At 69.0% G+C, this 113,924-nt stretch carries 104 protein-coding genes and 1 pseudogene (1 of these 105 running past the window's edge); 39 read left to right on the top strand and 66 right to left on the bottom strand.

The annotated features are described in order from the left end of the window. From ACWEKS_RS19140 to ACWEKS_RS19110, 7 genes are all read right to left on the bottom strand, one after another. Positions 1–1,274, bottom strand: the 5' portion of a protein-coding gene (locus ACWEKS_RS19140; RefSeq protein WP_452341328.1) for an Hsp70 family protein. Its footprint begins 898 nt before the window's first position; the window shows 1,274 of its 2,172 coding nt (coding positions 1–1,274); the start codon lies at positions 1,272–1,274; its stop codon lies beyond the left edge, outside the window. A gap of 690 nt (positions 1,275–1,964) precedes the next feature. Next, positions 1,965–3,548: an FAD-dependent oxidoreductase gene (locus tag ACWEKS_RS19135; RefSeq protein ID WP_452341327.1), complete on the bottom strand. Its 1,584-nt coding sequence runs from the start codon at positions 3,546–3,548 to the stop codon at positions 1,965–1,967. 16 nt (positions 3,549–3,564) lie between these two features. Then, positions 3,565–4,569 (bottom strand): AurF N-oxygenase family protein, encoded by a 1,005-nt coding sequence (locus tag ACWEKS_RS19130; RefSeq protein ID WP_452341326.1) that lies wholly within the window; start codon positions 4,567–4,569, stop codon positions 3,565–3,567. Positions 4,570–4,726: 157 nt separating this feature from the next. Continuing rightward, positions 4,727–5,749 carry an Hsp70 family protein gene (locus ACWEKS_RS19125; RefSeq protein ID WP_452341325.1) on the bottom strand — a complete coding sequence of 341 codons (1,023 nt, stop codon included), beginning with the start codon at positions 5,747–5,749 and terminating at the stop codon, positions 4,727–4,729. A 322-nt stretch (positions 5,750–6,071) separates the two neighbouring features. Then, the gene (locus ACWEKS_RS19120; protein ID WP_452341324.1) at positions 6,072–7,844 is read right to left on the bottom strand and encodes an N-acetylmuramoyl-L-alanine amidase; all 1,773 of its coding nucleotides are present in this window, start codon (positions 7,842–7,844) and stop codon (positions 6,072–6,074) included. A 365-nt stretch (positions 7,845–8,209) separates the two neighbouring features. Beyond that, entirely contained in the window at positions 8,210–8,671 is a 462-nt protein-coding gene (locus tag ACWEKS_RS19115) for a QcrA and Rieske domain-containing protein (protein ID WP_452341323.1), read from the bottom strand. A gap of 132 nt (positions 8,672–8,803) precedes the next feature. Next, positions 8,804–9,361, bottom strand: a complete 558-nt coding sequence (locus ACWEKS_RS19110; RefSeq protein WP_452341322.1) for a sigma-70 family RNA polymerase sigma factor — start codon at positions 9,359–9,361, stop codon at positions 8,804–8,806. Positions 9,362–9,545: 184 nt separating this feature from the next. Here ACWEKS_RS19110 and ACWEKS_RS19105 point away from each other — a divergent pair, with 184 nt between their 5' ends. Continuing rightward, entirely contained in the window at positions 9,546–9,926 is a 381-nt protein-coding gene (locus ACWEKS_RS19105; RefSeq protein ID WP_452341321.1) for a hypothetical protein, read from the top strand. Between the two features lie 136 nt (positions 9,927–10,062). Next, on the top strand, positions 10,063–10,815 hold the full coding sequence (locus tag ACWEKS_RS19100) for an alpha/beta fold hydrolase (protein WP_452341320.1): 753 nt from the start codon (positions 10,063–10,065) through the stop codon (positions 10,813–10,815). Positions 10,816–10,908: 93 nt separating this feature from the next. Here ACWEKS_RS19100 and ACWEKS_RS19095 read toward each other — a convergent pair whose 3' ends face one another. The 4 genes from ACWEKS_RS19095 to ACWEKS_RS19080 form a co-directional block, all read right to left on the bottom strand. Continuing rightward, positions 10,909–12,282 (bottom strand): bifunctional lysylphosphatidylglycerol flippase/synthetase MprF, encoded by a 1,374-nt coding sequence (locus ACWEKS_RS19095; RefSeq protein ID WP_452341319.1) that lies wholly within the window; start codon positions 12,280–12,282, stop codon positions 10,909–10,911. A gap of 112 nt (positions 12,283–12,394) precedes the next feature. Further along, complete coding sequence (locus ACWEKS_RS19090; RefSeq protein WP_452341318.1) at positions 12,395–13,357, bottom strand: DUF5996 family protein; 963 nt, start codon at positions 13,355–13,357, stop codon at positions 12,395–12,397. Between the two features lie 52 nt (positions 13,358–13,409). Then, positions 13,410–14,066, bottom strand: coding sequence for an FMN reductase (locus ACWEKS_RS19085; protein WP_452341317.1), 657 nt, complete (start codon positions 14,064–14,066; stop codon positions 13,410–13,412). Positions 14,067–14,074: 8 nt separating this feature from the next. Next, entirely contained in the window at positions 14,075–15,208 is a 1,134-nt protein-coding gene (locus ACWEKS_RS19080) for an LLM class flavin-dependent oxidoreductase (protein WP_452341316.1), read from the bottom strand. Positions 15,209–15,514: 306 nt separating this feature from the next. On the opposite strand from ACWEKS_RS19080, the gene ACWEKS_RS19075 reads away from it, so the two are divergent. Together ACWEKS_RS19075 and ACWEKS_RS19070 are read left to right on the top strand one after the other, a co-directional pair. Beyond that, positions 15,515–15,877 carry a hypothetical protein gene (locus tag ACWEKS_RS19075; RefSeq protein WP_452341315.1) on the top strand — a complete coding sequence of 121 codons (363 nt, stop codon included), beginning with the start codon at positions 15,515–15,517 and terminating at the stop codon, positions 15,875–15,877. Positions 15,878–16,057: 180 nt separating this feature from the next. Next, positions 16,058–17,122, top strand: a complete 1,065-nt coding sequence (locus ACWEKS_RS19070) for an AraC family transcriptional regulator ligand-binding domain-containing protein (RefSeq protein ID WP_452341314.1) — start codon at positions 16,058–16,060, stop codon at positions 17,120–17,122. Here the strand turns inward: ACWEKS_RS19070 and ACWEKS_RS19065 are convergent. Next, complete coding sequence (locus ACWEKS_RS19065; RefSeq protein WP_452341313.1) at positions 17,049–17,780, bottom strand: DUF998 domain-containing protein; 732 nt, start codon at positions 17,778–17,780, stop codon at positions 17,049–17,051. The two genes, ACWEKS_RS19070 and ACWEKS_RS19065, sit on opposite strands and share 74 nt — an antisense overlap. 2 nt (positions 17,781–17,782) lie before the next feature. Continuing rightward, positions 17,783–18,535, bottom strand: a complete 753-nt coding sequence (locus ACWEKS_RS19060) for an SDR family oxidoreductase (RefSeq protein WP_452341312.1) — start codon at positions 18,533–18,535, stop codon at positions 17,783–17,785. A 331-nt stretch (positions 18,536–18,866) separates the two neighbouring features. Here ACWEKS_RS19060 and ACWEKS_RS19055 point away from each other — a divergent pair, with 331 nt between their 5' ends. Beyond that, a complete protein-coding gene (locus tag ACWEKS_RS19055; RefSeq protein ID WP_452341311.1) occupies positions 18,867–20,318 on the top strand; it encodes a DUF1254 domain-containing protein in 1,452 nt (483 codons plus the stop codon). Between the two features lie 89 nt (positions 20,319–20,407). Here ACWEKS_RS19055 and ACWEKS_RS19050 read toward each other — a convergent pair whose 3' ends face one another. From ACWEKS_RS19050 to ACWEKS_RS19040, 3 genes are read right to left on the bottom strand one after another with little or no spacing between them, the layout of a single operon-like run. Further along, a complete protein-coding gene (locus tag ACWEKS_RS19050; protein WP_452341310.1) occupies positions 20,408–21,520 on the bottom strand; it encodes a zinc-binding dehydrogenase in 1,113 nt (370 codons plus the stop codon). Continuing rightward, the gene (locus ACWEKS_RS19045) at positions 21,520–22,644 is read right to left on the bottom strand and encodes an acyl-CoA dehydrogenase family protein (protein ID WP_452341309.1); all 1,125 of its coding nucleotides are present in this window, start codon (positions 22,642–22,644) and stop codon (positions 21,520–21,522) included. The genes ACWEKS_RS19050 and ACWEKS_RS19045 overlap by 1 nt, the downstream gene beginning before the upstream one ends. Before the next feature lie 9 nt (positions 22,645–22,653). Beyond that, complete coding sequence (locus tag ACWEKS_RS19040; RefSeq protein ID WP_452341308.1) at positions 22,654–23,820, bottom strand: acyl-CoA dehydrogenase family protein; 1,167 nt, start codon at positions 23,818–23,820, stop codon at positions 22,654–22,656. Positions 23,821–23,947: 127 nt separating this feature from the next. Between ACWEKS_RS19040 and ACWEKS_RS19035 the strand changes: the two genes are divergently transcribed. Together ACWEKS_RS19035 and ACWEKS_RS19030 are read left to right on the top strand one after the other, a co-directional pair. Further along, positions 23,948–24,901, top strand: a complete 954-nt coding sequence (locus ACWEKS_RS19035) for a patatin-like phospholipase family protein (protein ID WP_452341307.1) — start codon at positions 23,948–23,950, stop codon at positions 24,899–24,901. Beyond that, entirely contained in the window at positions 24,898–25,482 is a 585-nt protein-coding gene (locus ACWEKS_RS19030; protein WP_452341306.1) for a QsdR family transcriptional regulator, read from the top strand. Before ACWEKS_RS19035 ends, ACWEKS_RS19030 begins: the two co-directional genes overlap by 4 nt. A gap of 31 nt (positions 25,483–25,513) precedes the next feature. Here ACWEKS_RS19030 and ACWEKS_RS19025 read toward each other — a convergent pair whose 3' ends face one another. Next, the gene (locus ACWEKS_RS19025) at positions 25,514–26,668 is read right to left on the bottom strand and encodes an alkaline phosphatase family protein (RefSeq protein ID WP_452341305.1); all 1,155 of its coding nucleotides are present in this window, start codon (positions 26,666–26,668) and stop codon (positions 25,514–25,516) included. 37 nt (positions 26,669–26,705) lie between these two features. On the opposite strand from ACWEKS_RS19025, the gene ACWEKS_RS19020 reads away from it, so the two are divergent. Further along, entirely contained in the window at positions 26,706–27,308 is a 603-nt protein-coding gene (locus tag ACWEKS_RS19020; protein ID WP_452341304.1) for a GNAT family N-acetyltransferase, read from the top strand. A gap of 293 nt (positions 27,309–27,601) precedes the next feature. Here ACWEKS_RS19020 and ACWEKS_RS19015 read toward each other — a convergent pair whose 3' ends face one another. Further along, on the bottom strand, positions 27,602–29,941 hold the full coding sequence (locus ACWEKS_RS19015) for a heavy metal translocating P-type ATPase (RefSeq protein WP_452341303.1): 2,340 nt from the start codon (positions 29,939–29,941) through the stop codon (positions 27,602–27,604). 136 nt (positions 29,942–30,077) lie between these two features. Next, positions 30,078–30,371, bottom strand: coding sequence for a hypothetical protein (locus tag ACWEKS_RS19010; protein WP_452341302.1), 294 nt, complete (start codon positions 30,369–30,371; stop codon positions 30,078–30,080). A gap of 209 nt (positions 30,372–30,580) precedes the next feature. Between ACWEKS_RS19010 and ACWEKS_RS19005 the strand changes: the two genes are divergently transcribed. From ACWEKS_RS19005 to ACWEKS_RS18995, 3 genes are read left to right on the top strand one after another with little or no spacing between them, the layout of a single operon-like run. Further along, entirely contained in the window at positions 30,581–30,934 is a 354-nt protein-coding gene (locus tag ACWEKS_RS19005) for a YciI family protein (RefSeq protein WP_452341301.1), read from the top strand. Then, positions 30,931–32,163 carry an RNA polymerase sigma factor gene (locus tag ACWEKS_RS19000; RefSeq protein ID WP_452341300.1) on the top strand — a complete coding sequence of 411 codons (1,233 nt, stop codon included), beginning with the start codon at positions 30,931–30,933 and terminating at the stop codon, positions 32,161–32,163. Before ACWEKS_RS19005 ends, ACWEKS_RS19000 begins: the two co-directional genes overlap by 4 nt. A gap of 42 nt (positions 32,164–32,205) precedes the next feature. Next, positions 32,206–33,321: an alpha/beta hydrolase family protein gene (locus ACWEKS_RS18995; protein ID WP_452341299.1), complete on the top strand. Its 1,116-nt coding sequence runs from the start codon at positions 32,206–32,208 to the stop codon at positions 33,319–33,321. 111 nt (positions 33,322–33,432) lie between these two features. Here ACWEKS_RS18995 and ACWEKS_RS18990 read toward each other — a convergent pair whose 3' ends face one another. Then, positions 33,433–34,881, bottom strand: coding sequence for a DHA2 family efflux MFS transporter permease subunit (locus tag ACWEKS_RS18990; RefSeq protein ID WP_452341298.1), 1,449 nt, complete (start codon positions 34,879–34,881; stop codon positions 33,433–33,435). A 114-nt stretch (positions 34,882–34,995) separates the two neighbouring features. Here ACWEKS_RS18990 and ACWEKS_RS18985 point away from each other — a divergent pair, with 114 nt between their 5' ends. Then, positions 34,996–35,655 carry a TetR/AcrR family transcriptional regulator gene (locus ACWEKS_RS18985; protein ID WP_452341297.1) on the top strand — a complete coding sequence of 220 codons (660 nt, stop codon included), beginning with the start codon at positions 34,996–34,998 and terminating at the stop codon, positions 35,653–35,655. 79 nt (positions 35,656–35,734) lie between these two features. Here the strand turns inward: ACWEKS_RS18985 and ACWEKS_RS18980 are convergent, their stop codons facing one another. From ACWEKS_RS18980 to ACWEKS_RS18965, 4 genes are all read right to left on the bottom strand, one after another. Then, positions 35,735–36,106, bottom strand: coding sequence for a hypothetical protein (locus ACWEKS_RS18980; protein ID WP_452341296.1), 372 nt, complete (start codon positions 36,104–36,106; stop codon positions 35,735–35,737). A 95-nt stretch (positions 36,107–36,201) separates the two neighbouring features. After that, positions 36,202–36,669 (bottom strand): hypothetical protein, encoded by a 468-nt coding sequence (locus ACWEKS_RS18975; RefSeq protein ID WP_452341295.1) that lies wholly within the window; start codon positions 36,667–36,669, stop codon positions 36,202–36,204. An 82-nt stretch (positions 36,670–36,751) separates the two neighbouring features. Beyond that, positions 36,752–37,063 carry a hypothetical protein gene (locus ACWEKS_RS18970; protein ID WP_354835563.1) on the bottom strand — a complete coding sequence of 104 codons (312 nt, stop codon included), beginning with the start codon at positions 37,061–37,063 and terminating at the stop codon, positions 36,752–36,754. Between the two features lie 91 nt (positions 37,064–37,154). Next, positions 37,155–37,796, bottom strand: coding sequence for a TetR/AcrR family transcriptional regulator (locus tag ACWEKS_RS18965; protein WP_452341294.1), 642 nt, complete (start codon positions 37,794–37,796; stop codon positions 37,155–37,157). A 109-nt stretch (positions 37,797–37,905) separates the two neighbouring features. Between ACWEKS_RS18965 and ACWEKS_RS18960 the strand changes: the two genes are divergently transcribed. Further along, on the top strand, positions 37,906–38,628 hold the full coding sequence (locus ACWEKS_RS18960; RefSeq protein ID WP_452341293.1) for an SDR family NAD(P)-dependent oxidoreductase: 723 nt from the start codon (positions 37,906–37,908) through the stop codon (positions 38,626–38,628). Positions 38,629–38,773: 145 nt separating this feature from the next. Beyond that, positions 38,774–39,424, top strand: coding sequence for a double zinc ribbon domain-containing protein (locus tag ACWEKS_RS18955; RefSeq protein WP_452341292.1), 651 nt, complete (start codon positions 38,774–38,776; stop codon positions 39,422–39,424). A 7-nt stretch (positions 39,425–39,431) separates the two neighbouring features. Here the strand turns inward: ACWEKS_RS18955 and ACWEKS_RS18950 are convergent, their stop codons facing one another. The 5 genes from ACWEKS_RS18950 to ACWEKS_RS18930 form a co-directional block, all read right to left on the bottom strand. Then, positions 39,432–40,754 (bottom strand): serine hydrolase domain-containing protein, encoded by a 1,323-nt coding sequence (locus tag ACWEKS_RS18950; RefSeq protein WP_452341291.1) that lies wholly within the window; start codon positions 40,752–40,754, stop codon positions 39,432–39,434. Positions 40,755–40,874: 120 nt separating this feature from the next. Next, on the bottom strand, positions 40,875–42,176 hold the full coding sequence (locus ACWEKS_RS18945; protein WP_452341290.1) for a CHAT domain-containing protein: 1,302 nt from the start codon (positions 42,174–42,176) through the stop codon (positions 40,875–40,877). Beyond that, positions 42,173–43,687, bottom strand: a complete 1,515-nt coding sequence (locus ACWEKS_RS18940) for a tetratricopeptide repeat protein (RefSeq protein ID WP_452341289.1) — start codon at positions 43,685–43,687, stop codon at positions 42,173–42,175. The genes ACWEKS_RS18945 and ACWEKS_RS18940 overlap by 4 nt, the downstream gene beginning before the upstream one ends. Before the next feature lies 1 nt (position 43,688). Further along, positions 43,689–44,807 (bottom strand): hypothetical protein, encoded by a 1,119-nt coding sequence (locus tag ACWEKS_RS18935; protein ID WP_452341288.1) that lies wholly within the window; start codon positions 44,805–44,807, stop codon positions 43,689–43,691. Beyond that, positions 44,804–46,324, bottom strand: a complete 1,521-nt coding sequence (locus tag ACWEKS_RS18930) for a hypothetical protein (protein ID WP_452341383.1) — start codon at positions 46,322–46,324, stop codon at positions 44,804–44,806. Before ACWEKS_RS18930 ends, ACWEKS_RS18935 begins: the two co-directional genes overlap by 4 nt. Positions 46,325–46,472: 148 nt before the next feature. On the opposite strand from ACWEKS_RS18930, the gene ACWEKS_RS18925 reads away from it, so the two are divergent. Together ACWEKS_RS18925 and ACWEKS_RS18920 are read left to right on the top strand one after the other, a co-directional pair. After that, the gene (locus tag ACWEKS_RS18925) at positions 46,473–47,039 is read left to right on the top strand and encodes a lipoprotein LpqH (RefSeq protein WP_452341287.1); all 567 of its coding nucleotides are present in this window, start codon (positions 46,473–46,475) and stop codon (positions 47,037–47,039) included. A 105-nt stretch (positions 47,040–47,144) separates the two neighbouring features. Further along, a complete protein-coding gene (locus ACWEKS_RS18920; protein ID WP_452341286.1) occupies positions 47,145–47,933 on the top strand; it encodes a hypothetical protein in 789 nt (262 codons plus the stop codon). Between the two features lie 83 nt (positions 47,934–48,016). Here ACWEKS_RS18920 and ACWEKS_RS18915 read toward each other — a convergent pair whose 3' ends face one another. Both ACWEKS_RS18915 and ACWEKS_RS18910 read right to left on the bottom strand, forming a co-directional pair. Beyond that, the gene (locus ACWEKS_RS18915) at positions 48,017–48,583 is read right to left on the bottom strand and encodes a YbhB/YbcL family Raf kinase inhibitor-like protein (protein ID WP_452341285.1); all 567 of its coding nucleotides are present in this window, start codon (positions 48,581–48,583) and stop codon (positions 48,017–48,019) included. Between the two features lie 28 nt (positions 48,584–48,611). Further along, complete coding sequence (locus tag ACWEKS_RS18910) at positions 48,612–49,481, bottom strand: alpha/beta hydrolase family esterase (RefSeq protein ID WP_452341284.1); 870 nt, start codon at positions 49,479–49,481, stop codon at positions 48,612–48,614. Between the two features lie 278 nt (positions 49,482–49,759). Between ACWEKS_RS18910 and ACWEKS_RS18905 the strand changes: the two genes are divergently transcribed. Then, complete coding sequence (locus ACWEKS_RS18905; RefSeq protein ID WP_452341283.1) at positions 49,760–50,584, top strand: SAM-dependent methyltransferase; 825 nt, start codon at positions 49,760–49,762, stop codon at positions 50,582–50,584. Between the two features lie 115 nt (positions 50,585–50,699). On the opposite strand, the gene ACWEKS_RS18900 is transcribed toward ACWEKS_RS18905, so the two are convergent. Continuing rightward, on the bottom strand, positions 50,700–51,518 hold the full coding sequence (locus ACWEKS_RS18900) for a GNAT family N-acetyltransferase (protein ID WP_452341282.1): 819 nt from the start codon (positions 51,516–51,518) through the stop codon (positions 50,700–50,702). Positions 51,519–51,692: 174 nt separating this feature from the next. Then, positions 51,693–52,520, bottom strand: coding sequence for a helix-turn-helix domain-containing protein (locus ACWEKS_RS18895; RefSeq protein ID WP_452341281.1), 828 nt, complete (start codon positions 52,518–52,520; stop codon positions 51,693–51,695). A 162-nt stretch (positions 52,521–52,682) separates the two neighbouring features. On the opposite strand from ACWEKS_RS18895, the gene ACWEKS_RS18890 reads away from it, so the two are divergent. Beyond that, positions 52,683–53,117, top strand: coding sequence for a DoxX family protein (locus ACWEKS_RS18890; RefSeq protein WP_452341280.1), 435 nt, complete (start codon positions 52,683–52,685; stop codon positions 53,115–53,117). Positions 53,118–53,135: 18 nt separating this feature from the next. Here ACWEKS_RS18890 and ACWEKS_RS18885 read toward each other — a convergent pair whose 3' ends face one another. Next, positions 53,136–54,125, bottom strand: a complete 990-nt coding sequence (locus tag ACWEKS_RS18885; protein WP_452341279.1) for a cyclase family protein — start codon at positions 54,123–54,125, stop codon at positions 53,136–53,138. A gap of 90 nt (positions 54,126–54,215) precedes the next feature. Between ACWEKS_RS18885 and ACWEKS_RS18880 the strand changes: the two genes are divergently transcribed. The 4 genes from ACWEKS_RS18880 (at position 54,216) to ACWEKS_RS18865 (ending at position 56,707) form a co-directional block, all read left to right on the top strand. Continuing rightward, positions 54,216–54,650, top strand: a complete 435-nt coding sequence (locus ACWEKS_RS18880; protein ID WP_354835595.1) for a T6SS immunity protein Tdi1 domain-containing protein — start codon at positions 54,216–54,218, stop codon at positions 54,648–54,650. 45 nt (positions 54,651–54,695) lie between these two features. After that, positions 54,696–55,865 carry an alpha/beta hydrolase family protein gene (locus tag ACWEKS_RS18875; protein WP_452341278.1) on the top strand — a complete coding sequence of 390 codons (1,170 nt, stop codon included), beginning with the start codon at positions 54,696–54,698 and terminating at the stop codon, positions 55,863–55,865. 75 nt (positions 55,866–55,940) lie between these two features. Beyond that, positions 55,941–56,288, top strand: coding sequence for a DoxX family protein (locus tag ACWEKS_RS18870; protein ID WP_452341277.1), 348 nt, complete (start codon positions 55,941–55,943; stop codon positions 56,286–56,288). A gap of 26 nt (positions 56,289–56,314) precedes the next feature. Next, positions 56,315–56,707 (top strand): nitroreductase/quinone reductase family protein, encoded by a 393-nt coding sequence (locus ACWEKS_RS18865; protein WP_452341276.1) that lies wholly within the window; start codon positions 56,315–56,317, stop codon positions 56,705–56,707. A 9-nt stretch (positions 56,708–56,716) separates the two neighbouring features. Here the strand turns inward: ACWEKS_RS18865 and hutU are convergent, their stop codons facing one another. Together hutU and hutH are read right to left on the bottom strand one after the other, a co-directional pair. After that, positions 56,717–58,366: a urocanate hydratase gene (gene hutU, locus ACWEKS_RS18860; RefSeq protein ID WP_452341275.1), complete on the bottom strand. Its 1,650-nt coding sequence runs from the start codon at positions 58,364–58,366 to the stop codon at positions 56,717–56,719. Then, positions 58,363–59,907, bottom strand: a complete 1,545-nt coding sequence (gene hutH / locus ACWEKS_RS18855) for a histidine ammonia-lyase (RefSeq protein ID WP_452341274.1) — start codon at positions 59,905–59,907, stop codon at positions 58,363–58,365. Before hutH ends, hutU begins: the two co-directional genes overlap by 4 nt. 158 nt (positions 59,908–60,065) lie before the next feature. Here hutH and ACWEKS_RS18850 point away from each other — a divergent pair, with 158 nt between their 5' ends. Further along, positions 60,066–60,857 carry an SAM-dependent methyltransferase gene (locus ACWEKS_RS18850; RefSeq protein ID WP_452341273.1) on the top strand — a complete coding sequence of 264 codons (792 nt, stop codon included), beginning with the start codon at positions 60,066–60,068 and terminating at the stop codon, positions 60,855–60,857. Positions 60,858–60,907: 50 nt separating this feature from the next. On the opposite strand, the gene ACWEKS_RS18845 is transcribed toward ACWEKS_RS18850, so the two are convergent. Then, a complete protein-coding gene (locus tag ACWEKS_RS18845; protein WP_452341272.1) occupies positions 60,908–61,948 on the bottom strand; it encodes a hypothetical protein in 1,041 nt (346 codons plus the stop codon). Between the two features lie 122 nt (positions 61,949–62,070). Between ACWEKS_RS18845 and ACWEKS_RS18840 the strand changes: the two genes are divergently transcribed. Beyond that, complete coding sequence (locus ACWEKS_RS18840) at positions 62,071–62,424, top strand: hypothetical protein (protein WP_452341271.1); 354 nt, start codon at positions 62,071–62,073, stop codon at positions 62,422–62,424. Position 62,425: 1 nt separating this feature from the next. Further along, the gene (locus ACWEKS_RS18835) at positions 62,426–63,442 is read left to right on the top strand and encodes an alpha/beta hydrolase (RefSeq protein ID WP_452341270.1); all 1,017 of its coding nucleotides are present in this window, start codon (positions 62,426–62,428) and stop codon (positions 63,440–63,442) included. A 23-nt stretch (positions 63,443–63,465) separates the two neighbouring features. On the opposite strand, the gene ACWEKS_RS18830 is transcribed toward ACWEKS_RS18835, so the two are convergent. Then, complete coding sequence (locus ACWEKS_RS18830) at positions 63,466–64,974, bottom strand: MFS transporter (protein WP_452341269.1); 1,509 nt, start codon at positions 64,972–64,974, stop codon at positions 63,466–63,468. A gap of 182 nt (positions 64,975–65,156) precedes the next feature. Here ACWEKS_RS18830 and ACWEKS_RS18825 point away from each other — a divergent pair, with 182 nt between their 5' ends. Continuing rightward, positions 65,157–69,035 carry an arabinosyltransferase domain-containing protein gene (locus ACWEKS_RS18825; RefSeq protein ID WP_452341268.1) on the top strand — a complete coding sequence of 1,293 codons (3,879 nt, stop codon included), beginning with the start codon at positions 65,157–65,159 and terminating at the stop codon, positions 69,033–69,035. 197 nt (positions 69,036–69,232) lie between these two features. Here ACWEKS_RS18825 and ACWEKS_RS18820 read toward each other — a convergent pair whose 3' ends face one another. The 7 genes from ACWEKS_RS18820 to ACWEKS_RS18790 all read right to left on the bottom strand — a co-directional run bounded on the left by ACWEKS_RS18820 (position 69,233) and on the right by ACWEKS_RS18790 (position 74,807). Then, positions 69,233–70,363 (bottom strand): alpha/beta hydrolase, encoded by a 1,131-nt coding sequence (locus ACWEKS_RS18820; RefSeq protein WP_379399372.1) that lies wholly within the window; start codon positions 70,361–70,363, stop codon positions 69,233–69,235. 163 nt (positions 70,364–70,526) lie between these two features. After that, positions 70,527–70,907 (bottom strand): cyclophilin-like fold protein, encoded by a 381-nt coding sequence (locus tag ACWEKS_RS18815; protein ID WP_452341267.1) that lies wholly within the window; start codon positions 70,905–70,907, stop codon positions 70,527–70,529. 84 nt (positions 70,908–70,991) lie between these two features. Next, positions 70,992–71,357 carry a hypothetical protein gene (locus ACWEKS_RS18810; RefSeq protein WP_452341266.1) on the bottom strand — a complete coding sequence of 122 codons (366 nt, stop codon included), beginning with the start codon at positions 71,355–71,357 and terminating at the stop codon, positions 70,992–70,994. Between the two features lie 118 nt (positions 71,358–71,475). Further along, a complete protein-coding gene (locus ACWEKS_RS18805; RefSeq protein ID WP_452341265.1) occupies positions 71,476–72,015 on the bottom strand; it encodes an LOG family protein in 540 nt (179 codons plus the stop codon). A 48-nt stretch (positions 72,016–72,063) separates the two neighbouring features. Further along, positions 72,064–72,414 (bottom strand): nitroreductase/quinone reductase family protein, encoded by a 351-nt coding sequence (locus tag ACWEKS_RS18800; protein ID WP_452341264.1) that lies wholly within the window; start codon positions 72,412–72,414, stop codon positions 72,064–72,066. 477 nt (positions 72,415–72,891) lie between these two features. Further along, the gene (locus ACWEKS_RS18795) at positions 72,892–74,088 is read right to left on the bottom strand and encodes a glycosyltransferase 87 family protein (RefSeq protein ID WP_452341263.1); all 1,197 of its coding nucleotides are present in this window, start codon (positions 74,086–74,088) and stop codon (positions 72,892–72,894) included. 83 nt (positions 74,089–74,171) lie between these two features. Then, positions 74,172–74,807, bottom strand: coding sequence for a TetR/AcrR family transcriptional regulator (locus ACWEKS_RS18790; protein WP_452341262.1), 636 nt, complete (start codon positions 74,805–74,807; stop codon positions 74,172–74,174). 174 nt (positions 74,808–74,981) lie between these two features. On the opposite strand from ACWEKS_RS18790, the gene ACWEKS_RS18785 reads away from it, so the two are divergent. Both ACWEKS_RS18785 and ACWEKS_RS18780 read left to right on the top strand, forming a co-directional pair. Then, positions 74,982–75,917, top strand: coding sequence for a metal-dependent hydrolase (locus ACWEKS_RS18785; RefSeq protein ID WP_452341261.1), 936 nt, complete (start codon positions 74,982–74,984; stop codon positions 75,915–75,917). Then, positions 75,917–77,056: a hypothetical protein gene (locus tag ACWEKS_RS18780; RefSeq protein WP_452341260.1), complete on the top strand. Its 1,140-nt coding sequence runs from the start codon at positions 75,917–75,919 to the stop codon at positions 77,054–77,056. The genes ACWEKS_RS18785 and ACWEKS_RS18780 overlap by 1 nt, the downstream gene beginning before the upstream one ends. Before the next feature lie 34 nt (positions 77,057–77,090). Here ACWEKS_RS18780 and ACWEKS_RS18775 read toward each other — a convergent pair whose 3' ends face one another. The 3 genes from ACWEKS_RS18775 to ACWEKS_RS18765 all read right to left on the bottom strand — a co-directional run bounded on the left by ACWEKS_RS18775 (position 77,091) and on the right by ACWEKS_RS18765 (position 80,516). Continuing rightward, entirely contained in the window at positions 77,091–78,806 is a 1,716-nt protein-coding gene (locus tag ACWEKS_RS18775; RefSeq protein ID WP_452341259.1) for a BTAD domain-containing putative transcriptional regulator, read from the bottom strand. 160 nt (positions 78,807–78,966) lie between these two features. Then, a complete protein-coding gene (locus ACWEKS_RS18770) occupies positions 78,967–79,992 on the bottom strand; it encodes an AraC family transcriptional regulator ligand-binding domain-containing protein (RefSeq protein WP_452341258.1) in 1,026 nt (341 codons plus the stop codon). A 122-nt stretch (positions 79,993–80,114) separates the two neighbouring features. After that, complete coding sequence (locus tag ACWEKS_RS18765; protein ID WP_452341257.1) at positions 80,115–80,516, bottom strand: hypothetical protein; 402 nt, start codon at positions 80,514–80,516, stop codon at positions 80,115–80,117. A gap of 345 nt (positions 80,517–80,861) precedes the next feature. On the opposite strand from ACWEKS_RS18765, the gene ACWEKS_RS18760 reads away from it, so the two are divergent. The 3 genes from ACWEKS_RS18760 (at position 80,862) to ACWEKS_RS18750 (ending at position 84,742) form a co-directional block, all read left to right on the top strand. Continuing rightward, on the top strand, positions 80,862–81,713 hold the full coding sequence (locus ACWEKS_RS18760; protein WP_452341256.1) for an SDR family oxidoreductase: 852 nt from the start codon (positions 80,862–80,864) through the stop codon (positions 81,711–81,713). A gap of 12 nt (positions 81,714–81,725) precedes the next feature. After that, positions 81,726–82,991, top strand: a complete 1,266-nt coding sequence (locus ACWEKS_RS18755) for an MFS transporter (protein ID WP_452341255.1) — start codon at positions 81,726–81,728, stop codon at positions 82,989–82,991. Between the two features lie 92 nt (positions 82,992–83,083). Further along, positions 83,084–84,742: an MFS transporter gene (locus ACWEKS_RS18750; RefSeq protein WP_452341254.1), complete on the top strand. Its 1,659-nt coding sequence runs from the start codon at positions 83,084–83,086 to the stop codon at positions 84,740–84,742. A gap of 65 nt (positions 84,743–84,807) precedes the next feature. Here ACWEKS_RS18750 and ACWEKS_RS18745 read toward each other — a convergent pair whose 3' ends face one another. Further along, a complete protein-coding gene (locus ACWEKS_RS18745; RefSeq protein WP_452341253.1) occupies positions 84,808–85,416 on the bottom strand; it encodes a GDSL-type esterase/lipase family protein in 609 nt (202 codons plus the stop codon). Further along, positions 85,410–86,627, bottom strand: a complete 1,218-nt coding sequence (locus ACWEKS_RS18740; protein WP_452341252.1) for a glycoside hydrolase family 1 protein — start codon at positions 86,625–86,627, stop codon at positions 85,410–85,412. Before ACWEKS_RS18740 ends, ACWEKS_RS18745 begins: the two co-directional genes overlap by 7 nt. A gap of 149 nt (positions 86,628–86,776) precedes the next feature. Here ACWEKS_RS18740 and ACWEKS_RS18735 point away from each other — a divergent pair, with 149 nt between their 5' ends. The 3 genes from ACWEKS_RS18735 (at position 86,777) to ACWEKS_RS18725 (ending at position 89,598) form a co-directional block, all read left to right on the top strand. After that, the gene (locus tag ACWEKS_RS18735) at positions 86,777–87,514 is read left to right on the top strand and encodes a hypothetical protein (protein WP_452341251.1); all 738 of its coding nucleotides are present in this window, start codon (positions 86,777–86,779) and stop codon (positions 87,512–87,514) included. A 26-nt stretch (positions 87,515–87,540) separates the two neighbouring features. After that, the gene (locus ACWEKS_RS18730; RefSeq protein WP_452341250.1) at positions 87,541–88,302 is read left to right on the top strand and encodes a hypothetical protein; all 762 of its coding nucleotides are present in this window, start codon (positions 87,541–87,543) and stop codon (positions 88,300–88,302) included. Between the two features lie 66 nt (positions 88,303–88,368). Continuing rightward, positions 88,369–89,598 carry a lipase family protein gene (locus ACWEKS_RS18725; protein ID WP_452341249.1) on the top strand — a complete coding sequence of 410 codons (1,230 nt, stop codon included), beginning with the start codon at positions 88,369–88,371 and terminating at the stop codon, positions 89,596–89,598. A 5-nt stretch (positions 89,599–89,603) separates the two neighbouring features. Here the strand turns inward: ACWEKS_RS18725 and ACWEKS_RS18720 are convergent, their stop codons facing one another. After that, positions 89,604–90,221 carry a TetR family transcriptional regulator gene (locus tag ACWEKS_RS18720; RefSeq protein ID WP_452341248.1) on the bottom strand — a complete coding sequence of 206 codons (618 nt, stop codon included), beginning with the start codon at positions 90,219–90,221 and terminating at the stop codon, positions 89,604–89,606. A gap of 128 nt (positions 90,222–90,349) precedes the next feature. Here ACWEKS_RS18720 and ACWEKS_RS18715 point away from each other — a divergent pair, with 128 nt between their 5' ends. Next, the gene (locus tag ACWEKS_RS18715; protein ID WP_452341247.1) at positions 90,350–91,681 is read left to right on the top strand and encodes a family 1 glycosylhydrolase; all 1,332 of its coding nucleotides are present in this window, start codon (positions 90,350–90,352) and stop codon (positions 91,679–91,681) included. Positions 91,682–91,711: 30 nt separating this feature from the next. Here the strand turns inward: ACWEKS_RS18715 and ACWEKS_RS18710 are convergent, their stop codons facing one another. Further along, positions 91,712–92,521, bottom strand: coding sequence for an SAM-dependent methyltransferase (locus ACWEKS_RS18710; RefSeq protein ID WP_452341246.1), 810 nt, complete (start codon positions 92,519–92,521; stop codon positions 91,712–91,714). A 172-nt stretch (positions 92,522–92,693) separates the two neighbouring features. Between ACWEKS_RS18710 and ACWEKS_RS18705 the strand changes: the two genes are divergently transcribed. Further along, positions 92,694–93,260, top strand: coding sequence for a hypothetical protein (locus tag ACWEKS_RS18705; protein ID WP_452341245.1), 567 nt, complete (start codon positions 92,694–92,696; stop codon positions 93,258–93,260). Between the two features lie 321 nt (positions 93,261–93,581). Here ACWEKS_RS18705 and ACWEKS_RS18700 read toward each other — a convergent pair whose 3' ends face one another. After that, positions 93,582–94,337 (bottom strand): Mut7-C RNAse domain-containing protein, encoded by a 756-nt coding sequence (locus ACWEKS_RS18700; RefSeq protein ID WP_452341244.1) that lies wholly within the window; start codon positions 94,335–94,337, stop codon positions 93,582–93,584. Between the two features lie 161 nt (positions 94,338–94,498). On the opposite strand from ACWEKS_RS18700, the gene ACWEKS_RS18695 reads away from it, so the two are divergent. Together ACWEKS_RS18695 and bfr are read left to right on the top strand one after the other, a co-directional pair. Then, entirely contained in the window at positions 94,499–94,690 is a 192-nt protein-coding gene (locus ACWEKS_RS18695; RefSeq protein ID WP_452341243.1) for a (2Fe-2S)-binding protein, read from the top strand. A gap of 57 nt (positions 94,691–94,747) precedes the next feature. Beyond that, complete coding sequence (gene bfr / locus ACWEKS_RS18690) at positions 94,748–95,227, top strand: bacterioferritin (RefSeq protein ID WP_379399429.1); 480 nt, start codon at positions 94,748–94,750, stop codon at positions 95,225–95,227. A gap of 29 nt (positions 95,228–95,256) precedes the next feature. Here the strand turns inward: bfr and ACWEKS_RS18685 are convergent. Continuing rightward, positions 95,257–97,998 (bottom strand): annotated as a pseudogene (locus ACWEKS_RS18685) (aminotransferase class I/II-fold pyridoxal phosphate-dependent enzyme); the annotation flags it as partial. Between the two features lie 290 nt (positions 97,999–98,288). Between ACWEKS_RS18685 and ACWEKS_RS18680 the strand changes: the two are divergent. Further along, positions 98,289–98,771 (top strand): hypothetical protein, encoded by a 483-nt coding sequence (locus ACWEKS_RS18680; RefSeq protein WP_452341242.1) that lies wholly within the window; start codon positions 98,289–98,291, stop codon positions 98,769–98,771. Positions 98,772–98,805: 34 nt separating this feature from the next. Here ACWEKS_RS18680 and ACWEKS_RS18675 read toward each other — a convergent pair whose 3' ends face one another. Genes ACWEKS_RS18675 through ACWEKS_RS18620 form a run of 12 tightly spaced genes read right to left on the bottom strand, consistent with a single transcriptional unit; the run spans position 98,806 to position 113,762 of the window. Further along, positions 98,806–99,267 (bottom strand): anthrone oxygenase family protein, encoded by a 462-nt coding sequence (locus tag ACWEKS_RS18675; RefSeq protein ID WP_452341241.1) that lies wholly within the window; start codon positions 99,265–99,267, stop codon positions 98,806–98,808. 24 nt (positions 99,268–99,291) lie between these two features. Further along, positions 99,292–104,778, bottom strand: a complete 5,487-nt coding sequence (locus tag ACWEKS_RS18670; RefSeq protein ID WP_452341240.1) for an ATP-binding protein — start codon at positions 104,776–104,778, stop codon at positions 99,292–99,294. A gap of 47 nt (positions 104,779–104,825) precedes the next feature. After that, positions 104,826–105,275, bottom strand: coding sequence for a hypothetical protein (locus tag ACWEKS_RS18665; RefSeq protein WP_452341239.1), 450 nt, complete (start codon positions 105,273–105,275; stop codon positions 104,826–104,828). A 14-nt stretch (positions 105,276–105,289) separates the two neighbouring features. Beyond that, on the bottom strand, positions 105,290–106,450 hold the full coding sequence (locus tag ACWEKS_RS18660) for an FAD-dependent monooxygenase (RefSeq protein WP_452341238.1): 1,161 nt from the start codon (positions 106,448–106,450) through the stop codon (positions 105,290–105,292). Next, positions 106,447–106,893, bottom strand: a complete 447-nt coding sequence (locus tag ACWEKS_RS18655) for a nitroreductase/quinone reductase family protein (RefSeq protein ID WP_452341237.1) — start codon at positions 106,891–106,893, stop codon at positions 106,447–106,449. Before ACWEKS_RS18655 ends, ACWEKS_RS18660 begins: the two co-directional genes overlap by 4 nt. Positions 106,894–106,895: 2 nt before the next feature. Next, positions 106,896–107,657 (bottom strand): alpha/beta fold hydrolase, encoded by a 762-nt coding sequence (locus ACWEKS_RS18650; RefSeq protein WP_452341236.1) that lies wholly within the window; start codon positions 107,655–107,657, stop codon positions 106,896–106,898. Beyond that, positions 107,654–109,978 carry a beta-ketoacyl synthase N-terminal-like domain-containing protein gene (locus tag ACWEKS_RS18645; protein ID WP_452341235.1) on the bottom strand — a complete coding sequence of 775 codons (2,325 nt, stop codon included), beginning with the start codon at positions 109,976–109,978 and terminating at the stop codon, positions 107,654–107,656. Before ACWEKS_RS18645 ends, ACWEKS_RS18650 begins: the two co-directional genes overlap by 4 nt. After that, entirely contained in the window at positions 109,975–111,267 is a 1,293-nt protein-coding gene (locus ACWEKS_RS18640; protein WP_452341234.1) for a beta-ketoacyl-[acyl-carrier-protein] synthase family protein, read from the bottom strand. The genes ACWEKS_RS18645 and ACWEKS_RS18640 overlap by 4 nt, the downstream gene beginning before the upstream one ends. Continuing rightward, complete coding sequence (locus tag ACWEKS_RS18635; protein WP_452341233.1) at positions 111,264–111,668, bottom strand: 3-hydroxyacyl-ACP dehydratase FabZ family protein; 405 nt, start codon at positions 111,666–111,668, stop codon at positions 111,264–111,266. The genes ACWEKS_RS18640 and ACWEKS_RS18635 overlap by 4 nt, the downstream gene beginning before the upstream one ends. After that, entirely contained in the window at positions 111,665–112,921 is a 1,257-nt protein-coding gene (locus ACWEKS_RS18630) for a beta-ketoacyl-[acyl-carrier-protein] synthase family protein (protein WP_452341232.1), read from the bottom strand. Before ACWEKS_RS18630 ends, ACWEKS_RS18635 begins: the two co-directional genes overlap by 4 nt. Continuing rightward, the gene (locus ACWEKS_RS18625) at positions 112,918–113,358 is read right to left on the bottom strand and encodes a hypothetical protein (RefSeq protein WP_452341231.1); all 441 of its coding nucleotides are present in this window, start codon (positions 113,356–113,358) and stop codon (positions 112,918–112,920) included. The genes ACWEKS_RS18630 and ACWEKS_RS18625 overlap by 4 nt, the downstream gene beginning before the upstream one ends. 5 nt (positions 113,359–113,363) lie before the next feature. Beyond that, entirely contained in the window at positions 113,364–113,762 is a 399-nt protein-coding gene (locus ACWEKS_RS18620; protein WP_452341230.1) for an acyl carrier protein, read from the bottom strand. Positions 113,763–113,924: the final 162 nt, after the last annotated feature.

The following is a 113,924-nucleotide window of genomic DNA, read 5'->3' as shown; positions in this document are numbered from 1 at the left end:
AACTGCGCCGGGTTGCCGTAGGTGCTGACCGTGCCTGTGACAGTGCGGGTTTCGCAGTGGGTGCCGCCGCCGGTGGAGTCGACGGGTTGGCCGGCGACCCAGGTGGGGGTGACGGTCGGGGCCAGCGGGGAGTGGGCACGGACGGCTGCCACGGTGGCGATGGCGTGGGTACCGGCGCCGGGGGGCGCGCCGGCATCGTCGAGGACGATGACATCGTGGGTGCCGAGGGGCGCGGTCCCGCCGGACGGCTCGGCGGGTTCGGGGGCGGCCTGGAGTCCGGGCGGTCCGGCGACGGGCCCGCCGAGCACGGTGGCGGCGGACATGGCGAGCGCGGAAGCCACTGCGGCGCCGGAGATCACGGCGGCGCGGGGGGCGTATCGGGCGATGGCCGAGCCGGTATCCGCGCTGTGAAAGGCCGCGATGGACGCACCCACCGCCACGGTATTGGCCGGATCGGGCGACATGACGACCGGGCGACCCAGGTCCGACAGCACGCGGGCCACCTCGGCGGGGCGGGCCGCGCCGCCGATCAGCAGGACCCGGTCGATCTCCTCCATGTGCAGCCCGGCCCGGTGCACGACCGAACGCACCAACCGTAGCGAATTGCGAATGTGCCAGCTGCGCAGGCGATTCGTGTCGGAGGCGGGTACCACGGCCGAGACCGGCTGCGTCGAGCCGGGCGCGATGCTGCGCGCGTAGCGGGCCAGCAGGGCGCCCAGCGGCCGTCCGCCGTAGTCATACGAGCGTTCGGCCCGCCCGAGGATGCCGCGTTCGTCGCGATCGGACTCGGTGCGCACGACAGCGACGTCCAGGGCGTTCCCGCCGAGGTCGTAGACCAGGGTGAGCCCGGATTCGGAGAGGCCGTATTCCTCGTCGAGCCATTCGACCGCCGCCACCGGCTCGGGCATCAGCATGACGTCGGCGGCGCCGGACCAGTCCAGTGCCCGCCGCAATCGCGTGACGTGTTTGTCCGAATAGCAAGCGGGATAGGTGGTTACGGCGGGGGCCTCGGGGGCGTTGGTCTCGATGAGCCCGTTCACCACGGCCGCCACCAGGTCCGCCGGGGACCAGATGCGACCGCCGATGACCACCGGGTCCGGCTCGCTGGTGAGATCGGCGAAGTCGGTGACCACCGGGACGAAGTGGGGAATGCCCCCGATCTGCGGGCCGCCGGCGCTGTCGAAGGTGACTGCGGTCCGGCGAACACGCACCGCGGGCCGGTTCCGATCACCGGCCGTGGTCGCCCAGACGGAGTTCACTGTGCCGATGCTCATGCCAAAGCCAACTGTCATTGCCATCCCGTCAACGCACCGAGACCACGGCCCACGGGCGTACCAACCATGTGGTCGCGGTCGTTTTCCAAACAGCGCGTTCAGGTTAGCTGTCGTTTGCGGTACTCGAATATCGGATTGGGAGAAAAGATTTCGCGTCCAGTAGCGAAGATAGCGAATCTACTGGTCATGCAACCGTCCGAACAAGATCGAATCCAACTGCGCAATAAAAGCAACCGAACAGTCTTCCTCAACAGCTACAACTCAGCGAACAAATAATTCATACCGACCGGTAGGCGAAGAGTGTCCGAAAAATCAGACCGCAGTCTCAGTAGGGGCGTGTGGACTACCGATCACTGGTCGGTAGCTGCCTCGGATTACCCCACGCGAGCCGCTTCACCGTCCGTGATTCGCACTGAAATCTTCTCTACTACCGCAGACGTCGCAGCGAGCAAACACAGCATTACAACTCGCACAACAACATCGGTACAGTGTCTCCGCACCGCCCCCGAAAATTCGCAGCCGAAGCGCGACCGAATACGGTGCCCAGCACAAAAAGTCATCAACCGTAATACGAGAAGCCCGCCAAGGCAGGGAAAGACCGGCCACAAAAGGGACGAAACGGCGAAAGCCGCCGCACGCGCAGGGGGTTGGCGTGCGACGGCCTTCATGGGCGGCGCCGACAGAGGTGGGTCAGCGGCGCACCATCAGGGAAAGTCTGCGACGGGGGCGGTTGACCGCGCCGCCACGGATGGCGTGCGGTTGACGATCACCGACCAATCGGTCGAAATCGCCTGCGCTGTACGCCGGTTGCGCCAGGCGGCCGGCATTGAAGTCGTCCACCAGCTGACGCACGGTCTGCTGCGCGCAGGACTTGTTGGTGCCGATGAACCCGGTCGGACCACGCTTGATCCAGCCGGTGACATAAGCACCCGGCACCACCGAGCCGCCGGACTCCTCGAGCACCCGGCCGTCCAGATTCGGGATGACCCCGGCCCGCTCGTCGAACGGCACGCCCGGCAGAGCCACACCCCGGTAGCCCACCGAGGTCAGCACCAATCCGGCGTCGAGGGTCTCGATCTCCCCGGTCGGGACCGCGTGCACCGCACCGTCATCGCCGGTGACGAGCTCGTTGCGCACCACCTCGACCCCGGTCACGCGGTCCACGCCCGCGATCGCGACCGGCGCCGACAGGTACCGGAAGACGATACGCTTGCGACCGCCCACGGGCCGATCGGCCAAGCCGCGCAACAGCTTCAGCTTGTGCTCGACCTTCTGCGGCATGCCCTCGACGATCTCGGGAATCTCACCCTCGACCGCGATGTCGACGTCCGCGCCCAGCAGGCCCACGAATTCCGGTACGGTGAAGGCGGATTCGGCCGGACCGCGTCGCCCGAGGATCACCACCTCCTCGATAGTGCTGCGCCGCAGGGCATTCAGCGCCCGCTGCGAGACATCGGTGCCGACCAGCAGCTCCGGATCGGCGGTGAGAATCCGCGCAACGTCCAGCGCCACATTGCCGTTGCCCACGATCACCGCGCGCCGGTGCGACAGGTCGAAGAACCGGCCCGCCTGATCCGGGTGCCCGTTGTACCAGGCCACGAAGTCCGTGGCGGAGGTAGTGCCCGGCAGCCCCTCCCCCGGAATCCCGAGCTTGCGGTCCGAGGACGCACCGACCGCGTAGATCACCGCGTGGTGGTGCGCCAGCAGCTCCTCGTGCGAGACATGTTGTCCCACATTCACATTCAGGTAGGACCCGAAGCCCGGCTGCGCCGAGATCACGTCGAAGAGGTCACCGACCCTGCGAGTCTTGGTGTGATCGGGCGCGACACCGAAGCGGGCCAGGCCGTAGGGCGTGGTCACCTTGTCGAACACGGTCACGGAAACACCTGGCTGCGTGAGCAGTTCGTCGGCCGCGTACATGGCCGAGGGCCCGGAGCCGATGACCGCCACCCGCAGCGGCTCCCGCCCGGGCTTGACCTCCGCGGCCGGAATCGGCTGCGCCAGCAGCGGCCGCGGCCGCTCCTGCCGGTAGAAGTCGGCATTGATCTCGATGAACGGCAGCTGCTCGGAAGTCAGCTTCTTCGACGACGTGATGGCGTCCACCGGGCACGCGGTGGCGCACGCCCCGCAGTCCACGCAGGCCTGCGGGTCGACGTAGAGCATTTCCGCGGTCAGGAAGTCCGGCTCGTCCGGGGTCGGATGGATGCAGTTGACCGGGCAGGCGTAGACGCAGGACGCGTCGCTGCAACAGGATTGGGTGACAACGTACGGCACTGTACGTCCCCCTCCCCTACGCGGCCTTGCCGGAGCGGATCGGCTCCGAGCGGTAGCGCGAGGCCGCGCCGTCGATGCCGAGCAGCTTCCAGACCCGCTTGGAGATCGGGTTCATCAGGCCGATCTCGTGGGCCAGCGCTCGCACGTCGATGAAGTAGTCGCTGAAGACCTGCTTGGCCTCCTTGGAGCCGTAGAACAGCTCCTTGCGCACCTGCTCCGGAATGTCGAACTCCTGGAAGAACTTCTTCGGCGGGGTCGCGATGGAGCGGCCCAGGATGAACATGACGATCGGCATGGCGATCGAGAGGATGAAGCGGTTGGCCGCGTTCTGCTCCGGCACGTGGTGCTTGAGGAACTCGTGCGCGAAGGAGATGTGGCGCGCCTCCTCGGCGACGTGAATGCTCATGACGCCGCGCATGATCGGGTGCACCTCCTCACCCGAGCGCAGGATCTGCTTCTGGATGTGGTCGATCGGCTCCTCGCCGGCGAGCACGGCCATGAAGAACAGGTTGGGGAACGCGATGGCGACCGGCACGCCGAACAGGCGCAGCTGCCGGACGAGCGGGCCCATGCCCGGGACGTCCACGCCGATGCGGTTCACCATCTCCTGGAACATCAGGGTGTGGTTGAGTTCCTCGGCCATCTCGTGGGTGCAGTAGCGGAACTCCGCGTCACCGTTGGGCAGCGAGAAGGTGTGGTTCACCATGCCGCTGATCAGGATGGACTCGAACTGCAGGCCGACCTTGGCGATATTGGCCTGCCGGTACTTGCCGACCTCGATCTGCTGCTCCACCGGGAGCGACTGGTACCAGTCGTGGCGGCCGAGGGGGTCCGCGGACTCCGGCAGGATCCAGCGCTCGGGGCGGGCGTTGGCGTCGAAGTCGGGGTTGTCCCAGTCGATGTCCTCGTAGGGGTCGAAGTTCTTGTTCACCGACCCTTCCGAGAGCAGCAGCAGCTTGTTGGCATACTCCTGAGCTTCGGCAACCACGGGGTCGTCAAGGGGGGTCGTGGTCGGAGACATCGTCGTCACCTCTCCAGTCAGTGGCGTTATGTGTACCCCATAGTTACACCAAACAGGAGAGGCGTCAACAGCCCGTTCGCACGATGCTTGCACGAGTTAGCGCCGATCAGCAGGCGAGGCCGCGGCGAACCGGCGAGTAGCAGGACAAATGATCACTTCAGAGCGCTGCCACCCTGGTGACGCGCCGGAACAGACCCAGCAGCGAACGAGGCCGATGGCTCCGCGAATCCTGGGCGATCAGCGCCTGCCGGGCCGCGATGGCAGCGCCATCGGCGATCGTGCGCTCCGGATCGGAGGCCACCGTCACCGGACGCGCCAGCTCCTCGGCGAGCACCTGCGCCACCTCCGGCGGGCGCGCCGCGCCGCCGACCACCAGGATCCGATCCACATCGGCCATGGTGACGTCCGCGATGCGCAGGCAGCGGTAGACCAGCGCCAGCGAACGGCGAATGTGCTCACTGCGCAACTCGCCCGAATCGGCGTCCGAGAGCCCGCGCGGCACCACCTGCGATCCGGCCGTGCGCCGCAGCGTGCACGCCACCAGGTCCCCGAAGGCCCGGCCCCCGTAGTCGACCGAGTGCAGCGACGATCCGACGATGGGATTGCTCGGCGCGCCGATGCCCACCCGCAGCAGCGTGACATCCAGCCCGGACCCGCCGAGGTCGTAGACCAGCGCCAAACCCGGTGTGAGCGGCCCCCGTTCGGCAGCCAGCCAGGACGCGGCGGCGATCGGCTCGGCCAGCAGGGTGGCCCGGGTGAGGCCGACGCCGTCGAGAGCGGTGCGCAGCTCGGCCACCAAGGCGGCGGGGTATCCGGCCGGATGGGTCACCGCGATTCCCGTGTCACCGGCGCCCAGCGGTCCCGCCGGCGCCTGCCCCAGCACCTCGGCCACCACGCTGTAGGCCACCGTCGCCACCAGATCCGCGGCCGACAGCGCCCGATGCCCGACCCGCGCGACCGGAGCCTCCCGCTGGGTGAGGTCCGCGAATTCGGTGATGACCCGCCCGTGCCGGGGAATGCGGCCGACCCGGGCGCTGCCCGAACTGTCGAAGGTGAGGGTGGTGCGCCAGGTGGCCGGAGGCGCACCCCGACGGCCGTGCGGAAGCTTTCCGGATCGATCCGCCGCCGTGGAGCAGACCGTATTCACCGTGCCGATACTCAAACCCACACCGAGCGCCATGATCCACCTCGATCGATGAGTCGACTACGCCGGCCGTCCGACCCGACCCGAATTCATGCAACTCCTGCGCCGGATGCTTGCCAACCACCGGACACGAGGTTGTCCGCTCGTGCGCCGGTGAGCTGCCACGACCATGCTGTCCAGGCAGTCGATGGCGAGGCACCCCACGCGCGTTCGGATCGCGGAATGTTTGCCCGATGTCGGCTGTTCGCCCGATACGGGAAACCGGATGCCGAGCGGTTCGAATGGGGCCGATGTGGACGAAATCGCCCCCGCTCCGGAGGATTCGGAGCGGGGGCGATTCGTACCGCACTGATGCGGACTACTTGGTGGCCGTGCTCAGCAACGTGCTGCTCAGCACCGAGACCAGGCTGTAGGCCAGGTTGACCGCGTCGGAAGCGAGACCGGAATCGCCCGTGAGCATCTTGGCGAGCGGGCCCAGGAACTTGACGGCCAGCTGCAGCAGCGAATTCACGGAAATCCCGTTCAGCCGAGTGGTTTTGGAATTCTTGTCGGTCGCCGGGGCCGGTGCGCCCGGAACCTGCGCACCCGGGGCCTGCACGCCCGGGGTCGACTGCGTACCCGGGACGGCCGGCGTGGCCGGAGTCCCCTGACCGCCCGTAGTGCCCGGCGATTGCCGTTGCGGCGCACGCTGATCCGCGATCGGCCGCGCGACGGGCTTGGTCTGCGCCGGCGGTGCGGGCTGCGCCGCCGGCGGCTGGGCGCCGGTCTGCGGCGGCGTGCCCGGCTGCGGCGCGGTCTGCGGCTGGGTACCCGGCGTCTGCGACTGCAGCCAGGTCTTCAGGAACTGATCGGCGAGCTGCTGGGCGACCTGCAGACTCCCCTCGAGCGCCGCTTCACCCGGCTGCTGCGCCGGAGCCGAATTCTGTGGCGCCGGAGCCGGATTCAGTTGCAACGGTGCGGGAGCCGCCGTATACCCGGGAAGCTGCGCCGGGAACGTCGATGTCTGCCCCTGCTGAGCAGGCGTCGCCTCCGGTTGCGCCGGGGCCGGTCCCACCTGAGCCGGAGTCTGCCCGGGCTGGGCCGGCGTCGCCGGAACGGCGGCCTGGGGCGCCTGCGCCGGCACCACGGCCGGCTGCGCCTGCGGCACCGCCGCCTGCGGTGTCTGCGCCGCAGCAGGATTCTGGTGTGCCGCAGCCGGATTCGGATCGACAGGAGCGCCGGCCTGCGGCGCCGGGACGGGGGCCTGCGCGGGCTGCGGCTGCGGCTCGGCGGGCTGCGCCGGAACCTGTTGTCCCGGTTGTGTTCCCGGCTCGGACGCCGGCCCGGCGTCGGCAGGCACCGGCACGCCGAGCAGGTAGGACGCGATCCCGGTGGTGATGGTGACAGCGTGCTTGAGCTGCCCCTCGGGGGATTCCAGCTGCTGCGCGTCCTCGGCATTGGCGCCGTTGCCCATTTCGAGGAATACGTCCGGCACGGCGGTCAGCGCGGGCCCGGCAATGTCGGAGCGGGTCTGGAGTCCGTCGACCGCCCCGTTGTAGGTGGCGACCTGATACCCGCTCTGCACGTAGGCATCTCGCATGGCCTTGCTGGCGGTCAGCCCGGCGCCGCCCTGCACCTCGCTGACCTTGGCGTCGGCGACGGGCAGCGCCGGCACGATGAGGTGGAAGCCGTGCCCGTCGGCGGGACCGCTGTCGGCGTGGATGCTGAGGGCGATATCGGCGCCGGAGGCATTGGCGGCCTTGGCCCGATCGTCGATGCAGCCGCCCCAGCCGGTGTCGTCGGGGCGACTCATCACGACGTGCGCGCCCAGGCCCTCGAGCGAGGTGCGCACCAGCTGCGCGACATTCCAGTTGATGGTGTGCTCGGCAATGCCGTGCAGGCTGGTCATGCCGGTGGTCTGGCACGCCTTGGTGCCACCGCGACCATCGCTGACCTGCTTGTTCTCATCCTGAGTGTGATTGTCGCCCTGATGGCCCGGGTCCAGGAAGATGGTCTTCCCGGCGAGCTTCTGGGGCAGCTCCGGCAGCGCGGGCGCGGCCAGGGCGGCGACCGGGACGATCCCGGCCACGGTGGTGATCGCCGCGGCGGTGACGGCGGTGCAGATTCCGGCCTTAGTGATGCTTGGCTTCATAAGCGGACGGCGCTCGGGGCGGAGCGCCCCTCCCTTCCCACTAGTAACACCAGACCCAGCTGTTCACTCTGGCAACACCAGTTACTTTCTGGCAAGCTTCGTGATGGAACCGTTACCAGTGGTCAGGCGTCCGAAATCGCCGTCCTGGGCGCAACCGGCCGCAATGGGCAAAAGACCACTGCGCTCACTATCCCGCACTTCGCAGCCCCCACCCGGGCGACGCGCCCGGACGGAATCCGCCCCCGCAGCGCGAGGCGTGCGGGGGCGGTCAGGTCGGCACTGAGAGCAGGTGGCCTCGACACGCCCGAGCCGAGCTCGGGGCGGCTCGACACCCTCCCCGGGGTCCAGCTCGGTGACGGGTGGTATCAGGCCGAGACGATCTGATCCCCGTCGACGCGGATGGCCCTCGTGTCCAGCGCGCGCGGCGCGGGACCACCGGCGACCGTGCCGTCCAGGTTGAATGTGCTGCCGTGGCACGGGCACTTGATCAGGCCGCCCTCGACGGCATTCACCTTGCAGCCCAGGTGGGTACAGGTGGACGAGAACCCGTCGAAGGTGCCGGCGACGGGCTGGGTGATCACGGTGTCACCGCTGATGATGCCGCCGCCGACCGGAACGTCGCTGGTACTGGCCAGGACATTGCCCTGTTTCTCGGCGGCGGCCGGATCGTTCTTGGCCGGGGCCGGATTGGGTGCCGCCGAGGCCGATTTGTCGGAGGTGCTGCTGCAACCGGCCACGGTGAGCGCGGTCGCGGCGACCGCGGTGGTGGCCAGTGCGGTCCGGCGGTCCATGCGGAACCCGCCGGGGGCCGGGGTGGTGTCGGTCATCGGTAACTCCTCGCTCGGGGCCGAGCCGATGTGGATCGGCCGCTGCTTGTTCGACGTGCGGAGGGGGTCTGCAGGTTCACCTATCCGCGACATGCCTGCGGCCCCCGGGAAACTACATCCTCCGGCGTCGGGTCACGCGCTGATCGGCAATCGGCGCAGCGAGCGCAGGGCGTAGTGCACCCGGGTCTTGACGGTGCCGACCGGTATGCCCAGGTCGGCGGCCACATCCTGGTAGGCACGATCACGCAGGATCACCTGCACAATGGCGTCGCGCTGCGGCGGCGGCAGCTGGTCCAGCAGGTCGGCGACCAGCAGCCCGTCGGCCAGCGCCTCGGTGAAGTCGGGGCGGGCGCAGCGGCTCTCCGCCTGCTCCCCGATCTGGTCCCAGCTGCTGTCACCGGGACGGGCAGCCCGGAAGCGGGCGGTATCGGTGAGCACATTGCGTTCGATGGTGAGCAGCCAGGTGCGCACGCTGCCCCGATCCGGGTCGTAGCTGGCGCAGGCGCGCCACGCCCGCAGCAGGGTCTCCTGCACGGCGTGTTCGGCGAGGCCCGGGTCGCCGAGACGGCTCATGGCCCGCCAGTGCAGCAGGCCGCGGTCGGTGGCCAGGACGGCCGCCAGACCTGCGTCGGTGCACAGCCGGGCGCAGTGGTCGGCGCAGCCGGTACTGACCGGGCGAAGACTTCCCATGTTTGAATATCGTCGCGGGAGCCGAAAGAGCATCGCTCGAGTTTGTGAATTCCCCGAAACCAACCTATTTCCCGAAAACAGACCGGAATTTCTGATAGACCCTCCCCCGGGAGATGCGGGGATCTCTCCCGACACCGCACGCCGGGAACCGTGCGGTGCAGTGAGCTGCTCAGGGAGGAACACCGTGCGTGCAGGCGCGCTCATGGTCGCGGGAGCATTCGCTTCCGCGCTGACAATGGCCGCAACCGGAATTGCGGCGGCCGAACCGGCCACCGATATCACGGTGGACGGGACGTATCTGGTCAATGTGGATATCGAGCCGGGCACGTATATCGGCGACGGGACGCCGGATCCGGGCGCCGGCGCGTGCTTCTGGCGGCGGCTGTGGAAGGTCCAGCAGCCGGGCGACTACCCGGACCCGAACTACTACATCATCGCCAGCGACTTCACCCGGACGAGGCCGATCACAGTGGAGATCAAGGCGACCGATGTGGGGTTCTCGACCGAGAACTGCGGGGCCTGGCATCTGCAGCCCGCGCGGCCCAGTACCGGCTCGTTCGGATGACCGAATGGCCCTGGCGGGTACTGGGATTGGTGATGCCGCTGCTGCCGCGCGCGATCATGGCGCGGATTGGCCAGGACCGCGGGCAATCGGCCCGAAGACTGTCGCATGATCGAATCGCACCGATAGCATCGCGGCCATGGCGAAATTCACCACCTGGGACGGCTTGGAGCTCAACTACCGCGTGTGGGAGGGCGAGGGCGTTCCGGTGGTGCTGCAGCACGGAATCGTGGCCGACACCAATGCCAATTGGATGAGCGTGGGTGTGGTCTCGGCGCTGCAGCGGGCGGGCCGTCACGTCATCTCGCTGGACGCGCGCGGCCACGGCCGCTCCGAGAAGCCGCACGACCCGGCCCGCTACTCGTGGCAGGCCATGGCCGACGACCTGCGCGCACTGTTCGACGAGCTCGGGCTGGATCGCGTCGCGCTGGCCGGCTATTCGATGGGCGCGATCATCTCGCTGCTGGTCGCGGGCGCCGACAAGCGGGTGGAGCGGCTGGCCATCGGCGGCGTCGGCAGCGGCGTGGTGGACTGCGGCGGAATCGATTGGCGCGTCATCGATGCCGTGGACCTCACGACCGCCATGTCCGGCGACGGCTCCGGTGCGGTCCCCCAGGCTCGCATGTTCCGCATCCTGGCCGACGCCCTGGGCGCGGACCGCGAGGCCATCGCGATGCTCGCCGCCGGATTGCGTGAAGCCCCGATCGAATCCCTGTCCGGCATCACCATTCCCACCTTGGTGCTGGCGGGCGACAACGATCCGTTCGCGGCCGAACCGGAACGCCTCGCCGCCGCCCTGCCCGATGCCACCTGTGTGGTGGTCCCCGGCGATCACCTCGCCGCCGTCGCCAACCCGGCCTTCTCCGCCACCCTGGTCGACTTCCTGCGGTGAGAATTACGCTGGCGACGCCGCCCCGACTTCCTGGGGTTTCAGGGGCTTGCCCCGCCGCGGGGAGGCGGAGGCGCGAGTTACGAGAGTTGACGGCTAGTACTGCTTGCGGTGGGGGACGAACTCCAGGGTGAGCAGTGCCAGCGCGGCGATCAGGACCTCGCGCCAGCGGATCAGAACGTAGCGCTGATCGCCGAAGGCGTTGAACTTGCGCAGGAATCGGTACAGCGATTCCAGCCGGATGAGCGGATCGCCCAGCCGCACCGCGAGATACACCGTCTGCATGGTCCGCGACCGGTGCTTGTCGGCGAAGATCTCCGGAAACGCCGCGAAGGCCAGCGAGATTCGCTTGATCCCGTGTTCGCGCGCGTACTCCACCAGGTCCACGATCATGCGCTCGTCGAGCCCGTTGGGTGCGTCGTGCCGCCGCCACGGCACGTCCAGGCTGAGGTCCTGGCCGTTGCCGGAGGCGCCATAGCGCTGGAATCCCATCACCTGGCCGTCGGCGTCGCGGGCGATCACCACCAGCATGCCGGGGTGCCGGCCGTCGAGCAGGTGGTCGAGGATCATGGAGAAGCCGCGGGTCTGCCGCCCGCTCCCCCACTCGTCGACGATGGCCAGCAGCGTCTCGCGCTGGGGTTCGGTGAGTGCGACCTCGGGGAGGATCTCGGTGGTGACACCGAAGTTCTTGGTGCGGCTCACCGCCTGCCGCAGATTGCGGTACTTGCGGCCGACCATGTCGAAGCGGTCGACGTCGACGATCACGTCCCGGCCGACGGCGATGGCGCGCAGCCCGCGGTGATCCACCGCCCGCCGCTGCCAGATCTCGGTGACCTCCGGGCTGGCGCCCAGGACCGCGATGCGCCAGCCGTGGCTGCCCGCGAAGAGCGAGAATTCGGTGAGCAATTCGGGGAACCGGCCAGGGTCGCCGATCGGATCGCCGGAGACGACCGCGATTCCGAGCCGGGCCCGGTAGGCGATGGCGGCGGAGCCGTTCTCGTTGAAGAAGTAGGTCTTGGACGAGTGCAGCGCGAAGGGGGCCAGCGGATCCCCCTGGCTGCGCCGGACCAGTTCGGCCACCCGGGGCAGCTGCTCGGGCTGCGGTTTGCTGCCCTGCGGCAGCACCAGGATGGCGCCGCTGGCGGCGAGGAAGACGAAGCCGACCACCGGGTGGTCGGTCCGGTAGCTGAAGTTCGAGACCACCAGGGTCAATGCCGCGTAGGTGAGGTGCGGCAGGGTGATGGGCCGGCGCAGGTACAGCCCGCGGGCCACGAACAGCCCGGCGAAGGACACCGCCACGAACCAGCCGTGGTCATTGCCCTCGCGGGAGGCCCGCTCGGCTGCCCAGACCAGGATCACGCTGCCCAGGACCAGCGCGCCCATCAGGCCGACGCGAGTACTGGGCCCGGCGGTGAAGGTGGTTTCCCGATACGCGGTCAACGTCGGATTCGGTATGCGTTGCTCACGCATCTGGACCCCTTTTCTCCACATGCGAAGGTCTCACGGGCCCTCTCCCCATGGTGAGTCCTCCGCATCTCCCTCTTCAACACACTATGTCGGAGAGACGATTCGAGGCACCGAGTTATTCCGGCCAACCCAGCCGGGGCGAGGTGAGCACGGGGTCGGTGATGCCATTGTTGCAGGCCAGACCGACCGCGTCCCAGCCCGCGAGACTCGATCCGGCCGCGTATTGGGATTGGAAGAAGTCCAGGGCGGTGCCGACGGGGTCGGCGCTGGTACGGACGTCGTCGTAGGGCAGGTAGGCGTTGTGGCCGGACCCGGAGACCACCCAGTGGGCCTCGGCCGGTCGGAGCGGCCGATCGCTGAGTCCGGCGGGCTCGGGCGCGGTGTAGGAGTAGAAGGTCGGGGCGGGGGTCTTGTCGTCGCCGAACCAGAATCCAGCGCTGATCACCTCCCGGGAATACGCCTCGCGGGTGACCGGATCGACACTGTCGGGCATCGGGATCTTGCGGTCGGAGAAGCGCTGCACGGACAGGTCGAAGGTGTGCCAGAACAGCTGGACCGGGCTGATCTTGCCGGAGTAGGTGGCGCTGAATTCTTCCAGGATGCGCCCGACCTGACTGTGTACGTGGAACGCGTGCCGGGCGGCGGCCGGGTCGTAGGTGCGGTGTTCTTCGTCCTCGTCGAAGGGCCGGCCGTGGTCGGGCAGGTCGAAGGGGGTGGGGTGGGCCAGGACCACCTCGACGCCGAGGTTGCGCAGCGCGTTCATGGCCTCGACATAGAAGCTCGCGACCGACTGGCCCGCGAGCGGGACTTCCTCCTCCGTGCCGCGGTCGTTGCAGATCCGCAGCACGTGGTCGAAGAAGTCGAAGGAGCAGGTGAAGACCGGGCCCTCGGTGGCGGTGCCGAGCGGGACGGTGGTCCAGCCGCGGGCGGTCAGCCGGTAGGTCAGGTGCCACCAGTGGTTGCGTCTGATGCCCTTGGCCAGCGCCACCTTTCCGATGATCTGGGCGTAGCGGTGCAGGAGTTCCTTGGTGGGCCGCCACGAGTCGAGCGGGATGGCGGGCAGTATTTCCTCGGCCATTCGCTCATGCTACCCAGCGACCGATCGACTACCGCCCGTCTCGGGCGTGCGACTACCGCCCGTCTCCGGCGTGCCCGGCCAGCAGCTCGCTGAACGGGCGCACCGCGCCGACGCCATTGCCGGAGCTGCGTCGATGGACCGGCGCGTCCTGCAGAAATCCCTGGACGCCTGTGGGTTCGGCGACCACGAGCTGGGCCAGTTCGGCGGCCGCGCGCTGGATGCGCTCGGCCAGGCCGGTGGAGCCGAAGTCCTCGGTCGCGGCGAAGACGCCGGTCGGCACCACCACGGACCGCAGGTAGGTGAACAGCGGACGTATGGCGTGATCGAGCACCAGCGAATGCCGGGCGGTGCCCGCGGTGGCGGCGATCAGGACCGGCATGCCATTGAGCGCATCGGTGTCGAGGACGTCGATGAACATCTTGAACAGGCCGCTGTAGCTCGCCGTGAACACCGGTGTCACCGCGATGATGCCGTCGGCGTCGGAGACCTGCTGCCGGGCCGCGGCCACCGCGGGCGTGGGCAGCCCGCCGGTGGTCATGGTGGTGGCGAGATCGCTTGCCAGTTCCCGCAGTTCGATGACCTCCACCTCGAGGCTCTCCCCGCGCCCGCCCACCGCCGCGGTGACCGCGGCGGCGAGCTGGTCGGCGAGCAGCCGGGTGGAGGAGGGCTGTGAGAGCCCGGCGGTCAGCACTACGAGTTTGCGACTCATGCTCGTCCTCAGTTCTTTTCGGCGAGCACGCGCTCGCGGGCGGGCTCGACCAGGTGGTGCGGGGCGTCCGGTCCGGCGGCGACCAGCGACGCGTGGGTGGGCGGATCGCTGGGCACTCCGGCGGGGCGGCGCGCCTCGAATTCCTTGCGCAGCACCGGGACGACCTCCTTGCCGAGGATCTCGAGCTGGTCGAGGACCATGTCCAGCGGGAGGCCGGCGTGGTCCATGAGGAACAGCTGCCGCTGGTAGTCGCCGACATTGTCGGCGAAGCCCAGGGTGCGCTCGATGACCTGTTCGGGCGTGCCGACGGTGAGCGGGGTCAGTTCGGTGAAGTCCTCCATCGACGGGCCGTGCCCGTACACGGGCGCATTGTCGAAGTAGGGGCGGAAGATCCGCTTGGCCTCGGTCTCGGTCTCGGCCATAAAGACCTGGCCGCCGAGTCCGACGATGGCCTGTTCGGCGGCGCCGTGCCCGTAGTGCTCGAAGCGGCGGCGGTACAGGTTCACCATCTGCCGGGTGTGCTGCTGGTCCCAGAAGATGTTGTTGTGGAAGAAGCCGTCACCGTAATAGGCGGCCTGCTCGGCGATTTCGGGCGAGCGGATGGAGCCGTGCCACACGAACGGCGGGGTGCCGTCGAGCGGGGCGGGGGTGGCGGTGAAGCCCTGCAGCGGGGTGCGGAACTTGCCTTCCCAGTCCACCCGCTGTTCGCGCCACAGCCGGCGCAGCAGGTGGTAGTTCTCCACCGCGAGCGGGACGCCGTCGCGAATGTCCTTGCCGAACCACGGGTAGACGGGTCCGGTGTTGCCGCGGCCCATCATGAGGTCCACCCGGCCGCCGGCCAGGTGCTGCAGCATGGCGAAGTCCTCGGCGATCTTCACCGGATCGTTGGTGGTGATGAGGGTGGTGGAGGTGGACAGCACGAGCTTCTCGGTCTGTGCCGCGATGTAGCCGAGCATGGTGGTCGGCGAGGACGGCACGAACGGCGGGTTGTGGTGCTCGCCGGTGGCGAAGACGTCGAGGCCGACCTCTTCCGCCTTGAGGGCGATGCGGACCATGGCCTGGATGCGCTCGGCCTCGGTCGGGGTACGGCCGGTGGTGGGGTCCATCGTCACGTCACCGACGCTGAAAATTCCGAACTGCACGGGTCCTCCTCGGGTCGCTGCCATTTTTGGTGGATATGGCAACCACTTGAACATAGGGGGTGGCGGGCGTATTCCGGGGCGTGAGCGCGGGGTGATTCGCGCCACTACCGCACCCGCGGAGCAACCGGAGCCACAACGCCGGAATTCCGCCGACACCTGGCCGATTCGGCCTATCGGAGACTGTGGAGTACCCGCAAACAACCTGTGGGTACAGCGAAAGACTCAGTAGTGCAAGATCTTTCGACGTATCCTGAACATTCCCCGCGCAACGCCGGAGATCTCGAGCATGGACAGGGGGTAGATCCAATGGCGGACAACACCGTCGGTACGGCATACGCCGTTGTCGTCACCGCGGTCGCCGATCCGATGCAGGTGGAGGGCCTGGAATGGGATCGTGCGGTGGAATACCTGCCCAGTATCGATTCCCGCACCATGCAGAAGTGGGTGCGCTCCCAGGAGGACGGCCCCGATCCCCGTCGCGGCGTGGTTATTCCGGGCCCGCAGCGCCGGGCCGGGCACCGACATCCCTATCGCGAGGTCTGCGTCCCCTCGGCCGAATACCAGCTCTTCAGCGCGGCGGTCCGCACCAACCGCCACCGCGCCCTCGCCACCACCTGCGCCGAGGACGAGGCTCGCCAGCGAGCCCGCCTACTGTCCACGGCACACTGACCGCCCTCTACATCCAGTGACCGTCTATATCCAATGACCGTCGCGCGGGCCGCTCGGGGGGTCGAGCGGAACTCGGAGACGGGGTTCGGCGGCGCGTCGGACTCGCCCTACAAGCGCGAATTCTCTCTCTGCGAACACTGATTCGACCGAACCGCACCATGGCGCAGAATCGAGATGGTGATGGATATCGCGAATCCCGCGCTCGAGCGGACCGTCTCGGGGCATGTGGTGCGCATTGTGCTGGACACAGCGGTCAGGTCCGGTATCGACGAGGTGGAGGCCACGCGAATCGGAAGCTTCGATCGGAAGTTGCTGGCCGATGACCAGATTCGCATTCCCTCGGAGAGCCAGTATCGACTGTGGGCGCTGATGGAGCACGTCGTCGGCAACGAGGCGGGCGTGCGGGCCGCGGATATGGCCGACCGCGGGCGGTTGCATATCTGGGACTATCTGTTCAGCAGTGCTCCGACACTGGCCGAAGGATTTCACGACGCATCGCGGTTCAGCGTCGTGATCTGCGATCCGGCGGCGCAGTTGGAGGTCACCGACAACGGGTCCGCGCTCACGGTCGGGTACCGCGGCACCACCTATGGCGAGACCCGCGGCATCATCAACGAGTTCGCGGTGACCGTGGCCGTCCGGCGCGCCCGCGATGCCTTCGGCGACGCAGCGGTGCCCGTGCGAGTCGACTTCGCGCACCCTGCGCCCCGGCATCATCGATATCTCGAAGATGCCCTGGGCACCACGGTGATCCATTTCGGCCAACCGGCAGACCTGATCCACTATCGGATCACTGGAATTCGGACCGAGGCGCGGCCCTATGATTCCGAACTGCGCCGGATCCTGCACACCGCCGCCCAGCATGCCATCGGCGCGGCGCGTCCGATTCCCGGATGGATCGAATCTTTCCGCGCGGCACTGTATTCGGAGATAGCGCAGAGCACCGGGCCGACGGACAGCTCGCCGAAACGGGGCCCGCGGGTCGCCGCCGTGGCCGCGCGGCTGTGGATCAGTGACCGCACCTTGCAGCGGCGGTTGTCCGAGGCGGGCACCTCCTGGAGCGAGGAGCTGGCCGCGGTGCGCTGTGAGCAGGCCACCCGACTGCTGCGTCACACCTCGCTCACCGTGCAGGCCATCGCGCTGCGTGTCGGCTACAGCGATGCTCGCGCGCTCAGCCGTGCCTTCGACGGTTGGACCGGTCTGTCTCCGGATGCCTACCGCCGCGCCGACCGCCTTCGGGGGTGAGCAACAGAACGCATCCGACCTGCCCGCCCCACACGGTGAGCGTGTCGAACGCGATGCGTTCCGACACGCCCGCACCGAGACCGAAATGGTTTCTCGTGAACAGGAACACACCGCCGATCACCGAGATCGCCACGGCCAGTGCGGTGCCGACGGCCAGGCCGCGCCGCCTGCGCGCCACCTCCGGCGTGATCAGGACCATGCCCGCCAACTGCGCGAACCACTGTGCCAATGCGATCGTGTCGTGCGCCTGTGGCCGAATATCCCAGGGCGCCAGCCCGATTCCCGTGATGCCGAGACCGGCGACAGCCACCAGCGCACACCCGGCCCGGAATCGACGACCGCTCCATATCCGCGCCCAGCTCAGTGCCCCGGCGAAGGTCAGCAGGCCGGTCGACACGAACATCACGTTCTGCACCGCGTGATCGGGCGAGCACACCCATCGCGGGGCCCCATCGCGATCGACGTAGTCGCCACACCGCGTGATGCCCAGGTCGCTGATGTAGTTGCCCGACATGCTGTATCCCGTCGGCCACGCGTGGGCCACCACCAGCGAGACGGGAAAGTACGACAGCGTGAGCAGCCAGCAGGCGGCGGTGGCCCATGGCAGCCAGGTGCGATTCGACCGCACCCGGCCGGTGTCCACGATTGAGGTGGGCACGCTCAGAACATCGCGCCGTTGGCCCGGATCGTCTGTCCCGAGACCCAACCTGCCTCGGCACTGACCAGCCACCCGACCAGCGGTGCGGTGTCGGTGGGGAGACCGAGACGCCCGTGCGGATTGTGCAGTGCCGCGGCCGCAATGGATTCGGGCGTCTCCGCACCGCGGAAGAAGTCGTCGTCGACCGGACCGGGCGCGACGGCATTGACCGTGATACCGCGCTCACCCAGCTCCTTGGCCGCGGCGACCACCATCCGCTCGACGGCCGCCTTCGATCCCGAATACAGCCCGTAGGTGCCGGTCATGATCGAGGTGAGGGTGGTGGACAACACGACATAGCGACCATTGTCGGCAATGTGCCGGGCCGTGGCGCGCAGCGTATTGAACGCGGTCCGGGTATTGCGCACGATCAGCTGATCGAAGTCGTCGTCGGTGGTATCCGCGATCGGCTTCTTGATGACCCGCCCCGGCACGTGCACGACGATATCCAGCTTGCCATGGCGCGCAACGATATCCGCGAACAGTGCGTCGACCTCCACGGCCGAGGTGGCGTCGGAGCGGACCGCTTCCACTGTCACGCCGAACGTCTCGAGCGTCGCGAGCGTTGCCTTGGCGGCCTGCTCGTCCCCCTGATAGGTGACAATCGTGGTGGCACCGCGCCCAGCGATGTTCTTGGCGAATTCCGCACCCTGATTCCGAGTGCCGCCGATGATCAGAGCGACCTTGCCCTCGAGGTCCCGGATGACTTGCGACATCAGTCGAATCCCTTTTCTCTCTTCGGTTTCGAACCTCTCCCATTTTGTCGAGAACCCCACGCGGAGCCCAGGACCGATCGCGTCACCCAGGTAACCGACTACGCCAAGCGGACCGCGGTCGGCTCATCCCCGCAACGGATGATCGCTATCTGATTGCTGACCGCTGTTTAGGTCCAGCTAGAGAATGCCGGCTGGCAGGACAAAGACTTGAAATGAGGTTTCGTCCACTAAATTACGCACTTCTACCCCACCGCTCGATACTCTCGCTGAGAGTTTGCTGTCAATCAGTCGACTCGAGCTGCGTTCGAAAATTCCCAACCAGGAGGATGCGGTGATCAGAAGTTCGAAATCCCGGTGGGCCTGGGCGGCCATGGCGACGGGCCTCGTGGCCGCGGTCGCGGTGGCGTCCGCCGCCTGCTCGAAGAATTCGTCGGAGTCGTCATCGACGACGTCGCCCTCGTCCGCGCCGAGCGCCGATGATCTGGCGGTGCAGGCATATGCCTACACCTATCCGCTGGTGTCGGTCGAGGTGACACGGAGGCAGTCGACGAACGTTCCCGCGGCGGATCCGTCGACAGGCACGGCGCCGATGAATCAGCTGGCGCCCCTGCACTTCCTGCCCGATGCGAAGTTCACCAGCGTGGTGCGCCCCAATGTCGACACCCTCTACACCTCGATGTTCTTCGACGTATCCCAGGAACCGCTCGTGGTGAGCGTGCCCGATATGGGCGGGCGGTATCACTTGTTCCCGATCCTGGACATGTGGAGCAATGTCGATGCTGCCCCGGGCCCCCGCACGCTGGGGGATGTGCACGGTTACCAGTTCGCGATCGTCGGCCCGAACTTCCATGGCAGCCTGCCCGAGGGCGTACACGAATACCGTCTCCCCACCGATTCCGGCTGGATGATCGGCCGCATCGAAGTCGACGGCCCCGAGGACGTTCCCAATGTGATCGCCATCCAGAATCAGATGACGGCGGCTCCGCTCAGTGCCAACGGCGCCGCGTACACGCCGCCGCAGAACATCGATCCGCACCCGGACTGGCCCAAGGATCAGGAGGTCGTCCAATACATTCACGATCTGACCCCGCAGCAGTACTGGGACCTGTACTACTCGGCCTTGTCGCACAACGAGACTCGCACCGATGACAAGGCCCTGCTCGACAAGCTGGCCGCGATCGGCTGGACGCCGGACAAGAAGCTCGACCTGTCCACACTGTCCGAGACCGAGCGCGCCCGCTGGGAGCAGGCCTGGCCCAGGGCGCTTTCACAGATCGAAACCATTCCGGACAAGAACGAGGTCAACGGCTGGAAGATCACGCGCAGCGAGATCGGTGACTACGGCACCGATTACGCCACCCGCGCCATGATCGCCTACGCAGGTCTGGGCGCCAATCTGCCCCAGGACGCGATCTACCCGTCCAGTAGCGTCGACGACAGGAAGACCCAGTTGAATGCGGACAACACCTATGTTCTGCACTTCGCCGCCGACCAGATCCCACCGGTCAGGGGCTTCTGGTCGCTGACCATGTACGACCAGCGTGGCTTCTTCGTCGACAACCCGTTGAACCGCTACGCGGTGCGCGGCGAACGCCTGACCAAGAGCTCGGATGGGTCGGTCGACATCTATGTTCAGCGCGAGAACCCGGGCCCGGAAAAGGAGCCCAACTGGCTTCCGGCCCCCGCGTCGGGTGATTTCAACCTGGTGCTGCGCACCTATTGGCCCGACCAGAAGATCGTCGACGGCGGCTGGAATCCGCCGGCGGTAACTCGGACCAACTGACGTTCGACGTCGGAAGCGAGCGAAGACCCGGCGAGAGGTTGGCTCGCCGGGTCTTCGCTGTCTTTCACTGCGGTGCAACCACTCTCGATTCAGGAATGGTCGAACACGATGATCTGGCGGACCGCTGCTCCATCGGCCAGGAGATCCAACGCTTCATTGATCTCCTCCAGCCCGATTCGAGAGGTGATCAATTTCTCGACCGGCAGCCGCCCTTCCCGCCACATCTGTTCGTAGCGCGGAATATCCCGGGCCGGCACCGCGGAACCCAGGTAGCTGCCGACGATGGTGCGGGCCTCGGCGGTGATGCTCAGCGGCGGCAGGGTCACCGTCGAATTGGGCCCGGGCAGTCCGACGGTGATGGTCATGCCGCCGGGTTCGGTTGCCGTATAGGCGGTTTCGAATGCGGCCGGATGCCCGGCGCACTCCACCACGTACCGCGCCCGGATCCCCTGGCCGGCGATCTGCTCCGGCGTGTACGTCTCGGTGGCCCCGAGCTCCTTCGCCAGGGCGAGTTTGTCCGCCAGCCGATCCACCGCGATGAGCCGTTGCACGCCAATGGCTTTCGCGGTCAGCAGGGCGGCCATCCCGACGCCGCCGAGCCCGACCACCATGAGGCTGTCCTGGGGACGCGGATCGGCCACGTTCAGTACCGCCCCGCCGCCGGTCAGCACCGCGCACCCGAACAGTGCCGCGATCTCCGGCGGCACCGAGTTGCCGACCGGCACCAGGGAGGCCCGGTCCACCACGGCGTGTGTGGCGAAGCCGGAGACGCCCAGGTGGTGCCGTACCCGGTCGCCGCCGCGCGACAGGTGCCCGGCATGGTGCAGCAGTTCACCGGCGGTATTGGCGCGGGTGCCCGCGGTGCAGGGCAGCTGCCCGTCCCGCGCGCACGCGTCGCACTCTTCGCAGCGCGGCAGGAAGGACATGACCACTCGCTGTCCGATGAGCAGATCGGCGACCCGCTCGCCGACCGCCAGCACGGTGCCCGCGGCCTCGTGGCCGAGCAGCATGGGCAGCGGGCGGGGCCGATTGCCGTCCACCACACTCAGATCCGAGTGGCACAGCCCGGCCGCCTCGATGGCGACCAGCACCTCGGTGGGCCCGGGATCGCCGAGTTCGAGCCGGCACACGGTGATCGGCCGCGACTGCGCGTAGGGCCGCGCCCGTCCGATCTCCTCCAGGACCGCGCCGCGAATGTGCATCAGATTTCGACCATCTGGTAATCGGCCACGTACCCGCCGAGGTAGCGCAGGTGGTCGGCGGAGTCACCGAGGGTGTGCTCGATGGCGGTGAGCCGCGCGGTGTAGTGGCCGACGGGGTATTCGTCGGTCATGCCGATGCCGCCGTGCATCTGGATGGCCTCCTGCCCGATGTGCCGGGCGGAGCGTCCGATCCGCAGTTTGGCGCGGGAGGCGACGACCGGATCGACGATACCGTCGGCCAGCGACATGGACGCGTACATGCTCATGCCGCGGGCCAGTTCCAGCGACACGTACATATCGGCGGCGCGCTGGGTCAGGGTCTGGAAGGTGCGCAGCGGCACCCCGAACTGCTTGCGCGTCTTCAGGTATTCCGCGGTGAGCCGCAGGGACTCCTCCATCGCGCCGATGGCTTCGGCGCACAGCGCGGCCTGCGCCCCGGCCAGGGCGGCCTGGATGGCGGCGGCGGCATCGACCGGCTCGCCGAGCGGTTCGGCCACCGCGCCGTCGAATGCGATGTCCGCGCCGCGCAGCCCGTCGTGGGTGGCGTAGCGGGTGCGCCGCACGCCCGGGTCGGCGGGGTCGACGAGGAACAGCCCGATACCGTCGTCGAGCGCCGCGCTCACGATGAGCAGATCGGCGCAATCGCCGTGGGAGACCGGGTGTTTGCGGCCGGTGATGCGCCAGCCGTCCGGCTGCCGCACCGCCTGGGTGGCGGTGTCGGTGGCGGGCCAGCGCAGCCCCGGCTCGCCGTGTGCGAAGGCGAGCTTGAGCTCCCCTTCGGCGACGCGCGGCAACAGGTCCTTACGTTGTGCGTCGGCGCCGACGGCGGAGATGAGCCCGCCCGGCAGCAGTGCGCAGTCCAGCACGGGTTCGGGGGCCAGGGCGCGGCCGATCTCGGTCATGACCAGCATGGCCTCGATGGGCCCGGCGCCCATGCCGCCGTCCTCCTCGGCGAAAGTCAGCCCGAGCAGGCCGATTTCGGCGAAAGTGGCCCAGATCTCGGCATCCCAGCCGAGTTCGGTGCCGACGATGTCGTTGCGGCGCTCGGGGGTGTAGCCGCGGGACAGCACGTCACGCACGGTGTCGCGCAGCATGTCCTGTTCGGGGGTGAGATCGAAATCCATGGTGCTGCCTCACAGTCCGAGGATCGTCGAGGCGATGATGCCGCGCTGCACCTCGTTGGATCCTCCGTAGATCGATGTCTTGCGGTAGTTCAGGTAGGTGGCGGTGCTGCGGCGGGCCCAGTCCGGATCCGACTCCTCCTCGCGCGCAACGGAATCCGGTCCGGCGATGTCGACCAGCAGCTCGGTGACGGCCTGCTGGAGTTCGGTGCCGCGCAGCTTGAGAATCGAGGAGACCGGGTTGGGCTTGCCGTCGGCCGAGCCCGCGGCCACCCGCAGCTGCACCAGTTCCAGTGCCAGCAGCTCGTTTTCGAGCTCGGCGAGGCGGGTCGCGAAGAGCTGATCCTCGAGCAGGGTCTTCTCCCCCAGGCGGGTCTGCTTGGCGTGCTCCTTGGCCAGCCACAGTTTCACCTTGGTCTGGCCGACCGCGGCGATGCCGGTGCGCTCGTTGCCGAGCAGGAACTTGGCGTAGGTCCAGCCCTGATTCTCCTCGCCGACAAGCTGATTCGCGGGCACCCTGACGTTCTCCAGGAACACCTCGTTGACCTCGTGGCCGCCGTCGATGAGCTTGATCGGCCGCACGGTCACCCCGGGGGTGTCGAGCGGGAACAGCAGCATGGAGATGCCGGCCTGCTTCTTGGGCGCGTCCGGGTTGGTGCGCGCCAGGCAGAACATCCAGTCGGCGGACTGGGCGGCGGTGGTCCAGGTCTTCTGGCCGTTGATCACGTAGCTGTCGCCGTCGCGGACCGCGACCGTGCGCAGCCCGGCCAGGTCGGAGCCCGCCTCGGGCTCGGAAAAGCCCTGGCACCACCAGATGTCGAGATTGGCGGTGGCCGGCAGGAAGCGTTCCTTGAGCTCCTGGGCACCGAAGTGCGCAATGACCGGGCCGATCATATTGGTGTTGAAGGTCAGCGGTTCGGGCACCGAGGCCAGCTGCATCTCGTCGTGCCAGAGGTGGCGCTGGATGGGGGTCCAGTCCTTGCCGCCCCATTCCACCGGCCAGTTCGGGGTGGCCAGCCCGTGCGCGTTGAGGATGCGCTGGGTGGTGACGATGTCGTCCTTGCTCAGTTCCTGCCCGTGCCGCTGCCGGTTGCGGATGTCGGCCGGGATCTCGCTCCGATAGAACGCGCGCAGCTCGTCGCGGAAGGCGAGCTCGTCGTCGGTGAGCGCTAGTTGCATGCGTTGACCTCCAGGTTCATGGCTACCCACGCCATCGCCGGATATGATACACAGAGACACGAGTGTCTCAAATAGGGTCGTATACTCGAACGGCCGCGCGCACCACCGAGATCCAAGGGAGCCATCCGTGCCCGACCACGACCGCACACTCGGCGTCGGCGAGCTCATCGCCCACCGGCATCGCGAGGGCAGCGCGCCCGGGCAGCGCACGGACTCGCATCGGCTGGCCCTCGTCATCGAGGGCGGCTCCTCGCGCGGCGCGTACTCGCACGGCATGGCCATGGCCATCGAGGAATTGGGCATCCTGCCCTGCTTCGACGCGGTGTACGGGGCGTCGGCGGGCGCGTTGAACGCCGCCTGGCTGCTCTGCGGGCGCGCGGTGGATTCTCGGCGGGCCTGGAATCCCGAGGTGATCAACCGCGTGATCAATCCGGCCCGGGCCCTGCGCGGCGGTCGCGTGGTCGATACCGACTACCTGGTGCACACCGTGTACGAGCGCATCGTGCCCATGGATTTCCCTGCGATCCTGGCCAATTCGATCACCTTCCACCCCATCGCCACCGACGCCGACACCGGCGCGGCCGTCGATCTGCATCCGGAGCTCAGCGATGTGCGCTCGGTCCAGACGGCGCTGCGGGCCTCGACCTGTCTGCCGATCCTGGCCGGGCGGCCGGTGCGGATCGGCGCGCGCCGGTACGTCGATGCCGGGCTCTCCGAATCCGTCCCGGTGCGAACGGCATTGACGCAGGGCGCGACCCGCGTCCTGGTGCTGCGCACCCGCCGCGCCGGCGAAACCATGCGTCCTCCTTCGGGTCTGGAATCCCGGGTGGTGGCCCGCTTCCTGTCCCGGCACGCGCCCGGAACGGTCGGACCGTGGCTCGATCGGGTCCAGCGACACCACAGCGACGAGGGGGACTTCGACTCCGATCCGGCCGTGCTGCAGATCCGCCCGCCGCACAGCGCACCCGATATCGGGCGCATCGACCGCGATCCCGGGGTGCTCCAGCAGGCCCTCACCCTGGGGCGGGTGGCCACCGCCCGCACACTGTCGGCATACCTGGCCCCTAAGCTGTCCGCGTGACGCGCGCGGAGGGAACCAGAGCACCGGGCCGGCCCGCCTCGGCCAGCCGGGACGATGTGCTCGAAGCCGCCATCGCCGTGTTCCTGAGCGGAAAACGGGTGGACGTCAATGCCATTGCCGCCCAGCTGGGGGTGGGCCGCGCGAGCATCTACCGCTGGTTCGGATCCCGGGACGGCCTGCTGGGCGCGGCCGTGGCGCGGCAGCTGGAGCGAGTGGTGGCCCATGCCGATCGGCGCTCCCGCGGGGCGGGCGGTGAGCGGCTCGTCGCGGCACTCAACCGGACCATCGATCTGCTGGTCGAGAACGACGCGCTGCGTTCGTATTTCGACAATGAATCGACCGCGGCCCTGCGCCTGATCACCCGCGGTGACGGAATCGTGCACCAGACCGCGGTGGCCCTGGTGGAGCGGTTCATCGCGCGCGCCGAATCCGAGGGCTACCAGCCTCCCATCGAGCGCGACACCCTGGCCTACGCCCTGGTCCGGCTGTGGGAGGCGTTCCTCTACAACGACGCCGTGGCCGGCTTCCGCGGCGATGTGGACCGCCTGCGCAAGGTCCAGACCGCGCTACTGCGCACCTGAGTGCTGCAGCGAGCGCCGCACCCACTTGCGATCAGGGTGTGACGATGAGGGGGACGAGTTGCTCGGCCGAGGTGCGGGCGCCGTGGTGGCCCACGAGGGCGGACTCCAAGGGCTCGAGGGCCGGGCGGACCAGGACCGCGGCGCCCTCGGCGACGGCGACGAGATCGCCGATGCGGGAGGCGATCACCGGTATGGGCGGGGTCGGGCCGAACCAGTGCTCGTCGAGCGCCTGCTCGCGGGTCACGACCGTGGCGTGCGTGGACAGTTCGGCGGTCCACGCGGAGTGGGCGTCGGCCAGGGCTTCGGGGCGGTCGAGGTAGATGTGGCGGACCCGCGCCTCGCCGCCGATCAGCCGGACGTCGCGATGCAGCGCGGGCCGCGCGTCCAGATCGATGACGGTGTCCACGTGGATCATTCCGTGATCGCCGGTGATCAGCACCGTGCAGGTGGACGGGAGCTCGGCGAACAGGCCGGCGAGGCAGGCATCGATATCGCGGAGCACGGCCAGCCACTGCGGCGATTCGGGTCCGTACAGGTGACCGTTGGCATCGAGATCGGGGAAATAGGCGTAGGCGAAGCGGGAGTTCATGCCGGAATGCCTTGCGACAGCGAGGATTCCGGCGCGCAGCTCGTCGAGGGTGGCGGCCGGGTGCAGGGTGCCCGGCGCGCGGAAGGCGGCCCGGGTCAGACCGGAGGTGCGCTGGTAGGCGGGGATCACGTAGTGCAACTCGACGCCGTGGGCGCCGAGGTCCTCCAGGCGGCTGGTATGCGGCTGTACCGACTCCGGCGGGTACGCGTCGCGGGCGTCCTCGCCGGTCGCGCTGTCGAAACTCCAGCGCAGCGCATTCAGCAGGCGGAGACGGTCGCGGTCGGGCACGGCGAAGCTGTAGCCGATGATGCCGTGTGTCGCGCAGGGCGCGCCGAGGGCGAGACTGGCGAGACTGGTCGCGGTGGTGGCGGGGAAGCCCGCGGTGAGGGTGGTGCGTACGTGCGCGGCCAGGGTGGGCGCGCTGTCGGCGTGGCGGGCGAGGAGTTCCGCGCCGAGGCCGTCGATCAGCAGCACCACCACATCCCGGTTGGGCGCGAGGGCCAGCGGATTGCGCTGGTCGAGCCCGAAGGACGCGGCGACGGACGGCAGGACGTCGGCGAGCGTGGCCGGCGACGTCCCCGAGGGTGAACTGGCCATTCGCCGACTCTATTGATCTCGGCGCGATAATTCACCGGTGTTCGAATCCGCCGACTTCTCGATCAAGCCCACCCTGACCGGCACGAAAGTTCTCCTGCGGCCGTTCATTCCCGAAGACCTCGACGCCATCCGCGCGGCCCTGCGCGATCCCGATGTCCGGCGGCTGACCGGCAGCGTCCACCAGGAGACCACCGAGCCCGCGCCGGAGGATCCGGCCGAGCACGAGCGCTTGCGCGACTGGTACGCCACGCGCGAAACCCAGCCGGACCGCCTCGATTTGGCCATTGCCGACATCGCGACCGGCCGCTGCGTCGGGGAGGCCGTCCTCAATCGGCGGGATCCCGGCAATGGCAGCTGCAACTTCCGCATCCTCATCGGCCCCGATGGCCAGGGCCGCGGGCTGGGCACCGAGGCGACGCGGCTGATCGTCGGCTACGGGTTCGAGAAGCTCGGCCTGCACCGAATCTCCCTGGAGGTCTATGCCTTCAACCCGCGCGCCCGCCGCGCCTACGAGAAGGCCGGCTTCCGTCCCGAGGGCGTCCTGCGTGAATCTCTGCGCTACGGCGACGAGTGGATCGACGCGACCGTCATGTCCATCCTGGCCCGCGAATGGAACGAGCACCGCGGCCGTCCCGCGTAACCCTGCCCGCATACGCGAAAACCGCCTCCGAGGAGGCGGTTTCGCGCGTTGTGGGGCGAATCAGGCCAGGCCCCACGCCTTCAGGATGTAGGTGATGTTGGCGGCGATACCGGTGACGGTGTTGGCCAGGTTGATGGCGGCGGAACCGAGGTCGATGACGGGCATTTTTCAAGTCTTTCGGGCCGGGAACATGATGCAGTCCCACTGTATTAGCACCAGCTAACTCTCAGCATCATGAATCGACTCACCCCTCGGCCGAGGTGTAACCCAGCGCACAGCGGTACCGGTGCGGCTCAGTCCCGTTCGGGCAGGCGCAAACGCTTCAGGGACAGGGCGTTCAGGGCCACGATGATGCTGGACCCCGACATGGACATGGCGGCGATCTCCGGTCGCAGCGTGAAACCGAAGGCAGGCTCGAAGACCCCGGCCGCGATGGGCAGGGCCAGGCTGTTGTAGCCGACCGCCCAGGCCAGGTTCTGGTGCATCTTGCGCAACGTGCCGCGGCCGATCCGCAGCGCGGTGGGGACGTCCAGCGGATCGGAGCGCATGAGCACCACGTCGGCGGTCTCGATGGCGACGTCGGTGCCCGCACCGATGGCAATGCCGAGATCGGCCTGGGCCAGGGCGGGGGCGTCGTTGACGCCGTCGCCGACCATGGCGATCTTCCGTCCGGCGGACTGCAATTCGATGATCTTGGCGGCCTTGTCACCGGGCAGCACCTCGGCGATGACGGTGTCGATGCCGAGTTCGGCGGCGATGCGCTCGGCGGTCGCCCGATTGTCGCCGGTCAGCATCACCACTTCGACGCCCATATCGTGCAGGTCCGCGACGGCCGCGGCGGAGCTCTCGCGGGGCGCGTCGGCAATGCCGATGACCGCGGCGGGCTCGCCGTCGACGGCGGCCAGCACCGCGGTCCGGCCCGCGCCCGCCACCCGGTCGCGGGCCGCGGCCAGCTCGCCCAGGTCGACGCCCTCACGGTCGAGCAGGCGGCGATTGCCGATGACCACGCGGCGGCCGTCCACGGTGGCGATCGCGCCGTGACCGGGGATGTTCTCGAAGTCCACCGCGCGGGCGTCGGTGGGGCCGTGCTCCTTGGCGTAGCGCACCACGGCGTCGGCCAGCGGGTGCTCGGACTCGCGTTCGACGGCGGCCAGCAGGGGTAGCAGGTCGGCCTCGGAAAGCCCGGGGCCGGTGACGATTTCGGTGACCTCCGGCTCGCCCTTGGTGAGGGTGCCGGTCTTGTCCATCACCACCGTCCGGATGCGGGCCGAACTCTCCAGTGCCATCGCGTTCTTGAACAGCACGCCGCGTTTCGCGCCCAGGCCGGTGCCGACCATGATGGCGGTCGGGGTGGCCAGGCCGAGAGCGTCGGGGCAGGTGATGACCACGACCGTGATGGCGAACAGCATGGCCTTGGCGACGGTGGCCCCCGCCAGCAGCCACACCGCCAGGGTCAGCGCACCGCCGATCAAGGCGACCAGCACCAGCCAGAAGGCGGCCCGGTCGGCCAGTCTCTGGCCCGGGGCCTTCGAATTCTGGGCCTGCTGCACCAGATTCACGATCTGAGCCAGCGCGGTGTCCGCGCCCACCTTGGTGGCGCGCACCCGCAGCGTGCCGTTCTCGTTGAGGGTCGCGCCGATGACCGCCGAGCCCGGCTCCTTGTGCACCGGCAGACTCTCGCCGGTCACCATGGACTCGTCGACCTCGCTGGTCCCGTCCTCCACGAGGCCGTCCACCGCGATCTTCGAGCCCGGGCGCACCAGCAGCAGATCGCCGACTTTCACCTCGGCCGTGGGGATTTCGACTTCGTGCCCGTCCCGGATCACCACCGCCTGCGGCGGCGCCAGATCCAGCAGCGTGCGAATCGCGTCATTGGCGCCGCCCCGCGCCCGCATCTCGAACCAGTGGCCGAGCAACACGAAGGTGGCCAGCATGGTAGAGGCCTCGTAGAAGACCTCGCCGCCGCCGGTCAGCGTAATGCCGAGGGAGTACAGCCATCCCGCCCCGATGCCGACCGCGACCAGCACCATCATGTCCAGCGTCCGCGCCTTCAGCGCCGCCCACGCCCCGGTGCAGAAGATGGTCGAGGAGTAGAAGATCACCGGCAGGCTGAGGATCAATTCCCAGATGTCCGAACGCATTCCGAACGGCACCGGCAGATGCCACCCGAACATGTCGGTGGCCATCGGCGACCACAGCATCACCAGCACCGAGAACACGGCGGCCACCACGAACCGGTTCCGCATGTCAGCGGCCATGTCCTCCATGGACATCCCCGCATGCCCGGCATGTGCACCGTGCCCCATCGCCGCATGATCCATTCCCGCATGCGCTGCATGATCCATAGCGGCGGGTGCCGGGGCGGCGGGTTCGGCCATGGGGTCGCAGACATGGTTGGGAACCGATTGACCGGCGCAGTGCAGGCCGCATTCCTGGATCCAGGTGCGGAGGTCGGCGACGGAGGTGTGGGCGGGGTCGAAGGTGACGGTGGCGGTTTGGGAGACGGGGTTGGGGTCGACGGCGAGGACGCCCGGCCGACGGCCGAGGACCGACTTCACCACATTCTGCTGGCTGGCCCAGTGCAGGCCCCGGATGTCCAGGACCGTGGTCCGCTGGGCGCTCTGCCGATCCATCTCGCACTCCTCCGCCGACTCGCTCTCACCGCCCTCGACCATATACCCCATAGGGGTAATTGGCAGGGATCCGGCCGGAACGAGCCGTCAGGGCGGGCACCGGGCCCGGTGGGGTGCGGGCCCGGACGCTCGGGCGTCAGGACATGGGGACGGGTTCGCCGACCTCCACGCGGCCGCCGTAGGTCAGGCCCGGGCAGCCGGAAGCGAGTTTCACCGCCGAGTCCAGGTCGTCGGCCTCGACGGCGACATAGCCGGAGAGCCGGTCCGGCGCGGCGGGGTTGTCGCCCAGCATGACGGTCTGGCCGACGCGATTACCGAAATCGGTGACGCGCTCGCCGATCTCGGCGAACCAGTCGGCCCACAGTTGCTCCTGCTCGGGCGTGGCTGCGCGGTCGGGGTCGTTGCGGAAGGCGAGGATGTAGGTGGACATTGTCGTTTCTCCTATCGGGTGGACGGCCCGGTCGGCCGACTCGTGAATCCGTCGCGCGGCTCCGGCCGGGAATCGACAATCTGATCGAGAATTTTTTCGCGACCGTGTCGATTTCGCCGCCATCCCGAACGACGGGTTGAGCGACAACGACGTCAGCAGTGACACGGCAACGGAGCCGTGCGATCCACCCCAGCGAAGGGAGCAGTGCCATGCCCGAGTACCTGCTGCTGATCCACCAGGACGAACGAACCTGGCTGGCCACGGATCAGGCCGTTCGCCAGCGCACCCTGAACGAGCATCTCGAGTTCATGGCCGCGCACGCCGACCGGCTGCGCGGCGGTAACCGCCTGCGCCCCACCTCGACCGCGACCACGGTCCGGCACGACGAGCACGGCCGCACGGTCATCACCGACGGCGTGTTCGCCGAGACCAAAGAGGTTCTGGGCGGCTACTACCTGGTCGAGGCGGCCGATCTGGACGAGGCCATCCGGATCGCCGTGGACGTGCCGTCACCGTTCGGTTGTGTCGAGGTCCGGCCGATCCACCCGCACGACGAGCCGTGACCACGCCGGAGGTGGCCGCCGCGGTCGCCGACGCGCACCGGCGCGAGTGGGGCTTCGTGCTGGCGGCGACCGTGCGGGTGACCCGCGATATCGATCTCGCAGAAGAGGCCGTACAGGAGGCGTTCACACAGGCTCTGCAGGCCTGGCCGGAGTCGGGGATCCCGGATCGCCCCGGCGCCTGGCTGACCACGGTGGCCAGGCGGCGCGCCCTGGACGCCCTGCGCCGCGACATCGCGTTCGAGCGCTCGATTCCGCTGCTGGTGGAGGATCCGGCACCCGACCCGGCCGCCCCGGACTCGGTGGCCGACGATCGGCTGCGGCTCATCTTCATCTGCTGCCACCCGGCCCTGTCGATGGAGGCGCGGGTGGCGCTGACCCTGCGCCTGCTGTGTGGTCTGTCCACGCCGGAGATCGCGCGCGCCTTCCTGGTCGCGGAACCGACCATGGCGGCGCGGATCACGAGGGCCAAGAAGAAGATCGCCGAGGCGCACATCCCCTACCGCCTCCCGTCCGACGAGGAACTGCCCGACCGCGTCGACGCGGTGCTGACCGTGCTGCACCTGCTGTTCACCACCGGCCACACCGCCCCGGCCGGCGCCGAACTGGTCCGTCCCGAGCTGGTGGAACGCGCCCTCGACCTGGCCCGCATGCTGCGCCTGCTGCTGCCCAACGACCCGGATGTGGCGGGCCTGTACGCGCTGCTGCTGCTCACCGACGCCCGCCGCGGCACCCGCACCGACGAGACCGGACGCTTCCTGCCGCTGGCCGAGCAGGACCGCGCGCACTGGGATCGCCGGGCCATCTCCGAGGGAATAGCCTTGGTACGCAGATCATTACGCGGCCGCGCGCCGGGCCGCTTCCCGCTCATGGCGGCCATTGCCGCCGTCCACGCCGAGGCCCCCGCCTTCGACGCCACCGACTGGCACGAGATCGCCGGTCTCTACGACCATCTCATCGCCGTCTGGCCCTCCCCCGTCGTCGCCCTCAATCGCGCCGTCGCCCTCGGCCACGCCCACGGCCCGCAGCGCGGCCTGGACGAACTCGACCGCCTGGCCACCGAACCCCAGCTCACCGCCTACCACTACCTCCCCGCCGCCCGCGCCGAATTCCTCACCCGCCTGGGCAGATTCGACGAGGCCCGCCTCGCCTACCAGGAAGCCCTGCTCCTCGCCGAGAACAAGATCGAAGCAGACTTCCTCACCTCCCGCCTGCACGACCTCGACCGGTGAATGGGATTGCCGCATCGCGCACCGGCGGTTAGATTGCCGCTCATGGGGATCCGCGGGGCAGTGGCACTGGGGGCGATGGCGCTGGTACTGGGGACCGGCGGCATGGCCGCGGCGGAGCCCACGGTCGAACGCGAGTCCTTCGCCTTCCAGTTCGGAGATTTCACCGGCTCGGGTGAGCTCGACTTTCCTGCGGGGGCGCACAATGCGCCTGTGGTGGTGCTGATTCCGGGGTCGGGCCCCGAGGATCTCAACGCCGACCAACCGTCCGGCTCCCATATCTTTCTCGATATCGCGGACGACCTGACCAGCCGCGGCTACGCCGTCATGCGGTACAACAAGCGCTATGTGCGCGGCCCCGGCGATGTCGACAATGCCGACTACTGGACCAAACTCGACCTGAACGACATGCGGGACGACGCCGATCAGGTCCTGCGCGCCGCCGAGCAGGATTCACATGTCGACCCGCACCGTGTCTTCGTCTACGGCTGGAGCGAGGGCAGCACCGTCGCGGCCGCCCTGGCGACGACCCATCCGGAATTGGCCGGAACCATCTTCCAGGGCCCGGTGGCACTGCCCTGGCGCGTGACCTTCGGTTATCAGGGCGAGCAGGTCTACGCGCCCTACCTCTCGCGGTTCGCGTCGAACGGCCTGCTCGGACCGGACGAGCTCGACCGCGCCTTCCACGGCGACGGCGGCCTCATGGCCAAGCTCGCGCTCCGCTTCGCCTGCGTGAACGCCGATGCCGGAGACTTCACCGTCCGCCCGACCTGGGATCTCAACCGAGACGGCAAGCTCGACGTTGACCTCGAGTTTCGCCCCGTCTACCAGTTCTATCTGGAGTCCGCGATGCGCCCCGGCGGCATCTACGACATCTACGACCCGGCCCGCGCCCTCCCCAGCCTCATCGAACAGGCCCCGAAACTGACTGCGCCCGTGCTCATCCTGCAGGGTGTGGACGACGCCAACGTCCCTCCCGCGGGTTCGTCCAGCCTCGACGCCGCCCTGGCCGCCGCCGGCAACCGCGACCACACCCTCCATCTCTTCCCCGGCCTCGGCCACTCCCTCGGCCCCACCACCGACGTCCTGCACGACAACTTCCAGCCCATCGACCAGTCGGCCCTGGACACCTTGGCGCACTGGCTGGACAACCACCGGTGACCATCCCGCACGTCTACCGAACCAGCTGTGCCGAAACGGTTTTCCCGCCATACTCTCCGCCCCACCGGATTTCGCCGACCGCCACCGCCACGGCCGGGACCGCATCGCCGATCAACTCGCCACGGCGCTGACCGCCGGGCGCTTACGCGATCGACGCTCCAGCACCGCCAACAGCCCGGTCGGCAGGAGGGCGAGGGCGGAGCCCGCGAAAACCCAGGCGAAGGTCATCGCGAAGGCGTCCCCTCGGCCTGGCCGGCCGATCCCGCCAGGCAGGTGCCGTTGCAGGATCACTACGAAGGCGGCGGTGCCGATCGAGCCGCCGATACGCTGCATGACGGTGAGTTGTGGTGTGGCGTCGATGATCTGGGACGGAGTGAGCTCCCGCATGGCCGCCGTCATGGCGGGCATGGCGGCCAGTCCGATACCCAGGCCGCGCACGATCATGGCGAGGCAGAGCAGCCAGTAGGGGGTGTCGTCGGCGAGCAGCATGAACGGAACGGTGGCGACGCAGCAGACGAGGGCACCCAGCAGGCAGGTGAGGGCGCCGATGCGCTCATAGAGGCGCGCGGACAGGCCCATGGCAATGGCCGCGCCGACACCCTGCGGTGCCATCAGCAGGCCGGTATGCGCGGCGTCCTGATGGCGTATCAGCTGAAAGTACAAGGGCAGCAGCACCATTGCCCCGAACGTCACCGCGCCGATCACGAGGGTCGAGGCCGTCCCAGCGGCGAAGTAGCGGTCCCGCCACAGGCGCAGGTCCAGGATCGGATTCCGGACCCGCAGCGAATGCGCGACGAATACCGCGACCAGAATCACACCGCCGCACAGTGTTACGAGCATCTTCGGGTCGGTCAATCCACGTGACGCCGCCGCAGACAGTCCGTAGGTGATTCCGACCATGCCCGCCGAGACCAGGATCAGACCGAGCGCATCAAGCGCCTCGGCGGATTCGGCGCGCTCATCCCGCGGCAGCAGCCGCGCGGCCAGCACCAGCCCGATCGCGCCGACCGGCGCGTTGATCAGGAAAATCCATTGCCAGCCCGCGTATTCCAGCAGCAGCCCGCCGATCGTCGGTCCGATCACCGGGGTCAGCACCATCGGAATGCCCGCCGCCGCCATGGCTTTCGCCATCCCGTCCCGCCCTGCCGCGGTGACCAGGATCATCTGCCCGACCGGGATCATGATCCCGGCCCCCAGCCCCTGGGCCACCCGGGCCGCGATCAGCGTGCCGACGCTCCCCGCGGCGGCACAGGCCACCGAGGCGAGCGTGAACAGCAGCAACGCACCGAGATAGAGCCGTTTACGTCCGACGCGCCGTGCGGCCCAGCCGGTCACGGGTAGCACGGCCGCCTGCACCAGCAGGTAGACGGTGACGACCCACTGAATCGCGTCGAGCGTGCCGCCCAGATCGGCGGCCAGCGATTTCAGGGACACATTGACGACGGTCGCGTCGAGGAAGGCGAGTATCGCGCCGACCAGCACGACCGCGATGGCCCGGCGCGCCTGCGGAGTGAGCGCGGCCCGATCCTCGGCCGCGCCCGGCATGTTCGAGATAGTCACACGTCGAAGTGTCATCCGTTCGGATAAAAGTGTCAACCAAATGGATGACATATGGAGGTATGACACAGTCGGCTCGGTGGATGACACAGTCATCCGCCGCATTACGATGGTCGGATGGCAACCGCGCCCGACCCCGACACGGACCCCGGCCCGCCTGCCGCGGGCCGCCGGCCCCGGCGCGCGCCCAGCGCCGCCGATCGCCGGCGCGACGCCGAGCGCTCTCGCCAGGCCCTGCTGGACGCGGCCCTGGACGAGTTCGCCGCCAAGGGTTTCGACGGTGCCAGGGTGCAAGAGATCGCCGATCGTGCCGGGGTCAACAAGCAGCTGATCGCCTACTACTTCGGCGGCAAAGAGGGCCTGTACCAAGAGATTCAGCGTGGCTGGCCCGCGGCGGAAGCCGAGCGTGCGGATCCGGAACTGCCGCTCGACGAGGTCGCAGCCCGGTATCTGTCCGCGGTGCTCGCCGATCCACGCCCGGCCCGCCTGCTGGTGTGGCGGGGACTCACCGGAAGTGGTTCTGCCACCGACTATTTGGACGGGTCGGCCACTGTCGACGCCGATCTGGAGAACCTGACCCGAGCCCAGGAACGCGGGGAGATCTCCCCCGGGATCGACCCCGCCTTCATCAGAATGGCCATGATGGGCATCATCCTGGCACCCGTCATGCTTCCCGAGACTGCCCTGCAGGCGACTGGAAAGCAGCCCGGCTCACCGGAATTCGAAGAGTATTACAGCGCGCAGCTGCGCAGATTGATCCAGCTACTCGGCCGGTGAGATTTCGGAATTCACTGCGAGAGCGGCGGTTCGGAGCGATCCCGCCCAGGGCGAGTCAGGATTTTCGACTGCGGGGGGATTATCTGCAGACGGTGGAATAGGGGGTGCACACCGTCCAGCCGGTGCCATCGGGGCGGGGGACGGGCATCCAGGTGTGGTCCGAACCGCCGGTGCTGAGCCGGTTGGTGGTAGCCGGGTCGGGGGCGACGGGTTGTGGGGCGGGGTCGACGTATTCGTACTGGTAGGAGTAGCCGTAGGGGTCGGTCGAGTAGGTGATGACGGTGTGGTGGGATGTGCCGGGGGCGGTGGATCCGGCCCCGGAGCCGCCCGAGATCGTCGAGCCCGGCGGTTCGGCCGCGGCGATGCCGGCGGCGGTGGCGAACAGGGCTCCGGCCGCGACCAGGCAGGTCAGCGGTTTCCGGACGGCGATCAGGGCGTTGCTGGTGTGCATTGAATGAACCTCCTCGTTCGCCCTAGATACGACGCCGGGTTACGTGGTGGTTCGGCAGTTGATCGAACAGTGAAGGCCGACAGTGGATTACGAGATCAGAAGCCGGGTCCGGGCGGCGGCGCCAAGCGGCGCTCGCGGGGGATCAGCAGGAGCAGTAGCGACAGCACCAGCCCGCCGCCGACCAGGTACAACCCCCAGGTCCCGCTGAGCAGATGCCGATAGTCGGTGCGCAACTCGTGATCGAAGCGCTGGTCGAGCCGCCAGGTCAGCACGCCGAGCCCGGCCAGGCCGACGAGGACGCCGATCCAGCCCAGGATCCGCGATCCGACCAGCGCGGCCACCAGCACCACGGCCGCCACCCCCAGCAGCCCGATGGCCAGGGAGGTCGTGAAGGACCCTGAATGCCCGCCGATCTGGTCCAGTGATCGGCCCGAGGCGAATCCGCTCCGCAGGTCGGAGAACTGGACATTCCGCGCGTCGACCGTGCCGACCAGCGGACCGAAAACCCCGACCGCCACCGCGATGGCGGCGGCGAACAGCAGCAGATGAACGAAAGTGCGCATACTCCACGGTATTGCGCTTCCGGTCCCCCGGCACGTACTCGAACCTTACGGTCCGAAACACGCCGGAGGACCGGCGGATGAATCAGGCGCGACGGTCCACCGCGGCCCACGCGGCCACCGCGACCACACCGGACACCACCGCGACCGACGGCCAGGCGCCGATCTTCTTGGCGAGCGGGTGCGAGGCGCCCATCGCGCCGACGGCGAGCCCGGTCAACGCGGCCGCACCACCGGTGCCGACCGTCTTGCGCCAGCGCGGGAAGGCGGCCGCCGTGCCCGCCGCGAACACCGCGCCACCGAGCTGACGCTTCTTGGTGGCCTGAGCGAGGGCGAAGCCACCGGTGAGCCCTCCGGCCACCAGCAGCGAGGTCGGTACCGCGGGAATCCCTGCCATTGTCACTACCTCCAACACACAAGCGAACGAATTATCCCCTCGACGGTAACCGGAGCCGATTCCGCCGTTTCCCGGGGCGGCGAACCGCCGATCAGTCGCGGTCCGGATCGGCCAGCAGCGAGCGGTTCAGCTGCTGCTCGCTGATCGGCGGAACCGGCAGCGGGTGAGCGGCTTCCGCGCGCAGCCCATCGAGCATGAGCGCCAGATTGCGCCGCCAGGCCTCGGGTGCGATGCCCGCGGTCTGCTCCACCACCCGGGTGTGCGACCAGGTGATGAACGCGATGTCCTCGAGCGCCCAGTCCGCCCGCAGCACCCCGGCATCCTGTGCGCGCGTGATGATTTCGCGCATGATCGCATGCCCGCGATCGCGTTGCGCGGCGATCTCCGGGCTGGGCGCGGCCCGCAGCGCCAGCTCGTTGAGCAGCCGGTCGTAAGCCTGTAGCTCACAGATCTTTTCGACGAGATAGACGAACGACCCCCACGGATCATCAAGTGCCAGCGCCTCTTCCGCAATGCGACCGCCCGCCTCGATGCGATCCTCCACGGCCGCCGCGATCAGATCGTCCCGGGTCGGGAAGCGGTTGTACAGCGTGCCGATGGCCACGCCCGCGCGGGCGGCGATCTCCTTGAGCGGCGCGTCGAGCCCGCGTTCGGCGAAGACCTCGCGCGCCGCGGTCACCAGCGCGTCGCGATTGCGGCGGGCGTCGAGGCGGAGGGGTTTCTGCGCGGGCATTCGCCGATCCTACAAATCGGGCCGCGGATTTAAGTTGAGCATAGGTTCAAGTTCATGCTAGCGTCGGTCACATAACTTGAACCATGGCTCAACTTAGTGAGGAACGAGCATGAGCAAGACCATCGCGATCTTCGGATTCGGCCCGGGCCTGGGCATGGGCGTCGCCCGGCGCTTCGGCCGGGAGGGCTTCCGGGTGGCCGTCATCGGCCGCAAACCCGGCAAGGCCGAGCAGCACGTCGTCGATCTGAAGGCCGAAGGCATCGAGGCCGCCGCCTTCCCGGCCGATGTGACGGACGCGGCGCAGCTCACCGATACCGTCGCGACCATCCGAAAGACCTTCGGCGACATCGATGTCGCCCTGCACGGCGCGGCCGGCGAGATGACCGATCGCATTTCCGCCACACTCGCCCTGGACCTTCCGGACCTGCGCGTCCCGATGGCGCTGAAACTCCACTCCCCCGTGCTCATGACCCGGGCCCTGGCGCCCGCCATGATCGAGCGCGGAGAGGGGGCACTGCTGTACTCCTCCGGGTCGTCCGCCCACACAGTGCTGCCGTACCTGGCCAATATCGGTGTCGCCCTGGCCGCCCAGCGCGGCTACCTGCTGCAGCTCGCCGAGGAGTTGCGCGGTACCGGCGTGTACGTCGGCCTGCTGAATATCGGCGTACTGATCGGCGACAGCCGGGCCGAGCAGATGGTCGACGAGCATCCCGAGCTGGTTCCGCCGGGCGTGAGCATCCCGCGCATGACCAATAACGAACTGGGTGATCGGTACTGGGACATGTACACCCGGCGCGACCGCACCGAGGTGGAGGTCGGCTTCACCGACTGACCCGCATCCCCGGCCGCGGGGGATTCGTGGGATGTGTTGCGGGCGAAGCGAGTCATACGATAAGAACCTGACGAAACACGGTCCGGGGGGCTCCGGGCGCGTCCGTTCACAGAGTTCCGCTCAGCCGCAAAGGAATAACTCGACCATGACCGGTCCGGTCGTCTTCACCAGCTACTACCACGACGAATCCAATGACGACGGATTCCAGTGGGAGTTCCGCTGTGATCGCTGCAGCACCGCCTACAAGTCGCCGTTCGAACAGAACTACTTCTCCCGCGGCCGGGGTGCGCTGCGTGTGCTGCGCGACCTCTTCGGCGATCAGGTGCGTGCCATCGACAAGATCTCCAATGCCGCGGAGAGCTACTCGAACCACTGGGGCGGCTCCTCCTCCAGCACCAAGGACAAGGCGTTCGCGCGCGCGGTCGAGCAGGTGCGCAACGACTTCCGGCTGTGCGGCGGCTGCGGCCGCTGGGTCTGCCACCGGGTGTGCTGGAACGAGCAGGTCGGTCAGTGCACCAACTGCTCGCCGCAGGTGGCGCACCAGATCGCCCAGGCACAGGCCGAGGCCCGCGGCTCGCAGATCCGCGAAGCCGCCTATCAGCAGGACTGGGTGTCCCAGCACGATGTGGCCACCCCGGCCCGGGTGTCCTGCCCGACCTGCGGCGCGCACACCACCGGCGGCAAGTTCTGCTCCACCTGCGGCACCGCCCTGTCCCTGCAATCGAATTGCCGCGGTTGCGGCCATCAGGTGCAGGTCGGGGCGGCCTTCTGCGCCAACTGCGGTCAGCCGCAGTAGCGTCCGGTCAGCGGATGCCGGGGGTCGCCGGGTCGGTCCCCACACAGCCGAGGATGAAGCAGCCCGGCGGCCAGTCGCCGAACGGCGGATACAGCGGCTTCCCGAGGCATTCCAGAATGCCGCAGCCCGGGTAGGCCATCGGGCCCAGGCCCAGAGCGGACAGCGTGGCGTCCGGGTTCATGAACATCGGGTCGGTGAGGCTGGTGTCCGGCCGTGGTACGTACGGACCCGGGTCGGGCAGGCTCGGGGTCCGGAACGCGGTGGTGAGCCCACGCAGCACGTCGTGCGGAAAGCTCACCGCGCCACCGGGAACCGTGACACCGGTCCAGCTGACCAGCAGGCCCAGGCTGGGGACGATGAAGTTGTCCTGGCGCATCATCCCGGCCATCTGGATGGCGTCCTTGGGCAGTCCCGGGAACAGGTCCTCGCAATCCGGTCCGTTGACGGTGATCAGGAAGCCGTAGCAGGGATTGACATCGTTCGGCGTCGTGGCCTCGGCCAGGTAGCCGGTGGAGATCAGCTGCCGGCCGTGCCAATTGCCGCGATTCACCAGTAGCAGGCCGAGTTTGGCGTAGTCGTCGGGCGGCAGCACCAGGTGGGCGTGCCCGTAGGTGTTGCCGCTGCGGTCCCGCGCCCAGAGATAGTCGGACTTCTCGATGCCCAAGGGGTCGAACAGGTTCCGCTGCGCGTACGTCTGGAAGTCCTCGCCGACGGCCTGCTGGATGACGTAGACCAGCAGGTCCACGGCCCGCTGACTGTACTGCCAGGTCTCGCCCTGCGGATGCTCGATGGGCATGGCCAGCGCCTGCGCCACCACGTTCGGGTCGAGCCGGGCCAGCCCGGTGACGCCCTCGGAGGCGATGGCGACCTCCATGCCGGAGGTCTCGGTCAGCAGGCTGCGCACGGTGATCGCGCGATGTTCGGCGTCGCCGAGCCCGGCGGGCAGGTAGACGTCGATCGGATCGTCCACGCGCAGTTCGTGTGCGTCCACGGCGATCCCGGCGACCATGGACACCACGCTCTTGGTGCCGCTCCACAGATTCCAGGCGACGCCGCCCGCGCGTTGATTGGTGGGCCCACCGCCGATCAGGCAGTTGTTGCGGAACACCTGGACGGTGAATCGGGTCGGGTCGGAGGCCAAGTCCACCGCCTGCCGCAGCGCGGCCGAATCCAGTCCCACCTCTTCGGGTTTCGCGGTCTCGGGCTGCCGGCCCGCGCTGACCTCGCAGTGGCGCAGGCCATCCGGCTCGGCGCGGCCGATCGGCCCCGCGATCAATGCCAGGGCGGCCGCCAGCGCCGCCACCACGATGCCTGTCACGATTCGCGCCATTCGCGCCCTCCGCTCCCGATCTTTCGTGAGGCTTCATCGGAAAGCTGGTGGGGCCGTTATCCTTCCGTGACCCGTGACTTCCTGGGGCGATAGTTCTGGGGGCTCAGCCGTTCCGGCGACTCAGCGGCGGGCGTCGACCGTGGCGAAGGCGGCCCAGATCAGCGGGGAGTGCTGAATCTCGCCGGTGCTGCGCCAGGCGGCCAGATGCGCGCGCTGCCACGCGTTGAGAGCGGCGACCGGATCGGGCGATTCGTGGGCGGCGTCGATGGCGCACACCGCTTCCTGGAAGGGGTGCGTGGTGGTGGGCGTGCCCGCGAAGCGATGGAAGGCCAGATCGGTGGGCAGTGGCCAGCGTCCGGCCGTCACCACTTCCGCGCCTCCGGTGAGCATGGCCGCGACCAGGCCGAGGGGCTCGGCGAAACGGAGGTCGCCGCCGCTCTCACAGGCGATCAGGGCGACCCGGCTCGGGATCGGCCAGATTTCGGGCCCGGTGCGCGGAACCGCCTCTCCGTGCCCGTTGCCCGAATAGTCATGGCCCGCACCGTCCGTGAGCGCGTGTGTGCCGAGCAACAGGTCGCGGGCCGAGAGCGGGCGATGGTCACGGTAGGCCGGTGCGCAGCCCGGACTGGCGGCGGTGCAGGACAGGTGCAGGGTGGCCGATTCGCTGCGGCCGGATTCGGGGGCCGCGGCGGTGACGTGACCGACGTACAGCAGGCGGGCCGCGCCCGCGTGCAGGGTGCGGCTCAGCCAGGCCCGGTCCAGATCGGTCCGGCGGAACGCCGCGAGGGGATCGCCGACGGCCGGGCTCAGCCGATCGGCCGCGGCGTGCGTGGCGACCAGGGCGGCGAGTGGCGCGTCCGCAGCCATCCGGCCGAGTACCGATCCCAGTGCGGAGTCGGCGCGGAAGCCGGGCACCCGCGGATCCAGGATGGCGACCACCGGCAGCGTCCGGGTGTCCGCCCACGACCGTGTCGCCCGGGCGGGCGCGTGCACGATGCCGGTGGGCGCGAGCACGCTCACGTCGGCGATCTCCACCAGCCGCACCTCCGGATCGGGGGCGATGAGCTCCCACGGCACCTGCGCGGTGCGCGGCGACGGCTGGATGCGGATGCGCGGCCGGATGCCCTGCGAATAGAGCTCGTGCAGCCGCACCGCCAGGTTGTAGGGCAGGAAGGTCGACGAGAGGTATTGGGCCAGCGTGTTTTCCGCCGGATAGGAGGCCAGTTCACCGGTGGTGAGCGCGGATTCGAGACCACCGGCCACGCCGGGCGCGGGCAGGGCCGCCGCGAACCGGGCCACGGCTCCCGCGACCTGGTCCTCCGGCACCACGCCGACGCCGCCGGGCGCGCTCTCGTCGGTCCAGCGCCAGGTCAGGTAGAGGTCGCCCGCATCGGCCATGCGGACGCAGACGGTCGGTGTCATACGGGTATCACCCGTTCGGCGCGGACGCGACGGCCGTAGCGTTGCTCGGCGGCATCCAGCCAGGCGGACAGGGCGATATGGCCGTCCGGCGGCACGGAGACCCGTGGCGGCGGGCTGACGGGCAGGCCCGCGCCGGCCGCCACCACCGCGAGCGCGGTGCCGAGTTGCAGCGCGTCCTGAACGGCGGCCGACTCGGACGGCGGTTCGAACGGCTGGAACAGATCGAGCGGCGCGGGTGGTTCCGCTGACAGCCTGTCGATATCCACAATTGTTCCCGCACATTGATTTTCGATGAGATCGGCGACCAGCCGGGCATCACCGGCCAGATACGAGTACCGGAAGGCCAGGCGCAACGCGGGATTCACGATGCGACGGTTCCAGGTGTCGCGCTGGGCGCCGTCGGGTAGCTCGTAGCGGACGGCATCCAGGGCCAGCGCCGCCGGCACCGCGAGATCCACTGCCCGCGCGAGCAATCCGGGCACCCGGGCGACGAGCGGCTCCAGCAGCCCCGCGTGCCAGTAGTCGAGCTGCGCGCAGTGCAGGCCCAGGCCGCGCACCGCGTAGATGGCGCGGGCGGCGGCCAGTTCGGATTCGCCCTCCTCGAACCGCCCGGCCGCGAATGCGGTGGTGGCCGAGCGGAGCCGCACATCCGCGGTGTCGATGACCGCCCCGGATTCCTCGAATCGGCGCAGAGCCTCGCGATACCGGGCTTGCGCCACCTCCGGCCGACCCCGGTGCTCGGCGATGAATCCCATGACCTTCAGCCCGATTCCGGCGCGATGCGCCGCGCCGGCCGCCTCGAAGTGCTCCTGGGCGGCGGCGAGCAGCGGTTCGGCCTCATCGAAAGATCCGGTACGCGTGTACATCAGCGCCAGGTTCTGCCGGGTCTCGGCCACCCCCGCGCTGTCGTTCACCGCCTCGAAGGCCGCCAGGGCCTGACCGGCGAAATCCTGTGCCAGCTCCCAGCGCCCGGTCTCGAAGTGGGCGGCGGCCAGATTCATGAGCGGGTGCCCGACCCGCTCGGGATCGAAACGCCGTGCCGCGTCCAGGGATTCGACCGCCAGATCGAGGGCCCGCCACCAGTGCTGCCGATGCAACGCCACCGCCGTGGACGACACCAGGCACGCCAGGCGCAGGTCCCCCGGCGCATCCGCGCGATCCAGGGCCGACCGAGCCCGCTCGAGCGCCTCCTGCGCCCCATCCAGATCCCCGAGGTTCTGCATGGCCTGCGACAACCCGATCAGCGCACCCGGATACATCCGCCGCGCGTCCGAAGACATCTCCCCCAACGCTTCCCGAAACCGCTCCACCGCCGCCGCGTGCTCCCCCAGCTGATCGGTCACCACCGCCACGTCCACCAGCGCGCACAGCCGCAGATCCCCGGTTTCGGTCTCCGCGGCCTGCTCGAAAACCCGCAGCGCCTCCCACAACTCGCCCCGCGCGACCGCCTCCGCCCCGGCCCGCAGCAATGGACTCTCCGCGGTGTCGCCCACCGACTCCACATGCGACATGTCAGTAGTCCGAATCCGCCTCTGCGGCCGCGATTTCGGCGAGCAACGGGGCGAGCGGGCCGGAGTCGTCGACGGCCGGGCCGGCCGCTGTGCGGAGCCGGGCGGTCGCGAAGTCGCGGATCTGCCGGCGCAGGGCGGCCGCGGTGTCGGTGGCCGGGCCATCGGCCGAGGCCGGGCCGGCCTCCGGATCCGGCCCGAAACCGGGGACGTGGATGGCGACCCGGACGGCGGAAGCCGGTGCGGTCAGCACGGATTCGCCGATCCAGGTGTCGTCGGCGGCCCGCAGCTCGGTGTCGAGCTCGCCGCGGCCGGTATCGATGCGGGCCCAGGGCCGCAGGTGGGCCGGAACCGCATCGGGCAGGCCCGGATGCGCCGCCACCGCGATGGCCACGCTGGTCGCTCCGGCGTCGCGGACGAGTTCCCAGGACACCGCGGATTCGGAGGCGTCGACCAGCCCGGGCGGGCAGCGACGCCAGTCCCACCCGCCGCTACCGCGGGCCAGCACCAGGGGGCCGCCGGGCCTGGCCTCGTCACCGGCGGCAAGGGCGTAATCCGAAGCGCGCAAGGATGTTTCGAGATAGGCGGGAGCGGGCGGGGCGAGCGCGTCCACGCCGTCCACCAGGAGTTCGCACTCCTCGGTCAGCAGGGCGATATCGCGGTCCAGCAGTGCCGGGTCGAGGTCGGCGATGCCGTCCAGGGTGGACGCCGGCCACCACCGGGATGCCCAGTGCGCGTATGCGAGTCGGCGGGCGCTGACGGCCTGGGACCGGAGCGCGGGAGCGGCGGGCACCTCGACCGGGCGCGCGTCCGTGGCGACCGCCGGTACCGGCTGCTCGTCCGCTATCGCTACCGGCCCGCCCGGCCGGACGGAGTCGAGGGCCAGGGCGGCGGATTCGCCGTAGAGCGCCCACACCCATTCCTGCGCGGCATCCACATCGTCGATCAGCGCCGCCGGAAGTTCTTGTCCGGCAAGCACACTCCAGATGAGGTGGCCGCCGACGACCTCGAGCACCATGGAGTCGGGCCCCGGGGCGGCGTGCAGGGCGGCCGGGTCGCCGACCGGGACTATGCCGCGCAACCCGTCGGGGTAGCGGTGGATCGTGACCGCCGAGTTCGTCATCCCACCCTCGATTCCCGATCGCCGGGCTCGGCCGCCGCGCCGGCGGCCAGGGCCCGTTTCACCCGCATCCGGTGGTCCAGGATCACCGACCGGGCTACGCCGTCCAGTAGATCCCAGAGCTCGTCCACGGCGTACACGGGGAACTCACGGACGTCCCGCCCGTGCAGTCGCGCCCATAGTCTGCGCAGGTAGGGGCGCCACGGCACGCGCAGATCCGCCGCTATCGCCCCCAGTGGACCGTCGACCGCGTCCACCCGCACCGCCATGCGCCGGGCCTGCAGCACATAGGCCTCGCGCTGCCATCGCCCATTGATCAACCGCGCCGCCGCACCACCGCTCGCCGGCGCGCCCGGCCGGGTCGGACCGGCTGCGGCACTGGTCAATCCGGCGACGGCGCCCGTCACCCCGGCCGCGGTACCCGCCAGCCCGGTCGAGCCGGCGAGCAGCCCGGCGGCCGTGCCGGTCAGGCCGACGGCCGCGCCCAGCAGACCGGTGGCCGCGCCGGCCAGGGTGACAGTGGATCTGGGAGCGGGGGCGGCGTCGCCGTCCGGGGCGTAGCCGATGGGAAGCGGTGCGCCGAGGGGGCGGAGGTCGACCGCCAGGGTGGCGCCGGCGGCAGCGGCCACCCGGAGGGATTCGTCCAGCAGGGCCCAGGGGGCACAGGCGCGGGCGATCTCGGCGGCGACCAGTTCGGGGATCGCAGGCAGGTCGGACCGTTCGCTGGAGGCTTGCAGAACGGTGAAGACGCGCTCGTGGATGGTGCGGTCCAGGGGCAGGCCGAGGGTGGCGGTGGAGGCCGAGAAACCGACCTGGGGCGGGAGCGGAAGGGGGTACAGCGTGAGTCCGAATTCCTGTGCGGTGCATCCTATTTCATTGAGCCACAGCCGGATTCCGGTGTGGGTGCCGACGTAGGCGTCGATGGCGGCGTCGAGATCGGCGGGGTCACCGGCGCTGTCGAATCTGGTTGCGGCGCAGTCCTCCAGGAGTCCGGCCAGCAGCTCGGAGTGGTCGGGCACCTCGGTCAGCGGGCGCCGCCGCCAGGCGGTCTGGATCAGTTCGGTCAGCTCGCCGACCCGGGCCGGTTCGGACAGGTATTCCTTGAGCGCCTGGGTGGTGCGGCCGGCGGCGAGCCCGTGGATCTCGCGCAGCGCGGCTTCCGCCGCGGGGCGGTCGCCGACCGGGTCCGGCGGGCCTGAGACGGTGGCGAGTTCGAAGCAGCGCTGGAAGTACAGGTCCTGGGCATTGCCCTCGGTGATCCGCAGCGCCCGGCGCGTCTGCTTGAGCAGGGTGAACCAGGCCGCGGTGGCGCGCAGGACATCGGCGGCGGCGTGAATCCGGGTGGCCAGCAACACCGCTCCGTCGGCGGAGAGCATCGAGCCCGCGCACTGCGGGTGCTGAACCGGGCGGATGACCAGCGGATCCAGGATCAGCTTGACGGTCCGCCGCAGGGGTCCGCCGTGCGGCCCGCTCAAGGGTTCGACCCCGTCGAGGCGGCGCCACACCTCATCCAGCACCATGGCCCGCGGTCGTCGCATTCGCCCAGGTTAGCCCAGTTCCACCGCCTTTCGCGTGCCGGAAGTTGGGATCGGTAGGCCGGGTGCCGATTTCTACGGTTCTGGCATCGGTTCCACCACGGAGCCAACATCACGAGAACGAGGAATGACCATGAACTCCAAGCCCGTCCGCCTGACCACCGCCGTCCTCGCCGCCACCGCCGCGGCGGCCCTGCTGGTCACCGGTTGCTCCAGCAACTCGAGCAGCTCCAAGTCCACCCCGACCACCGCCCCCGCGGCCACCTCCGCCGCGGCCACCTCGGCCCCGGGCTCCGCGGCCCCCGCCGGGGGCGCGTCCTCGGCCTCGGTCGACGGCAAGGCGATCACCGCCAAGTTCGAGACCACCTGCGCCAAGCAGGGCGGCAATCTGGCGCTGGCACTGACCGACAGCGGCAACTCCACCTACGGCACGCTCGGCGCGAGCGCCACCATCACCGGCGACACCACCGTGCAGGCGGTCGGCATCACCGGAACCAAGGGCGGCGACAACGGCCAGCCCTACGCGCTCGGCTTCGGCAACGGCATGCCGGGCGGCAACGCCAAGGTGACCAAGAGCGGCAACACCTACACCGTCACCGGCGAGGGCGTCGGCACCCCCGATCTGTCCAACCCGATGGCCGGCCCGAAGACCGAGAAGTTCGAGATCGTCTTCGCCTGCAGCACCATCGTCGGCGGCTGAGCCGGTCCGTCCACCGGCCCCCGACGCGGGGGCCCTGTTCTCCCCGCTCGTGCCACCGGGCATGAGCGGGCTCTTCCTCCCCCACGTCTCCGATCCGGAAAGCTCATGAAGAACCAAATCCGCTACGCAGCACTCGCTCTCGGCGTCCTGGCCATCGGCTACTACCTGTGGCACGGCCTCACCTCCGACAGCGTCTTCGGCTGGGTCGGCCCGCAGATGGCCCTGCCGATCATCGCCCTGACCATCGTCCCCATCGCCTTCGCCTTCACCGGCGACGGCATCATGTCGGCCTTCACCGGCAACAACAGCTCCCAGTTCCGCAATGGCCTGGTGGGTCTGGGCACCGTCGAGGGTGTCCGCCAGACCGGCGTCTACCTCAACGAGCAGCCGCAGGTGCGCATCGACTTCCGGGTCGAGGGCGCCGACGGCAAGGTCTTCGCCTCGCACGCCAAGATGATCGTGCCGCTGACCCAGCTGGCGCTGTTGCGGCCCGGCGTGGTGCTGCCAGTCCGCTACCTGCCCGACCGGCTCGAGAAGGTCGAGGTGGACATGTCCGGAGATACCTCCGCGGCGCAGGAGGCCATGAACGCGGCCAACATCCGCAAGGGCTTCACCACCCCCGCCAAGCTCGATATCGCCCGGCGCGGGATCGCGGCCCAGGCCGTGGTGCGGTCGCTGTCGGTGCCCGGGGAGATCCGCGACGGCCACTCGCGACTGGATCTGGTGCTGGTGGTCACCCGCCCGGACGGCAGCGCCTTCGAGACACGTACCGAGAAGTTCCTGCCCCCGGCGGCGGTCTCGATGGTCCAGGTCGGCCGCGTGGTGAACGTCCACTACCTGCCCGAGAACGAGCAGGAGGTGGTGCTGTCGCTACCGGTCAACACCGCCAACTGACAGTGGTATCGGAAAAGAACAGAGCCGCAGGCCTATCGGGCCGCGGCTCTTCGTCATTCCCAGGGGGTCTTTGCCGTATCCCGTCAGGGACGTTCGTAGAAGCCGTCGATACGGCCCCGGGCGTGCGCCCTGGCAGCGGCGAGTACCGCTCGCGCCTTGGCCGATTCAGGAGCGCCGCCGCCGGGGATGGCGACCGGCTCCGTCAGCGCGAAGACCTGGAAGACGTACCGGTGCGGCCCGTGCCCCGGGACCGGACCCGGACCCACGTATCCGCGCCCCCAGCTCGAGCGCAGCACCTCGACACCGTCGACGGTGCTGTCGGAAGCCAGTGCGCCACTGGGCAGTTCGCCGACCTTCGGATCGAGCAGTGCGAGCGCGTGCACGAACGGACCGCCGAACGGCGCGTCCTGATCCTCCACCACCAGCAGCAGCTGCGCGGTGCCCGCGGGGACTCCCGACCAGGCCAGTGCGGGCGACAGGTCCTGTCCCCCGACCCGTTTCATGGCGTGCCGGATATCGAGCGCCGCCTCGTGCTCGAAATCCGTGCTGGTCACCTCGAAGACGTCGCCCACTGCCAGATTCGGCCGGCACCAGGCCAGGTCCTCGGGCGCGGCGCGCCGGTTACGCAGCAGCCTGCCGATGATCGCCATTCCGTTCTCCTTTGGCGGATAGAGCTTTTCAGAGCTTGCGGGCGTCCGCTGACAACAACAGCGGCTCGGCGAAGCGCCAGATCTGCTCGGCGGCATCGAATTCCAGCGACACGGCCGAGCCCGGGCTGCCGGCCCAGGGCTCCGGCACCGGTGTGCCTGGCCAGGTGTGGCCACCGCCGAAGACCGTCCACTCCGATACCACGGTGCCGCCCACGCCCTGGCTCACCGTGGTGCGGGTCGACTGGTCGGTGGTGACGATCTCACCGGGCCCGGCACAACCGTCGAGCTCGCGCCAGTATCGCGCGGATTCCGCCAATCCCTTGGTGCCGCCCCGCGATTCGCCGTTCGGACCGAGATGCCGCGAGTAGCCGCCGGTGATCGGCACCACCGGATCGGCGTCGCCGTTGATGAGCATGGCCGACACCGCGTGCCCGGGCCGGATCCCGGTCAGCGCCTCCGGCAGCCCGCCCGCGACGGCGGCGAAGACCGCCACCCGATCGCCGGCCTCGAGGGCCATCCGATGCGACATGAACGCACCGTTGGAGATGCCGGTGACGACCGCGCGATCGTCCTGGGTGTCGAATTGCGCAGCGCACCAGTCGATCACGGCCCGCAGGAAGGCGACATCGTCCACGCCCGCCTCGTCCGCCGTGGTGACCCCGCGACCGTCGGCCCAACAGCCTTCCCACCCGTCCGGGTAGACGACCCCGATCCCCCACTCGTCGGCGTGCCGGGCGAAGCTGGTCCAGTCGTACATCAGCCGCTCGGTCGCCGCCGGCCCCTGGTTTCCGTGCAGCACCAGCACCAGTGGCGCGTGCTGCCGCCGCGGTGGACGCACCCCGAAGGTCCGGCGCAATCCATCGATACTCAGTTCGCCTTCGACCAGGTCAGCAGCCACGGTCGTCCTTCCTGCCAGGACGGCGCGGCCTGATGTTCCGCGAACCCGAACCCATGGTCACTATGTGCGCCTGTCATGGTAGTTCAAGTCGAATGTCCGGCTGGACGGGATATTCCGGGCTGCGCGGTGGGACCGAATATGCAGATTCGGCTGATTATGGAAGTTGCTTTGGGGCAACATGTTCGGACTACTATACGGGCTGGGTTGCGCTTTGTAGCGTTGGAGGACGCCGGAGGTGCACGACCGGGTCGGGGCGGGCAGCATGGCTGGTGTGGGGCGTGTACATCGACGAAGGAATGGAATTCGACGTGAACGAGACCGGACCGGTGATCCGTACCGATATCCCGCATTCGGCGCGGATCTGGAATTTCTGGATGGGCGGCAAGGACAACTACGAGATCGACCGGGAGGTCGGTGAGCAGAGCCTGAAGATCGATCCCGACATCGCGACCATGGCGGTGCAATCGCGCGAGTTCCTCATCCGCGCGGTCAGCCACCTCGCCCGCGAAGCCGGGATTCGTCAGTTCCTCGATATCGGCACCGGCCTGCCCACGATGCAGAACACCCATGAGGTCGCCCAATCCGTGGCGCCGGCAGCCAAGATCGTCTACGTCGACAACGACCCCCTGGTACTCGCCCACGCGCGCGCGTTGCTGACCGACACCACCGCCGAGGGTGTCACCACCTATATCGAGCGCGACTTCCACGATCCCGAGCAGATCATCGCCGAGGCCCGCACCGTGCTGAACTTCGAGCAGCCCATCGCGGTGATGTTCATGGGGGTGCTCGGGCACGCCCGCACCTACGACGACATGCTGCGGATCGTGCGCACGGTCATGCAGGCAGTACCGTCGGGCAGCTATCTGGTGCTGTGGGACGGCACCACCGACAGTCGGCCGTACGTGGAGTTGTGCGAGGAATACGCCAAATCCGGTGGCGTCCCGTACTACCCACGTACCCAGGAGCAGATCCGGGCAGCCTTCGACGGCCTGTCCTTCGACGAGCCGGGGTTCGTGCGCATCACCGAATGGCGCATCAACCCCGCGCGGATCGGCGAACCCGCCCCGATCGCCGCCTACGGCGGCCTCGCGCACAAGGCGTGACCGTCCTTCGCTCGGAGCCGGAAAGGCAGTCGCAGCCAGCACGATGCGACACATCCGCGACCGGATCGCGGACGTGGCCAGCGTGGTGATCCGATAGAAGAAGGTGACACGACGCTCACTCGAAGGTGTAGTGCGCTTCGTCCGTGACCGCCTCGAATCCGATGGCGCGGTAGATCTTGTTCGAGGTCGGATTGTCGATGTCGGCGTACAGGCAGACCTCGGCCCCGGTCTCGCGCAGCCGCCGGGAAACCTCCGCGACCAGTGCCGAGGCGTAGCCGTGGCCGCGTGCGGCCCGGGGCGTGAAGACCGGCCCGATCCGGACCCAGCCGTTGACCGGGACCTGGTGCGCCGTCAGGGACACCGGTTGTCCGTCGTCCTCCCACAGCCACCAGCGTCCGGCCTCGATGCGGGCGCGGATTCCTTTGTCGTTCATGGCCAGGTGCTTGTCGCCCAGTTCGCGGGCCATCTCGGCGAGCCAGCGCCCGCTGACATCGATATCCGCCGCGGTGGCGGGGCGAGCCCTGCCCGGGGGCACGAGCGGCGGGCGCAGCGGCCCGAGCCGGTACAGCCGCGCACCATGGTCCGCGTGATACGCCCTGCCGCGCAGCGCACTCCACGCCGCCGCGAACGGCCCGGCCAGTGGTTCGGTGCCGTGCACGTCGTCGATCTGCGGCAGGAACTCGGCGAATCGGGTCACCAGGAGCCGCACCGCGTCGATCGGCAACTGCCCCAGCCACACTCCGCGCCCGGCGCTCCGCATGGCAACGCCCACAACGTCATCCGCGTGCACGGACGCGAAATAGGACGGCTCACGGGCGATGGTGAGACCGGCGATCTCATTGGCGAGGACCGTCGACATCACCGTGTGCCGCAAGGGATCACGCCCGAGAAACCCAGCCACCCGCCGCTGGAATTCCACCGGATCGCTCGTCATCTCCACCCGCACCGGCCCAACTTAACGCGACGATCCGAGAGGTCACAGCCGAATCGCCCGGCAATCACAAATTTCCCCGAAACGATCTGTCGTCGTGGCGGCGCCGATGCCCGCACCGTCGGATTCGAACAGCGTGCCGCCGGGGTCGCGGTGATGCTTCGCCTCGGGCCGGATCTATTGCCCGGTGAGATCCAGGCGGAACTGGGTCGGGGTGGTGGCGGTGTTCGCGCGGAAGAACTTGGTGAAGTTGGCGGGGTCGTCGAAGCCGAGGCGGCGGGCGCATTCGGCGGTGGTGACCGGCTCGTGGGCGAGCAGGCGTTTGGCTTCGAGGGTGACGCGGGCGTTCAGGTACTGCTTGGCGGTGGCGCCGATGGCCGATTGCACGGCGCGCGAGAGGGTGCGGGGCGAGTAGCCGAGTTGGGCCGCGTACCAGGCGACTTCGCGGGTTTCGGCGTGGTACCGCTCGGCCAGGCGGGCGAAACGGTCGAAGAGGTCGGTGGGGTCGGGCAGGGCGGGCAGACCCGCGGCCAGCCGGAGCGTCACCGCGCTGAGCAGGTGGTGCAGGATGGCCGCGTTCGGCGGATCGACGGCGTATTCACTGATCAGATGTTCGAAGGCGGAGTCGGTCAGGGGATTCGCGGTCACCACCGGGGGTGTGGCCGGGGACGGCAGATGTCCGAGGGCCGCGGCGGGCACCAGTTCCGAGCGACACAGGATGAGATCGCCCTTCGGCTCGGCGATATCGTCCCAGCGGTGGGTCCAGCCGGGCCGGATCCAGGCGACCGTGTCGGCGGCCAGGTCGTGCGCGACGAAGTCGATGGTCATGCGCCCGCTTCCGGCGGTGCAGCGGGCCAGGACGTGGAAGTCGCCGCGGATCACCTCGTGGCCGGCGGCCACCGGCATCCGGCGCAGCTGGTCGAAGGTCAGCAGTTCGAGACCGGTGGGGGAACCGGCCGTCGGCGCATACTGCAGTGTCCGGATGGGCTGTCCAATTTTGACCATGAGCGGTGCCGAATCTACCGGGCCGGCCCGGGTTTCGGGCCCATACCGCCGAGCCTCGTCCCGACGTCCGGGGTGGTCTGCCATCGTGGATATCCGGAATAAATGGTCGCCGATGATCATTCATGTCCCCGTCAAGATTGATCTCCCCCAGAGGAGTCCGCGATGGCACCGCTCATCGTTCTCGTCGTCGTCTCCGGTCTGGCCCGCCTGGCCGGGTGGCTCGATCTCGCCGATTGGCTGAACTCCTGGCCGCACGCCGCCCGGATCGGCCTGGCCGCCATGTTCGCGCTGACCGCGTCGGCGCACTTCCTCCAGCCCCGCCGTGAGGGCCTGATCGCCATGGTTCCGCCGCGCCTGCCCAATCCGGCGGGCCTGGTGACCCTGACCGGTGTCCTCGAATTGACCGGAGCCATCGGCCTGCTCATCCCGTGGGCGGCGCCCCTGGCAGCCGTCTGCCTGGCCGTCATGCTGGTCTTCCTGTTCCCGGCCAACGTCCGGGCGGCCCGCGCCGACCTCGGCATCAAGTCGATGCCGCTGCCGCTGCGGGGCCTGGTGCAGGTGGTCTTCATCGCCGCCCTGGTGCTGGCGGCGTTCTGAAAGGTGTTCCCGGCCGGTCTATTTGATGGCGATGGGGCTGATCGGGCTCCCCACCGCACCCGGGATCCGCAGGGCGGGCGCGCACAGCAGGAAGTCGTGGACGCCGTCCTCGGCGCAGTCGCGGGCCAGGGCTTCGAGGTCCCAGATCTCGCCGAGCGGCAGCCCCATGTCGCGCAGCGCGAGCATGTGCAGCGGCATCATGACGCCGTCCTCGGGGCGCATGACCTCGACGGCCGGATTGTCCACCGCGACCGCGGCGATATCGTGCTCGTGCAGCCATTCCGCGCAGCGCCAGCTCAGGCCGGGGCTGCCGCCGAACCATTCTGCGGCCCTTCTGGTTTCGAGGAATCGGGTCCACCAGCCGGTGCGCACCAGCAGGATGTCGCCGGGGCGCAGCTCGACGTCCTGCGCGTCCGCCGTCGCCTGCAGGTCCTGCGGCGTGACGACGGTCCCGGCCTCGAGCCGATCCAGGTTGTGGTGCCGGGCCACGTCCAGCAGCACGCCGCGGCCCACCACGCCGCCGCGCTCGGCGACGTGTTCGATGCCGAGCTTGGCGGCGCCGAAGCTGGTGACGGCCGCGGCCGGATAGCCGTTGTAGAGCAGGCCGTCGTAGTACACGTGGGACAGCGCGTCCCACTGCGTGGCCGTCTGCAGCGGCATCATGATGTAGTCGTCGTTGTAGCGCATCGGGCCGGCGGCGTACATGCCCGCCACCTGTGCCTCGTTCCGGCCACCCCAGCCGTCCAGGGCGGTCGCGAGGTCGGCGTCGCCGCCGTCCACGGCCATCAGGTGGATGGGGTTTCGCCGGAAGCCGCTCGAGCCCTGCGGTCCGTACGCGTCGAACGGGATGCCCAGCTGGATGGTGCGGCCCGCGCGCGCCCGGGTGGCGGCAAAGGCGATGCGGTCCGGGGTCAGCAGGTTCAGGGTGCCGAGCTGGTCGTCCTCGCCCCAGCGGCCCCAGTTGCGGACGCGCTCAGCGACTTTGCGCCATTCTTCGGTCACGGGCACCTCCACTACGACGGGTGATTCGATCTTCGTGCGGTACGGCCGGACCTGTCGAGGATCGGTCCCGGTCGCCGGTCTGGTTGGATGGGCGCAGTGACCAGCGTTCCCTTCCGCCTGATCGGCGACCAGCGTATGGACCGGGTGATGCCGGCCTGGGCCGAACACTATCCGCAGTTCGACACGGTGGTCGGTTACTCGGATCTGGGGTGCGCGTTCCTGATGAGCAGCCGGACCGGCGAGTACGGGATCCTCGATCCATACAGCCCCGGCGTGAAGCCGTACGGCGTCTTCACCGAGATCACCGAGTTCGTCAGCCGGGTCCTGTTCGACCCGAACGTCATCACCTATGTCCTCCAGCCGGGGCACGTCGCCGAGATCCGCCGGCGCCTGGGCCCGCTCGCCGACGACGAGGTGTACATCGCCACCCCGTACCCGTTCCTGGGCGGATCGGAGACACCGGACGCGTATCAGAAGGGCGGCGTCTGGGTGTTCTTCGATCTGGTGGCGCAGGCGCACGGGATGGAATGACGGCGGTATGGTCGGGGGGTTGCCCGCCGAAAGGGAGTGATGGCCATGCCGATTCGTCGCAGGTTCGCAGCCGCTGTCCGGCAGGCCGCACTGGCCGCGGGCACGATGAGCGCCTGCGCCGCGCTGACCGCCACCCTGGCCGTGACGGCGGCGCCGGCCACGGCCGACAGCAATGATCTCGGGCGGCTGAGCGGTATCGAATTGCTCAATGGCGCATGGTCTTTCGACAGATCCGCGGAGTCGCTCGGCTTCACCTACACCACCGTCGATCAGCGGGAGAATCCGGCCCGGGCCGGCGCGGCGCTGTATCTGCCGTCCGGGCTGCCGCCGCAGGGTGGCTGGCCGCTGGTGGTGTGGGCGCACGGCACGACCGGGATCGGCAATGACTGCGCGCCCTCGCATCGGCCGCAGTCGGATCGAAATCGCAGCTATTTCAACCAGATTCTGGACCGGGGCTACGCCGTGCTGGCGCCCGACTATCAAGGTCTGGGCACCGGCGGCAATTTCAGCTACTACAGCACCGCGGTCGAGGGCCGCTCCATTCTCGACTCGATCACGGCGGTCCGCGGTCTGCCCGTCCCGCTGTCGGCGCATTGGGCGCTCATCGGCCAGTCCGAGGGCGCGCACGCCGTCATGAGCGCGGCCGCCCTCTATGCCCGGAACCCGGCCGCCGTCAGGGGACTCACCGGCGTGATCGCCACCGGCCTGCGCACGAATCCGGCCAAGAGCCTGCGTGAGATGTTCCGCCGCGGCTCGACCGGCTCCGAGAACCAGGTCGGCTACGCGGGCTACTATCTCGCCGCGCTGGAGGAGCTCGCGCCCGGCACCGTGACCCCGTACCTGTCCGACTTCGGCAGGCAGTACGTGGAAAAGGCCGCCACCGCATGCCTTTCGGATCTGGTGGCCGCCGCCGGGGGCCGCCGCCCCGAGGCGCTCGTCGCCGATCCGGACAACCCCACCCCGACCTTCGAGGCCGACATCAGATCGCTGGTCTCCTATCAGGAGGACCTGGTCCCCGCCGACCTCATGATCGGCTACGGCACCGCCGATATCGACGTCCCCCCGGCCGACACCCCCGCCTACGGTGCCGCCCTCCAGGACCACAACCCCTGGGTGCACGTCACCGTCACGGCCTACCCCGGCAAGGACCACAGCGGCGCGTTCCTCGCCTCCCTGCCCGACGCGCTCTCCTTCCTGCAATCCCACCTCCCCTGACCCCGATGTCACTCCTCGGGCTCCTGCTTCGTCATTCAGGTAAGAGCACAGCAAACCTGAAAGGACGTGGCTCCCATGAACCTCGCCTACCACATCGTCGGTGTCGTCTCGGCCCTCTGGATCGGCTTCTCCGGCTACTCCCTGTTCACCGGGCAGCAGTTCGTCGTGGACCCGCTGATCGACTACGGCGTCCCGCGCACCTGGTGGAACTGGCTGGCCCTGGCCAAATCGGCCGGCGCGCTGGGCCTGGTGGCCGGTTTCTTCCTCCCGCCCCTCGGCATCGCGGCCGCCATCGGCCTGATCCTCTACTTCACCGGGGCCGCGGCCACCACTATCCGCGCCCACTCCTACAAGACCACCCCCTTCCCCCTGCTCTACCTGGCCCCGGCCGCCGCCACGCTGGCCCTGCAACTGGCCCGGTGAGCCGCGGCCGGTGCTAGCGTCGGTCCATGCCGAGCCGACGCGATCTGCAACACGCCATGGTCACGACATTTCAGCGGAGGGTGGGCAACCCGATCCTGGGCCGCCTACCCATCCAAACCCTGCTGGAGACCACCGGCCGGGTCAGCGGCCGCCCCCGCACAACCCCCATCGGCGGCCGCCGCTCCGGCGCGTCCTTCTGGCTGGTCTCCGAATTCGGCACCCGCTCGCAGTACATCCGCAATATCGAAGCCGACCCCCGCGTCCGCCTCCGCCTCCACGGCCGCTGGTACACCGGCACCGCCCACCTCCTGCCCGACGACGACCCCATCGCCCGTCTGCGCACCCTCCCGAAGGCCAACAGCGCAGCCGTCCGAGTGATGGGCACCGACCTCCTGAGTGTCCGCATCGACCTGGATTGAGGCGCCGGATCAGCTCTCCCACAATGGAATTCGAATGTTCTTCGCGCGGGCGACCGATTCCGCCTCCGGGTATCCGGCGTCCACGTGGCGCAGCACGCCCGTGGCCGGGTCGTTGGTGAGGACCCGGTCGATCTTCTGGGCGGCCAGCGGGGTGCCGTCGGCGACCGTGACCTGACCGGCGTGGATGGAGCGGCCGATACCCACGCCGCCGCCGTGGTGGATGGAGACCCAGCTCGCGCCGGACGCGGTATTGACGAGGGCATTGAGCAGCGGCCAGTCCGCGATGGCGTCGGAGCCGTCGGCCATGGCTTCGGTTTCGCGGTACGGCGAGGCGACCGAGCCGCAGTCGAGGTGATCGCGGCCGATCACGATGGGGGCCGCGACCTGACCGCCGGCGACCAGCTCATTGAATCGGAGTCCGGCGGACCGGCGTTCACCGTGGCCGAGCCAGCAGATGCGGGCGGGCAGGCCCTGGAACGCGACCCGGTCCCGCGCCAGGCGGATCCAGCGGGCGAGGGACTCGTTCTCGGGGAAGAGCTCGAGAATGGCGCGGTCGGTGGTGGCGATATCGGCCGGGTCTCCGGACAGGGCGACCCAGCGGAACGGCCCCTTGCCCGCGCAGAACAGGGGCCGGATATAGGCGGGCACGAAGCCCGGGAAGTCGAAGGCGCGCTCGTATCCGGCCAGCTTCGCCTCGCCGCGAATGGAATTGCCGTAGTCGAAGACCTCCGCGCCGCGGTCCAGGAAGCCGACCATGGCGCCGACGTGGATGGCCATGGAATCCCGTGCGCGCCGGGTGAATTCGTCGGGCTTGCGGCCCGCGTAGTCGTCCCAGTCCTCCAGTGCGACACCGATCGGCAGGTAGGTCAGCGGGTCGTGGGCCGAGGTCTGATCGGTGACGATGTCCACCTCGACCTCGCGGCGCAGCAGTTCCGGCAGCACCTCGGCGGCATTGCCGATGAGCCCCACCGACAGTGGCCGCCGTGCGGCCTTGGCGGCGAGCACCCGGGCCAGGGCGTCGCCGATGTCGTCCGCGATCTCGTCCAGGTACCGGGTCTCGACCCGGCGGCGGGCATGCCGCGGATTGCATTCGACGCACAGCGCCACGCCGCCGTTCATGGTGACGGCCAGCGGTTGCGCCCCGCCCATGCCGCCCAGACCCGCGGTGAGCGTGAGGGTTCCGGCCAGGGTGCCGCCGAATCGCTTGGCGGCCACGGCCGCGAAGGTCTCATAGGTGCCCTGCAGGATTCCCTGGGTGCCGATATAGATCCACGACCCGGCGGTCATCTGCCCGTACATGGTCAGCCCGGCCGCCTCCAGGCGGCGGAACTCCGGCCAGTTCGCCCAGTCCGGAACAAGATTCGAGTTGGCGATGAGCACCCGAGGCGCCCACTCGTGGGTGCGCAGCACGCCGACCGGCCTACCGGACTGGACCAGCAGGGTCTCGTCCTCGCGCAGGTCGAGCAGGGTCCGCGCGATGGCGTCGAAGCTGGGCCAGTCCCGGGCCGCCCGGCCGGTCCCGCCGTAGACGACGAGATCCTGTGGCCGCTCGGCCACCTCGGGATCCAGATTGTTGTGCAGCATGCGCCAGGCCGCTTCGGTCGGCCAGGTGCGGGCGGTGAGCGTGGCGCCGCGGGCGGCCCGGACGATTCGCGTCATGACGAAACCCCGCGGTCGAGAAGGTGATCCGCCGCACCCGACCGCACCAGTGCGGCCACGGTGGCGATATCCGGTGCGAGGTGGCGGTCGGGCCCCGGTCCCGGCACCCGTGCTCGCACCAGATCCCGCAGCGCCCCGGTCACCGGAGCGGGCCGCAGAGGTGCGCGGAGGTCCAATGCGCGTGCGGCGGTGAGCAATTCGATGGTGAGCACGGTGGTCAGCCCGTCCACCGCGCGCCGCAGCTTGCGGGCCGCGGTCCAGCCCATGGACGCGTGGTCCTCCTGCATGGCACTGGACGGGATGGAATCCACCGACGCCGGCACCGCAAACCGCTTCAGCTCGGTCACCACCCCGGCCTGGGTGTACTGGGCGATCATGTAGCCGGAGTCCACGCCCGGATCGGCGGCCAGGAATGCGGGCAGCCCGTGTGATCGGTGCACGTCCAGCATGCGGTCGGTGCGGCGTTCGGCCATGCCGGCCACGTCGGCGACCGCGATGGCCAGGAAATCCAGTACGTAGCCGACGGGAGCGCCGTGGAAGTTCCCGTTGGACTCCACCCGGCCGTCGGCGAGCACCACGGGATTGTCGATGGCGGACCGCAATTCGCGTGCGGCGACGGTCTCGGCGTGGTCCAGGGTGTCCCGCGCCGCGCCGTGCACCTGTGGCGCGCACCGCAGCGAATACGCGTCCTGTACCCGCGGGCAGTCCTCGCCCCGGTGACTGGCCACGATCTCGGACCCGGCCAGCGCCGCCAGCATGCGCGCCGCCGACACCGCCTGTCCGGGATGCGGGCGCAGCTCCTGCAGATCCGCCGCGAACACCCGATCGGTGCCCAGCTGCGCCTCCACGCTCATGGCCGCCGTCAGATCGGCCAGGTCGAACAGCCGCCGCAGGTCCTCGATGGCCAGCACCAGCATGCCCAGCATGCCGTCGGTGCCGTTGGTGAGAGCCAGGCCCTCTTTCTCCGCCAAGGTGATCGGCGTCAGTCCGTGCTCGGCCAGCGCGGGCCCGATCGGGCGCGGACCGCCGGGTCCGAGCACCGACCCCTCCCCCATGAGTGCCAGCGCCACCGCCGCCAGCGGTGCCAGGTCACCCGAGCAGCCCAGCGAACCGTATTCCGGCACAACCGGAATCAGCCCGCTGTCCAGCAGTCCGGCCAGCGCCCGCGCGGTCCCGGGCCGCACCCCGGTGTGCCCGGACAGCAGGGTGCGCAAGCGCAGCAGCATCATGGCCCGCACCACCTCCGCCTCCACCGGTGCACCGGCCCCGGCGGCGTGCGAACGAATCAGCGAGCGCTGCAGGTCGGTTCGCCGGGCCGCCGGTATGTGCCGCAGCGCCAGCGCCCCGAACCCGGTGGACACCCCGTAGACCGGCCGGTCGCTGTGTGCCAGCGCGTCGATGTGCTGCCGCACCCGCGCCAGCTCCGCCAGCGCATCCGCGTCCAATTCCACTCGCGCGCCGCGCCGGGCCACCGCCACCACGGCCGCCCGTGTCAGGGGTCCAGCTCCCACCGGCACCCGTTCGGCTCCGATTCGAGTCATGGGCACCATTCCAGCGCTTCCGGCCGCGCAGATCGAGCACCCTCGGCCCGGTTTCGCGAGCTTTTTCCGACGCCTGGCAGGTTGCCGACAAGCTCCGCGTTTCTCTCTGGCGTGCGCCGCGAATTGTTACGATCGGCGGGGATGTCGAGGGAGGTGCGGTGTCTGAGTTCAATCGAGCACCGGTGGGCGTGGATCCATTCCGGCCCAACGCTGCTCGCGTGTACAACTACATGCTCGGTGGCAAGGACAATTACGACGCCGACCGCGCACTCGGCGACAAGATGCTGCAGGTCGCCCCGGACACCCGGGAGACCGCCTGGCACAGCAGGCAATTCCTGCTGCGGGCGGTGCGACGCGCGGCAGAGGAAGGCATCCGTCAGTTCGTGGACATCGGCGCGGGCATTCCGATCAGCCCGAATGTGCACGAGGTGGCACAGCAGGTCGACCCGTCCGCCATCGTCGCCTCCATCGATTACGACCCCGTGGTGTACGCCCACAGCAATGCGCTGCTCACCAGCGCACCGGGCGTCACGCCCATCCTCGCGGACGTTCGCGAACCGGACAAAATTCTCGAATTAGCGCGCACCGAGGGCGGAATCGACTTCTCCCTGCCGGTTGCCGTCGTGATCGTCGGCGTCCTGCACTTCGTCATGGACGACGAGAAGCCCCACGAGGCCGTGGCACGCCTGCGCGACGCCATGGCGCCGGGCAGCCTGCTGGTCATCCAGCACGCCTCCACCAATACCCACCCGTTCTTCCAGAACGCCTCCACCAGTGACACCGTCGGCAGCCCCTCCCAGGTCGACTTCCGGCCGCCGGAGCAGGTCGAGCGCTTCTTCGAGGGCTTGGAGATGCTGCCGCCCGGCCTCGCGCCCGCCAATGAATGGCTCGAAGGCGACCTCCAGCCCACCCGCCTGGTGATCCTGTGCGGCATCGGCCGCAAGAACTGACCGCCGAGACGAAAACTGCTGCGGCGCAGGCCAACCCACTGCAGCACCGCTCAATCCACCGCTGCCAGCGTATCCGCCCGCGTGACCAGCGCATCGGCGATCGGGCGGGGACGCCGGCCCAGGCCGCAGGCGCCGGCGACGCCGTCGACCGGGCGGCCCAGCGCCGATTCGATGGTGCGCAGCGTCTGGATCTGCTGGGCCTCGGTCGGCGTCTCGTGCACGAAACCCGCATAGAAGCGGGTTGTCGGCGGTAGGTCCAGGCCCGCGAGCGGGGCATAGAACTCCGGGCGGGCGGAGGGCGGAATCTCACCGGCGGCGAGCGGGCCGTGGATGAACTCCAGGGACCGGCCCGAGGGCCAGTGCCGGGCAATGGAATTGGCCAGTTCGACCAGCGGGCGGGTATCACGCAATGTGGTCCGGGCCTTGTTGCGCATGCTCCCGAGACACAGGTGCACGCCGATGCGGGTGCCCTCCGGGGTGGCCGCCGCGAGCTCGGCGATGCCGCGGCCCAGGCCCAGCGCCGCATCGATACGCCGGTGCAGCGGCTGGGTTTTGGCCATCAACACCATTTCGGCGGTGGCCTCGAACTGCAGTACCACCTGGTCGCCGGCCCGTGCGCGAATGGCCTCGATATCGCGAATCATGGCGTCGCGGAAGGCTTTCCGATACCGTCGCACCCCGCCCGCCCCCATCGCGATGAAGGCCATCGTGAAATCGGTCGGCATGCCGATCTGGAGTGACAGCTCGGGTAGATCCCGTTCGGCGCGTATGGTTTCGAAGGTCGGCAGCGCTTCTTCGGCCTCGCCGCGGTAGCCGAGCTCCATCATGTCTCCGGTCAGCCCGGCGTCCCGGGCAGCGCGGTGGATGGTCCGCTCCCGGCTCGACGACCATGAACCGCTGCGTTTCACTTCCAGCGCACCCTGAGTAACCAGATCGTGGATGATCGGCTGGATGTACCACTCGTAGCGCCTGGTCTCCCCGGTCGGCAGCGTCCGCAATCGGGTGCCCGCACCGTCGAGCATCGCCCGCATCGCATCGCCGGTGCTCTCGGCCGGAAAGCTCCCGACGAAGTGCACATTTCGCGCGCCCATACCGTGCATAGTAGATCTCCGATCACGTTCCCGAATGCACCGTTCACGGATCATTGTGTGGAGTATCGTCATTCGCCAGAGAATGGCCGGACTCGGAACCGCTCCTGGGAAGAATTTCGGTGATGAAGAAGCTCTATGCCCGTTTGATGAAGGCCTCATGCCCCGTCGATCAGGAGTCGATGGCGGTCAATCTTCCCATCATCCAGGGCGAGGTCGTCCCGTACGCCATGTCGGATCCGGGTGCTCGCCAGATCTTCTTCTTCCTGGACGAGCAGGACGGGACCATGTTCTCGATCACGCTGTACGACACCGAAAAAGACCTCGAACACGCCATGCGAGACGCCGACAGCGAGCACCGCCACACGACGCTGGCGCGGCTGGGCTGCACGCCCATCGACGCGCGCACGCTCGAGGTGGTGGCGGGCGCGGTCGCCGACGACGCCGCGAAAGTCGACTTCAGCCAAGGGATTTCCTGACGTGCGCACCTCGTTGCGGGCGCTGGCCGTCTGCGCGGCCACGACCCTGCTCTCCCTCACTCCGGCACTGGCGCAGGCCGATCCCGCGGCCCCTGCCGATCACTGCCAGGACGTGACGTTCCCGGTTCCGCAGGGCACCATCGCGGGCACCCTGTGCCTGCCGGAGGGGCCCACTGACACGGTGATGATCCTCATGTCGGGATCCAACTACAACCACCTGTACTGGGATTTCCCGTACCAGCCCGACACCTACAACTTCCGGCGCGCCATGAACGCGGCCGGTTACGCGACACTGGTGGCGGACCGGCTCGGCAATGGCGCGAGCAGCCGGCCGCCGAGTCTCAGCCTGACAGCCTCCGAGACCGCGGAGGCCCTGCACACCATGGTGCAGGCGCTGCGCGGCGGCTTCGCGGGCAATGCCCCCTTCACCAAGGTGGTCACCGCCGGTCACTCGCTGACCTCCGGCACCTCGGTCATCGAGGCCACCAGTTACCACGATGTCGACGGCGTCCTGCTGACCGGATATTCGCACGCGCTCAGCGTGCCGGACGTGCTCGGCGTGATCAGCACCTATTATCAGGCGGTCAATGATCCCGAATTCGCCGGGCGCGGTTACGATCCCGGCTATCTGGTCACCCGCCCGGGCACCCGCGCCGCCGATTTCTATGGCATAAACCCCGACCCCCGGGTTGTCGCGCTCGACGAGGCCAACAAGGAGACATTCTCCCTGACCGAGTACCCCGACGGCCTGCTCTCCACCCTGCCCGGCATGTCCAGCTTCATCACGGCGCCGGTGCTCATCGTCAACGGGAGCCGGGATCGCATGACCTGCGGCCCGGGTTTCGGCACCTGCACCGACACGGCCACCCTGGATGCGGCCGAGCGCCCGTACTTCTCCCCCGCGGCGAAGCTGCGCACCTTCGTGCTCCCGGACAGCGGCCATGCCATCAATCTCGCGCCGAATGCGGGTGACTATCGCGCGGTGGTCCTCGACTGGATGAAGTCGCTCGCCAACTGAGATCCGGTGCGGGCCTGCCGAACTCAGGTCGAGAAGGGCGAGCCCGCGCCCTCGGCCCGGGCCGTGCCCTCGCGCCGGGTGGCCGCCAGTGGCAGGGCGATGTCCTCGAGCGACCGGCCCTCGGCATCCACCGCGAGGAGCTGGGCGACCACACCGCCCGCGATCATGACCGCCGCGCCCAGCAGATAGCCGAGGAACAGCCGGACCGGATGTGAACCGTCGCCGATCAGCGCACCGTAGATGACGGGCCCGAGCGCGCCGAAACACTGTGCGATGGCGAAGAATACGGCGATCGCCTTGGCCCGGACCTCGAGCGGGAAGATCTCGCTCACGGTGAGATAGGCCGAACTCGCGCCCGCCGAGGCGAAGAAGAAGAAGATGACGCACCAGCACGCCGTCTGGGTGATCGCATTCAGGACCCCGGCGTAGAACAGCACCGCCGAGATCGCCAGCAGCACACCGGAGAGGATGTAGGTGCCCGCGATCATGCGACGGCGGCCGATGGTGTCGAAGAAGTGCCCGATCGTGAGCGGCCCGGCCAGGTTTCCGACCGCGAAGGCGATCAGATAGATGGGCGTGGAACCGGAGGGCACCCCGTAGAACTTGCCGAGCACCAGCGTGTAGGTGAAGAAGATCGCGTTGTACAGAAACGATTGGCTGATCATGAGACTCGCGCCCAGGATCGCGCGCTGCGGATACTCGCGGAACAGCACCCTGGTCAGTGCCAGGTAGCCGATGCGATCGGCGGGTTTCACCGCCATGGCCCGGGATTCGTCGACCGGCGGCAGCGACACCCCCGTCGCCTCCACCTCGCGCTCGATCTCCGCGATCGACTCCTCCGCGTCGCGGGCGTGGCCGTGCATGATCTGCCAGCGCGGGCTCTCCGGCAGGTGGCGGCGCACGAACAGGATCACCAGGCCCAGCACCGGGCCGATGAGGAAGCCCAGCCGCCAGCCCAGCGACAGGCTCAGGTGATTGAGCAGAATGTAGGTGCCGAGGGTGCCGATAATCGCTCCGGCCCAATAGGTTCCGTTCACGGCGATGTCGACACGGCCGCGGTAGCGGGCCGGAATCAGCTCGTCGATGGCGGAATTGATGGCCGCGTACTCGCCGCCGATGCCGGTGCCCGCGATGAAACGAGTGACGTACAGGAAGGCCACCCAGCCCGCGCCATTGCCGAGAGTCGCTGCGGTGAGCCCGCTTCCGAGCAGATAGATGCCCAGGGTGATCAGGAACAGCTTGCGCCGGCCCAGACGATCGGAGAGGTTGCCGAACACCAGCGCGCCGACCACCTCACCCGCCAGGTACACCGTCGCGATCAGGCCGACCGCGGTCGAGGACAGGTGCAGGGTCTCGGGTTCGGTGAGGGTGTCGGCGACCGCGCTGGCCACCGTGATCTCGAGGCCGTCGAGAATCCACGCCACTCCCAGCGCGACCACCAGCCGGGTGTGGAATCTCGACCACGGCAATCGATCGATGCGGGCGGGCACCAGGGTCCGCACCACGCCGCCGCCGTCGAGCGCCTCCGCCATCACGACTCCTGAGTCCGGTTACCGCGTCCTCTGTCCACCATCGAATGCCCCGACAAACGATAGGCCAATCCTCGAAGATCACCGCTCGAACTGCGAAGATGCGGGTCGATCGGAGCCGGAAACGTGCCGGTCCGAATATTCCGCGATGAGTTTCGCGGAGGCTATGGCTAGCATCGGCGTTCGTGCGTTCAGTTTCCGGGGGAGTTTTTCCAATTCGACTGATCGCCCTCGTGGCGGGGGTGCTCGGTGTTCTGCTGGCGGTGCTCACACCGCTGCTGCCGGTCCGGCAGGATCGGGCCGGCCTCGATTGGCCACAGGCACAAGCGGTTCAGATGACCGCGCCGCTGGTGGATTACGTGCCGCTGTCGGTGGATATGAGCGTGCCGTGCGCGGTGCTGCGTGACATGCCCAGCGGGACAGTGTTGTCCACGGTGCCCACGCAGGCCCCCGGCGCCGCCGCCACAGGTCTGATGGCTCGGGTCGAGGACCGGCCGGGCACCGGCCGCACCCTGTCGGTGACGCTGCGCAACGTCCCGCTGCTCACCGCCTCGATCTTCGAAATGACCGGCGTCGGAACAGCTTCCGACCCGGCCATCACCTCTCCGTCCAGCGTCACCCCGCAATCCGGCACCACACCGACCCCGACACCCGGAGCCACGCCGCCTGCGAACGCGAACCACACGCCCGGAGCCACGCCGCTGCCGAGCGCGAATCCCGCACCCGGAGCGGCACAACCGTCCGACGCGAACCCTGCACCTGGAGCGGCACAACCCTCGGGCGTGAACCCTGCACCCGGCGCTGCACAACCCTCGGGCGCGAATCCGGCCGCGGGAGCGACACCGCCCCCAGGCGCGAATCCGCCTGCCGGAGCGACACCACCGCCAGGGGCCACGCCGCCAGCGGGAGCCGCGCCGGTAGCGGGCTCGAATCCGGCGCGAGGAGCAACCCCGCCGGCCGGTGCCACACCGCCGCCGGGAGCGACTCCGCCTGCCGGAGCGACTCCGCCGCCGGGTTCGACTCCGCCACCGGGTTCGGCACCGCCGCCGGGAGCCACGCTGCCGGCGGATGCGCCGCTGCCGCCGACCGGTAGCACCGATCCCGGTGCGGCTGCCGGGCCCGGGGCCGGGAGCGGGGCGAATCCGAATCTGGTGCCGCACGCCGGTTGCGGTGCGCTGGTTGTGCATTCGAGTGCGGAGGTCACCACCGCAGAGTTGACCGGGTTGACCAAGTCGGACGGTTCGCCGTTCCGGACCACGATCACGCGGGATGTGCGGCCCCAGATCGTCGGGGTGTACACCGATCTGGATCGGACCCGGCTGAGTGATGCCAAGTTGCACGCCGAGGTGGATTCGCGGTTCTCGTCGAGCCCGAGCGTGCTGAAGCTGGCGGCGATGGCGGGCGCGGTGCTGTGTACCCTCGTCGCGCTGGTCTGCCTGTATTTCATGGACGCGGCGGACGGCAGGCGCAGGCGGCGGTTCCTGCCGGCGCGCTGGTGGCGGTTCACGCTCACCGATGCGGTCGTGCTTGCGACGCTGGGTGTCTGGCATGTGATCGGGGCCAATACCTCCGACGACGGTTACATCCTCACCATGGCGCGGGTATCCGAGTACGCGGGATACACCGCCAACTACTACCGGTGGTACGGGGTGGCGGAAGCGCCCTTCGGATGGCCGTACGAACTGCTGGCGCAGATGACCCGGGTGACCGATGCCGGTGTCTGGATGCGGTTGCCGGCGCTGCTGGCCGCAGTGCTGTGCTGGTGGGTGATCAGCCGGGAGGTATTGCCGCGCCTGGGTTCCCGGGTGCGCGCCGCATCGGGTCCGCGCTGGGCGGCCGCGCTGGTGTTCCTGGCGCTGTGGCTGCCGTTCGACAACGGCCTGCGGCCGGAGCCGCTGATCGCACTGGGCGCGTTGCTCACCTGGTGCTCCATCGAACGTGCGATCGCCACCGGGCGCTTGCTGCCCGCTGCGATCGCGGCGCTGATCGCCGCGTTCTCGCTGGCGGCGGGACCGTCCGGATTGATCTGCCTGGCAGCGCTTTTCGCCGGTTCACGACGGGTGCTGCGGATTCTCCTCATTCAGGTGCGCGCGGAAGCCGGCAGGCTCCCGAGCCTGCTCGCGCGCATCGCTCCGGTGCTGACGGCGGGCACCCTGGTCCTGACGGTGGTCTTCGCGGATCAGACCCTGGCGTCGGTCGCCGAGGCCACCCGGGTGCGAAAGCTGGTGGGCCCCAACCTGTCCTGGCCGGACGAACCCACCCGCTGGATCTCGCTGCTCTCCCTGACCCCGGACGGCTCCCTGTCGCGGCGCTTCGGCGTACTCGCCATGCTGCTGTGCCTGGCCGTGTGCGTCGCGGTGGCGCTGCGCAAGGGCGGCCGGATTCCGGAGACCGCCCGCGGGCCGGTGGCGCGGGTGCTCGGCATCGCCGTCATGTCGCCGCTGCTCATGGCCTTCACGCCGACCAAGTGGACCCATCACTTCGGCGTCTATGCCGGGCTGGCGGGTGCACTGGCCGCGGTGACCGCGGTCGCGGTGGGCGGCAAGGGAATCCGGCTGCCGTACCTGCGTTCGCTGTTCGCGGCGGCGGTGCTGATCCTGGTGGCGTTCTGCTTCACCGGTTCCAACGGCTGGTGGTACGTCTCCGGCTACGGCGTGCGCTGGCCGGATCGCGCACCCGTGGTGGGCGGTACCAGCGTCGCCTCGCTGATCCTCGGGCTGGGCGCGCTGTGCCTGCTGGTGGCGGCCTGGCAGTACTTCCGCGAGCCCTATCGACCGGCAGGAACCGGTGCGGCAACACGGGTTTTCGATCGGATCGCGATTCGGCCGCTCACGGTCGCCGCCGCTCTGGTGGTGCTGTTCGAGGTGGCGACCATGGCCTCGGCGGCGTGGACGCAGTACCCCGCGTACTCGGTCGCGCTGTCGAATCTGCGGGCCCTGCAAGGAAAACCGTGCTCCATGGCCGATGACGTGCTCGTGGAGACCAAGCCCGAGGAATCCCTGCTCACACCCTACACCGGCACCGCAGCCGACGGACTCGCCGCGGACAACAGCGGATTCACCGCCAATGGCGTCGGAGACCTCGCGCCCGAGGGCGGTGGCCCCGGTGGCGGCAGCGGCCCCGGTGGCGGGAGCGGCGGCGGGAGCGGCGGTGGCGGTCAGCAACAGGGCGCTCCCCCGCCCGGCGGCGGCCCCGCGGACAAGCCCAAGGCCGACCCCGGCATCAACGGCAGTACCATCGCCCTGCCCTACGGCCTCGACCCGAAGCTCACGCCCGTCCTGGGCAGCTACACCACGGGCCAACCGCAGCCCGCGCATCTCACCACCCAGTGGTACCGCATGGATCTCGCTGCGGCACAGCAGGACTCCAGCTACCACATTCTGGTGCTGACCGTGGCCGGCCGCATCGCCGGTGAGGAGCAGGGCCACCGGATCGACGGCGCTCAACTGCACCTCGAGTTCGCCCACCGAGCCGACGACGGCACCATCGAACCCCTCGGCACCCTGACGCCCCCGACGGTCGGCGGCGCCCCCGGCTGGCGCAACCTGCCCATCCCCCTGGACCGAATCCCCGCCCACACCACCGCGATTCGCCTGGTGGCCACCACTGACGACCCGACCGGCAAGCAATGGCTCGCCCTCACCCCACCCCGCCTGCCCCACCTGGCCACCCTCGACACCGTCGTCGGCCACGAGACCCCGGTCCTGACCGATTTCCATGTCGGCCTGGCCTTCCCGTGCCAGCACCCCTTCGACCACCGTGACGGCGTCGCCCAGCTCCCGTCCTGGCGCATCCTCCCCGACAAGCTGAACGCCCAGGTCTCCGAGACCTGGCAGGGCGACACCGGCGGCGGCCCCCTCGGCTGGTCCAGCCTCCTGCTCCGCTCCCAGCCCGTCCCCGCCTACCTCGACCACGACTGGACCCGAGACTGGGGCGAACTCCAGAAACTCACCCCCTACATCGACGCACCCCCCGCCACCGCCACCGTCCACCTCGAAACCCGCTGGGGCTGGACCGACGACACCCCCATCAAGGCCGCCCCCGACCCCACCCAAACCCACTAGAACTCGACCGAGCCGGGCCTTCGGGCCCGGACTCGGCCGTGTATCAACGGAATTCGTGAACGACTTCGATCGGGCCCACTATCGCCACACAATTCGCGCGCGCGGGGCCGAGCTGACGAGAAGAGACCCGCCGCCGTCCGAATGCTCGGACGGCGGCGGGTCTTTCGGTGCGGCCTTGTCGATTCGGTTGGGCCCGGTCAGTTTTGCGGGGCCGGGGCTCCGGCGGGCGGGGCGCCGTTCGGGGGCTGGCCGCCGCCCGGGGCGTCGGCCGGGGGTTGGGCGGGCTGAGCGCCCGGGGGGAGGGGCTTGCCGATGTGCTGGGCGATGTCGGGGAGCATGCGGTTGGCGACCTGCTCCCAGTTGCCCCAGTTGTGGACGCCGATGCTCGGGAAGTCGTAGCTGACGTTGTCATAGCCGAGGGACTGCAGGCGGGACTGGAAAGCCTTGGTGTTGGCCAGGGCGATGCCTTCCAGGGGCATGCCCTGGATGACCGCGTCCGCGGAGGACAGGTCCTGCTGGGCGGGGACGGCGCTGCCCGCGGCGATATAGAGGCGGGTGTTGTTGTCGATCAACTGCTGAACGAAGCCGTACGGGTCCATCCGCTGCCACTTGGCGCTGCCCGCGGCGGCCATGGAGTCGATGTTGTAGCCGCCGGCCGCGAGCAGGGCCAGGCGCAGGGCGTCACGCATGCCGGGCGCCGACATGTACAGGTAGCCCGACAGCGAACCGGCGTAGTTGAACTGGCCGGGGTGGTAGGCCGCCATCAGCAGGGCCGCGCTGCCGCCACTGGACAGTCCGAAGATGCCGTTGCGAGAGTCGCTGAACCCCAGTCGATCTCGCAGCGCATTACGCAGGTTCTGGGAGAGGAAGGTCTCCCACTGGTAGGTGTAGGACTTGCCGGAGGTCTCGTCCCAGCCCGCGACCGCCGAACCGGAATCCCGGCTCGGGAACAGCGACGCATCGGGATTGGCGCCGCCGAAGCTGCTCGGGGCATCCCAGTCCTGATAGAAGCTGGATTCGCCGCCGACCGGCATCACCACATTGATATTGAACTTGGCCAGCGCGGCCGGGATGCTGGTGTGAATCTCCCAGCCGTTGTAGTCGTTCTGCGCGCGCTCGCCATCGAGCAGGTACACCACCCGGTCGGTATTTCCGTCGGCCGCGCGCACGATCCGGGACTTGATCGAACCCATGCTGGAGTCGACATAGAAGTCGAACGCATCCGGATTCGTATCCGCCGCAGCCGGTCCGGCCGTCAACGCCCCGAACGGCAGCAATACGGCCACCGCGGCTCCCGCCAGGCCCCGCTTGGCCCATCCACCCCGCATATCCTGTTGTGCCTTTCACTCCACGGCCGAACCCGGCCGCTCCCCTCGATCCTCCCCCGCTCCTCTGTTCCCGGCGCGGTGGTTCGCCGAGCAGCATAGCCGCTGCCGATGGATCGGGTCCCCCCGAATCAGATTGCGGCACTGGGCCGGATCGGAATGCGCGCTAGGCCAGTTCGACGCGGATGGGGTCGCCGCCGCGGACCGTGGCGAGTAGACGCAGGTCGCCGTCGATGCGGCCGAGGATATTGCACGGGCTGGCCAGACGGCATTCGCCGGCGCGGGACACCGGGGTGGGACCGAACGGGAGGGCCAGGGCATCGCCATCGGTCCAGAAGGCGACGGTCCCCGGGTCGACCACCTGTTGGGCGTCGGGTTCACGCGGGACGCTCACGTCGGTCTCGAAGTAGACCTCGTCACCCCAGGTGCTGGCGACAGCGGTGATCGGGAGAGCATCGAGCAGCGCCCGCACCGTCGGGGTGTCGTCGAGGGTGGCGGTCAGGCGGTTGCCGGGCCAGCTGATGCGGATGCGGGTCGAGTGCGTCACAAGTCACATTCAACAAGATGTTGAAGAGTTCTTCAACAAGATGTTGATACCCGTGCGGCGCACTGATCTACCCGACGCAACGCGCTAATCGGCACCGGCGGATTCGGCGGCCTCGGGATCGACGGTGAAGACCGGGCTGCGGCCGCGGGCGTCCAGCCGGCCGTCGCCCCAGCTGGCACTGCCGTAGGCGTCGATATCGATGGCGTATGCGCCGGCGGGGAGCGCCTCGGGCAGCCGGATCGAGGTTCGATCCTGCCCGTCGACCAGCCCCAGATAGGTCCGGCAGGGCCGGGAACCGAGCGCCACCAGGAAGATTCGCGCTGATTCGAACCGCCGGTCGGCCGCCGCGTCCACCGACCAGCCCACCCCCAGCGACCGATGGGCCGCGTCGGCGAAATCGACGGTGACGCGCAGCGCCGAGTGCTCCCCGAATCCTGCCCGGTCCTTCACGGCTGCCTCCTCGAGCACCCGGCCGGACGCACATCGACATGCCCGGGCAGATGTCCCACTGCAACCAGGCTGGCACGGACCCCGCGGCGCGGCAACGCGAATCCGCCCGGGGAGACGCTCAGCCGCGTCGTACCGCGTTCTCGAGATAGGCCATGGCGTGCGCACCGTCGGCGGCGAAGTACACGAGGTCGGCCAGCGGCACCGGCAGGAAGCCCTCCGCCTCCATGCGCTCGAACTGCTGCATCAGCCCGTCGTAGAACCCGGCGGTGTTCAGCAGGACCACCGGCTTCCGGTGCATCCTATGCTTTTTCATCTCGAGGATCTCGGTGGCCTCGTCGAGGGTCCCGGTGCCGCCGACCATGATGACCACACAGTCGGCGAGCTCGAGCAGCTTCGCCTTCCGCGCGGCCAGATCGGGGGCGATGATCATCTCGTCGGCGTTGGCGCGTGCCTTGCCGCGCAGGAACTGCGCCGACACCCCGACCAGCCTGCCGCCGCTGTCCTGGACCCCGTCGGCAACGACCTTCATCAACCCGGCTTCGGACCCGCCCCACACCAGCGTGTGCCCGCCCTTCCCGATCAGCTCCGCGAACTCGCGGGCGGGCCCGGTGTAGCGCTCGTCGAGGTCGGCGGCCGACAGAAACACGCAGATGTTCATGCAGCCACTGTATTGCCGAAATGGGCCGCGCCCCGGCCGCGGTGGCGCTCAGGCCTTGTCGTCGAGGGTGACCCGAACCGAGACGCTGCCGTTGTCGCGCTGGGTCACCGCGTGGCCCGTACGGTCGACGCCGTTCAGGTGCAACGAAATCGGCCCGCCCTCGCCCTGGAAGTTGCGCCACCAGCTCTTCTTGTCCGGCATGCCGACGCCGATGACGAGTTCGTCGCCCGAACGCCGGTAGTTGACCGGCGTGGAGAAAGTCTTGCCCGAGCGGCGGCCGGTGTAGGTGATGACGACGAATCCGCGGCCCATGACCGGGCCGATCACCGGGAGCTTGGTCAGCGCCACGATACCGGCATTGACCCCGCCCACCACCTGTGCCACAACATTTTTCACCATGTGCACCCTCCTGTTCCGGGGGGCACGGTAGCACGGGCGAGATCGGGGGCCCGGGGCGGCGGACCGCCCCGGGTCGGCGGCTCTACGGGAGGAACCACTTCGCGATGAGGGTGTTCACAGCGTCGATGAAGTCGCCGATGAAGTGCGGAATCATGGGCCTTTCCTCCTTTGTGGAAAATGCTGAACAAATAACCGTTACCAGTCGGTTCGTAGCTGAACCGACAACGGTGCTGGTCACCTATTCGTTGCCGGAGACTGGACGGATGGCAATCAAGTCCATTCCTGCCGGAATAGTCCGGGAAATGCCTTGGAAAGGAACAAAATTCGCTGCCCGACCGCACCTTTCACCCCGGCAGCGTGTTTGCTACGAATTTCCCAGACTATCTCGTCCCCGGTGCCGCATCGTCACGGCAAATCACGATGAATAATTCGGAGTATTCGATCATCGACCATGGCCCGCCGCGAATCTCGTGAATGTCAGCCGACGCGGATCGGATCCGCGACCGCTGCCCGGGGCCGCTCGACCTCGGCGCGGCGCGCCACCGACAGGCCGTATAGCAGAGCGAACACGTACACGATCACGTGGGCGTTCTCCAGAATCGGTTCGGTGTGCCAGGGTTTGGGCAGGACGAAGACGCCGACCGAGGCGAAATCCGGAGTCCATCGGTACGTCCATGCCCCGGTGGCCACGAACAGCAGCGCCGCCGCGAGCCACCACGGCGGCCGGGTCTGCGCCCGGTGCACGAGATGGACCAGCAGCGGGACGAACCACACCCAGTGGTGTCCCCACGAGAACGGCGACACCGCACAGGCCGTCATCCCACCCAGCGTGACCGCGAGCAACCGCTCGCCGCAGCGGTCCAGCACGGCGACGAGCGTCAGGCCCACACCCGCCACCACGCCCGCGAGGATCAGCCACGACCAGACGGGCGCGCCACCCCCGGTCAGGTGCGCGAGCACGCCGCGGACCGACTGGTTGGCCGGCTCGGTGTCGGGCGCGATGCGCTCGGAGTGGAAGAAGGTCGAGAACCAGTACTCGCGGGAATCACCGGGCGAGACGAGCCAGGCCAGGGCGACCGTCGCCGCCAGCGTCACCGACGCCGTCGCGGCCGAACGCCATTGGCGCAGCACCAGATACTGCACGATGAAGAAGGCCGGCACCAGCTTGATCCCGGCGGCCACCCCGACGCCGAGGCCCCGCAGCCGCCCGCCCTCGGGCCGTGCGAAGTCCCACAGCACCAGCAGCATGAGCACCAGGTTGATCTGCCCGTAGAACAGCGTGGTGCGCACCGGTTCGAGGAAGACGCACGTAATCGCCAGCAGCGCACCGATACTCGCTACGCGTGCGTTGATCCGGTAGCCGAGCATCCGCTGGCACAGTAGGACACAGGTATACAGCACAACGAGATTCACCAGCAGAAACGCATCGGTGATCCAGGCCGCGGGCACGGCGAGCCCCGGGATGAAGACCATGGCCGAGAACGGCGTGTAGGTGTAGAGCAGCCCGCCGACGGTCTCGTCCCGATACAGCGAATGCCCGTGCAGCAAACGCCAGGCGCCCTCGCGGTAGATGTGCACATCGAGCCCGCCCGCGAGAATTCCCGCCTTCTCCAGCCAGGGATCGACCGTCGTGAACACCAGCGCCAACGCCAGCAACGCACTCAGTGCGAGCACGAAAAGCGTTGTACCGGAGCGGGAAACCTCCATCGAGCGTGAATCCGACACAACCGATCAGCCTAGTGAGTGACCTGGCGCGATCACGACCGCCCGTTCGGCGCACCCGGCACCGTGCTCGCCTGGGCGATGATCGCCGACCCCATCCAGCGGCGCAGGTATCGCCGCAACTCCGCGTCTCCGCGCGGCGGATTGCCCGGCGAGATGAAGAACGACTGCATGGTGCGCAGCAGGAATTCCACCAGCTCGCGCAGGGATTCGTCGTCGTAGCCGTAGTGCCGCCAGTCCACGTCGAAGCGTTTGATCATGGTGATGCCGAAGGCCTGCGCCTCCGCGGAAGTGATGCCGGCGGGGTCGGCATTGGAGTAGGTGGCGGCCAGCAGGATGCCCAGGTGCGGCGTCCGGCGCACCTCGGCGAGGGTGTAGACGACGCCCTCGGTCATGGCCTCGACCGGATCGGTCATGCCGCTGACCTGTGCGGCCAGCCGGTCCAGGAAGTCGTCCACCGAGGCGATGGCCGAGGCCCGCATGAGCGCGTCCGCACTGGGGAAGTACCGGTACACGGTCTGGCGGATCACCCCGAGCGATTCCGCGACGTCCGCGATGCTGATCTCCGCGCCGGTGCGCGCGATCAATTCGACTGCGGCGGCGACGATTCGACGGGATGCCTCCTCGTCGTTCTCCGGCGGACTCCCGCCCCACCCGCGCCTTCGTGCCACGGCCCGACCGTAACACGCGGGATCGTCCCGTCCAGGACGGCATACGGTCTGAGCTGGGTTTTCCAATCATACACTTGTACGCGCCTGTGTATGTTTGTATGTTCACAGCGGCATCGGAGCGCGCGACCGGGCCACCGGACCCATCCACCTCCGGAAGACGAGGTATCGCCCGACATGACGGATTTGATTGTGCGGAAGCTGACTTTCGCGTTCGAGGAACACGAGGTGCCGTTCCTCTGGAATCCCGACAACCCGGCCTTCTCCAGCATGGCCAACGCGGTGTCGTTCCTGGCCATCGGTTTCGAGAAGATGATCGTGCAGATGATCACGCAGGCCAAGCCGCAATTCACCGACCCCGCCGTCGCCGAGGAGGCCGACGCCTTCATGCGGCAGGAGGGCCAGCATTCGACCGCGCACCGCCAGCACGTGCGCGGATTGATCCGCGCCTATCCGGGATTGCAGGAGACCCTCGACGAGGTGGTCGCCGAATTCGACCGGCTCACCGCCGAGACACCGCTCCGGTATCGGCTGGCCTACACCGCCGATCTGGAAGCCACCTTCACCTCGGTCTTCAAGCTCATGCTGGACAACGAGGCGTCGCTGTTCCGGCCCGGGGACGACCGGGTCGCGTCGCTGTTCATCTGGCATTTCGTCGAGGAGGTCGAGCACCGCAGTTCCGCGCTCATCATCTTCGATGCGCTGGTGGGCAGCGATTTCTATCGCATGCGGGTGGCGCCGTCCATCTTCCGGCATGTGCTGCGGGTCGTGCGCATCGCCTGTGCGGGGTTCAACAAGCATGTGCCACTGGAGGATCGGAAGATCGACGCCATGTCGATGTTCGCGACCTACCGCTACCAGCAGTTGCTGGGCAAGCTGCTGCCGCGCTTCGCGCTGCCCTACGCGGGCCCGGGGCCGCGGGCCTTCGACAGCCTGCCGCTGGGCGAGCAGCTCACCGCGCTGCGCGGCATCATCCGCAGCCAGCTGCCCAACCATGATCCGGCACACGAGAACACGCCGGCACTGGCCGATGTGTGGTTCGAGCGCTACCGCGACGGGTACGACGTCACGCGCTGGTACACCGCGGCCGCGACCGGGGCGGAGGCGAACTGATGGCCGGTCACTGCGCACCCACCTTCGACCAGCTCGCCCGATCGCTCGGCTTCTCCTGCGATTCGGCGGGCGGGCTGGTCGAGGTGAGAAGCCCACTGGCACTGGAGAACTGGACGCTGCCCGTCCTCGAGCTGACCGTGATCCTCGGCTCGGTGCTCGCGCTGGTGTGGGCCATCGCGCGGCTGCGCCGCCACGGCGATCCCACCAACCTGGTGCTGTGGTTCGGCGCCACCGCGTACCTGTTCATCATCGAGCCACCGCTGTATTTCCCCGCGGCGTTCGGTATTTCGGGGCAGGTGGACACGATGTTCGCGCACAACGTCTTCACGGTGGATTTCCTGTGGGGGCGGTTGCCGCTCTACATCGTGGCGATCTATCCGTTCATGGCGACGCTCGCGTACGAGATCGTGCGCATGCTGGGGGTCTTCCGGACCTACGGCGCGATCGCCGGGGCGGCCTGCGTCGGATTCGTGCACCACGCGTTCTACGAGATCTTCGATCAGATCGGGCCGCAGCTGCGCTGGTGGGAGTGGTCGACCTCGAACCCGCTCAACCAGCCCATGTTCGATTCGGTACCGCTGCCGAGCGTCGTGGTCTTCGCCGCGCTCTGGCCGATGTCCCTGGCGTTCTGCGTGTACTGGTTCGTCGGGCGCCGCGTCGACGGCGGCGAGCGCTTCACCGGCCTGCAACTGGTGTGGCGCACCATCGTGATCGGCCTGCTGGCCTCACTCGGGACCTTCATCCTCCCGCTGCCCGCCACCGTGCTCGGAGCCGGCAGCACGACCGTCCGCGGCATCATCTACGCGCTCGAACTGATAGTCCTCACCCTGGCGGCGATCGTGCTGATGTATCGCCAATGGACACAACGACGACAGCCCGGATCGACCGATCCCGGCTACGACAACCGGTTCGTCCGCGCCTACAGCATGGTCTACCTGCTCGTCATGGCCGTCCTGTGGGCCACCGCCCTCCCCGACTTCCTGGACGCCACCGGCGGAGTCACCCGCAACGGCGACCCCATCGGTAACCTCTGGTACGCCCTCGCCTGCTTCGCCATCGGCATCCTCTGTGTCGCAGCCGTTTTCACCCTGCCCACCACCGCCGCCTCGGAGCCGGAGGATTCACCCGCGACCGCTTGATCGAATGCGGTACCGGCGCACCCGATCCCGATGACTAGGCGACGCTCTGCTCGGAGCAGAGCGTGGAACCGACGAAAGCCCGGATGGTTTCCAGCATCCGGTAGCGGCGGCCGTCGAACTCGACCAGGGACTTGTTCACCAGGCGGCTCAGCGGGGCCAGGATGTCGCCGGGGCCGACCTCCTGGAGGGTGTCGAGGGTCGCGCCGTCCGGGAACAGCCAGAGGCGTTGGGCCAGGCGACGTTCCGGTGCGGCGAGGGTGTCCCAGCTCCATTCGATGGCGGTGTAGAGGGAGCGGTGCCGTTCCACGGCGGAGCGGGTGCCGGCCAGTAGGCGGAAACGGTCGTCGAGGCGGCGCAGGATCTGGGCGGGGGTCATGGTGTGGACGCGGGCGGCGGCCAGTTCCAGGGCCAGCGGGATGCCGTCCAGGCGGCGGCAGATGGCGGCGATCGTCTCGTAGTTCTCGTCGGTCAGCGTGAAGCCGGATCGGACGGCGCGGGCCCGGTCGAGGAACAGGTGTACCGCGGCGGAGCCGAGAGCCTCGGCGGGGGCCGATCCGGCTGGCGGCGACGCCAAAGGCCGCACCGGGAACAGGGTTTCGCCATTGATGCCGAGGGGCTCGCGGCTGGTGGCCAGCACCGTCAGGCCGGGGCAGCGGCTGAGCACGTCCGCGACCAGCTCGGCGATATCGAGCACGTGCTCGCAGTTGTCGAGGACGAGCAGCAGCTGCGCGCCGACGGCCGGGCGGTGCATCGGGCAGGCATGCACCGAATTCGGCTCGGCGCGCAGCCCGAGCCCGGCCAGCAGGTGCTCGCCCGCGGTGGCGGCGTCGCCGATCGCGGCCAGCTCGACCAGGCGGCAGCCGTCCGGCCAGCGGGGGGCCAGGCGGGTGGCGGCCTCCAGGGCGAGGCTGGTCTTGCCGATCCCGCCGGGGCCGGTCAGGGTCAGCAGCCGGGTCGAGGGCAGCAGGGCCGCGAGTCGGTTCAGGTCGGGTTCGCGGCCGATCAGGCTGGTCAGGCGGACCGGCAGGGCGGGCGTGGGAGCGGCTGCGGGGCTCTGGCCGCGGTCGAGGGCGAGGACCAGCTCGCGGGACGGCGGCACGCCGAGCTCGCGGCGCAGCTGCGTACGGGTGGCATCGAAGACCTCCCGGGCCCGGCCGGACCGGCCGGCGGCGGTCAGCGCGTGAATCACCCGCACCGCCAAGGACTCTCGCAACGGCTCGTCGCGCAGTTCCGCCTCGAGGGAGGCGACCAGCTCCCGTGCCCGTCCCAATGCGAGGTAGGCGTCGGCGCGGGCCTCGACCGCGTGCAGGCGCAGCTGGTTCAGCCGGTCCGCGTGCCAGTACAGGTCCGGATGGTCGGCCAGCTCCGCGAAGGCCGCCCCGCGCCACAGGCCGAACGCGACATCGAGGGTCCGGGCGGCGGCGGCGACCTCGCCGGCCGCCGACCGGCCGATGCCCTCCTCGGCCAGGCGCGTGAAGCGGTGCATGTCGATGTCGTCGGCCGCGATACACAGCCGATACCCGCCGCCGTCCGATTCCACCGCCGTGTGCTCCGGCAGCACCGCGCGCAGCCGTTTCACCAGTGTCTGCAGGGCATTCGCCGGATCGGCCGGCCGGGTGTCACCCCAGATGGCGCCGATCAGCGCGTCACAGGCCGTCGCCCGGCCGGGCTGCAGGGCGAGCAGTGCCAGCAGTGTGCGCACCCGCGGGCCACCGACCCGCGTCACCTGCCCATCGGTCGAAATGCCCACTCCACCAAGGAGCGTTATCTGTCCCACACTTCCCTCGCTCGACATCAACCCACTCGATTCGGCCCCCCGCATCGTCAGTTTCATGGGACGACCGGTCGGTCGACCAGGGTTGATTGCGCCAATTACAAGGCAAAAACGTGCCAATCCGGACGAGAATGCGTCAGTCCTGCCACCGTTCCACCGCGCGGCGGGCCGACCGAAGATCCTTGTAACCGAGTAATTCCGCCTGTTCCGACCGGGTGAGCGGGCCGTCCATCGCGGCCCGCTCGTACCGCCGGCGCCGGGCGCGCTCGAGCTCGGTGCGCCAGGTCGTGCCGTGCTCGGCCAGCCGTCGCTGCAGCGAGCGGCGGCTCAGGAACAGGCGGGCGGCGACCTGGTCGATGGTGACCGAATCCTGCTCCAGGGCAGCCGAAATGACCAGGCCCAGATGGTCGGTCCAGGTGGTGGCGCGCGGCGGCACCACGGGCTGGGTGGTGGCCGCGTATCGCTGCAGGATCTCGGCCAGCCGCGGGTCCGCGGTGCGCAGCGGGCGGGCCAGATCCGCGGTGCTGACCGTGATGCTGTCCGCGGGTGCGCCGAAATCGATGGCGTCGGTGCCGAACAACTCGACCAGCCGGTCGTGGTTTCGCGGTGCCGACTGGTGGAACGCGATACGGACCGGGCTCACCGGCCCGTCCATGACCAGCCTGCTGCGCGTGAAAATCGCGGCCAGGCCCCACTGCGCCGCCAGTTCCCGGCCCCGGCCCTCACCATTGATCATGCCGATCTCGAAGGTGACCTCCTCCTCGGTCTCGAGGCCCGGATCCATGCGGAAGTTCGTGGTGATGGCCCCCAGGTACGTTCCGCACAGTTCCAGCCCGGTCCCCAGCGTCGGCGCGGTGCTGAAAAGGTAGTCGTACAAACCCACTTGGCCCAGGACGTAACGCTCAGCGATCTCGAGCGCCACGTCCGGGTCGCCGAGCCCGTGCTCGACCACCTCCCAGGTGCGCAGGTATCCAGCGCTGGGGACGCGATACTCCTCGCCGTCGCTCAGCGACCAGGTGGGTACCCCCGAATCCCGGGTGAGCTGTCGCGGTTCCAGTCCCGCCGAAACCGCGTGCCGCAGTATCGATTGCGGCAGCCGGACATTGTCGGTCGCCTCGACCTGCACGCGGAGCTCCTCCTCCGCCGCCGAAAGCGCAACCATCGGCCTACCTCCCTACCTCGCGCACCCGCCAGGTTCAGCGCGTTCGCTCTCACCTAGCTTGTGGCGCGACGGGAGCCGGAACAAGAGCGATCGTTGAAAGAGCGGTTCAGCCAACCGCCGGCCTACTGGGCGAAGCAGGTGCTGCCCAGGTTGACCCCTGCGCCGCCGACCTGCACGGTCGTCGTCGCGGGCGCCTGGTCACCGGTGGTGAACAGGGCCGTGATGACGTGGGTGCCGGTGGTGGAGGGTGTCCAGGCCAGCGAGGCGGTGTTGCCGGAGACCTGGAGGTTCTGGTTGCCGCGGATCGGATAGTCGTTGTCCATGAAAGTGATTCGGTAGGCGTCCTCGTCCACGGTGGCGGACACCTGGTAGCTGCAGCCGGTGCCGTAGCCGCCGCCCGGGCCGGGCGCGACGGTGACCGCGGTGATGGTGTGCGCCGCGGCCTGTGGCGCGGTGACGACCAATCCGGCTGCGACGGAAGCGAAGACGGCGATCGGGGCGATGCGGTGCGCGGCATTCGGCACGGTTGACTCCTTCAGTTGATGCGGATGTCGGTGTGGTGGAACGGCTTTCATATAACAGGACGGCCACTGACGGTGATCGGGAACCTCCTCGCGCAGATCCCGATGCGCGGCGATGCGGTCGTGGGCGATGCGGAAGATGTCGACCACGGCGGTGCAGCGGTGGCCGTCATGCCCCGCAGTCTGCGGGACCGTCCTGGCAAGCCGCTGTCAGCGCGCCGGCACCCGCCGAGCGGCCCATCCTCGCGCTCTCGACGTGATCGGGGTAACAGGCTAAGCTGACCGACTTATGAGTCAGTCTGCTTGCTTCGGATGGCGGAGACGAGCGAAAACCCTGGAAGGAAACTCATGCCTGAATCAGATCTGCTCAGCGGCCGGACCGCCGTGGTCACCGGCGCGGCCGGCGGGATAGGCGCGGCGCTCGCGGCGGAGCTGGGCGCGCGCGGAATGTCGGTCGTACTCGCCGACATCGATGAGATCGGTGTCCGGCGGACCGCCGCGGAGCTGCGGGACCGTGGCGTGCGGGCGCTCGGCTACGGGGTCGATGTAGCGGATCCGGGGTCGGTGGCGGAGCTGGCCGCGGCGAGCTATGAGGAGTTCGGATCGGTCGAACTGCTGTGCAACAACGCGGGGGTGCTGCTGTTCGGGCCGGTCGCCGACGCGACGATCGGCGACTGGCGGTGGCTGTCGTCGGTGAACGTGGAGGGGATGCTGAACTGCCTGCACGCCTTTCTCCCCCGCATGAGCCGGGCCACCGGGTGGCGGCACGTCATGAATACCGCGTCCACGCACGCGTTCCTGCCGGACACCGCCACCAGCGCGCTGTACAGCGCCACCAAGCACGCGGTCGTCGGTGTCACCCTCGGACTGCGGAGCGAGCTGGCCGACGAAGGCATCGGCGTCACCATGCTGTGCCCGGGACAGGCGGCGACCCGCATCCTCGACGCGCAGCGCAATCGGCCCGACAGTTTCGGGCGGCGGGCGCGGGAACCGTTCGGCACCGGAGTGATTCCCCTGGCGATCGAACCGCACGAGGTGGCCCGCGCTGCCGTCGACGGAATCCTGCGTAACGAACCCCTGGTCTTCGCGTTGCCCGAGTTCACCCGCGACACCTTCCGCAGTCAGGTCGAGGAGATGTGGCGGATGGCCGATGACGCTCTCGCAGCTCCGGTCGAAACACCCTGCCCTTCCGGCGATTAGGGCGGGCACGAGATGGACGAAAAGCCCGCCGCCACCGCGATGCGCACCCCCGACAGCGCTCCCCCGGCCGACCGCGCGCTGAAACGACTGCTGGCCTCGGTGCCCTTCGCCAGCGCGAGCTCCGCATTGGGCTTCGCGGTGTCGGGATACTTTCTGGCACTACAGGTTCAGGCCGTCGACGCCGACGCCAAGGTCGGCAATCTGGCCCTGGTGCAGGCGGCCGGCGCGGTGGCCGCCATGGTCGCCCAGCCGCTGATCGGGGTGCTGTCCGATCGGACCCGCACCCGGGCGGGGGCCCGCTCCCCATGGATTCTGCTCGGCGCGCTGATCGGTGCGGCCGGGCTCATCACCGCGGGACTGTCGACCACCATCGCCTGGCTGGTGGTGGCCGCCATGACCATCCAATTCGGTTTCAATGCCCTGGCGGGACCACTGTCGGCCATCCTTCCCGACCGGATTCCAATTCCTTTGCGCGGCCGGTATTCCACGCTGTCCGGATTGGGATCGATCGCCTCGGCCATTGTCGGACCGGTGCTCGCCTCGCTGTTCGCCGACCGCATTCCGCTGGGGTACTTCAGCGCGACCGGCGTGATCCTGGTGATCGTCGTGGCCTTCCTCGCGGTGAATCCGGAGGCTGACAATCGCGGCATCCCACGACCCGGATTCTCGGTGCGGGACTTCGTCACCGCCCTGTGGGTCGATCCTCGCGAACATCCCGATTTCGGCTGGGCCTTCCTCGGACGCCTGTTCATTTTCGGCGGCTATTTCATGGTGCTCACCTATCAGCTGTATCTCGCGCAGGGCTACATCGGGCTCAGCACCGGCGAAGCCGCCAAGGTGGTGCCGCTGGTCGGCGTGGTGGGCCTGCCCGGGTTCCTGGTGGCCATCACGGTGGCGGGGCCGTACTCCGATCGCATCGGCCGCCGCAAACCCCTGGTGCTGGCGGGTGGGTTGATCGTTGCCGCCTCGACGCTCATCCCGCTCGCCATCCCGACGGTGGCCGGGCTGTTCGCCTCCGGCGCGGTGACGACCATCGGCTTCGGCATATTCACCGCGGTCGATATCGCGCTGGTCTCCGAGGTGCTGCCCGCCAAGGACGACTTCGCCAAGGACCTCGGCATTCTCAATATCGCCACCACCCTGCCCAGCGTGCTGGCCCCGGCCATCGCCGCCGCCATCGTGCACCTGTCCGGCAGCTACGGCGCGGTCTATCCGACCGCAGCCATCGTCTCCGCCCTCGGCGCGCTCGCGGTGCTGCCGATCAAGAGCGTCCGCTGAGGACGCGGGGAACCCCTCCGAACACCGAAAACCCTTTCAGGGCAACGGCTTCACCCCTCTCCACTCACAATCCCTCGAAAGGACTCCCTGTCGTGACCTCCTCTGCCTCCCTCGACGGCGCCGAACCCGCCCAGCAGGTCGAACCACCGGGGATACCGCAACCCGGCTGGAATCGGCGCGCGGTCTGCTCGCTGGCCGCGCTGGTCGCCGTCGTCGAGACGCTCGCCCTCAGTTATCCGCTGGTGCCGATGGCGGAACCCGCCATCACGGCGCACTTCCATACCACCCGGGCCGGCTGGGTGATGATGTCGTTCCTGCTGGTCGGCGCCGCCACGGCGCCCCTGCTCGGCAAGCTGGCCGATCTGCACGGCAAGCGGCGAGTCCTGCTGAGCTGCCTGGCATTGTCGGCGGCCGGTGCGTTGATGTCCGCGCTCGCACCGAGCTTCGCGATCCTCCTGGCCGGACGCTGCCTGTTCGGGCTGCTGGTGCCCTGCCTGTTCCTGAGCTACTCGCTGGTCCGGGATGTCTTCCCGCCCAGGACCATTGCGCTGGCCGTGTCGATCGTGACCTCGGCGGTGGGTCTGGCCGCCATCCCCGCGCCGTATCTCACCGAACGACTGCTCGACGATCACGGCTATCGCACCGTCTTCGGGTTCTTCTTCCTCGTCACCGCGCTCGCGGCGGTGGCGGTCGCGGTCACCACGCGGGAATCGACTGTGCGGCTACCGGTTCGGGTGGGCGTGCGCGGCGCGGCGCTGCTCGGTCTCGGACTGGTGATCGTGCTCGTCGGGGTGTCGCAGGGACCGGCGTGGGGTTGGGGCACGCCGTCCACCCTCGCCTGCCTCGGCGCCGGCGCCGCGCTGATCGTCGCCTGGCTCGTGACCGCGGCCCGGACCGGGGACGCCATGATCGACATCCGGCTGTGGCGGCGCCGCCCGGTGCTGCTCACCGCCCTCGCCGCCGGATGCGTCTATGCCGCAACGGGTTTGTACGCCATGGTGCTGCCGATGCTGATCCGGACCCCGGCCATGCTCGGGCTGGGCTACGGCTTCGGCGTGACGCCGAAAGGCGTCGCCGAATATCTGGTGCCGATCGGACTGCTGAGCGTGGTCGGCGGGATCGCGGTCGGTGTTCTCGCCGGCCGTCGGCTGATCCGGCCCGGTCTGCTGCTGGCGCTCGGAATGCTCTCGACCGCACTGGGTTCCGTCCTCACGGCGTATTCCCACGACAGTAAGGACCTGCTGCTGGTCTTCGCCGGGCTCGTCGGCCTCGGCACCGGCCTGGCGTACGCGGCGACGCCGAATCTGCTGATCGCGGCGGTGCCGCCCGGTGCCCAGGCGTCGACGGCGGCGCTGGTCAGCGTGTGCCAGACCGTGATTCCGGCGATCGCGCCGATCATCGCGTTCTCCATCATGAACGGCTCCCATGTCGCCGAGCTGCCGCCGATGATCACGCGGATGCTCAATGGCGCGATCGTCTACACCGAAGAGGGCCTGAAAATCGGATTCCTGATCGCGGCCGCGATCGCCCTCGCGGGGCTGCTGTTCGCACTGCTGCTGCCTCGCACCATCGAGCAGGTGAGCATCGAGGCGATCGCGCCCGAACCGGCCTCACCCGAACAGGCAGCGGCCGAACCGGCCTCACCCGAACAGGCAGCGGCCGAACCGGCCTCACCCGAACAGGCAGCGGCCGAACCGGCCTCACCCGAACAGGCGGCGGCCGAACCGGCCTCACCGGAACAGGCGGGCTGACCTCCCTCGAAATGCCGCTGGCCGGAACGGATTCCGTTCCGGCCAGCGGCCTGTTGCGGGAGGGCTCAGCGTTCGAGGCGCAGGGCGGCGATACGCGGCCGGAGCACCTCGATCCAGGCGGCATACCCGGCACCCGACAAATGCAGCCCGTCACGCGTGAATTCCTGCCGCAGCGCGCCATCGGCGTCGGCGAGGGCGGGCCACAGATCGACGTACACCGCATCGGCCTGCGCGGCGATGTCCGCAGCGACGGAATTCAATTCGCGAATCCGCTCGGCGAACTTCACCCGCCGGGGCATGACGCTCTGCACGAACAATGGCGCGTGCGGGGCCCGGTCGCGAATCTCGGCGACCAGCCCGCGCAGATTCTCGGCGACCTGACCGGGCGTCTGGCCCAGCCCGAGATCATTCGTGCCGACCAGCAGGAAGACGGCCGCCGGTGCGTCGATGGCGGTGTCCAGGCGGGCTCGCAGATCATCGACGGTATTGCCGCCGATCCCGCGATTGACCGGACGCACCTGCGGGAACCACTCGTCCCACAGGCCGCCCTCGGTGATGCTGTCGCCGAAGAACACCACCCGCCCGGTGGGCGCCGGCAGCTCGGCGAACTGCGAGGCGCGCATGGCGATGGAGGTCCGGAGCATGTAGCGGCGGCCCAGCTTGTAGATCAGCACGGTTGCGTCTCCTGGCAGGCGACGACGGGCAGTACGTTCTCGCGGGCAACCGAGCCCAGCCAGGCCAGGCTGGGTTTGGGTGCGCGGGCGAAGGTCTTGCGGTCCACCGCGATGAGCCCGAAAGTCGGCCGCCAGTGGCCCCATTCGTAATTGTCCAGCGCCGACCAGTGCAGGTAACCGCGCACCGCGACGCCGTCGGCCATGGCCAGGCGCAGGTGGTCGAGTGCCGCGGTGGTGTAGGCGATGCGCCGGGTGTCGTCGGCGGTGGCGATGCCGTTCTCGGTGACCAGCACCGGAGTGCCGCCGGTGACCCGCCAGGCATGACGCACCGCGATGCCCAGTGCGTCCGGCCGATAGGCCCAGCCGGTGAGGGTGTTGCCGGGATCCTCGGCGTGCGGGATGGGACCGTCGGGGCCCACCACCCGGCTGGTGTACGCCTGGGTGCCGATGAAATCGTCGTCGCGGGCGGCCTCCAGGTACGGGTCCTCCCACAGCCGATTCGCCTGTGCCAGTTGCTCTTCGCAGCCCGGAGCGGCGACGAACGCCTGCTGCGCGACACTCCACCCGACCGCGGCGTCGGTCTCGGTCTTCACGATCTCGGTAGCGATGTGGTGCGCCTCGATCAGGATGCGGGCGGCGTCCGGGTCCGGGTCGGGCAGCGCGCCGGAAGCGAAGGCCCGCACGGCTTCCGCGTCCGGAACCGCGCGCTGCACGCCCGCCATGGTGGCGACCATGTTCGGCTCGTTGATCGTGCACACCCAGGGCACGTCGCCCAGGATCGGCGCCACCGCGCTCACGAACCGGGCGAAATGTCCGACCGCGTGCGGGTTCGTCCAGCCGCCCAGTTCGGCGAACCAGCGCGGGCCGGTGAAGTGGTGCAGCGTGACGACCGGCGTGAGACCGCAGTCGAGCGCGGTGTCGATCATGCGGCGGTAATGGGCGAGCGCCGCGAGCGAGACCTGTCCCCGCTCGGGTTCGATACGCGCCCACTCGACGCCGAACCGGTAGGCGTTCAAGCCCGCTCCCGCGAGCAGGGCCATGTCCGCGGGATAGCGGTGATAGCTGTCGACAGCGTCCCCGCTGCGCTCCGGAATGACCGGGTGTTCGGCGTTTTCGAGGGCCCACCAATCGCTGCCGATGTTGTTTCCCTCGGTTTGATGCGGGGAGGTGGCCGCGCCCCACAGGAATTCGGCGGGCAGCTTCGCGGTCATGTGCCGGCTCCCTCATAGCGTCGATGCATTGTCGGAATCCTTTCCGCACGGAATGTGCCTATTTTTCGTTTGGCGATTTTATAGCAGACTGACTCATCAGTCGGTACGCTCTCCGGCGGTAAGGCAGTACGAACAATCGAGGTATTCCCATGAAGAATCGTCGCGCGGGTCTGATCGCCGCCTGTGCCGTTGCCGGTGTGGCCGTCACCGCGGCCACCGCGAACGCGGCTCCCGAACAATCCGTCGCACCGGTCGGCTACCACGCCGGCCTGACCGACGGCACCGTGGTGGTCAGCCTGGACCACGGCACCTTCGCCCCGGCCGCCGCGGACGCCATCGGCATTCGCGATGACGCGGGCACCGTGCTGGACTCGCTGCCGCTGGCCTACACCGTCGACGGGCAGCGGCTCGCCATTCGCCAGCAGGTGTCCGACGACGGCCGCACGCTGCGCCTGACGCCCGACGCGGCGGCCGTCGACCGCTCGGCGCTGACTCCCATCGCGGCGCCGCTGACCCCGGTCGCCTCGCCGCTGGAGAACCAGCTGGCCATGAACGACATGATCAACTCCGTCAGCATCGGCACCTCGGTGGGCAGCCTGATCGGCACCGCCATCGGCGCGGTCATCGGCATCGGCGTCGGGTTCACCGTGGCGGGCGCGTCCTGCCTGGTCCTGAGCCTGGGCTGCGTGATCGCCGTGCTGCCGATCGTGAGCCTGGTGGGCGGCGTCGGCGGCCTGGCCGGGTTGGTCATCGGCGGCGGGCCCGCGGCCGCCTACGCCGTCTACCAGTACATCACCGCGCTCAATGCGGCTCCGGGACAGAGCATCTACGCCAAGGACCTCCAGGGCAGGCCGGGCGTTCCGGCCGCGCCGGCCGAGGGCAACTGAGCCGGGAAGCACCGAGGAACTCCGAGATGAACCTTCGCGCAACGCTTTCCGTCGCGTCCCTGACCGTGTGCGCGGTCGCCGCCGGGACCGGCACCGCCCTCGCCGAATCCGCCGCCGAGCCCACTGCCCAGCCCACGGTCGCCGCCCGGGTGGTCGGCGACTCCGTGCTGGCCGTGCTCGATCACGCGCTGTTCACCGCCACTGCCGACGGGCAGGGAGTCGAAATCCACACCCTGGACGGGCAATCCGCCCTCAGCCTGCCGGCCGGATTTCTGCTCGACGGCGTGCTGCACCCGATGCGGTACCGGGTCATGGACTCCGGGCGCGCTCTGACCCTGACACCGGACACCGGGCTGAAACCGGTCGCCTCGCCCATGGAGGAACAGCTGGCGGTCAACGACTTCGCCGCCAATATGGCCAAGGTGCCGCTGGGATCGATCGCGGGCGCGCTGCTGGGCGCGGCGGTCGGGGCGGTCATCGGTCTGGGCTCGTGCCTGGTGGTCGGGCCCGCGTGCCTGGCGACCGCACCCGCCGCCATCGGCGCCTTCGCGGGCGCGGGCGGGCTGCTGGGGACGCTCGTCGCCGGTGGCGCCGCGCTGGCCGACGGCGTGTGGCGTTACATCTCGACGGTGAATGCCGCGCCCGGCGAGAGCATGTACGCCCACCAGGGCGGCGTGCTCGATCCGAACGGCACCGGCGTCCCCGACGCCGTGCTGCGCATGCCCCCGTCGATCGGGTCGGGCAGCAGCAGCGGCGGGTCCGGCAGCAGCAGCGGGTCCGGTAGCTAGACCCGGAACGGCCGGTGGGGCGGCGGGCCGACGACGATTCGACAATCAACCGAGAGAGTGCATTTCATGGTTTCGCGTCTTGTGGTCACTGCCGCACTGGCCGTCGCCGCGGCGGCGGCCACCGTGCCGATGTCCGCCACCGTCCCGGCATCCGCCGGGGAGCCTCCGGCCGTTTCCGTTGTGCCGGACCAGGATCCGTTCTACGCCCCGCCACCCGATATCGGCGCCCTGCGCAACGGCCAGGTGGTGGCGGGGCGGGAGATCGACACCAAGCTGCCGGTCCCGGTGCGGGCCTGGCAGGTGTCGTATCGCACCAATGATTCGCTGGGGAACCCGGAGCTCGGCGTCACCACACTGCTGGTGCCGACCGCGCCATGGACCGGCCCGGGCTCCCGGCCCGCCGTGTCCGAACAGATTCCGGAGGACTCCACCGGCACCCGGTGCGCGCCCTCGTACGGAATAGCCACGGGCACTTTGCAATCCGGTGATCAGATCGCCGCCATGCTGGCCGAGGGCTGGGCGGTGGCGGTACCCGATTTCGAGGGGCCGAAGTCGGCCTTCCTCACCGGCCCGCAGTCCGGGCACGCCATCCTGGACGGGGTCCGGGCCGCCGGGGCATTCACGCCCGCCGGGCTCGGACCGGATACCCGCTGGGCGCTGGACGGTTACTCCGGCGGAGCGGCGGCCACCGGCTGGGCGGCGGAACTACAGCCCGCCTACGCGCCCGAGCTCACCTTCGCCGGAGCCGCCCTCGGCGGGGTGCCCGCCAATCTGCCGGTGGTCATGAAAAACGTTGACGGCGGGTTGTTCTCGGGCTTTCTGGTCGGCGTGCTGGTGTCGTATCAGCGCGAGTTCCCCGACGCTCGCATCGACGAGTTGCTCAACGAGCGCGGCCGGGCGGACACCGCGGCCGCCGCCGACGTGTGCGTCATCGAACTGCTGATTCGCTTCCCGTTCTGGCGGCTGGCCGCGGCCACCGCCGACGGTTACCACGACGACACCCGGCTGACCGAAGCGCTGCAACGGAATTCGCTCGGCGGCGGCGCACCGACGATGCCCATCCTCGACTACCAATCCGACTCGGACGAAGTCGTGCCGGTCGCCCAGGCCGACGATCTGGTCGCGGCCTGGCGGCGCGGCGGCACGACCGTCGTCACCGTGCGCGACCCGATCGGCGAGCACGGCCTGGAGGCGTCGAAGCGGCAGGCCACGGCGCAGCAGTTCCTGCGGGAACGATTCGCCGGTGGCCCGGTCGTCAATGCCGACAGGGATCGCCCGGTGGGACCGGGGCAGTGAGAAGGTCAGTCCTGATCCGGGGCCAGATCCCGGCGCAGCAGGCCGGTGAGCATCCGGACCGCGCCCACCATGTCCAGCGAGTCGTCGCGCAGCCAGAGTTCGGTCAGACCGGTGAGCGCGCCCACCAGCAGCAGCGCGGCGGCCTCGGCATCGACGTCGGTACGAATATCGCCGGCGGCGGCGCTCTGCTCGATCACCCGGGCCAGGTTGTCGCGGTAGGTCCGGATGCGCTGATTCGACCACTCGTGCGCCACATCCGGGGCATCGGCGGAGCCGAAGAGGGCCAGATGGCTCAACCGGGTGAGTTCCGGATCGGCCCGATTGCGCTCGGCCAGATCATCGACGATCTCGAGCGCGCGCAGCACCGCCGGACCCTGGTACTCGCGATCGACCTCGACCGCGTCGAACGCCTGCTGATCGCGCTCGGCCAGCACCGCCGACAGCAGCGCCTCCTTGCTGGAGAAATGGTGCAACACCCCGGACCGCGTGATGCCCGCCGCGGCCGCGACCGCCGCCAGCGAGGTGCCGCGGTACCCGTTCTCGGCGAACAGGGTCATCGCGGCGGCCAGGATCTGGCCGCGCCGCGCCGCGCCCGACTGTTCGGCGTCGCGTGTTCGCGCCATGCGTCCGACCTCCCACCCGCCGAACGGGTTTCGTTTGCACCGACATTGTCTTCGCCAGCCTACTGTCCAGTCATGCGGCCGGATCACGGGGGCAAGCGCCGCCGACTTCCCAGGAGAAGGAGCATCACATGATCACCTCGGGTGCGCGCGGCGCCACACGGGCCGGACGCCGGGCGATCCTCGCCGTCGCGGCGGCAGTGGCGGCCGGCGCGCTGGCTCCGGCCGCGGCGCAGGCGGATTCGCCGCCCGGACTCGGTGCTTCACCGCCCGGACTCGGTCCGGACTTTCTGTGGGGCGTCTCGTCGTCGGGATTTCAGAGCGAAGGCGCTGCGCCGGACAGCAATTGGAGCAGACTGGCGGCCTCGGGCCGGATGTCCGACCCGTACGGCGATTCGGTCGACTTCTATCACCGCTACCCGCAGGACATCCGCCTCGCCGCGGACCTCGGCGTCAAGGTGTACCGGATCAGTGTCGAATGGGCGCGCGTGCAACCCGAGCCGGATCGCTGGGACGAGCAGGGATTCGCCTTCTACGACAGGGTGATCGCCGCGATTCGCGCCGCCGGCATGCGACCGATGATCACCCTCGACCACTGGGTGTATCCCGGCTGGGCGGACGATCGCGGCGGGTGGAGCGATCCCGGCATGCCCGACGCCTGGCTCGCCAATGCCCGGCGGGTGGTCGACCGGTATGCCGGCGCCGACCCACTGTGGGTCACCATCAATGAGCCGACCGCCTACGCCGGACTCGCCGCGGCCTACGGCGGACTGCCGGTGACCGAGCTGCCCGCGATGTTCGATCGGCTGGCCACCGTCCACGAGGCGATCTACGACTACATCCACGCGCGCACCCCCGATGCCATGGTGACCAGCAATGTCGCCTATCTCAGCGGGCTGGAATCCCTGTCCGAGCGGCCCTTCGAGGATCGGATCGCGAATGCGCTCGACTACATCGGCATCGACTACTACTACGGCGACCCGCCGGGTCCCGAGATCGCCGCGGGCCGCCCGTGGGAGAGCGCGCTCCAACCCGAGGGCATCTACTACGCGCTCCGCCACTACGCCCGCGCCTTCCCCGGAAAGCCGCTCTACATAGTCGAAAACGGCATGCCCACCGAAAACGCCGAGCCCCGCGCCGACGGCTACACCCGCGCCGACAACCTGCGCGACTCCATCTACTGGGTCCAGCGCGCCAAGGCGGACGGCATGAACATCATCGGCTACAACTACTGGAGCCTCACCGACAACTACGAATGGGGTTCCTACACACCGCGATTCGGCCTCTACACGGTCGACGTCCGGACCGACCCCACCCTCACCCGCCACCCCACCGACGCCGTCCCCGCCTACCGCGCCATCATCACCGCCAACAGCGTCCCCGCCGACTACTACCCGACCCGTCCCCCACTCCCCTGCTCCATCGTCGACCCACCCACCAGCTGCACCGAACCGGTGCGCTGATCGGTGCCCGGCGCGGCAGGGTCGCGGCGCTCAGATCTTCTTGCCCACGGCGCCGTAGAGCGACACGACCTTGTCGTGGCCGGGTGGGTGGTCGATGCCCTCGCTGCGCCAGCGGTGGATCACCTCCACGCCGGGGGGCACCAGTTCCAGGCCGTCGAACAGGCGCTCGACCTCGGCGCGGGTGCGGGGGCGGACGGGAATTCCACGGTCGATGTAGACCTGTAGCAGGCGGGCCATGCCGTCGGGATCCGAGTCGCCGTCGTCGAAGTCCGTTGTCACATGCGAGATCGCGAGGTAGGAACCCGGAGCCAGGGGCTGCATGAGAGTCCGGACGATCTCGTGGACGTCGCCGGGCACGAAATGGAGCAGCGCCATCAGGGAGACGGCCACCGGCTGCGAAAGATCCAGTGTTTCCCGCAGTTCCGGGGCTTCGAGGATATCCAGCGGGCGCGCGGCGTCGGCCTGGACGTAGGCGGTGCGGCCCTCCGGCGAACTCACCAGGAGTGCTCGTGCGTGCGCGAATACGAGCGGATCGTTGTCGACGTAGACAACCCGGGAGTCCGGCGCCAGTTCCTGCGCGACCTGATGCAGATTCGGCTCCGTCGGGATACCCGTGCCGATGTCGAGGAACTGCGTGATCCCCTGCCCGGCGAGATAGCGCGTGGCATGCCGCATGAACTCACGATTCGTGTGCGCGGTCACCCGAACCGCGGGAAACTCCTGCAATGCCTTTTCGGCGGCATCACGATCCGCCTCGTAATTGTCCTTGCCACCGAGGAAATAGTCGTACATCCGAGCCGAGTGCGGCACGTCGGTGTGCAGATCGATCTGACCGGACATCGGCAAGCCCCCTGTACGATGAGATCTGAAAACCCTTATACGGCAGGTATACCCCAGCCGGACATCCCACACGACACGATCACGAACAAGTGGCGCAACGGGTACGCCGCGTCGAGGGAGAATTCGGTATCCGCCACCGGCACCGCTGTTTCAAGGCTTTTAGAATCCCGGAGTGGCTCTCACTCTTGCCGACCTCGCCGGCTACACCGACCGTGATCTCGACGGCGATTTGGACCGCTGGTTCTCCGACGCCCCGGCGGTTCAGGTGCCGGAGGAAACTCGTACGGTGGCACCGTTTCTCGCGCGTCTCGCGGCGGGGGATGCCGCTGCGCTGGAGGCGTTCGATCGTCGAGTGCGGTCTGGCCGGATGCCCCAGTTCTTGGACATCTTCTTCTGGTCGTACGGCTTCGACTTCGCCGGAAACGATTGCGGTATTCGCGATTCGGACTACACCACCGAGCTCACCGACGACGATGTGTACTCGATCGGCGCGGACGGTGGCGGAAACCTGTACGTCGTACTGACCAATGGTCAGGTGGCCGTGTGGTTCCACGAGGAGGAGGTGCTCGAGGCCAACACCCGCTTCGACAACCTCGATGTCTTCCTCTGGTCGTTCGTGCGCTACCGCGCAGTGCGCGCGGGGAAGCTCCCGCTCTCGGCTGTCGAGGCCGACTTCCTCGCACTCGGACAGGACGGCGCGCTCGTTCCCGACCTCGGCCTGCTGAGGCTCATGAGGTAAATCGGGGCTCGGCTCGCACTGGAGAAACGACGGCGCGGCGACCATGGTGATCGCCGCGCCGTTGTACGTTTGCCCCCGAACAGATCAGTCCCCGGTAGTCTCTACCGAAATCTCGAGTCTCAGTCGTCGCTGACCACTCGATTTTCCAATCGACTTGCCGGGGGCCTGGCCGAATCCTGTGGGCTCCACCGCTCATTTTGACGGACGTCTCCATCGCCATTGCGGCGTTCTCCGGTGTTTCGGTGTATACACAAGTGTCCTCCACCTTTGCCCGTAGTCAATACATGCGGGCACATCGGTGGCAATTTTTTTCTCGGCCGGCTACGGCGACCCGATCGCGGCGCGGATTCGGGCGACGAGGTTGTTCAGGCGGGGCTGATGCGAGCCCTCCCAATAGATCCGGCCGCACTCCGGGCACTGGCGGAAGGTGTCGTAATAGCGGCGGGTGAGGGGTTGGAGCCGATCGATGATGTCCTGTTTGGGCACGTCGGTGAGCAGGCCGCCGCAGCGCAGGCAACGGGTGAAGGGGGCCAGCCGATCGGCCAGGTCGAGGCGGCGGATCACCTCCACCAGCTGTTCGAACGGGCGGTTCGAGCGGACGAAGACGCCGTGGGTCACGTTGCGCCGCTTCAGAAGTCCGCGGTCGCGGGTGAGCAGGATGCGATTCTCCGCGGCGGCCGTCGCGGCGAGAGTGGCGTCGTCGGCGTCCCACTCACAGCGAGCGTCTAGTCCCATCAGTCGCAGCAGTGGTCCGAGCCCGCCGAGATTGACGTCGACGACGAAACGCGGATCACGCAGCGGATGGGGACGTACCCGCGTCAGCGGGCCGATATCCAGCGTCTCGAACATCGGGTAGGCGACGAGCCGATCGCCCGGCTGCGGGTGGTGGCCGAAGCCGACGGATTCGCCGTTCACCAGGATCAGATCGACCTCGGTGTGCGGGATACCCGCAGCCTCGACGACGTCTTTCACGGTCTGATGGGGACGGATCGGCCGAGGCTGCGCCGTGTACCGGACGTCCTGGTGCAGGAAGTCGTTCAGCTCGGCGTACACGCGCAGTTGGACACTGCCGGTCATATGACCATTGTCGGCCCCGGCAGCGGCATCCGGCTGTCGAGCGGCGAGCCCCCGCGAGCGCGGCCTTCCCGATTCCCCCATCCGGTGCTATAAATTAGGGGAGGCTTACCTCTGAGTGGTGGGCCTCTTCGGAAAACAACTCCCGCCAGCGAGGCCCGCCCGTGTATGTCTGCATCTGCAACGCCGTCTCCGAAGACGATGTGCACGACTGCGTTTCGCGCGGCGCCCACTCCGTCCGGCAGGTGAAACGCGCTTGCGGCTGGCGACCGGGTTGCGGCAACTGCGCAAGGCGACTGGCGGAGGTTTTCAGCCAGGCTCAGACGTCGTCCGGCGCCGAGTCGTCAGCGGCCTGATCCGACACGCGCGCTCGCACCTCGCCAGCCCGTGTGATCTGTGCCACGATCACGCCCATGAAGGGCGACAAGGACATCATTGCACTGCTCAATGACCAGCTGACGGCCGAACTCACCGCGATCAACCAGTACTTTCTGCATGCCAAGATGCAGGAGCACTGGGGCTTCCCGAAACTGGCCCAGCACACCCGTCACGAGTCGATCGACGAGATGCGGCACGCGGAAATCCTCACCGATCGAATCCTGTTTCTCGATGGGCTTCCCAACTATCAGAAACTCGGCCTGCTACGTATCGGACAGACCGTCGCCGAACAGCTGCAGGCCGATCTGCAGATCGAAATCGACGCCGTCGACCGGCTGCGCCCGGGCATCGAGCTGATGCGCTCGCGAGGCGACGCGACCTCGGCTCGCCTCTTCGAGCAGATCCTCGAGGACGAAGAGCAGCACGTCGACTACCTGCAGACGGAACTCGACCTCCTCGAGAAGCTCGGCGAAGCGCTCTATCTCCAGCGCTATACCGACGCCCCGGAGGACTGACCCTGCCTCGTCACAGTCGGCACACCGTCGACCGTGGCGACGCCCAGGCGCCGGGCCGTGAGCCGCGCGAGCGCGGCATCGGTGAAGACCGACAACCCGAGGTCGGGGTTGTAGCCGTGGATTTCCTTGACGTCGAGCTCGGCCAGGAAATAGAGGATCTCCCGCGAGATCACCTGACCCGGGACCAGCACCGGGAAGCCGGGCGGATAGGGGACGACGAAAGTCGTCGACACCAGGGTCTTTCCCTGGGCGATCCGGCGCCCGGCTTCGCCGAGCAGGACGTGCTCGCGGTCGGACTCCTCATATCCGGCGTAGAAGGCCGATCGCATGTCGCCGAACGAGCTGGCGCCGTCGGGACGGAAGGCGGTGTCGAACTCGCTGAAGTCGGGAAGCGCGGGCAGATCCTTGGTGATGGCGTCGACCCGGCGCAGGTGCAGGGCGCGATCGGCCTTGCCGACCGCGCTCTCGCTGCGCTCGAAGTCGGTGGCGATCCGCCGCAGCACGTCGAGCAGGTACTGCACGCTCGACCAGGTGACGCCGATCGTGAAGATCAACAGCACGCTGTTGATCGAGGTCTTGTTGATCTGGATGCCGAACCGGTCCATCAGGATCTTCCCGCGGAACTCGTATCCGTTCATGCCGGTCTTGCCGATGAACAGGGTGACCCGTGTCGCGTCGAGCACGAACTGATCGGACCGCCACGCCTCGTTCCACTCCGCCAGCCCACCCTGCCTGACCTGCCGGTACGAGCTGACTTCGGAGGCCCGGAACTCCTCGGGCACCAGGTCGGCCTCGTCCAGGATGCGGAACCACTTGCCGATCAGCCGGTCCTTGCGGACCCGGTGCCGGAAGACCAGCGCCATGTCGTAGACGTTCCGGACCAGCTGAAAGCCCTCGATGTCGACCTGCCGGCGCGCCAGGTCCAACGACGCCAGCAGTTGCTGGTTCGGCGAGGTCGAGGTGTGGGTCAGAAACGCCTCGGTGAACATCTCGCGGACGCGGGCTGCGAAATCCTGGTCGCGGATATGGATCATCGACGCCTGCCGAAGCGCCGACAGCGACTTGTGGGTGGAATGCGTCGCGTATACACGCACCCGCGCGCGCCCGGGGTCGGGAAGAAGCCGGCGGTCGGCCCACTCGGCACGGTCCACGCCCTCCATCGACGCCTGCCACCGGCGGTACTCCCGGGCGTAACCGGGTGAGGACAATGTCGATTCGAGTTGCTCGGCGGCGACCATCGCGGTCCGCTGCCGGGCCCACGGCACCGCGGTCGCGAACGCGTACCACGCCTCGTCCCACAGGAAGCAGATGTCCGGCTTGATCGCCAGCACCTCCTCCATCACCCGCCGGGGGTTGTAGACGATGCCATCGAACGTGCAGTTGGTGAGCAGCAGCATGCGCACTCGGTCCAGCTGCCCGGCAGCCTCGAGGTCCAGCAACGCCTTCTTGATGGTGTGCAGGGACACCGCTCCGTAGATCGCGAACGGCGCGAGCGGGTAGGCGTCCAGGTACATCGGGTACGCGCCGGCGAGCACCAGGCCGTAATGGTGCGACTTGTGGCAATTGCGGTCGATCAGAACGATGTCACCCGGCCGGGTCAGAGCCTGCACGACGATCTTGTTCGCGGTGGATGTGCCGTTGGTGACGAAGTACGTCTGATCGGCGCACCACGTCGCGGCGGCCTTGTCCATGGCCGCCCGGATCGTGCCGTGCGGGTCCAGCAGCGAGTCCAGCCCGCCGGAGGTGGACGACGTCTCCGCCATGAAGATGTTGCGGCCGTAGAACTCGCCCATGTCCTGCAGCGACTTGGAGTTGAAGATGCTGGCGCCGCGCGCGACGGGAAGGGCGTGGAATTGGCCGACCGGTGCGGCCGCATAGGCCCGCAGCGCATCGAAAAACGGTGTGGCGAAACGGTTCCGGATGCCGGCGAGCACTGTGCTGTACAGGTCGGTGACATCGTTGAGCCGGTAGAACGTGCGGTCGTAGACGTCCAGCTCGCCCTCGGTCTCCGCGGCGATGGACTCGTCGGTCAGCAGATACAGGTCGATATGAGGCCGCAGTTTCCTGATCCACTCACCGCATTCGACCCAGTCGTGGGTGCGGTCGGTCACGACCACGTCCTCGTTGGCGCCGAGCAGCGTGTTCATCAACGGCACCCGGTCGCGGGAACGCAGCGGCAGGTCATGGCGGATGATCGCCGCCTGAATCTCGCCGTTCAACGCGACGGCGGTGATGGCGTCCTCGATGCTCGTGACGACGAGCAGCTCGAACTGCACATCGTCGGACGGGTCGCGCAGCGCCCGCAGGCTCTCCGCCAGGCTCTCGGGAGCCTCGGGCGGGGAATCGTCGCCGAGCACGACGGTATAGAACTGCTGCTGTTTGGTCCGGGCCACGAGCTCCTGATCGGCCAAGGGCGCGGAGGTGTCGAACAGGGCGGTGCGGTCGCCGTACTCGGAGAGCAGGCGCACGGCCAGCGACACCTCCTCGGTGAGCCGCGCCGTGGCCAGGTCGGCGACATATCTGTGAAACGCCGCCAGTCGCTCCGCTCCCGGATACAGCCAGTACCGCTCGTAGGCGCCGAGACGATCGAGGAGACGTCGCACCACGGCGGCTTCGTGTGTGGTGTCCTGACCGGCACGGTGGACATCGGCCAGCTGACGGCACGCGTCGTCGAGCAGATTCCACGTGTCGATGCGCGAGTACGACGGGTTGGCGACCGCCGCCAGCGCGGAAACACTGAGTCGTTTCGGTCGCTCACCATCTCGGTGCATGTCGGTTCCGCCCCAATCAGTACAGACGAGGTGGGTCTGTCGAAAACGACAGATCGCTCTGGAACAGTCATCCCTGCAAGTATTGTGTCCCGTTGTCGAGCAAATTCCTAGCTCGCGTTCGGCGGCAGTATGCCGCCGCCGGGTTGCCCCGCGGCGACGCGCGGGGTGATGCCGTGAATATCGGATCTCGGGTTGTTTTACTGGCAGGGTGCTCGTTCAGGGCGGTCGTCAGCACGTCGCCGATCTCGATGCACGCAGGAATCAGCAGGAATCAACTGTGAGGAGGGCTAGTGACGAAGAACGTGATTCGCGGGGTTGCCGGCACGGTCGGCAAGCTGGGTTTCGCGGGCGCAATCGCAAGCGCGCTGGTTCTGGGGCAGCACGCCGTCGCTCACGCCGCGGAGACGACCACGTTCCAGCTCCCATTGATGGAAGTATCCCAATCGATGGGAGGTCCGAAGCAATTCACGATCGCCTTGACGGCGACCGTCGGCGAACAACGCGGCGTCACCACCTTCGGGATCGCCACCCCACCTCAGTTCGACGGTGGCAGCCTGCTCGACCCGGCCGTCCAGATCCATTGGGCGAACCTGACGACCGGAAAAACGGGTGTGACCGACCTGCCCATTCGAGCAATTGCGCAGCAGCCCTGCGACTGCGCCCCGGCATCGGTATCGGTGTTCACCGGAGCCGGCCGGATCGCCGCTGCCGCCACCGCCAACGGCGTAGCCGTCAACCTGTTCTCAGGGCTCGGTACGTTCACGGCTTCTTGAGCCCCGCGGTCTCCGCGAAACGCCTGAAGCTCGGTCAGCCGAGCTGGGTGGCGATCTCCGCGGAGAGGAGGACGAAGCCGATCAGCAGCAGCCATGAACGCAATCCCTGGAAGAACTCCCATTTGTTGCGGATCTGCTTCCAATGTTCCGGCGGCGCTTCGGCATTCCACCGTGCCGTGGACAGGTTGATGGGGACGTTGAAGATGACCGTCGAGATGATCGCCGCCGTGAAGGAGGCCGCCGAGGCCACGCCGAGTACGCGGGAGGCACCGCCGAGGTGCCAGACGTCGACCGCGTAGCTCACTCCGATGATCACGGTGATGATCATCAAGGGCGGCATGACCCGGCCGAATGTCCTCAGCAGGCCTTGCTCGACCTGGAGGTGCTCGGTCCGGGGCAGGCGTCGCACCACCGGGTGGACGAATGCGTAGGACCCGAATTCGGCGCAGGCGGTGAAACCGGTGAGCACCAGGGCGGCGAATGCGAACCAATTCATGGCGGCCTCTCGGATCGGTGTCGGTTACTCGGGTCGGGTCGCGAGCGCGGCCGCGATACGCGGTCGCAACTCGGCGGCGGGGACGACAGCATCGACCGAGCCGACTTCGACGGCCCGCTGAATGCTGTGGACCTCGTCGAACTCGGCGGCCACGGCCGACAGGTGTTCGGCCCGCACTCTGGTCCGCAGGTCGGCCAGTTCGGTGACCAGTTCGGCGCGCTTCCCGGCGTCATCGGTGGCATCGATGCGCTGCCGGAGTCCGCGGACGCCGGGGTCGTCGGCGGTGCGGGCGTCGACGGTGCGGGCGAATACCACGGCGGCCGCGGGGGCGCCGCCGATCACCGAGGCGAAGGAGCCCTCGACGGCCAGGACCGTCATGTCGGGGTTGAGTGCCTTGGAGAAGACCACGAACGCGCCGCCGTGATAGCGGGAGATCACACAGAACACGATGCGTCCGTCGAAATTCACTATGGCGCGGCCGATTTCGGCGCCGTACTCCAGCTGCAATCGCCGCATCGATTCCGGGGAGCCGTCGAAACCGGACAGGTTCGCCAGCACCACCACCGGGCGGTTGCCGCTGGCGGCGTTGATGGCGCGAGCCACCTTCTTCGATGACAGCGGGAAGAGCGTTCCGGCGGTGAACGACTCGGGTCCGTCGGCGGGCGGGAAGCCGTGGCGGGCGACCTGCGCGGATTCGATGCCGATCAGGCAGACCGACCGGCCGGCGATGCGGGCGTCGGTCACCACCGCGGTGTCGGCCTCCGCCATGTCCGCCCACCGCTCCGAGATCGGATGGTCCTGGTCCGATACCGCTTGCAGGACAGCGCGAATCGAGAACGGCTTCTTCCGGTCCGGGTTGGTGGCCGGACTGAAGATATGACCCACGGTGGTGAAATCGCTGTCGGGGTGGCGGTGCGGGAACTCGGTGACATCCCGGGTGACCGGGTCGGCGGTCGCGGCCCGGCGCGGGCCGGACTCGCCGGCGGCGACATACGAGTGCTCGTAGTGACCGATCAGAATCGCCTGTGCGGCAGCGATGTTGGGCGCGAAGTACTGGGATTGACCATTGGGGCCCATCACGCGGGCATACCCGCCGATGCCGAAGTTGTCCTCGGCGGATACTCCGCCGGAGAAGTCCAGCGACTGCTTACCGGTCAGCACCATGGCGCTCGCGGGGGTCATCACGAGAATTCCCCTGGTGTGCATCAGCATGGTGGCCTCGGCGTTCCAATATGGCTGCGCGCCCACATTGATGCCCGCCACGACGATATTGATCTCACCGCCGGCCTGGGTGAACTGGACGATGCGCCGCAGCACCCGGGCGACCCAATCCATGTTCTCGGTGCCGGAATCCATCGAGATGCGGGCGCCCGACGACAGGGCGTACCACTCCAACGGCACCCGTCGGCGTTGCGCCAACTCCAGCGCGGCGTCGATGCGGGCGCATTCGGGTTCACCGAGCGCGCCGAGTTCGCGGTAGGGGTCGCCGAGCAGCACGATCCGTTGCACCCCTTCCGGATGCAATTCGGTCGGCGTGGACACGGCGCCGACGACGATTCCGGCCCGGTTCCGGCCACGGGGCCGGTCGACCTCGATCAGCGCGGAGCCGTCGGAGTCGAGGTCGAGCTCGGTGAACCTCCCGCCCGCCCCGCGCACCAGGTCGACCAGCTCGTAGGGATAGATCGCCCCGCGGCGGCGCACGCGCAGCACCTTCTGGTCGTAATCCGTCAGCGGCGCCAGCGGTTCGGCGGGCGGCGCGTCGACGGTGACCTCGGTGCCGCCGGTCAGGTCGTAGCGGAATCGGGTGACCTGGAAGTCGTAGGAGCCGTCCGGCTGACGCACGCGGCCGTGGACGACCACCTCCTGGATGCCCGCTCGCACGATCTGGGGCGCGGTGGCGTGCAGCCAATCCGCCAGCGCAGCGATGTCGACATCGATGACCGGCCGGATGTCGAGCCACACGTGGTTCAGTTCCAGACGGGTACCGACCGGATCGAGTTCCCGCTGTGCCTGTGCCACCACCTCCACGCAGGCATTGAGCACGGTCTCCGCACCGCGCACCATGATGATCGCGCCGACGCCATCGCGAACCGGCTCGAAGCGGCGCACCTGGGCCATGGCGACCAGCCGCTGGTCGGCCGGATTCTCCTTGGCCACCAGGTGATAGGCGGCCATGTCGGGCGGTGTGGGCAGGCGGTCGAGATGGAAATTGCGCAGTCGCCACAGGTGCAGTCGGCGGCCGACCAGCGGGTGCACACCGCGAATCACGGTGTCCTCCACCAGATCACCGGTGCGGCGGCGGAAGGTGAAATGCTCCAGCGGCGCGCCGTCCGGCGGCGCCAGCGCGACCGTGATCCGCCGCGTGTACGGCGCCAATCCGGTGCCGCGCAGTGCCGTGAGCAGATCGGCCGCCCGTTCGTCGATCGAGTCCGGTGCGTCGGGCCAGTACAGCAACAGATCGACGACATGGACATGGTCGGCGGGCGAGCCGTCGAGCAACCCGCACAGTGCGGTCACCAGCACGCCGGTCGGACCGTCGCGCAGATCGCTCATGCGGGCCACGGTGGCAACGCAGGTGGTCGGAACGGTGTTGCGGGGCCGCAGTTCCAGCCGGTAGTCGCACACCGCGAAGGCGCGTCCGGCGATCGTCACCGTGCGCACGCTCCGCAGGTGCTGTTCGCCGTAGCGGCGGCGGCACATCACTTCCAGGAGCGGATCCACGGGGGCGTGCGTGTCACGCCGCAACCGGGCCACCACGATGCGGTCCAGCGACTCCGGAATATCGGCGATGGCGGTGATCCGCCGCGTCCGCTCCGGCGAGTCCGGAATGCTCGCCAGGGCGCGCAGTTCGTCCGGGATGCCGGCCAGCATGGCGGCGCGAGCCGCCTCGGACTCGGGATGCAGGTACCAGCGGAACTGGACGCTGCGGGCCAGTTCGGCCAGCACCGGCATGCGTGCGCCCGCGATCCTGATCAGCCGTTCCAGTGCGTTCCGCACCGCCGGATCGGCGTCCGGGCGCGGCTCGGTCAGCCACACCTTGAGCAGTTCCTGCACCGCCCGGGTGGCGTCGTCGAATCGCTTGCCCGCGAGGACGATCCGATACACCGCCTGCTCCAGCTCGGGCGTGCGGTCGAAGTCGCCGACTCCGTAGCGGAGCAATCCGGCCGTCAAGGCCTGCCGGAATCCGGCGGACAGTGCCCCGCGCCGGACGTCCAGGCTCTGCAGGTAGATGTGCAGCTGCTCACGCCGGCTGCGGTGCGAGTCCTCTTCGGGCGCCGGGTCCGACAGTTCGGCCACATCGCAGAAGGCATCGATCACCTCGGCCTCGGCGACCAGCGGCGCGGAGTGGGCCGCCACGAGATCGTTGCGCCCGCGAAGATAGCGGGTCAGCGCGGAATCGGACTCGGTGACGTGGTCGAAACCCAGTATCGTGCAGGACAATTCCTGCAACGCGCGCAACGCGGTCGCGGACGGTGAGTGATCGTCGGTGAGGACCGGCAGCACCTGGCCCGCTGGTTCCTGCGGGGCCGCGTCGGATGCCTCGCCCATCGGCTCCAACTGAGCCATCAGCGTTCCGGTGGTCACCTGACTGCCGACGGAGACCAGCAGCGCGCGCACCCGCGCGTCGAACGGCGCCGGCAGCACCGTCTCCATCTTCATGCTCTCCAGCACCACCACCGGTGCTCCGGCAGCGATTTCGTCGCCGGCGGCGACCGGCGTGGCGACCACCAGCGCCGGGGCGGGCGCGCGCACGGCGCCGCCCTCGTCCCGGCTCACGCGATGGGCGACACCGTCGACCTCCACCACGTGCACGGTGCCGTGGACGGCCGTGACGATGCGGTAGGTGCGGTCGCCGACGGTCAATCGGCTGGAATAGCGATCACGCCGCTCCACGGAGGCGTCGAATCCGATGCCGTCGATGGTGATCCGGTAGCGGTCGGCGCCGGTCCGGGCCGCGACGGTGCGATGGGTGCGGCCGGAGAGCTTGACCTCCACCGCCCGCACGGCCTCGTCGAGGACCTGCGGGCGACCGCCGCGGCCGGTTTCCCACAGCCTGGTCCGGCGCGCCTGCTCGTCCTCCTCGTAGCCGGCGATCGCTGCCGCCGCCAACGCGATTCCGGCCTGCTGAGCAGGTACGAGGCCGCCTTCGCCGCGGACGCGGTCGACCCAGCGGGTGTCGGCGGTGGCGTCGATCACCTCGGCGGCTTCCAGGAGCGACATCAGCAGGCTCTTGTTGGTCGCACCGCCCTCGATCACCACCGTGGTTTCCGCGACCGCGCGCCGCAGCCGCGCCAGCGCCTCGTCCCGATCCCGGCCGTAGGCAATGATCTTGGCGATCATCGAGTCGAAATCCGGTGGGATCTCATCGCCTTCGATCACGCCGGTATCGATGCGGATGCCCGGTCCGACCGGCCAGCGCAGCAGTTCGATCCGACCGGGGGCGGGGGCGAAATCGCGGTCGGCGTCCTCCGCATTGAGGCGAGCCTCGACCGCGTGGCCGCGCTCGGCCGGGCGCTCACCACGCAGCGGCAGTCCGGCGGCCACCTCGATCTGCGCCTTGACCAGGTCGATGCCGGTCGTCAGCTCGGTGACGGGGTGCTCGACCTGCAGTCGGGTGTTGACTTCCAGGAAGGCGAACAGCCGCTCCTGAGGCTGGTAGAGGAATTCCACCGTGGCCGCGCCGCAGTAGCCGACGGCAAGTGCCAGCTGTTCGGCCGAATTCTTCACTGTCGCAATTTGTTCCGAGTCCAGCAGCGGCGAGGCCGACTCCTCGATGATCTTCTGATTACGGCGCTGAACGGAGCAGTCGCGCACGCCCAGCGCCCATGCCGTGCCGTGCGCGTCCGCGATGATCTGCACCTCGATGTGCCGGGCGCCGTTGACCAGCCGCTCGAGAAATACCGTCCCGTTGCCGAACGACCGGAGCGCCTCCTCGCTGGTGCGGGTGTAGGCCTCGCGGAGCTCCTGCGGCGAGGCGACGATCCGGATCCCGCGCCCGCCGCCGCCCGCGGTCGCCTTCAGCATCAGGGGATAGCCGATTTCCTCGGCCTTCTCCAGGGCGGCCGGCAGCGAGTCGACCGGCCCGCGGCTCCAGGCCGCGACCGGTACCCCGACCTGTTCGGCGAGCAGCTTGGCGCCGATCTTGTCGCCCAGCGCCCGCATGGCCGCGGCGCTGGGACCGAGGAATGTCACCCCGAGCCGGTCGCACAGCTCGACGAAGGCCGGGTCCTCGGCAACGAAACCCCAACCGGCCCAGGCGGCGTCGGCGCCGGTCTCGGTCAGCGCCCGCTCCAGGACAGTGAGGTCCAGGTACGGCCGCGCGGACGCGGGCCCGAGACAGTACGACTGATCCGCGTCGCGAACGAATCCCGCGTGGCGCTCGCCATCGGTGTACAGCGCGACGGTCCGTAGTGGTTCGCGATCTCGGTGCTCGGCATTGAACTCCCGGACCGCATGAATCAGGCGGCGAGCCGCCTCCCCACGGTTGACGATGGCGATGCGCGTGAACATGACTACTCCTGAAGCGGAACTTCTTCGAGACGAGGGATTCGAAACGGCTAGCGGCGCAGCAGCGCCACGCCGAGGCTGACCAGTCCGGCGGTCAGGCTGGCCACACCGAGCCAGAGCAACACCACCAGGGAGTTCGGCTGGGTACGCCCGTCGCCGATCGCCGACAGGAAGAATCCCGCCGAGATCAGCACGGCCGCGGCCGGGGTCGCCAGCCGGGTGACGAGGCCGAACCATCCGGTCAGCCGCACGGAGTCGGTGAGGATCAACGAGATCAGCGCGAGGATCAGCAGCACACCCGCGTGCGCGTGACCGGCGCGCTCGAAGCTCTCCTGGAATGTGGTCTGCGGCACCTTGCCGGTGTCGACCTGGGTGAGGAAGTATCCGCCGAATTCCACGCCGACCATGATCAGCAACAGGATTCCGGCGATGCGCCGCGTGGCCGGTGTGAAGACCGGCGCCTCGACTCCGGCCGGGCGGGTCTGGTTTTCGATCGACATGGACTGGTTCCTTTCTACAACTGCGGAATGAGATCGGCGCGGGCCCGGCCGGCGGATTGCATGGCGTAGACGGTGCGCAGCACGACGTTGTCCCGGACCGCGCGCAGTGGTGCGGCCTCGAGCAGGCTCATACGGCTCACGATGCGCGAGGTCTTGACGAACTCGTTGGCGCGGCCGATGCGACGCCGCTCGTATTCCCGCAGCGCGGCAACGGGATCGGTGGCCGAGACCAGGACGCGCGACAGGCACACCGCGTCCTCGATCGCCTGCCCGGCGCCCTGCGCCATGTCGGGCGTCATCGGGTGGGCGGCGTCCCCGAGCAGGGTCACGCGGTCGAATCCCCAGTGCGGCAGGGGATCCCGATCGACGATATCGGTGCGCAGAATCGCTTCCGGTGCGGTGGCGGCGAGCATGCGCTGAATGTGGGCGGGCCAGCCCCGGTAGACCTCCAGCACGGCGGCCTTGCGGCCCTCGGCCGGATCCGGCACCCGGGGTGGGGACTTCACGAGTGCGAGCCAGTACAGGCGCCCGCCGCTGACGTTGTAGTGGAGTATCCGAGCGCCCGGACCCCAGTAGATCCGCATCTCCCCCAGCGGCATCTCCGGATCGGTGTAATCGGTGATGCCGCGCCAGGCGGTTATCCCGGAGTAGTGCGGCTGGGCGGGCCCGTGCAGCTGGCGGCGGACGATCGATGATATGCCGTCCGCGCCGACCAGCACATCGCCCTCCACGCTGCTGCCGTCCGCGAGCCGGACCAGCACCCGCCGGGTGTTCTGTTCGAAGCCGATCACCTCGACACCCAGGCGCAACGCATCCGCGCCGGCGGATTCGAGCAGCAGGCGATGCAGCTCCGGGCGGCTCACACCGACCGAGGGGGCACCGATCTCGCCGCCCAGCGTCGCCAGGTCGAGCCCGCCGAGCCGGCGGCCCCGCCAGTCCAGGTAGCGATGTGCGGTGACCTCGGTACCGATCGCGGCCACGCGGCCGGCGAGGTCCACATGCTGAAGGGCCCGTAGGGCATTGGCCCACAGGTGCACTCCCGCGCCCTTGGCGAGATCCTCCGCCTTGCCGACCTTCTCGACGACGACGGCATCGATGCCGACCCTGCGCAGGGCAATGGCGGTGGTCAGTCCGCCGATTCCGGCGCCCGCGACGATGACCCGGCCGATCGTCATTGCCCCGCACCCAGTTCCACCGCGATGCTGACCCGGCCGCCGGTGGTGACCGCGCGGGCGATCTCGGCGTCCGGCACCCGGCCGTTCTCGGTGGCCAACTCCGCCGGACCCGCGTAGGAGGGAATGGCGTCGACGAGGGTGCGCAGGATGGCCGCTCCTTCGGCCGGGTCGGACACCGGGGTGGCCACACCCTCGACCGTGCGGCCGCGCAGCAGCAGCGTGACCGGCGCGCCGCCCGTCAGATTGCGGTGCCACGGCGAATCCGTGGACAGCAGAACGCGATTGCCCTCGCGCACATAGGCCATCGGCGTCGAATAGATTCGGCCCGACTTGCGTCCGGTGAAGGTCAGAATGCCGTATTTCGCGCTCATGAGGCTGTGCAACGGTGAGCGGATGATCAGCGACGGGAAGAAGTTCTTCGCACGGTCGACGAAGGTGGGCATGGTCAGCTCCTGATCGACGAGATGGTTCGATGGAATTCGCACAGGGTGTCGGCAATACCGGTGGTGTCCTCGATGTGCAGGCCGTGTCCGACGCCTTCGATATGCACGTGCCGGACGTCGGCGAGCGACGCGGTCGCGCGCCGGACATCGTTGTCCGACATGAACGCGCCGCGCGAGGCGTCGCCCTGGATCAGCAAGGCGGGACACCGGACTCGGACCAGCAGTTCGTCCGGGTCGTAGTCACGGGTCATCCGCCCGTCGTGGTACTGGGTGAGCACCTGCGCGTCGAACTGGTCCAGGGACTTCGCCAGCGAGCGCAGCGCCAGTGGCAGTCCGGCCAGCCACAGCAGCGCCGTCTCCCGCGGGATGTCGGCGGGATAGATGCCGGAATCCGCGATGACCAGCGACCGGACCAGATCCGGCCGCCGGGCGGCCACGGTCAGTGCGACCCAGCCGCCGAGCGAGTGCCCGTAGAGGTGCGCGGGTTCACCGACGACGCTGTCGATGAAATGGATGACGTCATCGGCGAAATCACCGATGCCGTAGTCGGCGGACCGCCCCGAGACGCCGTGGCCGCGCAGATCGGGCGCGTACTGGGCGTAGTGGTCGGACAGGGCCACCATCAGTGGGCTGTACACCTGCCAGCGCGCGCCGACACCGTGCAGCAGCACCAGCGGTGGCCCGTCACCGGCCAGCTCGCCGTACCCCAATTGCACGCCGCCGAGTTCGACCTGCTGGGCGAGCGGTCGAGCCCTGCGCGTCATAGGACCGGCCCGACGACGAGAGCGATGTGCGTGCCACCCAGCGAGCTGCTGAGCACCAGCGTCGGCCCGTCCAGGCCGTGGCCCGCGGTGGCCAGGGCCAGCGCCAGCGGCGCACCCGCACCGATGGGCTCACCGAACAACCGTTTCGGATCGAACCGCGCGGGCGTCGGTGGCCCCGCGAATACCCTTGCCAGAGCCGCATTTTCGGGCTCGTCTGCGGCCGGGACACCAATGCTGTTGGTCCACACCGCGCGCACGCCGTGCGGCTCCACGCCGGCCTGCTCGAGGGCCGCGCGGATCGCCCGCTCGACGCCATCGCCGTCGCGGTCCCACCGACCGACTCCCCGTGCGTCCGAGGCGATTCCGTAGCCGAGCAGCTCGGCACAGGCGGTCGCACCGCGGGCCGCCGCAGCGCTCGCCCGTTCCAGCAGCACCGCGATGCCGGCCTCGGCGATCCCGAATCCCGCGGTGGCCATCGGCCCGATCGCGCGGTAGGCATCGACGACCGTGTCGGTGAGGGTGTCGGCCGCGATGGCCAGCATACTGTCGGCCTCGTCGCGGGCGAGGATGTCGAAGGCGTAGGCGAGCGCGGCGGCTCCCGCGGCGTGGCCGGTGGTCACCGTGGTGGTGGGTCCGACCGCGCCCACATGCATGGTGACCTGTCCCGTGGCGGCGTTGTAGACGGTGTTCGGGAACAGCGCGGGGCTGGCGGCCCGGGGGCCGTTGTCGAACAGCGGCCGGGCGAAGGCCTCCATGGCGTCCATCGGCCCGATGCCCGTCCCGAGCACCGTGCCCACGCGCGTGCGGTTGCCGTCGTCGAGCGTCAATCCGCCGTCCTCGAGCGCGAGGCGCGAGGCGATCACGCTGAAGATGCCCAGCCGATCCATCCGGCGCCGCACCTTCGCCGAGAGGAACTCGCTCGCGTCGAGCGGAACCCGGCCGAGGCGAGCGCCGGATTCGTCCGTCGTGCACCGAAGCTGTTGCGCGAAGGCTTCTCTCAGTGATTTCGCCCCCACACCGGCACAGGTCAGCGCGCCGATCCCGGTGATCACCACGCGATCGGGAACCGGGGTGGCGGGCACCGCGGAGTCACGGGTCAGCACCAGCGACGCGTTCGCACCGCCGAAGGCGAAGTTGTTGGACATGGCGACCGGAATGTCCATGCTGCGTGGGATATTCGGCGTGTAGTCGAGATCGCAGTCAGGATCGCCCGGGGTGTAACTCGCGGTGGGCGGGGCGAGCTGTTCCTCGATCGCCTTCACGGTGACGATCGCCTCGACCGCGCCCGCGGCGCCGAGCAGATGGCCGATCATGGACTTGGTACTGCTGATCGAGACCGCGCTGCTGGCCTCGCCCAGGCCCACCTTCATGGCCATGGTTTCGGCCGGATCGTTCTTCGCGGTGCCGGTGCCGTGGCTGTTCACGTAGACGACATCCGCGGGCGCCAGGCCCGCCGCGCGCAGCGAGGCCTGGATCGCCCGGGCGGCGCCGGTGCCGTCCGGGCGGGGCGCGGTGGCGTGATAGCCGTCGGCCGACAGCCCGAGTCCCGCCACCTCCGCGAGGATCGGCCGCCCGAGCCGGGGCGCCAGGTCGGCGCGGACCAGCACCAGCATGCCGCTGCCCTCGCCGAGTGAAAGTCCCTGCCGGTCTTTGGAATACGGTGCGGCGGGGACCGGGGACAGGGACTCGAGCGAGTTGAATCCCGCCACCAGGACATCCGACAGCGCGTCGGTGCCGCCGGCGAGCACCGCATCGGCCCGCCCGGCTCGAATCAGATCCGCGGCGTAACCGACCGCGTTCGCGCCGGCCGCGCACGCCGTGTTGACCGACAGCACCGGGCCCCGCGCGCCGAACGCTCCGGCGACGGCCTCCGCCAGCGCCTGCGGCGGTGTGAAGAGCAGCACGCGCGGATCGACGGTCTCGCCGCGATCGCGGCCGCGGTACCAGTGCCGGGCGCTGAGCAGTCCGGCATTGCAGGTGCCGAGGACGACGCCGAACCGTTCGGCGGACACGACCTGCTCGATCTCCCCCACCGATTCCATGGCTTCCTCGGCGGCAACCAGAGCGAAATCCAGTGCGCGATCGACGAATCCCTCGGGATAGCCGACATCGTGCTTGGTGGTGTACGGACTGACGACCTCGCCGGCCAGCCGGGTGCGGAACCCGTCCATCGACATGAGCTCGACCGGGCGGATGGCCACCCGGCCCGCGCTCGCGCCGAGCCACAGGTCCGCCGCGGTGGGGCCCTGGGAGGTGATGGCGCCGACACCGACCACGGCGATGCGGCAGGGGGCAGGGGTAGTGGCGACTGCGGTGTTCATGACTGCGGAGTCCTTGCTGTGTGTGCACGGAGGACCAGAGCGACGTGCTGGCCCTGGAAGCCACGGGCCAGGGTCAGGGCGTGCCCGACCGGCTGCTCGTGACCCGGGTCGGTGACCCAGCGCGGACCGGCGCAGGCGGGGTCCGGATCGGTCAGCGTGGCGATCGGCGGCACCGCACCGTGCCGGACGATCAACGCGGCCACCGCCGCATTGAGGGCGCCCGCACCCGCCATCAGATGGCCGGCGGCCGCGGTGACCGCAGTCACCGGGAGCTGTTCCAGGCGGGGGCCGAAAACCGTACGCAGAGCCTCGATTTCGGCAGTGTCGACGCCGGGCACCGCCGCGCCCTCGGCGACGACGCAATCGATGGCGTCCGGTTCGATTCCGGCCTCGCGCAACGCGGAGCCGATCGCTCCTGCGGCGCCGGCCCCGGCAGCTGGATCGCCGGCGCCCGGCTGTGCGAATCCTCGCCCGAAGCCGATGATCTCGGCGTAGATGGACGCTCCGCGCTCGACCGCCGCGTCGGCGTCCTCGAGCACGACGAACGCCGCGCCGTCACCGGGTGCGAAGCCGTCACGCGCGCTGTCGAAGGGCCGGACCGCCGCGGCGCCGAGTTCGTTCCGGGGACTGAGCACCCCCATCGGATCCAGCTTCGTCATGCTCCACCACGAGGTCGGGTCGTCGAAGCCACCCGCGACCGCCATGGTGGCCTCACCGCGGCGCATCGCGCGGAAGGCGCGGCCGATCGCGGTGGCGCCGGCCTCGGCGGTACCCGCGAAATACGTGTTGGTGCCCCGCAATCCGTGTGCCTGGGAGATGTAGAAGAGTGCCGCTGCCTGCAATCCCTCGACGTAGAACAGGGGGTAGAAGGCCGCCGCGCCGTCGGTGCCCATGCGTGCCAGATCTGCGCTGCCATCGGGGTTGCGGGCGAGCAGCACCGCGTCGAGTACCTTGGCGGGCTCGGAAATCTCCTTGTTGCCACCCAGGAACAGCCCCGCGCGATCCGGGTCGGCGATCGGCAGGTCCGCATCCGCGAGCGCCAAAGCGGCACCGGCGACACCGAATTGGTCGTTGCGCGTCATGTTCCGCAGCACTCGCCGGTTCGCCGCGAACTGTGCGGGCTCGAAGTCGGCCACTTCGGCGCCCAGCCGCGAGCGCAGCGAACTCGCGTCGAAGCCGCGGAGGTCGCCGACCGCGCTGCGGCCGTCCAGCAGCCCTTTCCAGGTCTCCGCAGTACCGACACCGAGGCCGGTGACCAGCCCGATACCCGTGATGACGACGCGTTTCATCGGACACCCCCGGCTTCCGCCGCCGAAAGCTCCAGGCGGCCGACGGTTGTCACACGCTTGCCGTCCACCAGGACCCGGCCGGCGCAGACACCGGGCTCCAGCAGGTCGACGTGCAGGTGCATGCTGTCCCCGGGCCGGACGAAGTGGCGGTACCGGATCGTGCGCGCTGCCGCCAATTCCCATGCGCCCCCGACTGTTTCCGACATCAGCAGGGCGGCGAGCTCGCCGAGCGAGCCGAGGATCAGCACGCCCGGCAGGACCGGGAAGCGCGGGAAGTGACTGTCGAAGAGGGCGAGCGTGCTGGGCACATTGCGCACCGCCGCGGCGGTGCGGCCCGCCGTGAGGTCGACGATGCGGTCCAGGCCGACGAGTGCCGGCGCGGCCGCCGTGCGGGCGATCATGGCGTGTCCTTCCGCAGGATCAGGCAGGCGTTGGTGCCGCCGAACGCGAATGCGTTGACCATCACCGTGTCCGTGTCGATCGCCTGCGCCGCGTTCGCGACGTAGTTCAGATCGAGCGCGGGATCGGGGCGGTCGAGATTGATGGTGGGTGGCGCGTATCCGGTGCGCAGCACACCGAGCGCGCCCAGCAGTCCGGCACCGGCGGCGGCCGCGGTGAGGTGGCCGATCATCGACTTCACCGAGCTGATGGCCACTCGCTGGGCGTGCTCACCGAACACGTCCTTGATGGCCTTCGTCTCGCAGATGTCGTTGCCCGGCGTCGAAGTGCCGTGCGCGGCAATGTATCCGACCTCCGAGGGCGGCAGGCCCGCGTCTTCCAGGGCCTGCGCCATCGCCAGGCTGACGCCGCCGCCGTCCGGCGGCGGGTCGGTCATCCGGTAGGCGTTCATGGTGGCCGCGTACCCGACGATCTCCGCATGGACGTGTGCGCCGCGGGCGCGTGCCGACTCGAGGTCCTCGAGCACGAACATCACCGCACCCTCACCGAGCACGAAGCCGGACCGGTCGTCGCTGAACGGTCGCGATGCCCGCTGGGGCTCGTCGTCGTGGTCGGTGGTGAGCGCACCCAGCAGGGAGAAGCCGAGCACGTCGAGCCAGGAGATCAGCGAGTCGTAACCGCCGGCCAGCATCATGCGGGCCTCGCCCTCCTGGACGATCCGATAGGCCTCGCCGAGGGCGTGACCGGAGGCGGTGCATGCGGTGGAGACACCGACCATCGGGCCGGCGCAGCCACCGGCCCGCGCGATAGCGGCCGCGGGCGTGTTCTGATCGCGTTCGAGCACATGCTCGATCGGCTGCCGGTACAGCGGCAGCGATTCGCGGAGCCGATGAAAGATCTCGGCCATCTCGTCGAGGGCCGGCCGGCCTACCGTGGCGCCGACGCTGACACCGCGCTCGGCCGGGTGGTAGTCGCCGCCGCCCGGCAGGCCCGCGTCGGCGAGGGCTTCCAGGGCGGCGGCGACTCCGAAGGCACCGGGACGCGACAGATTGCGCCGCAGTGCCGGATCGGGGATGGCCGACTCGGCGTCGAAGTCCTTCACCATGCCCGCGATCTGTACCGCGAAGCTGGAGGCGTCGAAGACCGTGATCCGGCCGACTCCGGATCGGCCCTCCCGCAAAGCATTCCATGTGGTGCCGGCATCGTTGCCGACGGGCGTCACCGCCCCGATTCCGGTGATCGCGACTCGCCTCACGAGCGCACCAGTCCTTCCAGCAGGCGGACGGAGTCCGCGTCGTCGGCCAGGTCGACCGCGTCGATCAGGGCGCACATGACGTCGGTGGCGCGCATGATCAGCACGCCGCCGACGGTGGCCGTGCCCGCGAGCACGGCCATTTCGTCGGACATGGATTCGACGACGCCGTCGAGGACCACCTCATCGCCCGGCCGGGCGAAACCCAGGAACTCGACGCTGCCGATCTGCAGCAGCGCCGCGCGCTTGCGGCGCTCGGTGGAGAGCATGATCAGCCAGGTACCGGCCTGGCACAGCGCCTCGAGGACGAGCGGAGCCTCGAGCACCGGTCCGGCCGCCGTGTCGCGCAGACCCGGTTCCGCCGCGGAGACCAGCTTGCGGCCGCGGACCCGGGTACTCGGTTCGTAGTCGTCGATCCGGTCGATCAGGTGGAAACGCATGGCGCTCAGGCGGTGACAGCGGCGCGGGTCTCCACCAGCGCGACCAGGTTGGCGACGGTGAACAGGCTCATCACCCGTTCGGGCCGGAGCTTGCCGTCCAGATCCATCTCGGCCAGCTGCGGCATGACCTTCTTCAGCTGAGCCATGCCGGCCTCGGTGATGACGTTGGCTTCCTCATCGCCGAACTCCTCGTCCGGGATGCCGCCCTGCACGTAGTTGGACAGCTCGGCGACGGTGATCTTGGTGCCGGTGAGGCGTTCGATGCGGAACAGGATGTCGAGCAGATCGATGGACTCGGCGCCGAGCTCGTCGAGCAGGGACGCGTCGGCGGTCACCTCGTCCTCCTCGATGCCGAGAGCCTCGGCGACGGCGGTGCGGACCTGGGCGAACATGGTGTCGTTCATCGGAACTTCCTTACTTCTTCACAGGGTGGAAATGGGTTGTGCGGCTTACCATTCGGGGCGGCCGAGGCCGAGCTGCGCGCCGGCGCCGCCGTCGACGGCGATGGTCGCGCCGGTCGTGTAGGCGGCATCGGGCCCGGCCAGGTGGACGACCATCCCGGCGAC

The organism is Nocardia sp. NPDC004711, from assembly GCF_053601595.1.
This window is presented reverse-complemented; position numbering and strand designations above follow the sequence as displayed.

Excerpts from the sequence above, each read along its gene's own strand:
- ACWEKS_RS19060 (WP_452341312.1), bottom strand. The coding sequence starts at position 18,535 with ATGTCGCAAGTCATCCGGGACCTCGAGGGCAAGGTCGCTCTGATCATC.
- ACWEKS_RS18725 (WP_452341249.1), top strand. The coding sequence starts at position 88,369 with ATGGTTTCGCGTCTTGTGGTCACTGCCGCACTGGCCGTCGCCGCGGCG.
- ACWEKS_RS18935 (WP_452341288.1), bottom strand. The coding sequence starts at position 44,807 with ATGACGAACTCGGCGGTCACGATCCACCGCTACCCCGACGGGTTGCGC.
- ACWEKS_RS18980 (WP_452341296.1), bottom strand. The coding sequence starts at position 36,106 with ATGCACACCAGCAACGCCCTGATCGCCGTCCGGAAACCGCTGACCTGC.
- ACWEKS_RS19090 (WP_452341318.1), bottom strand. The coding sequence starts at position 13,357 with ATGGCCGAGGAAATACTGCCCGCCATCCCGCTCGACTCGTGGCGGCCC.
- ACWEKS_RS18735 (WP_452341251.1), top strand. The coding sequence starts at position 86,777 with ATGAAGAATCGTCGCGCGGGTCTGATCGCCGCCTGTGCCGTTGCCGGT.
- ACWEKS_RS18720 (WP_452341248.1), bottom strand. The coding sequence starts at position 90,221 with ATGGCGCGAACACGCGACGCCGAACAGTCGGGCGCGGCGCGGCGCGGC.
- ACWEKS_RS18670 (WP_452341240.1), bottom strand. The coding sequence starts at position 104,778 with ATGTTCACGCGCATCGCCATCGTCAACCGTGGGGAGGCGGCTCGCCGC.
- ACWEKS_RS18845 (WP_452341272.1), bottom strand. The coding sequence starts at position 61,948 with ATGGGCGCGCGAAATGTGCACTTCGTCGGGAGCTTTCCGGCCGAGAGC.
- ACWEKS_RS19115 (WP_452341323.1), bottom strand. The coding sequence starts at position 8,671 with ATGACCGACACCACCCCGGCCCCCGGCGGGTTCCGCATGGACCGCCGG.
- ACWEKS_RS18655 (WP_452341237.1), bottom strand. The coding sequence starts at position 106,893 with ATGCCCACCTTCGTCGACCGTGCGAAGAACTTCTTCCCGTCGCTGATC.
- ACWEKS_RS19095 (WP_452341319.1), bottom strand. The coding sequence starts at position 12,282 with ATGCGTGAGCAACGCATACCGAATCCGACGTTGACCGCGTATCGGGAA.
- ACWEKS_RS19130 (WP_452341326.1), bottom strand. The coding sequence starts at position 4,569 with ATGTCTCCGACCACGACCCCCCTTGACGACCCCGTGGTTGCCGAAGCT.
- ACWEKS_RS19070 (WP_452341314.1), top strand. The coding sequence starts at position 16,058 with ATGGATATCGCGAATCCCGCGCTCGAGCGGACCGTCTCGGGGCATGTG.
- ACWEKS_RS19100 (WP_452341320.1), top strand. The coding sequence starts at position 10,063 with ATGGCGAAATTCACCACCTGGGACGGCTTGGAGCTCAACTACCGCGTG.
- ACWEKS_RS18770 (WP_452341258.1), bottom strand. The coding sequence starts at position 79,992 with ATGGTTGCGCTTTCGGCGGCGGAGGAGGAGCTCCGCGTGCAGGTCGAG.
- hutU (WP_452341275.1), bottom strand. The coding sequence starts at position 58,366 with ATGACGCGAATCGTCCGGGCCGCCCGCGGCGCCACGCTCACCGCCCGC.
- ACWEKS_RS18985 (WP_452341297.1), top strand. The coding sequence starts at position 34,996 with ATGGCAACCGCGCCCGACCCCGACACGGACCCCGGCCCGCCTGCCGCG.
- ACWEKS_RS18730 (WP_452341250.1), top strand. The coding sequence starts at position 87,541 with ATGAACCTTCGCGCAACGCTTTCCGTCGCGTCCCTGACCGTGTGCGCG.
- ACWEKS_RS19050 (WP_452341310.1), bottom strand. The coding sequence starts at position 21,520 with ATGCACATTCGCGGCGCGGTCCTGGAGGAGATCGGACGGGCGCGGCCC.
- ACWEKS_RS18995 (WP_452341299.1), top strand. The coding sequence starts at position 32,206 with ATGGGGATCCGCGGGGCAGTGGCACTGGGGGCGATGGCGCTGGTACTG.
- ACWEKS_RS18800 (WP_452341264.1), bottom strand. The coding sequence starts at position 72,414 with ATGGTGAAAAATGTTGTGGCACAGGTGGTGGGCGGGGTCAATGCCGGT.
- ACWEKS_RS18960 (WP_452341293.1), top strand. The coding sequence starts at position 37,906 with ATGAGCAAGACCATCGCGATCTTCGGATTCGGCCCGGGCCTGGGCATG.
- ACWEKS_RS18645 (WP_452341235.1), bottom strand. The coding sequence starts at position 109,978 with ATGAACACCGCAGTCGCCACTACCCCTGCCCCCTGCCGCATCGCCGTG.
- bfr (WP_379399429.1), top strand. The coding sequence starts at position 94,748 with ATGAAGGGCGACAAGGACATCATTGCACTGCTCAATGACCAGCTGACG.
- ACWEKS_RS18890 (WP_452341280.1), top strand. The coding sequence starts at position 52,683 with ATGGCACCGCTCATCGTTCTCGTCGTCGTCTCCGGTCTGGCCCGCCTG.
- ACWEKS_RS18710 (WP_452341246.1), bottom strand. The coding sequence starts at position 92,521 with ATGTCCGGTCAGATCGATCTGCACACCGACGTGCCGCACTCGGCTCGG.
- ACWEKS_RS19005 (WP_452341301.1), top strand. The coding sequence starts at position 30,581 with ATGCCCGAGTACCTGCTGCTGATCCACCAGGACGAACGAACCTGGCTG.
- ACWEKS_RS18945 (WP_452341290.1), bottom strand. The coding sequence starts at position 42,176 with ATGACACCGACCGTCTGCGTCCGCATGGCCGATGCGGGCGACCTCTAC.
- ACWEKS_RS18700 (WP_452341244.1), bottom strand. The coding sequence starts at position 94,337 with ATGACCGGCAGTGTCCAACTGCGCGTGTACGCCGAGCTGAACGACTTC.
- ACWEKS_RS18620 (WP_452341230.1), bottom strand. The coding sequence starts at position 113,762 with ATGAACGACACCATGTTCGCCCAGGTCCGCACCGCCGTCGCCGAGGCT.
- ACWEKS_RS18870 (WP_452341277.1), top strand. The coding sequence starts at position 55,941 with ATGAACCTCGCCTACCACATCGTCGGTGTCGTCTCGGCCCTCTGGATC.
- ACWEKS_RS19010 (WP_452341302.1), bottom strand. The coding sequence starts at position 30,371 with ATGTCCACCTACATCCTCGCCTTCCGCAACGACCCCGACCGCGCAGCC.
- ACWEKS_RS18840 (WP_452341271.1), top strand. The coding sequence starts at position 62,071 with ATGAAGAAGCTCTATGCCCGTTTGATGAAGGCCTCATGCCCCGTCGAT.
- ACWEKS_RS18875 (WP_452341278.1), top strand. The coding sequence starts at position 54,696 with ATGCCGATTCGTCGCAGGTTCGCAGCCGCTGTCCGGCAGGCCGCACTG.
- ACWEKS_RS18660 (WP_452341238.1), bottom strand. The coding sequence starts at position 106,450 with ATGACGATCGGCCGGGTCATCGTCGCGGGCGCCGGAATCGGCGGACTG.
- ACWEKS_RS18760 (WP_452341256.1), top strand. The coding sequence starts at position 80,862 with ATGCCTGAATCAGATCTGCTCAGCGGCCGGACCGCCGTGGTCACCGGC.
- ACWEKS_RS18915 (WP_452341285.1), bottom strand. The coding sequence starts at position 48,583 with ATGGCGATCATCGGCAGGCTGCTGCGTAACCGGCGCGCCGCGCCCGAG.
- ACWEKS_RS18895 (WP_452341281.1), bottom strand. The coding sequence starts at position 52,520 with ATGGTCAAAATTGGACAGCCCATCCGGACACTGCAGTATGCGCCGACG.
- ACWEKS_RS18785 (WP_452341261.1), top strand. The coding sequence starts at position 74,982 with ATGACGGATTTGATTGTGCGGAAGCTGACTTTCGCGTTCGAGGAACAC.
- ACWEKS_RS18625 (WP_452341231.1), bottom strand. The coding sequence starts at position 113,358 with ATGCGTTTCCACCTGATCGACCGGATCGACGACTACGAACCGAGTACC.
- ACWEKS_RS19045 (WP_452341309.1), bottom strand. The coding sequence starts at position 22,644 with ATGGATTTCGATCTCACCCCCGAACAGGACATGCTGCGCGACACCGTG.
- ACWEKS_RS19085 (WP_452341317.1), bottom strand. The coding sequence starts at position 14,066 with ATGAGTCGCAAACTCGTAGTGCTGACCGCCGGGCTCTCACAGCCCTCC.
- ACWEKS_RS19110 (WP_452341322.1), bottom strand. The coding sequence starts at position 9,361 with ATGGGAAGTCTTCGCCCGGTCAGTACCGGCTGCGCCGACCACTGCGCC.
- ACWEKS_RS18665 (WP_452341239.1), bottom strand. The coding sequence starts at position 105,275 with ATGTCGATCGAAAACCAGACCCGCCCGGCCGGAGTCGAGGCGCCGGTC.
- ACWEKS_RS18940 (WP_452341289.1), bottom strand. The coding sequence starts at position 43,687 with ATGTCGCATGTGGAGTCGGTGGGCGACACCGCGGAGAGTCCATTGCTG.
- ACWEKS_RS18635 (WP_452341233.1), bottom strand. The coding sequence starts at position 111,668 with ATGATCGCCCGCACGGCGGCCGCGCCGGCACTCGTCGGCCTGGACCGC.
- ACWEKS_RS18740 (WP_452341252.1), bottom strand. The coding sequence starts at position 86,627 with ATGACCGCGAAGCTGCCCGCCGAATTCCTGTGGGGCGCGGCCACCTCC.
- ACWEKS_RS18965 (WP_452341294.1), bottom strand. The coding sequence starts at position 37,796 with ATGCCCGCGCAGAAACCCCTCCGCCTCGACGCCCGCCGCAATCGCGAC.
- ACWEKS_RS19025 (WP_452341305.1), bottom strand. The coding sequence starts at position 26,668 with ATGGCCAGTTCACCCTCGGGGACGTCGCCGGCCACGCTCGCCGACGTC.
- ACWEKS_RS18920 (WP_452341286.1), top strand. The coding sequence starts at position 47,145 with ATGAAGAACCAAATCCGCTACGCAGCACTCGCTCTCGGCGTCCTGGCC.
- ACWEKS_RS18805 (WP_452341265.1), bottom strand. The coding sequence starts at position 72,015 with ATGAACATCTGCGTGTTTCTGTCGGCCGCCGACCTCGACGAGCGCTAC.
- ACWEKS_RS19015 (WP_452341303.1), bottom strand. The coding sequence starts at position 29,941 with ATGGATCGGCAGAGCGCCCAGCGGACCACGGTCCTGGACATCCGGGGC.
- ACWEKS_RS18715 (WP_452341247.1), top strand. The coding sequence starts at position 90,350 with ATGATCACCTCGGGTGCGCGCGGCGCCACACGGGCCGGACGCCGGGCG.
- ACWEKS_RS19120 (WP_452341324.1), bottom strand. The coding sequence starts at position 7,844 with ATGAAGCCAAGCATCACTAAGGCCGGAATCTGCACCGCCGTCACCGCC.
- ACWEKS_RS18950 (WP_452341291.1), bottom strand. The coding sequence starts at position 40,754 with ATGGCGCGAATCGTGACAGGCATCGTGGTGGCGGCGCTGGCGGCCGCC.
- ACWEKS_RS18865 (WP_452341276.1), top strand. The coding sequence starts at position 56,315 with ATGCCGAGCCGACGCGATCTGCAACACGCCATGGTCACGACATTTCAG.
- ACWEKS_RS18640 (WP_452341234.1), bottom strand. The coding sequence starts at position 111,267 with ATGAAACGCGTCGTCATCACGGGTATCGGGCTGGTCACCGGCCTCGGT.
- ACWEKS_RS18675 (WP_452341241.1), bottom strand. The coding sequence starts at position 99,267 with ATGAATTGGTTCGCATTCGCCGCCCTGGTGCTCACCGGTTTCACCGCC.
- ACWEKS_RS18975 (WP_452341295.1), bottom strand. The coding sequence starts at position 36,669 with ATGCGCACTTTCGTTCATCTGCTGCTGTTCGCCGCCGCCATCGCGGTG.
- ACWEKS_RS18970 (WP_354835563.1), bottom strand. The coding sequence starts at position 37,063 with ATGGCAGGGATTCCCGCGGTACCGACCTCGCTGCTGGTGGCCGGAGGG.
- ACWEKS_RS18780 (WP_452341260.1), top strand. The coding sequence starts at position 75,917 with ATGGCCGGTCACTGCGCACCCACCTTCGACCAGCTCGCCCGATCGCTC.
- hutH (WP_452341274.1), bottom strand. The coding sequence starts at position 59,907 with ATGACTCGAATCGGAGCCGAACGGGTGCCGGTGGGAGCTGGACCCCTG.
- ACWEKS_RS19040 (WP_452341308.1), bottom strand. The coding sequence starts at position 23,820 with ATGCAACTAGCGCTCACCGACGACGAGCTCGCCTTCCGCGACGAGCTG.
- ACWEKS_RS18755 (WP_452341255.1), top strand. The coding sequence starts at position 81,726 with ATGGACGAAAAGCCCGCCGCCACCGCGATGCGCACCCCCGACAGCGCT.
- ACWEKS_RS18930 (WP_452341383.1), bottom strand. The coding sequence starts at position 46,324 with ATGGTGCTGGATGAGGTGTGGCGCCGCCTCGACGGGGTCGAACCCTTG.
- ACWEKS_RS19125 (WP_452341325.1), bottom strand. The coding sequence starts at position 5,749 with ATGGCGCTCGGTGTGGGTTTGAGTATCGGCACGGTGAATACGGTCTGC.
- ACWEKS_RS18900 (WP_452341282.1), bottom strand. The coding sequence starts at position 51,518 with ATGACGAGCGATCCGGTGGAATTCCAGCGGCGGGTGGCTGGGTTTCTC.
- ACWEKS_RS18830 (WP_452341269.1), bottom strand. The coding sequence starts at position 64,974 with ATGGCGGAGGCGCTCGACGGCGGCGGCGTGGTGCGGACCCTGGTGCCC.
- ACWEKS_RS18650 (WP_452341236.1), bottom strand. The coding sequence starts at position 107,657 with ATGACGCGCAGGGCTCGACCGCTCGCCCAGCAGGTCGAACTCGGCGGC.
- ACWEKS_RS18955 (WP_452341292.1), top strand. The coding sequence starts at position 38,774 with ATGACCGGTCCGGTCGTCTTCACCAGCTACTACCACGACGAATCCAAT.
- ACWEKS_RS18925 (WP_452341287.1), top strand. The coding sequence starts at position 46,473 with ATGAACTCCAAGCCCGTCCGCCTGACCACCGCCGTCCTCGCCGCCACC.
- ACWEKS_RS19075 (WP_452341315.1), top strand. The coding sequence starts at position 15,515 with ATGGCGGACAACACCGTCGGTACGGCATACGCCGTTGTCGTCACCGCG.
- ACWEKS_RS18820 (WP_379399372.1), bottom strand. The coding sequence starts at position 70,363 with ATGCGGGGTGGATGGGCCAAGCGGGGCCTGGCGGGAGCCGCGGTGGCC.